General features: G+C 53.4%; 113 protein-coding genes and 2 tRNA genes (2 of these 115 running past the window's edge). 48 read left to right on the top strand and 67 right to left on the bottom strand.

The window, feature by feature from the left end; all coding sequences use genetic code 11:
* A protein-coding gene (locus P8Z34_01515) for a DAK2 domain-containing protein (GenBank protein MEJ2549341.1) crosses the window boundary here: on the bottom strand, positions 1–1,495 show its 5' portion. 200 nt of this gene lie to the left of the window's left edge; 1,495 of the gene's 1,695 nt are visible here — the first part of the coding sequence; it begins with the start codon at positions 1,493–1,495; its stop codon lies beyond the left edge, outside the window.
* Between the two features lie 21 nt (positions 1,496–1,516).
* Positions 1,517–1,873 carry an Asp23/Gls24 family envelope stress response protein gene (locus tag P8Z34_01510; protein ID MEJ2549340.1) on the bottom strand — a complete coding sequence of 119 codons (357 nt, stop codon included), beginning with the start codon at positions 1,871–1,873 and terminating at the stop codon, positions 1,517–1,519.
* Positions 1,874–1,979: 106 nt separating this feature from the next.
* Between P8Z34_01510 and rpmB the strand changes: the two genes are divergently transcribed.
* Positions 1,980–2,159, top strand: coding sequence for a 50S ribosomal protein L28 (gene rpmB / locus P8Z34_01505; GenBank protein ID MEJ2549339.1), 180 nt, complete (start codon positions 1,980–1,982; stop codon positions 2,157–2,159).
* Positions 2,160–2,541: 382 nt separating this feature from the next.
* Here rpmB and rlmN read toward each other — a convergent pair whose 3' ends face one another.
* The 12 genes from rlmN to P8Z34_01445 all read right to left on the bottom strand — a co-directional run bounded on the left by rlmN (position 2,542) and on the right by P8Z34_01445 (position 15,011).
* The gene (rlmN, locus tag P8Z34_01500) at positions 2,542–3,597 is read right to left on the bottom strand and encodes a 23S rRNA (adenine(2503)-C(2))-methyltransferase RlmN (GenBank protein MEJ2549338.1); all 1,056 of its coding nucleotides are present in this window, start codon (positions 3,595–3,597) and stop codon (positions 2,542–2,544) included.
* The gene (locus P8Z34_01495; protein ID MEJ2549337.1) at positions 3,594–4,397 is read right to left on the bottom strand and encodes an HAD-IIA family hydrolase; all 804 of its coding nucleotides are present in this window, start codon (positions 4,395–4,397) and stop codon (positions 3,594–3,596) included. The genes rlmN and P8Z34_01495 overlap by 4 nt, the downstream gene beginning before the upstream one ends.
* A gap of 173 nt (positions 4,398–4,570) precedes the next feature.
* Positions 4,571–5,443, bottom strand: coding sequence for a DUF1028 domain-containing protein (locus P8Z34_01490; GenBank protein MEJ2549336.1), 873 nt, complete (start codon positions 5,441–5,443; stop codon positions 4,571–4,573).
* A gap of 26 nt (positions 5,444–5,469) precedes the next feature.
* Complete coding sequence (gene clpX, locus P8Z34_01485) at positions 5,470–6,771, bottom strand: ATP-dependent Clp protease ATP-binding subunit ClpX (GenBank protein MEJ2549335.1); 1,302 nt, start codon at positions 6,769–6,771, stop codon at positions 5,470–5,472.
* 6 nt (positions 6,772–6,777) lie between these two features.
* Positions 6,778–7,419: an ATP-dependent Clp protease proteolytic subunit gene (locus P8Z34_01480; GenBank protein ID MEJ2549334.1), complete on the bottom strand. Its 642-nt coding sequence runs from the start codon at positions 7,417–7,419 to the stop codon at positions 6,778–6,780.
* Positions 7,420–7,430: 11 nt separating this feature from the next.
* On the bottom strand, positions 7,431–8,807 hold the full coding sequence (gene tig / locus P8Z34_01475) for a trigger factor (protein MEJ2549333.1): 1,377 nt from the start codon (positions 8,805–8,807) through the stop codon (positions 7,431–7,433).
* Between the two features lie 97 nt (positions 8,808–8,904).
* Positions 8,905–8,986: transfer RNA gene (locus P8Z34_01470), tRNA-Leu, on the bottom strand.
* 45 nt (positions 8,987–9,031) lie between these two features.
* On the bottom strand, positions 9,032–10,219 hold the full coding sequence (locus P8Z34_01465; protein MEJ2549332.1) for a DinB family protein: 1,188 nt from the start codon (positions 10,217–10,219) through the stop codon (positions 9,032–9,034).
* Positions 10,216–10,557: a hypothetical protein gene (locus tag P8Z34_01460; protein MEJ2549331.1), complete on the bottom strand. Its 342-nt coding sequence runs from the start codon at positions 10,555–10,557 to the stop codon at positions 10,216–10,218. Before P8Z34_01460 ends, P8Z34_01465 begins: the two co-directional genes overlap by 4 nt.
* A gap of 16 nt (positions 10,558–10,573) precedes the next feature.
* On the bottom strand, positions 10,574–11,131 hold the full coding sequence (gene efp / locus P8Z34_01455; GenBank protein MEJ2549330.1) for an elongation factor P: 558 nt from the start codon (positions 11,129–11,131) through the stop codon (positions 10,574–10,576).
* Positions 11,132–11,263: 132 nt separating this feature from the next.
* Entirely contained in the window at positions 11,264–11,998 is a 735-nt protein-coding gene (locus tag P8Z34_01450) for a protein phosphatase 2C domain-containing protein (protein MEJ2549329.1), read from the bottom strand.
* A gap of 205 nt (positions 11,999–12,203) precedes the next feature.
* Positions 12,204–15,011 carry a helicase C-terminal domain-containing protein gene (locus P8Z34_01445; protein ID MEJ2549328.1) on the bottom strand — a complete coding sequence of 936 codons (2,808 nt, stop codon included), beginning with the start codon at positions 15,009–15,011 and terminating at the stop codon, positions 12,204–12,206.
* Between the two features lie 163 nt (positions 15,012–15,174).
* Between P8Z34_01445 and P8Z34_01440 the strand changes: the two genes are divergently transcribed.
* Positions 15,175–15,750 carry a sigma-70 family RNA polymerase sigma factor gene (locus P8Z34_01440; GenBank protein ID MEJ2549327.1) on the top strand — a complete coding sequence of 192 codons (576 nt, stop codon included), beginning with the start codon at positions 15,175–15,177 and terminating at the stop codon, positions 15,748–15,750.
* A gap of 94 nt (positions 15,751–15,844) precedes the next feature.
* The gene (locus P8Z34_01435; GenBank protein MEJ2549326.1) at positions 15,845–16,147 is read left to right on the top strand and encodes a hypothetical protein; all 303 of its coding nucleotides are present in this window, start codon (positions 15,845–15,847) and stop codon (positions 16,145–16,147) included.
* A gap of 128 nt (positions 16,148–16,275) precedes the next feature.
* On the opposite strand, the gene P8Z34_01430 is transcribed toward P8Z34_01435, so the two are convergent.
* Positions 16,276–16,623, bottom strand: a complete 348-nt coding sequence (locus P8Z34_01430) for an iron-sulfur cluster assembly protein (GenBank protein ID MEJ2549325.1) — start codon at positions 16,621–16,623, stop codon at positions 16,276–16,278.
* Complete coding sequence (locus P8Z34_01425; protein MEJ2549324.1) at positions 16,620–17,252, bottom strand: ArsR family transcriptional regulator; 633 nt, start codon at positions 17,250–17,252, stop codon at positions 16,620–16,622. The genes P8Z34_01430 and P8Z34_01425 overlap by 4 nt, the downstream gene beginning before the upstream one ends.
* Positions 17,253–17,480: 228 nt before the next feature.
* Here P8Z34_01425 and sufC point away from each other — a divergent pair, with 228 nt between their 5' ends.
* From sufC to P8Z34_01380, 9 genes are all read left to right on the top strand, one after another.
* Entirely contained in the window at positions 17,481–18,263 is a 783-nt protein-coding gene (gene sufC / locus P8Z34_01420) for a Fe-S cluster assembly ATPase SufC (GenBank protein MEJ2549323.1), read from the top strand.
* Positions 18,264–18,287: 24 nt separating this feature from the next.
* A complete protein-coding gene (sufB, locus tag P8Z34_01415; protein ID MEJ2549322.1) occupies positions 18,288–19,700 on the top strand; it encodes a Fe-S cluster assembly protein SufB in 1,413 nt (470 codons plus the stop codon).
* 48 nt (positions 19,701–19,748) lie between these two features.
* The gene (gene sufD, locus P8Z34_01410; GenBank protein ID MEJ2549321.1) at positions 19,749–21,113 is read left to right on the top strand and encodes a Fe-S cluster assembly protein SufD; all 1,365 of its coding nucleotides are present in this window, start codon (positions 19,749–19,751) and stop codon (positions 21,111–21,113) included.
* 53 nt (positions 21,114–21,166) lie between these two features.
* Positions 21,167–21,457 (top strand): hypothetical protein, encoded by a 291-nt coding sequence (locus P8Z34_01405; protein MEJ2549320.1) that lies wholly within the window; start codon positions 21,167–21,169, stop codon positions 21,455–21,457.
* A gap of 25 nt (positions 21,458–21,482) precedes the next feature.
* Complete coding sequence (locus tag P8Z34_01400) at positions 21,483–22,727, top strand: cysteine desulfurase (GenBank protein ID MEJ2549319.1); 1,245 nt, start codon at positions 21,483–21,485, stop codon at positions 22,725–22,727.
* An 81-nt stretch (positions 22,728–22,808) separates the two neighbouring features.
* Positions 22,809–23,207 (top strand): SUF system NifU family Fe-S cluster assembly protein, encoded by a 399-nt coding sequence (locus P8Z34_01395; GenBank protein ID MEJ2549318.1) that lies wholly within the window; start codon positions 22,809–22,811, stop codon positions 23,205–23,207.
* A 3-nt stretch (positions 23,208–23,210) separates the two neighbouring features.
* Positions 23,211–23,561 carry a non-heme iron oxygenase ferredoxin subunit gene (locus tag P8Z34_01390; GenBank protein MEJ2549317.1) on the top strand — a complete coding sequence of 117 codons (351 nt, stop codon included), beginning with the start codon at positions 23,211–23,213 and terminating at the stop codon, positions 23,559–23,561.
* 225 nt (positions 23,562–23,786) lie between these two features.
* Complete coding sequence (gene ppdK, locus P8Z34_01385) at positions 23,787–26,480, top strand: pyruvate, phosphate dikinase (protein MEJ2549316.1); 2,694 nt, start codon at positions 23,787–23,789, stop codon at positions 26,478–26,480.
* Between the two features lie 169 nt (positions 26,481–26,649).
* Positions 26,650–28,962 (top strand): amino acid permease, encoded by a 2,313-nt coding sequence (locus P8Z34_01380; protein ID MEJ2549315.1) that lies wholly within the window; start codon positions 26,650–26,652, stop codon positions 28,960–28,962.
* Between the two features lie 72 nt (positions 28,963–29,034).
* On the opposite strand, the gene P8Z34_01375 is transcribed toward P8Z34_01380, so the two are convergent.
* The gene (locus P8Z34_01375; GenBank protein MEJ2549314.1) at positions 29,035–30,204 is read right to left on the bottom strand and encodes a hypothetical protein; all 1,170 of its coding nucleotides are present in this window, start codon (positions 30,202–30,204) and stop codon (positions 29,035–29,037) included.
* 370 nt (positions 30,205–30,574) lie between these two features.
* Here P8Z34_01375 and P8Z34_01370 point away from each other — a divergent pair, with 370 nt between their 5' ends.
* Positions 30,575–30,784: a hypothetical protein gene (locus tag P8Z34_01370; protein MEJ2549313.1), complete on the top strand. Its 210-nt coding sequence runs from the start codon at positions 30,575–30,577 to the stop codon at positions 30,782–30,784.
* Positions 30,785–31,306, top strand: a complete 522-nt coding sequence (locus P8Z34_01365) for a GNAT family N-acetyltransferase (protein ID MEJ2549312.1) — start codon at positions 30,785–30,787, stop codon at positions 31,304–31,306.
* 45 nt (positions 31,307–31,351) lie between these two features.
* Here P8Z34_01365 and P8Z34_01360 read toward each other — a convergent pair whose 3' ends face one another.
* Positions 31,352–32,266 (bottom strand): squalene/phytoene synthase family protein, encoded by a 915-nt coding sequence (locus P8Z34_01360; GenBank protein MEJ2549311.1) that lies wholly within the window; start codon positions 32,264–32,266, stop codon positions 31,352–31,354.
* A gap of 245 nt (positions 32,267–32,511) precedes the next feature.
* On the opposite strand from P8Z34_01360, the gene P8Z34_01355 reads away from it, so the two are divergent.
* The 5 genes from P8Z34_01355 (at position 32,512) to P8Z34_01335 (ending at position 35,754) form a co-directional block, all read left to right on the top strand.
* The gene (locus tag P8Z34_01355) at positions 32,512–33,411 is read left to right on the top strand and encodes a methyltransferase domain-containing protein (GenBank protein MEJ2549310.1); all 900 of its coding nucleotides are present in this window, start codon (positions 32,512–32,514) and stop codon (positions 33,409–33,411) included.
* A gap of 71 nt (positions 33,412–33,482) precedes the next feature.
* Positions 33,483–34,007 (top strand): DUF2314 domain-containing protein, encoded by a 525-nt coding sequence (locus tag P8Z34_01350; GenBank protein MEJ2549309.1) that lies wholly within the window; start codon positions 33,483–33,485, stop codon positions 34,005–34,007.
* 65 nt (positions 34,008–34,072) lie between these two features.
* Positions 34,073–34,510, top strand: a complete 438-nt coding sequence (locus P8Z34_01345) for a PaaI family thioesterase (GenBank protein MEJ2549308.1) — start codon at positions 34,073–34,075, stop codon at positions 34,508–34,510.
* A gap of 300 nt (positions 34,511–34,810) precedes the next feature.
* Positions 34,811–35,296, top strand: a complete 486-nt coding sequence (locus tag P8Z34_01340; GenBank protein MEJ2549307.1) for a MaoC/PaaZ C-terminal domain-containing protein — start codon at positions 34,811–34,813, stop codon at positions 35,294–35,296.
* Positions 35,293–35,754 (top strand): GNAT family N-acetyltransferase, encoded by a 462-nt coding sequence (locus tag P8Z34_01335; GenBank protein ID MEJ2549306.1) that lies wholly within the window; start codon positions 35,293–35,295, stop codon positions 35,752–35,754. Before P8Z34_01340 ends, P8Z34_01335 begins: the two co-directional genes overlap by 4 nt.
* Positions 35,755–35,865: 111 nt before the next feature.
* Here P8Z34_01335 and P8Z34_01330 read toward each other — a convergent pair whose 3' ends face one another.
* From P8Z34_01330 to P8Z34_01260, 15 genes are all read right to left on the bottom strand, one after another.
* Entirely contained in the window at positions 35,866–36,861 is a 996-nt protein-coding gene (locus P8Z34_01330) for a response regulator (protein ID MEJ2549305.1), read from the bottom strand.
* Between the two features lie 280 nt (positions 36,862–37,141).
* A complete protein-coding gene (locus tag P8Z34_01325; protein MEJ2549304.1) occupies positions 37,142–41,344 on the bottom strand; it encodes a substrate-binding domain-containing protein in 4,203 nt (1,400 codons plus the stop codon).
* 137 nt (positions 41,345–41,481) lie between these two features.
* Positions 41,482–45,243 carry a substrate-binding domain-containing protein gene (locus P8Z34_01320; GenBank protein MEJ2549303.1) on the bottom strand — a complete coding sequence of 1,254 codons (3,762 nt, stop codon included), beginning with the start codon at positions 45,241–45,243 and terminating at the stop codon, positions 41,482–41,484.
* A 93-nt stretch (positions 45,244–45,336) separates the two neighbouring features.
* Positions 45,337–49,596 carry a substrate-binding domain-containing protein gene (locus tag P8Z34_01315; GenBank protein MEJ2549302.1) on the bottom strand — a complete coding sequence of 1,420 codons (4,260 nt, stop codon included), beginning with the start codon at positions 49,594–49,596 and terminating at the stop codon, positions 45,337–45,339.
* Positions 49,597–49,623: 27 nt separating this feature from the next.
* Complete coding sequence (locus P8Z34_01310) at positions 49,624–50,064, bottom strand: response regulator (protein MEJ2549301.1); 441 nt, start codon at positions 50,062–50,064, stop codon at positions 49,624–49,626.
* Complete coding sequence (locus P8Z34_01305; GenBank protein MEJ2549300.1) at positions 50,061–51,272, bottom strand: IS701 family transposase; 1,212 nt, start codon at positions 51,270–51,272, stop codon at positions 50,061–50,063. The genes P8Z34_01310 and P8Z34_01305 overlap by 4 nt, the downstream gene beginning before the upstream one ends.
* Before the next feature lie 45 nt (positions 51,273–51,317).
* The gene (locus tag P8Z34_01300) at positions 51,318–51,710 is read right to left on the bottom strand and encodes a roadblock/LC7 domain-containing protein (protein MEJ2549299.1); all 393 of its coding nucleotides are present in this window, start codon (positions 51,708–51,710) and stop codon (positions 51,318–51,320) included.
* Between the two features lie 33 nt (positions 51,711–51,743).
* The gene (locus P8Z34_01295; protein ID MEJ2549298.1) at positions 51,744–52,235 is read right to left on the bottom strand and encodes a roadblock/LC7 domain-containing protein; all 492 of its coding nucleotides are present in this window, start codon (positions 52,233–52,235) and stop codon (positions 51,744–51,746) included.
* Between the two features lie 180 nt (positions 52,236–52,415).
* Positions 52,416–53,198 (bottom strand): HAMP domain-containing protein, encoded by a 783-nt coding sequence (locus tag P8Z34_01290; protein ID MEJ2549297.1) that lies wholly within the window; start codon positions 53,196–53,198, stop codon positions 52,416–52,418.
* 84 nt (positions 53,199–53,282) lie between these two features.
* Positions 53,283–54,071, bottom strand: a complete 789-nt coding sequence (locus tag P8Z34_01285; GenBank protein ID MEJ2549296.1) for a DUF4388 domain-containing protein — start codon at positions 54,069–54,071, stop codon at positions 53,283–53,285.
* Positions 54,071–54,508, bottom strand: coding sequence for a hypothetical protein (locus P8Z34_01280; GenBank protein ID MEJ2549295.1), 438 nt, complete (start codon positions 54,506–54,508; stop codon positions 54,071–54,073). The genes P8Z34_01285 and P8Z34_01280 overlap by 1 nt, the downstream gene beginning before the upstream one ends.
* A 9-nt stretch (positions 54,509–54,517) precedes the next feature.
* Positions 54,518–55,528 carry a hypothetical protein gene (locus P8Z34_01275; GenBank protein MEJ2549294.1) on the bottom strand — a complete coding sequence of 337 codons (1,011 nt, stop codon included), beginning with the start codon at positions 55,526–55,528 and terminating at the stop codon, positions 54,518–54,520.
* A gap of 92 nt (positions 55,529–55,620) precedes the next feature.
* Positions 55,621–56,331: a DUF4388 domain-containing protein gene (locus P8Z34_01270; protein ID MEJ2549293.1), complete on the bottom strand. Its 711-nt coding sequence runs from the start codon at positions 56,329–56,331 to the stop codon at positions 55,621–55,623.
* Positions 56,332–56,357: 26 nt separating this feature from the next.
* Positions 56,358–56,930 (bottom strand): ADP-ribosylation factor-like protein, encoded by a 573-nt coding sequence (locus P8Z34_01265; protein MEJ2549292.1) that lies wholly within the window; start codon positions 56,928–56,930, stop codon positions 56,358–56,360.
* A 94-nt stretch (positions 56,931–57,024) separates the two neighbouring features.
* A complete protein-coding gene (locus tag P8Z34_01260; protein MEJ2549291.1) occupies positions 57,025–57,990 on the bottom strand; it encodes a response regulator in 966 nt (321 codons plus the stop codon).
* 421 nt (positions 57,991–58,411) lie between these two features.
* Between P8Z34_01260 and P8Z34_01255 the strand changes: the two genes are divergently transcribed.
* The 6 genes from P8Z34_01255 to P8Z34_01230 all read left to right on the top strand — a co-directional run bounded on the left by P8Z34_01255 (position 58,412) and on the right by P8Z34_01230 (position 63,037).
* On the top strand, positions 58,412–59,359 hold the full coding sequence (locus P8Z34_01255) for an aldo/keto reductase (protein MEJ2549290.1): 948 nt from the start codon (positions 58,412–58,414) through the stop codon (positions 59,357–59,359).
* A 3-nt stretch (positions 59,360–59,362) separates the two neighbouring features.
* Positions 59,363–60,427: a hypothetical protein gene (locus tag P8Z34_01250; GenBank protein MEJ2549289.1), complete on the top strand. Its 1,065-nt coding sequence runs from the start codon at positions 59,363–59,365 to the stop codon at positions 60,425–60,427.
* A gap of 55 nt (positions 60,428–60,482) precedes the next feature.
* Positions 60,483–61,001: a DUF4157 domain-containing protein gene (locus P8Z34_01245; GenBank protein MEJ2549288.1), complete on the top strand. Its 519-nt coding sequence runs from the start codon at positions 60,483–60,485 to the stop codon at positions 60,999–61,001.
* A 78-nt stretch (positions 61,002–61,079) separates the two neighbouring features.
* The gene (gene msrA, locus P8Z34_01240; protein MEJ2549287.1) at positions 61,080–61,652 is read left to right on the top strand and encodes a peptide-methionine (S)-S-oxide reductase MsrA; all 573 of its coding nucleotides are present in this window, start codon (positions 61,080–61,082) and stop codon (positions 61,650–61,652) included.
* A gap of 71 nt (positions 61,653–61,723) precedes the next feature.
* Positions 61,724–62,296 (top strand): HEAT repeat domain-containing protein, encoded by a 573-nt coding sequence (locus P8Z34_01235; GenBank protein MEJ2549286.1) that lies wholly within the window; start codon positions 61,724–61,726, stop codon positions 62,294–62,296.
* Positions 62,297–62,365: 69 nt separating this feature from the next.
* Positions 62,366–63,037 carry a CDP-alcohol phosphatidyltransferase family protein gene (locus P8Z34_01230; protein ID MEJ2549285.1) on the top strand — a complete coding sequence of 224 codons (672 nt, stop codon included), beginning with the start codon at positions 62,366–62,368 and terminating at the stop codon, positions 63,035–63,037.
* 106 nt (positions 63,038–63,143) lie between these two features.
* On the opposite strand, the gene P8Z34_01225 is transcribed toward P8Z34_01230, so the two are convergent.
* Complete coding sequence (locus tag P8Z34_01225; GenBank protein MEJ2549284.1) at positions 63,144–63,890, bottom strand: hypothetical protein; 747 nt, start codon at positions 63,888–63,890, stop codon at positions 63,144–63,146.
* Positions 63,891–64,126: 236 nt separating this feature from the next.
* Here P8Z34_01225 and P8Z34_01220 point away from each other — a divergent pair, with 236 nt between their 5' ends.
* The 9 genes from P8Z34_01220 to P8Z34_01180 all read left to right on the top strand — a co-directional run bounded on the left by P8Z34_01220 (position 64,127) and on the right by P8Z34_01180 (position 69,925).
* The gene (locus P8Z34_01220; protein MEJ2549283.1) at positions 64,127–65,113 is read left to right on the top strand and encodes a 50S ribosome-binding GTPase; all 987 of its coding nucleotides are present in this window, start codon (positions 64,127–64,129) and stop codon (positions 65,111–65,113) included.
* Positions 65,114–65,167: 54 nt separating this feature from the next.
* Complete coding sequence (locus P8Z34_01215) at positions 65,168–65,950, top strand: hypothetical protein (protein MEJ2549282.1); 783 nt, start codon at positions 65,168–65,170, stop codon at positions 65,948–65,950.
* A 107-nt stretch (positions 65,951–66,057) separates the two neighbouring features.
* Complete coding sequence (locus tag P8Z34_01210) at positions 66,058–66,942, top strand: cation diffusion facilitator family transporter (protein ID MEJ2549281.1); 885 nt, start codon at positions 66,058–66,060, stop codon at positions 66,940–66,942.
* A 261-nt stretch (positions 66,943–67,203) separates the two neighbouring features.
* Entirely contained in the window at positions 67,204–67,515 is a 312-nt protein-coding gene (locus P8Z34_01205; protein MEJ2549280.1) for an ATP-binding cassette domain-containing protein, read from the top strand.
* The gene (locus tag P8Z34_01200; GenBank protein MEJ2549279.1) at positions 67,505–68,191 is read left to right on the top strand and encodes an ATP-binding cassette domain-containing protein; all 687 of its coding nucleotides are present in this window, start codon (positions 67,505–67,507) and stop codon (positions 68,189–68,191) included. The genes P8Z34_01205 and P8Z34_01200 overlap by 11 nt, the downstream gene beginning before the upstream one ends.
* A gap of 12 nt (positions 68,192–68,203) precedes the next feature.
* Positions 68,204–68,518: a YciI family protein gene (locus P8Z34_01195; GenBank protein ID MEJ2549278.1), complete on the top strand. Its 315-nt coding sequence runs from the start codon at positions 68,204–68,206 to the stop codon at positions 68,516–68,518.
* Between the two features lie 173 nt (positions 68,519–68,691).
* Positions 68,692–68,979: a hypothetical protein gene (locus P8Z34_01190; protein ID MEJ2549277.1), complete on the top strand. Its 288-nt coding sequence runs from the start codon at positions 68,692–68,694 to the stop codon at positions 68,977–68,979.
* Positions 68,980–68,987: 8 nt separating this feature from the next.
* Positions 68,988–69,512 carry a hypothetical protein gene (locus P8Z34_01185; GenBank protein ID MEJ2549276.1) on the top strand — a complete coding sequence of 175 codons (525 nt, stop codon included), beginning with the start codon at positions 68,988–68,990 and terminating at the stop codon, positions 69,510–69,512.
* A gap of 56 nt (positions 69,513–69,568) precedes the next feature.
* Positions 69,569–69,925 (top strand): hypothetical protein, encoded by a 357-nt coding sequence (locus P8Z34_01180; GenBank protein ID MEJ2549275.1) that lies wholly within the window; start codon positions 69,569–69,571, stop codon positions 69,923–69,925.
* Positions 69,926–70,025: 100 nt separating this feature from the next.
* Here the strand turns inward: P8Z34_01180 and P8Z34_01175 are convergent, their stop codons facing one another.
* Genes P8Z34_01175 through P8Z34_01165 form a run of 3 tightly spaced genes read right to left on the bottom strand, consistent with a single transcriptional unit; the run spans position 70,026 to position 74,301 of the window.
* Complete coding sequence (locus P8Z34_01175) at positions 70,026–71,393, bottom strand: CpXC domain-containing protein (GenBank protein MEJ2549274.1); 1,368 nt, start codon at positions 71,391–71,393, stop codon at positions 70,026–70,028.
* Between the two features lie 22 nt (positions 71,394–71,415).
* Positions 71,416–72,978, bottom strand: coding sequence for an ATP-binding protein (locus P8Z34_01170; GenBank protein MEJ2549273.1), 1,563 nt, complete (start codon positions 72,976–72,978; stop codon positions 71,416–71,418).
* Entirely contained in the window at positions 72,979–74,301 is a 1,323-nt protein-coding gene (locus P8Z34_01165; protein MEJ2549272.1) for an acetyl ornithine aminotransferase family protein, read from the bottom strand.
* Positions 74,302–74,484: 183 nt separating this feature from the next.
* On the opposite strand from P8Z34_01165, the gene P8Z34_01160 reads away from it, so the two are divergent.
* Positions 74,485–76,176, top strand: coding sequence for a long-chain fatty acid--CoA ligase (locus tag P8Z34_01160; protein ID MEJ2549271.1), 1,692 nt, complete (start codon positions 74,485–74,487; stop codon positions 76,174–76,176).
* 102 nt (positions 76,177–76,278) lie between these two features.
* Here P8Z34_01160 and ftsH read toward each other — a convergent pair whose 3' ends face one another.
* Positions 76,279–78,048: an ATP-dependent zinc metalloprotease FtsH gene (ftsH, locus tag P8Z34_01155; protein ID MEJ2549270.1), complete on the bottom strand. Its 1,770-nt coding sequence runs from the start codon at positions 78,046–78,048 to the stop codon at positions 76,279–76,281.
* Positions 78,049–78,205: 157 nt separating this feature from the next.
* A complete protein-coding gene (locus P8Z34_01150; protein MEJ2549269.1) occupies positions 78,206–79,249 on the bottom strand; it encodes a protein kinase in 1,044 nt (347 codons plus the stop codon).
* A 149-nt stretch (positions 79,250–79,398) separates the two neighbouring features.
* On the opposite strand from P8Z34_01150, the gene P8Z34_01145 reads away from it, so the two are divergent.
* Genes P8Z34_01145 through P8Z34_01135 form a run of 3 tightly spaced genes read left to right on the top strand, consistent with a single transcriptional unit; the run spans position 79,399 to position 80,864 of the window.
* Complete coding sequence (locus tag P8Z34_01145) at positions 79,399–79,911, top strand: ABC transporter permease (GenBank protein ID MEJ2549268.1); 513 nt, start codon at positions 79,399–79,401, stop codon at positions 79,909–79,911.
* Positions 79,912–79,968: 57 nt separating this feature from the next.
* Complete coding sequence (locus tag P8Z34_01140; GenBank protein ID MEJ2549267.1) at positions 79,969–80,313, top strand: DUF971 domain-containing protein; 345 nt, start codon at positions 79,969–79,971, stop codon at positions 80,311–80,313.
* Positions 80,310–80,864: a hypothetical protein gene (locus P8Z34_01135; GenBank protein MEJ2549266.1), complete on the top strand. Its 555-nt coding sequence runs from the start codon at positions 80,310–80,312 to the stop codon at positions 80,862–80,864. Before P8Z34_01140 ends, P8Z34_01135 begins: the two co-directional genes overlap by 4 nt.
* A 62-nt stretch (positions 80,865–80,926) precedes the next feature.
* Here P8Z34_01135 and P8Z34_01130 read toward each other — a convergent pair whose 3' ends face one another.
* From P8Z34_01130 to fni, 9 genes are all read right to left on the bottom strand, one after another.
* Entirely contained in the window at positions 80,927–81,580 is a 654-nt protein-coding gene (locus P8Z34_01130; GenBank protein MEJ2549265.1) for a response regulator transcription factor, read from the bottom strand.
* Between the two features lie 113 nt (positions 81,581–81,693).
* Entirely contained in the window at positions 81,694–82,416 is a 723-nt protein-coding gene (locus tag P8Z34_01125; GenBank protein ID MEJ2549264.1) for a response regulator transcription factor, read from the bottom strand.
* A gap of 6 nt (positions 82,417–82,422) precedes the next feature.
* Complete coding sequence (locus P8Z34_01120; GenBank protein ID MEJ2549263.1) at positions 82,423–82,665, bottom strand: hypothetical protein; 243 nt, start codon at positions 82,663–82,665, stop codon at positions 82,423–82,425.
* 9 nt (positions 82,666–82,674) lie between these two features.
* Entirely contained in the window at positions 82,675–83,001 is a 327-nt protein-coding gene (locus tag P8Z34_01115; protein MEJ2549262.1) for an FHA domain-containing protein, read from the bottom strand.
* 185 nt (positions 83,002–83,186) lie between these two features.
* Positions 83,187–84,668 carry a VWA domain-containing protein gene (locus P8Z34_01110; protein ID MEJ2549261.1) on the bottom strand — a complete coding sequence of 494 codons (1,482 nt, stop codon included), beginning with the start codon at positions 84,666–84,668 and terminating at the stop codon, positions 83,187–83,189.
* An 11-nt stretch (positions 84,669–84,679) separates the two neighbouring features.
* Positions 84,680–85,462: a Stp1/IreP family PP2C-type Ser/Thr phosphatase gene (locus P8Z34_01105; protein ID MEJ2549260.1), complete on the bottom strand. Its 783-nt coding sequence runs from the start codon at positions 85,460–85,462 to the stop codon at positions 84,680–84,682.
* A gap of 146 nt (positions 85,463–85,608) precedes the next feature.
* Positions 85,609–87,483 (bottom strand): serine/threonine-protein kinase, encoded by a 1,875-nt coding sequence (locus P8Z34_01100; protein ID MEJ2549259.1) that lies wholly within the window; start codon positions 87,481–87,483, stop codon positions 85,609–85,611.
* A 105-nt stretch (positions 87,484–87,588) separates the two neighbouring features.
* Positions 87,589–88,599 carry a polyprenyl synthetase family protein gene (locus P8Z34_01095; protein MEJ2549258.1) on the bottom strand — a complete coding sequence of 337 codons (1,011 nt, stop codon included), beginning with the start codon at positions 88,597–88,599 and terminating at the stop codon, positions 87,589–87,591.
* The gene (gene fni, locus P8Z34_01090; protein ID MEJ2549257.1) at positions 88,596–89,627 is read right to left on the bottom strand and encodes a type 2 isopentenyl-diphosphate Delta-isomerase; all 1,032 of its coding nucleotides are present in this window, start codon (positions 89,625–89,627) and stop codon (positions 88,596–88,598) included. The genes P8Z34_01095 and fni overlap by 4 nt, the downstream gene beginning before the upstream one ends.
* 149 nt (positions 89,628–89,776) lie before the next feature.
* Between fni and acpP the strand changes: the two genes are divergently transcribed.
* Positions 89,777–90,013, top strand: a complete 237-nt coding sequence (gene acpP, locus P8Z34_01085; GenBank protein ID MEJ2549256.1) for an acyl carrier protein — start codon at positions 89,777–89,779, stop codon at positions 90,011–90,013.
* 89 nt (positions 90,014–90,102) lie between these two features.
* Here the strand turns inward: acpP and P8Z34_01080 are convergent, their stop codons facing one another.
* From P8Z34_01080 to P8Z34_01050, 7 genes are all read right to left on the bottom strand, one after another.
* Positions 90,103–91,269: an ATP-binding protein gene (locus P8Z34_01080; protein ID MEJ2549255.1), complete on the bottom strand. Its 1,167-nt coding sequence runs from the start codon at positions 91,267–91,269 to the stop codon at positions 90,103–90,105.
* Complete coding sequence (locus P8Z34_01075) at positions 91,269–91,769, bottom strand: acyl-CoA thioesterase (protein ID MEJ2549254.1); 501 nt, start codon at positions 91,767–91,769, stop codon at positions 91,269–91,271. The genes P8Z34_01080 and P8Z34_01075 overlap by 1 nt, the downstream gene beginning before the upstream one ends.
* A 4-nt stretch (positions 91,770–91,773) precedes the next feature.
* On the bottom strand, positions 91,774–92,154 hold the full coding sequence (locus P8Z34_01070) for a hypothetical protein (protein ID MEJ2549253.1): 381 nt from the start codon (positions 92,152–92,154) through the stop codon (positions 91,774–91,776).
* 157 nt (positions 92,155–92,311) lie between these two features.
* On the bottom strand, positions 92,312–92,806 hold the full coding sequence (locus P8Z34_01065; protein ID MEJ2549252.1) for a GtrA family protein: 495 nt from the start codon (positions 92,804–92,806) through the stop codon (positions 92,312–92,314).
* Positions 92,803–93,768 (bottom strand): SDR family oxidoreductase, encoded by a 966-nt coding sequence (locus P8Z34_01060; protein MEJ2549251.1) that lies wholly within the window; start codon positions 93,766–93,768, stop codon positions 92,803–92,805. Before P8Z34_01060 ends, P8Z34_01065 begins: the two co-directional genes overlap by 4 nt.
* A 3-nt stretch (positions 93,769–93,771) precedes the next feature.
* Positions 93,772–95,367, bottom strand: a complete 1,596-nt coding sequence (locus tag P8Z34_01055; GenBank protein MEJ2549250.1) for a G5 domain-containing protein — start codon at positions 95,365–95,367, stop codon at positions 93,772–93,774.
* A gap of 42 nt (positions 95,368–95,409) precedes the next feature.
* A complete protein-coding gene (locus P8Z34_01050) occupies positions 95,410–95,997 on the bottom strand; it encodes a hypothetical protein (GenBank protein MEJ2549249.1) in 588 nt (195 codons plus the stop codon).
* 83 nt (positions 95,998–96,080) lie between these two features.
* Here P8Z34_01050 and scpB point away from each other — a divergent pair, with 83 nt between their 5' ends.
* The 6 genes from scpB to rsmD are packed head-to-tail and all read left to right on the top strand — an operon-like array spanning position 96,081 to position 101,052.
* Complete coding sequence (gene scpB, locus P8Z34_01045) at positions 96,081–96,635, top strand: SMC-Scp complex subunit ScpB (GenBank protein ID MEJ2549248.1); 555 nt, start codon at positions 96,081–96,083, stop codon at positions 96,633–96,635.
* On the top strand, positions 96,635–97,429 hold the full coding sequence (locus P8Z34_01040) for a pseudouridine synthase (GenBank protein MEJ2549247.1): 795 nt from the start codon (positions 96,635–96,637) through the stop codon (positions 97,427–97,429). Before scpB ends, P8Z34_01040 begins: the two co-directional genes overlap by 1 nt.
* A gap of 8 nt (positions 97,430–97,437) precedes the next feature.
* Complete coding sequence (sucC, locus tag P8Z34_01035; protein MEJ2549246.1) at positions 97,438–98,583, top strand: ADP-forming succinate--CoA ligase subunit beta; 1,146 nt, start codon at positions 97,438–97,440, stop codon at positions 98,581–98,583.
* Positions 98,580–99,440 (top strand): succinate--CoA ligase subunit alpha, encoded by an 861-nt coding sequence (gene sucD / locus P8Z34_01030; protein ID MEJ2549245.1) that lies wholly within the window; start codon positions 98,580–98,582, stop codon positions 99,438–99,440. The genes sucC and sucD overlap by 4 nt, the downstream gene beginning before the upstream one ends.
* Before the next feature lie 55 nt (positions 99,441–99,495).
* Positions 99,496–100,476: a uroporphyrinogen decarboxylase family protein gene (locus P8Z34_01025; GenBank protein MEJ2549244.1), complete on the top strand. Its 981-nt coding sequence runs from the start codon at positions 99,496–99,498 to the stop codon at positions 100,474–100,476.
* A gap of 12 nt (positions 100,477–100,488) precedes the next feature.
* On the top strand, positions 100,489–101,052 hold the full coding sequence (rsmD, locus tag P8Z34_01020) for a 16S rRNA (guanine(966)-N(2))-methyltransferase RsmD (protein ID MEJ2549243.1): 564 nt from the start codon (positions 100,489–100,491) through the stop codon (positions 101,050–101,052).
* Positions 101,053–101,056: 4 nt separating this feature from the next.
* Here the strand turns inward: rsmD and P8Z34_01015 are convergent, their stop codons facing one another.
* Complete coding sequence (locus P8Z34_01015; protein ID MEJ2549242.1) at positions 101,057–101,560, bottom strand: NUDIX domain-containing protein; 504 nt, start codon at positions 101,558–101,560, stop codon at positions 101,057–101,059.
* Between the two features lie 195 nt (positions 101,561–101,755).
* On the opposite strand from P8Z34_01015, the gene P8Z34_01010 reads away from it, so the two are divergent.
* Both P8Z34_01010 and P8Z34_01005 read left to right on the top strand, forming a co-directional pair.
* Positions 101,756–102,283: a hypothetical protein gene (locus tag P8Z34_01010; GenBank protein ID MEJ2549241.1), complete on the top strand. Its 528-nt coding sequence runs from the start codon at positions 101,756–101,758 to the stop codon at positions 102,281–102,283.
* Positions 102,284–102,299: 16 nt separating this feature from the next.
* Positions 102,300–103,334 carry an SPFH domain-containing protein gene (locus P8Z34_01005; protein ID MEJ2549240.1) on the top strand — a complete coding sequence of 345 codons (1,035 nt, stop codon included), beginning with the start codon at positions 102,300–102,302 and terminating at the stop codon, positions 103,332–103,334.
* An 88-nt stretch (positions 103,335–103,422) separates the two neighbouring features.
* Here P8Z34_01005 and fabF (P8Z34_01000) read toward each other — a convergent pair whose 3' ends face one another.
* The 3 genes from fabF (P8Z34_01000) to plsX are packed head-to-tail and all read right to left on the bottom strand — an operon-like array spanning position 103,423 to position 107,027.
* Positions 103,423–104,715: a beta-ketoacyl-ACP synthase II gene (gene fabF / locus P8Z34_01000; GenBank protein MEJ2549239.1), complete on the bottom strand. Its 1,293-nt coding sequence runs from the start codon at positions 104,713–104,715 to the stop codon at positions 103,423–103,425.
* 42 nt (positions 104,716–104,757) lie between these two features.
* On the bottom strand, positions 104,758–106,011 hold the full coding sequence (fabF, locus tag P8Z34_00995) for a beta-ketoacyl-ACP synthase II (protein ID MEJ2549238.1): 1,254 nt from the start codon (positions 106,009–106,011) through the stop codon (positions 104,758–104,760).
* Complete coding sequence (gene plsX / locus P8Z34_00990) at positions 106,008–107,027, bottom strand: phosphate acyltransferase PlsX (protein ID MEJ2549237.1); 1,020 nt, start codon at positions 107,025–107,027, stop codon at positions 106,008–106,010. The genes fabF (P8Z34_00995) and plsX overlap by 4 nt, the downstream gene beginning before the upstream one ends.
* A 154-nt stretch (positions 107,028–107,181) precedes the next feature.
* On the opposite strand from plsX, the gene P8Z34_00985 reads away from it, so the two are divergent.
* Positions 107,182–107,263 (top strand) — tRNA-Leu (locus tag P8Z34_00985).
* A gap of 42 nt (positions 107,264–107,305) precedes the next feature.
* On the opposite strand, the gene P8Z34_00980 is transcribed toward P8Z34_00985, so the two are convergent.
* The 8 genes from P8Z34_00980 to P8Z34_00945 all read right to left on the bottom strand — a co-directional run.
* On the bottom strand, positions 107,306–108,031 hold the full coding sequence (locus P8Z34_00980) for an amino acid ABC transporter ATP-binding protein (GenBank protein ID MEJ2549236.1): 726 nt from the start codon (positions 108,029–108,031) through the stop codon (positions 107,306–107,308).
* A 49-nt stretch (positions 108,032–108,080) separates the two neighbouring features.
* On the bottom strand, positions 108,081–109,034 hold the full coding sequence (locus P8Z34_00975; GenBank protein MEJ2549235.1) for an amino acid ABC transporter permease: 954 nt from the start codon (positions 109,032–109,034) through the stop codon (positions 108,081–108,083).
* Between the two features lie 71 nt (positions 109,035–109,105).
* Positions 109,106–110,620: a transporter substrate-binding domain-containing protein gene (locus P8Z34_00970; protein MEJ2549234.1), complete on the bottom strand. Its 1,515-nt coding sequence runs from the start codon at positions 110,618–110,620 to the stop codon at positions 109,106–109,108.
* A gap of 180 nt (positions 110,621–110,800) precedes the next feature.
* Positions 110,801–111,535 (bottom strand): hypothetical protein, encoded by a 735-nt coding sequence (locus P8Z34_00965; protein ID MEJ2549233.1) that lies wholly within the window; start codon positions 111,533–111,535, stop codon positions 110,801–110,803.
* Between the two features lie 87 nt (positions 111,536–111,622).
* Positions 111,623–111,826, bottom strand: a complete 204-nt coding sequence (locus P8Z34_00960) for a hypothetical protein (protein MEJ2549232.1) — start codon at positions 111,824–111,826, stop codon at positions 111,623–111,625.
* A 1-nt stretch (position 111,827) separates the two neighbouring features.
* Positions 111,828–112,058: a hypothetical protein gene (locus P8Z34_00955; protein ID MEJ2549231.1), complete on the bottom strand. Its 231-nt coding sequence runs from the start codon at positions 112,056–112,058 to the stop codon at positions 111,828–111,830.
* 9 nt (positions 112,059–112,067) lie between these two features.
* Positions 112,068–114,197, bottom strand: a complete 2,130-nt coding sequence (ftsZ, locus tag P8Z34_00950) for a cell division protein FtsZ (protein ID MEJ2549230.1) — start codon at positions 114,195–114,197, stop codon at positions 112,068–112,070.
* 55 nt (positions 114,198–114,252) lie between these two features.
* Positions 114,253–115,343, bottom strand: partial view of a hypothetical protein gene (locus P8Z34_00945; protein MEJ2549229.1) — the final stretch only. Its footprint extends 1,573 nt past the window's final position; only the last 1,091 of its 2,664 coding nucleotides appear in the window; its start codon lies off the right edge, out of view; its stop codon occupies positions 114,253–114,255.

Genomic DNA, 115,343 nt, shown 5'->3' with positions numbered 1-115,343 from the left:
TGTCATCGCCCGATACGGCGAGGCGGCCGTTGAGGAGCGCGATGATCTGGTTTTCTTGAACCTGGACGCCGTCGATCTCGACGGAACGTGTCGCCGTTGTGATCTCTACACATTCGACGTCCTCGAGTGCGGCCGTCATCGCCTTGACGGTCTGGTCGAAATCACCCTCCTTGTTGAAGGCGAACAATGCGGAAATCCCCTGGGGCACGGAAACGCTGGGAATGACGGCAACCTGCTTGACGGTCAGATCGATTACTTGCTTGGCGGCCAGGACGACGTTCTTGTTGTTGGGAAGGATGATGACTTTGTCGGTGGGGAGGTTTTCGAAGGCACTCAGAATTTCTTGGGTGCTGGGATTCATGGTTTGGCCGCCTTCGACGATTGAAGAGACTCCGAGGCTGGCGAAAACACGGGCGATGCCAATACCCGGCGCCACGGCGACCGTCGCAATGTCGCCGGCTTGAATCGTCTCGAGCTGAATGCTTTCCAGGGCTTGTCTCGAAGATTGCGCCGCCATCTGCGCCATTAAATTCTCGATGGCAACGTTGGTGATCGTTCCCAGAGTCTTCACGTATTCGATCGGTTCGTATTCCGTCTTGTCGGGCACGTGAATGTGCATGCGCATGATGCCGTCGCCTTCACCGACCTGGATCGAGGTCCCCAGCGTTTCGAGGTGGTTGTAGAAATCCTGAACGTTGAGTGCGGACTCCGGATGGAAGTCGATCACCACTTCCCAATCCTGTCCCGGTTCGATCGCTTCGGTGGCGTTGTCCAGATTGAGAGCGCTCAGGGGCTGCACGCCGATTACGGGTTGGTCCAGGGGCATGGAATACACCGCCCGCAGCATGCCCTCGAGAATGAGGAACAAGCCCATGCCGCCGCTGTCGACCACGCCGGCTTCTTTCAGCACAGGAAGCAGCTCCGGGGTTCTCTGAACCGATTCGTCGGCGGCGACGACGATGCGTTCCAGCAGTTCGTACGCGGAGTGCGTGCCGTTCTTCACGGCTTTCTCCGCCTCATTTGCGATGTCTTTCGTGACCGTGAGGATGGTGCCTTCGACCGGCCGCACGACCCCTTTGTAAGCAGTTTCTCGCGCTTCGGAGAGTGCTGCGGTCATACTCTCGACATCCATCATTTCCAGGTCGTCGAGCACCCGCGAAAATCCGCGCCAGATTTGTGAAAGAATAACGCCGGAATTTCCGCGTGCGCCCATCAACGCACCGTGTGCGATCGAGTGGGCTACCTGGCCGATCGAGCGGTTGGTATCCTTGGAGGTCTCGTCCATGGCGGACTGCATGGTCAGCACCATGTTGGTGCCCGTATCTCCGTCAGGTACGGGGAATACGTTGAGGGAGTTGACCAGCTGTTGATTGGTGCGCAGCCAGACCAGTCCGGCGGCCGTGAGCCGGCGCAGCATGTTGCCGTCGACGGTTTTATAGCGATCGATCAGGCGCTGGCGGGCCGATTCGTCAATCTGCGGGATCACATCACTCATTGTCTACCTGTCCTCAGTCGATCAGTCCGTGTCGCTGACGCGCAGGTCCTGCACGTGAACGTTAACTGCAGAAACCGGCATTCCGATCGCCCGCTCGACCTGAAAGCGCACGGCATTGGCGACGCTTCCAGCAACGGAGGAGATGCGTGTCCCGTATTCGACAATCACGTAAAGATCGATCGACATGTGATCTTCGTAGGCGTTTACATCGACACCGTGCCGAGGATCTCGTGCGATCACATTGGCGATGCCGTCCACGAAGTTCTTGGACGCCATGCCGACCACGCCGTAAGATTGTAGCGCAGCTTGCGATGCAATTGTGGCGATTGCCTTTGGGGCGATCGTGATTCGTCCCAAATACGTAGTTTCACCGGTCATTTATCTTTGCCTCCGAGGTGGCAGCAATCATTTGATACATCCATTATCATGTGGTAAGATTTGTGCCGCTGGAGTGGATTGTCAACTCCTTAAGAAAGGGTATCCGATGGCCAAGTGTGAAAATTGCGGCAAGACGACGACATTCGGACACAACCGCAGCTTCTCGATGAAGGCTACCAAACGCACCTTTCGACCGAACCTTCAGAAGATCCGCGTGGTCGAGAATGGTCGTTTGGTGCAGAAGACGCTGTGTACGAAATGTATAAAACGCCTCGCTCGTGTCTGACATCAATAGACATCTTAGCTACTGAATTAAACCCGTCTATGGACCGCCGCCTCGGCGGTCTTCTCCATTAATTTAACCCGAAATTCGCCGATTGGCTTCGATATATTCCGCTCACTCGAGCACGTCGTCAAAGTTGATGCAAATACGGAATTCTGCGGTGTAAACGGATCTCTTTTCATCCTGCTGAAGTGGCTGTGTAGATTTGCGTTTGGGTAGAGAAAAAACGCAAACGGGTCGGTATGAGAACATAACCCGTACAATGTGTACGCAATCATACCTTCTCGATCTCCGCTTGACAAGTTGAATCATTGGACGTCGAGACTCCCGGTAATCGGCATACGAGACACGGACTGCTCGGGAAAAGGATGAACATTTATGTCAACTATCTTCGTGCGGACGGATTCTTTTCCGTCGCAAGTTGGCCACAGCCAGCCTGTATGTTGATCCCACGGCGCAGACGCATCGTTGCGGAGATCCCGAGTCGTGTAAGCCTTTCCAGAAAGTGATCGGCGACCTTCTTCGTCGTTGCATCGCCGACGAATTCCGGAGTGGGGTTGAGGGGAATGAGATTAACGTGGCAATTAAGGCCGTGGATAAGCTCTATAAGGGCATCCGCCTGCTCGGGGCTGTCGTTGACTCCCCGTATCAACGCCCATTCGAAGGTGATCCGTCGGCCGGATTTGTGCACGTATTCTTTGCAAGCAGCGATGAGAGTTTCTAAAGGGTAGCGTCGATTCACCGGGAGTAGTTGGTCCCGCAGAGAGTTTGTGGCGGCATGCAAGGATACGGCCAGATTGAACTGCCATCCTTCCCGGGTGAAGCGTTCGATCCCCGGGGCCAATCCCACGGTCGATACCGTAAACCGCCTGGCACCGAAATTAAAGCCCGCCGGATGGTTGAGACGAACGAGTGCATCGAGAACGGCGTCGTAGTTGTGGAAGGGCTCTCCCATACCCATAACAACGACGTTGGTGATCTGTTTCTCCTGTTTGGCAAGCCGTCCGGCAAAACGGATGACCTGTTCGACGATTTCTCCGCTGCTCAGATTTCTACCGTATCCCATTTGCCCGGTAGCACAGAACGTGCAGCCCATGGCACAGCCAACTTGTGAAGAGATGCAGACCGTGTTCCGATTTTTATAACGCATGAGAACCGCTTCCACACGGAGTCCGTCAGCCAGTGCGAACAGAGTCTTTTCCGTGCTTCCGTCCTCGGAGCGTAGAGTCGCTGCTTCACTCAAATCCTTGAAGGAGAACCGGGCTTTAATTTTTGCCCTCAAAGCGATGGATAAATCCGTCATACCGTCAGGATCCGAGGCCAGGCGTTGGTATACGCCATGCCAAATCTGTCGGGCGCGGTATGCTGGTTCCCCCCATTCTTCGAGCTGCAGTGTGAGTTGATCCAGGGAGAGATCGAAGATCGACGCTTTTGACCTCATACAGTCACTGCGGCCAACTCGACGCTGAGCGCTTTGAGGTCATCGAAAACCCAGTCCGGTTGGATCGAGGCGTTTTCGAGATCGTGCCGGTCAGTCACGCCAGTGAGCAGCAGCGCCGTAGCCAGGCCCGCGTTCTTGCCTCCCAGTATATCCGTATCGAGCCTGTCGCCGAGAACGAGCGTCTCGTCCGGTTCTGTGTTCAACTTGTGCAGCGCAAGCTCGAACAGGTGGGTTTCAGGTTTTCCGATGACAAGGGGTTTTATGCCCGTCGCGACTTGAAGCGCAGCAAGCAGGGCGCCGTTTCCGATTGCAATCCCGCGTTCCGTCGGAATGCTCGGGTCGGGATTCGTGCCGATAAACATGGCGCCGTCCCCGATGGCGTAGGCCGCTTCGGACAGCTTGCGCCAGGATACCTCGTGATCCAGACCGACGACGACGGCGCTGGCCCCATCTGATTTTGTGCAGATCTCGAAGCCGGCGGCTTCGAGCGCTTGTCTCAGGGGGGATTCGCCCACCATGAAGACTTTTCCATCCAGATTGCCGTGATGGCGCAGGTAATCTGCTGCCGCCATTGCGGAGGTGATCACGTGACTCGGGGGAATTCGCACGCCTGCGGTCCCGAGACGGTCTGCGAGTAATTCTGGTGTCGTAGTTGCGTTGTTCGTCGCCACGACAAAATCAAGCTGACGGGTGTCCAGCACGGAGAAAAATTCAGAGAGTCCGGGCAGGGGAGTAGCGCCACGCACCAGGACGCCATCCATGTCGATGATCAAGGCGCGGATTTGATCCAGAGTCTTCACATGCATCCTTTCGTTATTCTTCAGTGTCAACGAACTCGACCGGGATAATCGCTTCCCGGAACATTATAATGGCTTCCCTGATTTCATGGGGATCAACAGGAGCTTTCCGCTGCCGGAGATCGATATTCACGTTTCAGCGCCTGTGTGATTCTTCGGGAGTGGGTTAGAGGAAATTATGGAATGAATTTCTGTACGAGATAATCGAAGACCGGCTTGTCGATTCGTCCGGCTTGTAAATCAGTGCGGTCTTCGAAATTTTCGTTGCCGATGAAACTCTGTAGAGCTTTTTGAGTTTCAACGTCGAGTTCTCCATGGATTGCGCCCTTGTAGTATCCCTGCTGCTGCATGATCTCTTGCAGCGTCTTCGCCACGTCGCCCTCGATTTGGAGTTCATCTTCTTTCGAACTCTTTCCGAAATAAAGCCGATGTAGTTTCAACAGCGACGCCAGTTGTGGGACCGGGTCGATGTGGTCGTCCACGCGGTAATCGATCCAGCGATCGTTCATACCGCCGTAGCCGGCCTCGGGTTTGACGACATACAGCGCAGCGCTCTGCCGCCCCCGGCGGTCGCCGCCGGCGCGATCTCCGGCGAGCAGCGCATTGAGCAGGCGTTCGGGGAAATCGCCTTCGAATTCCAGATACGCCCGAATCATTGCATCGATGGTTTCCGGACCGGTAAGGATGTTTCCCTGGACGGCGTAATGCTCACCTGTGCGTCCACCGGCCCAGTCATGGCAGTCATCTCCGGTAAACGTGGCCGCTTTGCCGTGCGTATCGATCAGGCCAACCTGACGCATTTCGCGTTCCTCGTCGTCTTCCAGCAGCAGTGCGAGGGTTTCACTCGCAGACAAGCCTTCTTCCATATAGGCCAGCCCGCGAGGTCCATAGGTCGTATTGGCGTAGGACTGCGTCGCCACGGCGCCTGCGTTGGCTCTGGCCCAGGGTACGACGGCGCCTACGGCGGGGAATTTCGAAGCCACAGCGATTCCCCAGGCAGTTTCGTTGGGATCAAATGCCACGATGGAAAACGTCGATAGTCTGAGCAAGTCGCTTTTCCTGGCTTTGGGAAGAACTAGGCGGCGTCAGGCAGGGTTTCATCGAGATAGGCAAGGTCTTTCCCTTTCTCGTCCTGCAGTTGGGGTTTGCTGTCGCCGTGGATTGCGTCGGCATTCACGTTGACCCTGCGTATTTCGGGCCGTGAGGGGATTTCATACATCACGTCGAGCAGCGCGCCCTCGATCGTGGAGCGCAGACCTCGGGCACCCGTCTCGTGTTCCATGGCCAATTGGGCTGCGGCTTCCAAAGCTTCCTCATCGAATTGGAGTTCGACGTTGTCCATTTCGAAGAGGCGTTGGTATTGGCGTACGAGCGCGTTCCTCGGTTCGGTGAGAATCGCACGCAGCGCGTGGATGTCGAGCGGATCGATGCTGATCGTCACCGGAAGCCGACCGACGAGTTCCGGGATCATTCCGTAGCGCATGAGATCATCCGGGGTAATGTACCGCAGTAGTTGGCTTTCGTGCGACTTGATCGTGCTTTTGTCTGTCACTGTACCCGTGAACCCCATACGGCCGCGCCGGCCCAGGCGTTCGGCGACGATTTGCGCCAGACCGTCGAACGTTCCCCCGCAGATGAAGAGAACATCCGTGGTGTTAACCTGGATGAATTCCTGCTGCGGGTGTTTTCTTCCGCCCTGGGGAGGCACGTTTACGGCGGCCCCTTCGATGATTTTCAAAAGCGCTTGCTGTACACCCTCTCCGGAAACGTCGCGGGTGATGCTGGGGTTGTCGCCGGTCTTGCGTGCAGTTTTATCGATCTCGTCGATGTAGACGATGCCGCGTTCGGCGCGAGGAACGTTGAATTCCGCAGCCTGGAGAAGGCGCAAGAGGATGTTTTCGACGTCCTCCCCGACATAACCTGCCTCCGTAAGCGCCGTTGCATCCGCGATGCAGAAGGGAACGTCGAGGCTTTTTGCGAGTGTTTGGGCCAACAGCGTCTTTCCACAGCCCGTAGGGCCGACGAGAAGAATGTTGGCCTTTTCCAATTCCACGTCGGTACGACCGCGGTGGGCGATGCGTTTGTAGTGGTTGTATACGGCAACCGAAAGCACTCGTTTCGCACCGTCCTGGCTTACGACGTACTCATCCAATTTCCCATAGATCTCTCGGGGTGAAAGTGGGGGTTTTGCCGACACCGCCGCTGCGTTGGATAAGCTGGGTCTATCATCCTGCAGAATGTCGCGGCAGAGATCGACACATTCGTTACAGATGAAGACGCCCTCAGGACCCGCGATCAGCCGTTTTACTTCCGCTTCAACCCGGCTGCAGAAGGAACACTCACGGATTTCGGATTCTGAAGAGCGTCTTCGGGTCATCGACCTTTATTTACTTTCCTTTTTCTCTTTTTCGTCCGATTCTCTTTCATCGGAAGGGTAAAGCACGTGGTCGATGATGCCGTAATTCTTCGCCGCATCACCGTCCATGTAGAAATCGCGTTCCGTGTCAGCTTCGATCAAATCCAAGGACTGTCCGGTGTGCTTTGAGAGTATAGTATTCAATTTTTCCCGCAGGCGCAAGATTTCCTTGGCTTGAATCTCGATGTCGGTTGCTTGACCCTGTACGCCGCCCAAGGGTTGATGCAGGTGGATCGTGGCGTGGGGTAAAGCGTAACGCATGCCTTTGGTGCCGGCGGTCAGGAGCACGGTGCCGAACGAGGCCGTAACGCCGACGGCGACGGTCGATATCGGCGCGCGTACCTGCTGCATCGTGTCGTAGATCGCCAGGCCGGCATAGATCCCGCCTCCTGGCGAATTGATGTACATGTAAATCTGCCGCTCGGGGTCTTCACGATCGAGATACAACAATTGGGCGATGATCAGATTGGATATCTGATCGTTAATCGGTGTTCCCAGGAAGATGATTCGTTCTCTCAGGAGCAGCGAATAGATGTCGTACGCTCGTTCTCCGCGGCCGGTAGGTTCGATTACCATGGGAATGGCAGATCTAGGATCAATAATTGTCATCGTTTCTACCCTCACTCTTTTTCGGACGTCTCTTCCGTTTCGGATGGTTCTTTCTCGGATACCGCTTCTTCTTGTACTTCTATTTTATCGCCTTCGCCTTTCGCGATCGCGATTATTCTCTTGAACGCCTTCTCGGTCAGTAGATCCAGGCGGATGCGGCGTCTGCCCTCTGGGGTGTCGATGACTTTGCGGAATTCACCGGCACGTTCCTTGAAGGGCTCAACGATGCGTTCGATCTGCTCGTCGATTTCCTGATCATCGACTTCCAGGTTTTCCTCTTCAACGATTTTACCCAATACGAGCGCCTTCAGCAGGCGGTTTTGGGCTTGTGGAAGCAGCTCCTCGCGTAGGTCGTCCAGCGTCTTCCCTTCGATCTTCAAATAGTCATCCAGGGTCATGTTTTGCGAAGCCAGGCTCTTGCTCCATTCGGTGACCAGTTCGTCGATTCCTTCTTCCAACAGGATCGGCGGATACTCGAAGTCGGCTTTATCTACAAGGGCCGCCATGACTTCTTCCGTGTAGTTCGAATCGGCTTCCTGCTGTGCCGATTGGATGAGATTGTCCCGCAGCTTCAGACGCAGATCGAGGAGGTCGTTGAATTCACCCATGCTCTGGGCGAGATCGTCCGACCATTCTGGTATGAGGCGTGATTTGACCTCGACACATTTAACGTGGAACTTCGCTTCCCGTTGGCGCAGCGACTCGACGGGATAATCTTCCGGGAACGTGTCTTCAAAGTCGAGTTCCTGACCCGCTTCGATACCCACGAGATGCTCAGCGATGCCCTGGATCGGCCAGCGCGCATCTTCGCTGAGAAGAATCTCCGTGCCTTTCATGTCCATGATCGAAGTATCTTCTCCTGCTTCAGGCGCCTTCAGTTCGCTGGTCACGTCGATGATGACGACGTCCGACATTTGCGCGGGGCGATCGGCAGGCTCGATCAAGGCTCGACTTTGCCGGATTTCTTCCAGTACTTTTTCGAATTCTTCGTCGCTGACCTCGGGGGTTTCGAAAGGGACGCGGACCTTCTGATAGTCACCCAATTCTACATTGGGTTCAAGCGGCACGGTGAAGCGCAAGACGAGCGGATCCTGGCTCACGATTTCTTCGAGAGTCCCCGGAGCATAGGGATTGAGGTCAGATTCCTTGATCGCTTCCCGGTACATTTCCTGACCGAGACCGTCCAACGCCTCCTCGAAAATCGCCTCGTGGCCGACTTTATTGAGTATCACTTCGTAAGGCGCTTTTCCGGGGCGAAAACCCGGGATTTTGACGTCTTTCGCCAAACGGCGAGCAGCGGCTTGCATGGCGGCTCGGAAGCGGTCTTCGGGCACCTCGACCGTCATTTCGACCTGACGATTTTCAAGATCTTGCGTTTTTACGTTCAAAGCCATTATCCTCTCGGAATCTGCACCATCGGCTGGCGCGGATTTCGTGCGCTTCGAAGGCAGACTCTTGTTCAGCTCGATTTTCCGAATGCAGGAGTAGGGAAGGCGGGATTTGAACCCGCACGCCCGAGGGCACGTGATCCTAAGTCACGCCTGTCTGCCAGTTCCAGCACTTCCCCGTTCAGGAGATTATAGCTTCCGTGCAGGACTGTGTAAAGACGGGCTCACTGCTTCCGGATCGTTTTCAGGTTGGAGCGGATCTGCGCCAGGTGAATCACGTCGTGATCGGTGGCGAATTTCAGTATTTCTGCGAGGTTCGTGGGTCCCAGGAGGGAGTGGCGGGCAGGCCGGTTCCATTGCTCGTGGGTGAGAGATTCAAGCTGTTCGATGAGATCTAAACGTGCTTGCGTAAAAACCTCGAAGGCGTCTTCGCCGGATTGCTGCGCGTAGCCGCGTTCTGCAGACCATTGATCGGTATCTTTGGCGGAAATATGCGGGTTGTCTTCCGACATCAATGTCCGCACACGAGGCAAGTACACCTCGCGTTCGACATCGCGCAGGTGGCATAGAATCTGATTGACCGCCCAGGCGTTTTTCTTGGGTGGTCGATTCCACTCCGTTTCGTCCAACGCAGGAAGTACGCTGTGCAGGGCGGAAAGATTCCCTCGCAAGCGGGCCAGGATTGCCTGGGGGTGTCCTTCGGCGTCGTTACGAACTTCCTGGTGGGCTCGCTCGATCCAGGCCGTGGCAGCGAGAAGGTCTCCACCGGGGTAGTGGTCCGAATCGTGATTCACATCGAAGACTGCAAGCCCCAGGTTTTGTGCCGGAAGGAGATCGTCTGTTGGATCGTTGCCGATCATTGCGGCCTGGTGCGGTGGAAGACCCAATCGAGCGAGAATTTCCGCGTAGTATTCCAAACGGGGCTTGGCGAAATGGAAACTTTCATAACTCGTCACGAGCGTATACGCATACCTGTCCACCGGTACTCCCGCCCAATCCAATCGATGCTCGATCGCAGCGAGTGGAAAAAGGGGACTGGTGGCAATAACGACTTCGATGCCTTTATCGAGCGCCGACTTTATGAGTTGATCGGCACCACCGCGAGGCGCCGTTAGCGATTGCAGGCCGGGGAAAACCTCAGCGTAGAACTGGTTGATCTCTGGGATCAAGTCTTCCGCTTCGATGTCAAAATGGGGAAAGAAATGATCGGCGAAAACCTGCTGCAAGGTGCGGGTGGGATCGGTGTTCTCCATCATCGCCAGACTGCCGGCCATGACCAGCGAGGTGATCTGTTCCGCCGGCGCCAGATTCGAGAGATGCTCGCCCAGCCGGTCGAGGTAGACCGGCAAGAAGCGTTTCATGTCGTTAGCGAGCAGTGTGTCGTCGAGATCGATGAGCAGAGCGGATATCACGTATCATTCTCTGGATGGAGTAGAGCGGCGAGCTCGAGGTGGCACTCACCGCATCCAATTTCTGGTTCGGCGACGTTTTCCAACGTACGCGTGCAAAATGCACTCACTTCAACCCGGCGGTTTAACCCGAGGAAGCCGGAAACCACGCGCGCTTCCAGAACCATACGCTTGCATGCGTTTGCCATCACGATCCGAGGCACGCGGCATTTTGCACACAGATCGGGCGTATACTTGCCACCGTTCGGTGTGCGTTCGATCAACCGGCATTCCTGGATCGAGCGGCCTCGATGGAAGTCCTGGTAATAATAGGGACATTCGTTTCCCGCAGGTGTTCGCATAGCCAATTTTCTGGGGTCAGGCTCGGGTGACGTACGATCCGTTGCGTGTGTCCACTCGAATGGTATCGCCTGTTTCGACAAAAAGCGGTACTTGGACTTTCAAGCCCGTTTCGGTTGTGACGCTTTTGTTCGCTCCGGTGGCGGTGTCCCCTCTGACGGCCATCTCAGCTTCGACGACCTTCAAATCAACGGTCGTGGGCAGTTCAACATCCAACGCTTCACCTTCGTAAAAAGTAAGCTTGACTTCCAATCCTTCAGTTAAGTAGTATACCGCCTCACCGAGTATGGATGCGTTGAGCGCCGGTTGTTCGTACGTCTCTGTGTCCATGAAGTGATACAGGTCGTTGTCTTTGTAGAGGAATTGCACCACGTGATAATCGAGACGAATGTCCTGTACCTTGTCGCCGGAGGTGAAGGTTTTTTCCAGCACGGAACCGGTCCGAAGATCACGGACCTTGGTGCGAATGGTCGCCTTGCCTCGACCGGGCTTATGATGGCTGTATTCGATGACTTTATACAAGCTGCCATCCAACTCGAAAGTCACTCCGTTTCGCAGTTCGTTGACGTCAATCACTGGGTTTTTCCTTTAAGCTGAGATGGTGGCATTATAGCGTCTCTCGCGTGGAAGCGTCAATTGTGGCGCGATGAGACGGACTTCGTCGATGGCCGCGGTGCAAAATCGGAATCGTTTAAGATTGTCCCAGCTTCAGTTTGTATCTGCGTCGATCGGGACGAGAAGGGCGGTGATATTGTCTTTTCCGCCGTTGGCGATGGCGGTCAGGATGAGTTCGTCGCACGTCTTTTGGGGTGGTTCGCCGCGGCGCAGCAATGCCAGAATTTCCTTCTCCGAAACCATGTCGGTCAGGCCGTCGGTACAGAGAAGGATCTGGTCGCCTGGCTGCAGCTCGAGTTCGTGCGTTTCGGGTTCGATGCGATCGCTCGCCCCAAGTGCCTGGCTCAATGCCTGTCTTGGAGGCCATAAACTTGGATTCTCAGGAAGGACTCCGTCACGCTTCGCCTGCAGGAGGAGGGTGTGATCCTGGGTGAGGACGCGAAGTCTGTCGTGACGATAAAGGTAGGCACGGCTGTCACCCACATGCGCCACCCAAGCCGTATGGGGCGGGGAGGGGATCCAGAGGAGGACGATGGTCGTTCCCATGCGGAGGTTGTTGTCGCTACCACCGGCTGCTGCAAGTATGGCTTCGTGCGCCGCAATTATGCTGGCCAGAATGGTTTCCTGAGGCGTTTGATGGTCGTTGGGATTGTGAGCCGATAAATATTCTTGAATAGTGCGGACGGCAATGTAACTCGCAATTTCACCGGCCAGATGACCCCCGATCCCATCAGCCACAGTATAAACACTCAAATCCGTGTCGACGCTGTAATTGTCCTCGTTCTTCTCGCGCACGATACCTGTGTCCGTAGCAGCGCCATACTCCATCCTGTCACTCCATTGATTTTCGGCCTTCAAGCGCCGAAAAATGATCTGTCAATTTAATGCTGCAACACGGCCATACTATAACGGAACTATTTTTCCGGCAATTTACCAAAATTCACGATTTGAACGGAAATCCGGTCTGATGGTATCGCCCAGCGTTGTCGTCCTCTTTTGTGATCTTTAAATCAAATGGATTCTGAAGGGGTGCTCAAATCCCCAGCCAGCGTGACGTAGCTTCTGCAAGTTCTTCCATGGAACCTGTGCGCATCGTACAGCGGGGAAGCGAGTCTATGAAGGCACGGCCGTATTTCTTGGAAATAATTCGACGATCGAGCACGAATACGACGCCCCTATCGGACTGGGTGCGTATGAGGCGGCCAAATCCCTGTCGAAATCGAAGTACGGCCTCCGGAAGGGTGTACTGGTCGAACGGAGATTCATACATTTCCGCACGCGCAGCGACGATAGGATCGTTGGGTACGTCGAAAGGCAGGCGTGCGATTCCCAATACGGACAAAGCCTCACCGGGCACGTCAACGCCTTCCCAGAAAGAGCGAGTCCCCACTAGTACGGACTGTTTGGAAGAGCGGAACCTCTCGAGAAGCGCGTGGCGAGACGCTCCCGAGGTCTGTTCCAGCACGTCGACGCCTGCCTGCATGAGCGAAGGGGCAATGGCGCGAGCCGTCCGATTCAATTGCATATTCGATGTAAACAAAACGAGAGTTCTACCGAGCGTGGTGTGGCAGAGCCGAATCAACGTTTTTTCGACGGCGCGCTGATACGCCTTTCCGTCAGACGGCTCCGGAATGTCGTTGATGAGGTAGAGCAGGGTGGAAGTCTCGAAATCGAAGGGGGAACCGAGAGCAAGCTCATCGGCGTCTACGGCGTTCAAGCGCTGCTTGATGTAATCGAATTCCCCACCGACGGTCAGTGTGGCGGAAGTCATCACCACCGTTTCTTTCTCGTGCCACAGAAACCGCTCCACGAGTGGCCCCACGCTGAGCGGCGCCGCGTGCAAAACCAGGTCACCTGCACCGATCTTGGTTTGCAGCCAATAGATGATCTGTGGGTCGGGCTCGAAAATCATGTTCTCCAGGTTGGTGACGATCTCCGTCAGACTGCGCGTCGCAATGCGTGCTGCCGTGGCCAGGTTCTCGGCGGTCTCTACGCCGGTGGCGGCCATGTCCTCCAATGCTTCACTCAGGGTGGATAAAGATTGTGTGACGGCCGAGAGCGGCCCGCGGGCGTTCTCCCAGGCGATTTCGACGTCGGACCATTTGGGGAGGGTGCGTGAAGCGGGTACGATGCGAAGACGCTGCCCATAGGGTCCGACGGGTTTGTCATCGCGCTGCTCCGTCAGGTATTCCGATAGCGTGTCGAACAATCGTTGGGCAAGTTCCGTACAATCGTGCCGCTGGTCGGAAATGGAGACGACGATTTGCTCCACGTTCTTGACCACGTTGGCCGGCAGTTCTTTGCGCGCCAGTTCGAGGATTTGATGAAGCAGGCCGTCTTTGACGCTTCCGAGGTCCCGCAGCATGAACCCCAACGCGCTTTGGCTGACCTGGAAACTCAAGCCGTTCGTGGTCGCTGATTCGAGATGATGCGCCTCGTCGACGATGAGGTAGCGATATTCAGGGATGACTCGGTTGCCCGTGGCGATATCGGCCAGCAAGAGTGCGTGGTTGACGATGATGACGTGTGCGCTCTCCGCAAGGCGGTGAGCCTGGTAGTAGGGGCAGGCGCCGTTGGTGTGCTCGAGGCAGACTTCGGCGGAACAGTCTTCCCCTTCGGCCGACAGACGCGACCAGGCAGCAGCTTCCCGGGATGATAGATTGATCTCACTCCGATCTCCGCTGCCGCCGCTGTAAAGCCAGACCAGGATCTTCGCCAACATGCGCATTTCCTCCGGTGTGCGCGGACCGATTTGGCGCAAGCTGGCCAATCGTCTGGGGCAGATGTAATTCGAGCGCCCTTTCAGTATAGCGGCGCGGTAATCGGCATCGAGAATGCTGCACAAGTCGGGAATGTCTTTGCGGATGAGTTGGTCCTGCAGGTTGATGGTATTGGTAGAAATGACCACACGTTCCTTGTTCATTGAAGCCCAGGAAAGCGAGGGCAGCAGGTACGCCATCGATTTCCCGATGCCGGTTCCGGCCTCTACGAGCAGGTGCTGGCCATAAGACAAGGCATCGCATACTGCCTGCAGCATGGTGATTTGCTGCGGGCGATGTTCGTAGGCCGGGAAACGCTTATCGAAAAGGCCGCCGGGCTCCAGGATGGCGGCAATTTCATCACGGTCGAGCGGTTCGAGATTTTCATTGGCGGTGAGTGGAGAGGCATCCGAGGAAGCGGGTTTGAAAAAACGTGCTCGTCCGGCATCGGTTGAAGACGAAGCCCCTCGATCAGATTGCATCTCCTCGAGCGTTCGATCGAAGAACCATCCGGCATCCCATTCGATTTCGGCACCCAAACGACAAATCTCCTCCAGCGCTTCCGGAGGAAGCTCCAGTGCTTTATCCATCAGACGTAGAAAAACCTGTCGTGTCGTGTGGGCATCTTCGAGCGCACGGTGGGAGGTCATCACGGGAACGGCCAGGAAGCTCGCCAGTCCGGCCAGATTGTATCGTCCGGCGGAGGGTAAAAGCACGGTGGCGATGGTGTAAGTGTCCAAACCGAGATTGTTGCGTAAAACACCTTTCGGTTGAAGGAAACTGAGATCGAATCGGACGTTGTGTCCCAGCACAATGAGATCGCCGGCGAAATCTTGAAAATCTTGAATGACGTGCGAAAGGCGTGGGGCATTGGCGAGCATCTCGTCTGTGATGCCGGTCAGTGAGGTGATGAGCGGATCGAGCGGCCGACCCGGATTGACCAGCGTCGAAAATTCGTTTTCGACACGATTGCCGCGGAATCGGACGGCCCCGATTTCGATGATGGAATCTCGTTCGGGGTCCAGTCCGGTGGTCTCTAAATCAAAGGCAAGCAGGGTTTCTTTCATGTTATTCTGGCGCATTATAGCATCAGAGCGTCCCATCCATGCTATACTCGGGTCGTGCCAAAATACGGCGGAATCGATTTACGCGCGATGGAGGCATGAAATTCAATGGATCAGGGAAACGAACAATGATTCTCGGTGTTTTCATTTTCAACAGGCGTGCAGTGAGGAATCTCTCTTGATGACGCATCACGAGATCAACGATCTCGAACTTGCGGCGATGGCTGCAACCGATGCGGAAGCGTTTGGGGAGTTGTACGAACGGCACGTCCGTAGAATATACAACTACATCTACTATCGCACGGGAAACCAGCAAGATGCGGAGGATTTGACTGCACGGGTATTCCAGCGGGCGCTACGCCACGTGCCGAAATTTGAAGACAAGGGCGTTCCATTCTCGGCCTGGCTTTATCGTATCGCCCACAATCTCGTGGCAAATTGGCACCGGGATCGAAGCCGCCGGCCCGTCATTCCACTGGAAGATCACGTGGCCGTCAGCAAGGTCAGTCACCATCCGGAGGCGGAGGCGATCGTACAAGAAGAACAATCGATGCTGCTCGATGCGGTCCGGACCTTGCCCGACGATCGACAACAATTGCTGATATTGAAGTTCGTGGAACGATTGTCGAACGCCGAAATCGGCGAGATTATGGGCAGAACGGAAGGCGCAATTAAGAGTTTATATCATCGGACGCTGATTGCACTGCGCGAAGAAGTGCACGCCAGAGAAAACCAGTCGGCTTCGGGAGATGAATAGGAATCATCATAGTCTATTGCATTCGACGACCGTTGCAATGCATGTAAATGATGGCAGTAGCTGAGCGAGTATGGATGTTGGAGGAAAATCCACAATGGCCGCGGTCAAGCCTGAGCAACTCGATAATAAAGACTTAGAGCGGATATTGGCCGAAACCTTGGTACCCGTCGAACCCAGGAGCTTATTCGTCAAACGACTGAAAGCTCGGCTGGTTCATTATCACGGCGGCAATCTGTTTTCGGGTTGGATGGTCATCGTCGTCTTGGCAACTATCATCCTGGTCGCTGTGACCATCATCCGGCTTTTCGTGCGCGGCATTTCGTCGTGGGGTGGGTTGATCAACAACTTGAGCCGCAGGCGGCGTGGTTCGACAGAACCCACTTCGATTTCGGCTTGAGGTTGATTCCACCGATATACCGGCATTCCGGCGCATGGCCCATCACATTGTGTGTCGAAAAAACCGAGACGCTCGATATGAGCGTCTCGGTCGTTGACGAATACTCTGCCGCTGCGTATGCCGATCGGTTAGAATAACCCCCATTCCGCCGCGGCTTCATCTTCCATCATGCTCTGGTCCCACATTTCCATTCCCAGTTCGATTTTCGTCGGCTTGTTGGCGACTTCTTCTGCCTTGGCGCGAGCCATCTCAAGCAGTGCAGGTCCGTAAGGGCAAAACGGCGTGGTGAGGATCATTTTCACCGTCATGCTCTCGTCCTCGATGTGCACTTCTCGGATCAATCCCAATTCGATGATGTTCAAGCCGAGTTCGGGATCGACTACTTGCCGGAGGGTATCTCGGATTTCCGCAGCGAGCTTGGGATGCGTTGAATCGGCCTCCCAAATGGTCTTCAATTCAGTGTTGTCCTGGGTCATGGAGATACCTCTTCCGCCGCGGTAGCGATGGCGAAGGCGCAGTGGGAATCTCCCTTCGTCAGACACGTAACTTGCTCGACCGGCAGGGAAAGCGATTTGGCGATGAACTCCTGATCGAGCAGGCAGACTTCCGGATGCTCTTGTGCGAGTTTGAAGTACGGACAACTCAATTCACGGATGATGACCTGGTCTTCCTTCAACTCCAATTCTGCGTCGAAACCCTCATCGGAGAGCAGGTCAACCAATCGCTGCAGCCGTTCGTGCAGCGGAAGGGCTCGTAATTGTTCGGCGTATCGTTCGGCGAGCGTGTCTGCGATTCCCGAAAATAACTCGTTGACCTTCTCGTCCGAAATGGAATCTTTGATCTCCTCCAATAAACGATTTGTCAGGCGGAAATAGCGGGAGGGAAAACGCTCCCGGCCGTCATCGGTGAGCAGGAAGACGTGATGCGGTCTGCCGACGCCGCTGCGCACTTCTTTGGCTTGAACCAGGCCTTCCGCTTGAAGATGGGTGAGGTGATGGCGTACGGATACGGGAGAAATGCCAACTGTCTCGGCCAGTTCTTTGACCGTGCACTCGTCCTGAACACGCAATGCACGTAAGATCGTATCACGCGTTCCAGAAGTCATAGTAATCGCGAGTATAACCTCATGGGGACGATCTGTCAATATTTTAGATTTTTATCATTTTTATCCCCCACATAATTCCGATGTCGACTTTTCGAGGCCGTACGATAGGTGAATATTTATTATTTTTATCAGAAATATTGACGACTAGATTGAAGGATGCTATAATCCCGTCTATGCGATTCAGACAAGCTAGGTCGCAGCGTTGCTTACTGCGACTGGAGGGAATAAATGGGTACCGCGCTGGAGATACGGGACCTGCACGTCTCCATCGAGGGGAAAGAAATCCTTAAGGGCGTCAATCTGAAGATCAAGCAAGGTGAGATTCACGCGTTGATGGGACCGAACGGAACCGGAAAATCCACGCTCGCGTACGCACTCATGGGACATCCCAATTATGAAGTAACTCGTGGGGAAGTGGATTTCCAAGGTAAAAATATCATCGAACTCAACCCGGATGAACGCTCGCGACTGGGATTGTTCCTCGCCTTTCAATATCCCGTGTCCATTCCCGGTGTGACCATGGCGAACTTCCTGCGCATGGCGATCAACGCCAAACGAAAAAACGACGATCCGGAGTACAAGGGAATCTCGATTCCCGAGTTCAGGAAATTGCTCAAGCAAAAGATGGACTTGCTCGAGATGTCGCATGATTTTGCGGGGCGGTATTTGAACGAAGGTTTCTCCGGAGGAGAGAAGAAGCGGGCCGAGATCCTGCAGATGGCCACGTTGGAACCTCGCATAGCCATTCTGGACGAAACGGATTCGGGTCTTGATATCGATGCCCTCAAGATCGTCTCCCATGGTGTAAACGCTTTAGCGGGTCCGGATCTGGGCGTACTCATCATCACGCACTACCAGAGGATTTTGAATTACATCAAACCGGATTTCGTCCACGTCATGTTGAACGGACGCATCGTAGAATCCGGTTCGGCGGAATTGGCCTTGCAGCTCGAAGAGCATGGCTACGATTGGGTTCGAGAGAAGTACGCCGAGGAGCCAGTGAAGGCGTAGTGAAGGTGGAGTGGAGGTATTGACATGGCGACGCGATCGGATCTCGAACATCTCGAAGGTTTGGATGAATACAAGTACGGATTTCGCGATCCGGATGTCTCGGTTTTCAAAACCCGCAAAGGCCTCGATGAGGAAGTTGTTCGGCAGATTTCGGCGATGAAGGGGGAGCCGGATTGGATGCTGGAATTCCGCCTCAAAGGTCTGAAACACTTTCAGGAGCGCCCGATGCCCACGTGGGGCGCGGACCTGAGTCAGCTCGACTTCGACGACATCTATTACTACGTTCGGCCTGCTGAGCAAGAAGGAAAATCCTGGGATGACGTACCAGAAACGATCAAAGAAACGTTTGACCGCCTAGGGATCCCGGAAGCGGAGCAGAAATTCCTCTCCGGTGTGGGCGCGCAGTATGAATCGGAGATGGTCTATCATAGCGTGCAGGAACAACTGGCCAAAAAGGGCGTCATCTTCGTGAGCATCGAAAACGGCTTGCGCGATCACGAAGAATTGTTCCGCAAGTATTTCGGAACCGTAATTCCGATCACGGACAATAAATTCGCGGCGTTGAACAGCGCCGTGTGGTCGGGCGGCTCATTCGTTTACGTGCCGCCGGGTGTGAAAGTGGAGCTGCCCTTGCAAGCCTATTTTCGCCTCAACGTCGCCAACATCGGGCAGTTTGAGCGGACGATGATCATTGTCGACGAGGGTGCGCAGGTGCATTACGTGGAAGGCTGTACAGCGCCATCTTACACGACGAATTCCTTCCACAGCGGTGTAATTGAGATCATCGTGAAAGAGAACGCCCGCTGCCGCTATACCACCATTCAGAACTGGTCGACCAACGTTTACAACCTGGTGACACAGCGCTCGATGGTGAGCGCAGGTGGCACCATGGAATGGATCGACGCCAACCTGGGCAGCAAGGTGACAATGAAGTATCCCTCCTGCTACCTGATGGGACCGCGGGCGCACGGCGAGATTCTCTCCATGGCCTTCGCCGCCGACCACCAGCATCAGGATACCGGCGGCAAGGTGATCCACGTTGCGCCCAATACGACCAGTAAGATTACATCGAAGTCGATCAGCAAGGGCGGCGGCCGGGCATCTTATCGCGGCCTGTTGAAGGTGTACGATGGCGCCAAGAATTCGAAATCCAATGTTGTTTGTGACGCGCTGCTGCTCGACGAGAATTCCCAATCAGATACCTATCCGTCCATCGAGATCGACGAAGAACTGGTGAACATCGGCCACGAGGCTTCGGTGAGCAAGGTGGGCGAAGATCAACTCTTCTATTTGATGAGTCGTGGGTTGAGCGAAGAGGAGGCGATCACCATGGTCGTCTCTGGTTTCATCGAGCCGTTGGTCAAAGAACTGCCCATGGAATACGCCGTGGAAATGAATCGATTAATCCAGGTCCAGATGGAAGGTTCGATTGGCTAATCCCTTTGTGCTGCAAACGAAGGGTCGACCGCAAGGATAACTTGGAGCATGAGCACTCGTACAGTTGTGAAACGAAAACAACCTGCCGTCCGGCGCATGACGGCGGATTTCACTTTCTCCGAAGCGGATGTACGCAATGTGTCTGCGGACTTGAACGAGCCGGATTGGTTGGCCGAGAAACGCGTGATGGCATGGAAGCGCTTCAAGGACATGCCGCTGCCGACTTTGAAAGACGAGCCCTGGCGACGTACGGATATCCGCTCGATACCGGCCGATACATTTGAATTGAAACCTGCGGAAGACGTCGAGGTGAACCCAGCATTGCTGGAATCCCTCGCCGCCGACCAACATGGTTCGCTGCTGGTCGTCAGACCGGGACATTCACCTCAGTGGGAACACGATGCGGAGGTGGACAAACAAGGCGTGATTTTTACCGATTGGGCGACGGCGGTCGGCGAACATGCGTCGATCCTGGAAAAGTATCTGGGGACGATCGTCGCCGCAGATGAAGGCAAGTTTTCGGCGCTGGCGGCATCGCTGGCGAGAGACGGCGTGCTGCTTTATGTTCCCAAGGACGTGCATCTCGAACAGCCTCTACACGCAGTAATCTGGCCTGCGGGAGTCGAGACGGCGTTTTTCAGTCGTCTGATGATCGTGCTAGAGCAGGGGGCGTCGGCGACGTTCGTACACGAACTGGCCTCACCTACACGGCAGGATGGCGAAGCGATGCACGCCGGCATCGTAGAGATTTCTATCGGAAAAGGCGCGGAGTTGACGTTCGTCGAAGTCCAGAATCTGGGAAAAAATGTCTGGAATTTTTCCCACGAACGTGCAAAAATAAAGGCTGACGGAAACTTGAACTGGATCTACGCTGGCGTGGGCAGCCATCTGACGAAAAATTTCAGCGACATCGATCTTCTGGGAGAGGGTGCCGAAGTACGCATGTCCGCTTTCTATTTTGCGAACGGCGAGCAGCATCTGGATCACGACACCCAGCAGAATCACCTGGCTCCCCACACGACCAGTGATCTGCTCTTCAAAGGGGCGCTTTTGGATCACAGCCGTTCCGTCTGGCAGGGCATGATCTACGTCGCGCCGGGCGCGCAAATCACGGACGGCTACCAGGCGAACCGCAACTTGTTGTTGAGTGAAAATGCACGTGCGGATTCGATTCCCGGGCTGGAGATTCTGGCGGACGATGTACGCTGTACCCATGGGGCAACCGTTGGACAGCTCGAAGCTGAACCGATCTTCTATCTCATGTCCCGCGGACTTCCGCGGGACATGGCGGAGCGATTGGTCATCGACGGCTTTTTCGCGCCCATAATGGAGCGTATTCCATTCGAGCGCGTTCGCCAACGGTTTAAAAGGATGATCGACGAGAAACTAAACGGTGATTCGTTGCTTGCATGAACAAGCAGCTCAGCTCGATGTAAAGGCGGGGTATTCAAGTGACGAAAAAGACAATGAATCCTTTAATAGATGGGCAGATTGCCCAGGAACAGTACCAGGTTGGAGATCGTGTCGAGGTGTTCTGCGATCACGACCGCGAGGGGCGCCGCGTGCGAGATTGGATGGAAGGCGTCGTGGTACAGGCCGAAGAGAAACGCGTTGCGGTTCAATTTGCCGAGGACGTCTACCTGACCGACGGCTGGATGGTTCCGGATCGCGTCCTGTGGTGTCCACAGGGAAGCGATAAGATCCGTTCGGCGACGAAACGACGCTCGAGTAAGCGCTCCAAGTCGAAGAAGAAGTAAGTATCTGCAGACAAGGATTTGAATCGTGCACTCTCAGGTGAAGCTCTTCGACGTCGAACGAATTCGTGAACAATTTCCGGTGCTCTCGCGGGAAGTCTATCCCGGCACGAGGCTGGTTTATCTCGATTCGGCGGCGACCTCACAAAAACCCAGGTCGGTGATCGAATCTTTGGTGGATTTTTACGAGCATCACAATTCAAACATCCACCGCGGCATTCATAAATTGGCGGAAGAAGCTACCCAGGCGCACGAAGGAGCCCGCAAGCGTATCGCAGATTTTATCGGCGCCCGTACCGCGCGCGAAGTGGTTTTCACGCGCAATGCGACCGAATCCATCAATTTACTGGCCAACGCTTGGGGAAGAGCAAATCTGAAAGCCGGCGATCTCGTGCTGCTCACGGAAATGGAGCACCATTCGAATCTCGTGCCCTGGTATTTGTTGGCCGAGGAAATCGGTTTGCGCCTGGAATTCGTGCCCGTGACCGACCAGGGAAAATTGGATCTCGATGCGTACCGAACGCTGCTGGAAGAAGAACCGCGTTTGGTCGCTTTCGTACACGTTTCCAATATGCTGGGTACGATCAATCCCGTGGCGCAGATGACGGGTATGGCGCATGAAGCGGGCGCTTTGGTGTTGGTCGACGGTGCGCAGTCCGTCCCTCACCTTGCTGTCGATGTAAGCGAATTAGATGTCGATTTTTATGCATTCTCCGGCCATAAGATGTGCGGCCCGACGGGAATAGGGGTCTTTTATGGGCGAGAAGCGCTTTTAGAAGCGATGCCGCCGTTCATGGGCGGTGGCGACATGATAAAACGGGTCAGTTTTGATGGCTTCACACCGAACGACATCCCCTGGAAATTCGAAGCGGGAACCCCGGCGATCGCGCAGGCAATCGGGCTGGGTGCTGCGGTTGATTTCTTGAACGACGTGGGCATCGAAGATATTCATACGCATGAGCGAGTCCTGACAGGTTATGCCCTGGACCGCCTCAGCGAAGTCCCCGGTGTGACGATCTACGGACCCGAACTCGACGCGCGTGGAGGTGTCGTCTCCTATACCATGGCAGGCATTCATCCCCATGACGTCGCCCAGATATTGGACCATGATGGAATCGCAGTGCGGGCCGGCCATCATTGCACCATGCCGCTTCACGAACGTTTCAAGATCCCTGCTTCCGTGCGTGCATCTTTCTACCTGTACAATACGATGGAGGAGATCGATCGGCTGATCGAAGGGTTGCACAAAGTCATCAAGGTTTTCGACATCTGATCCATAGGTCCGAGCGCTTTGGCATCTCGCGGGCGGATAAATCACGAATAGGAAATTATGCGTTATCATTAACGCCAAACCATGGAAGATCTTTACCGGGAACAAATCATCGACCGCTATAAAAACCCTCGCATGCGGGGATCCCTCGACCCGCATGATTTTTCGTATGAGGACGACAACCCGCTCTGCGGCGATCGAATTCGCATCGACCTGCGTGTGGATGGTGAGGATCGTGTGACGGAGGCGGCGTTCAGCGGCACGGGCTGCGCCATATCGATCGCCTCGGCGGATTTACTCGTTGAATCGATCATAGGCAAGAAGCTCGATGAAATCCGAAAGCTCACCAAACAGGACGTACTCGATATGCTGGGCATCGAAGTGGGGCCGATTCGCTTGAAGTGCGCTTTGCTTTCCCTGAAAGTGTTGAAGGCGAGCGTTTACGGGTTGGATACGATCGAGGACGAGATCACGTTGGAGTAGCCGTTGACGTTCAATTACCGCGAACTTCCTGACGAGAAACTCGAATTCGTGGCCGTTGCGGAAGTGACAGATCTGGCAGACGGCGAGCGAATATTCCTGGAAATCGATGGCGCACCGATCGCGGTTTTCAACATTGCCGGGCGCTACTTTGCAATCGACGACGTCTGTTCGCACGATAATGGACCGGTCGCGGAAGGCGATCTCGTCGATCATTCGATCGAATGTCCACGGCATGGAGCCCGCTTCGATCTGGAGAGTGGAAAGGCACTCTCCATGCCGGCCGTCGTAGACATCGCTGCCTATCCCGTGCGCGTGGAAGGAAAGCAGATTCTGGTCGGGCTGCCCGTGGCGTGAGCCTCTATAGAACTTGGAATCGACCAAGTGGGATTTATCTCATCCTGTCGGGCATACGTTGGAAGTAAGCCGATAAATATGACGAAACGCCCCTGACATCGGGGTGTTTTTGTATTATGATTACAAATTGTGTGAGTGGCGCCGTGGCCGCGCAAGCAGCGGACGCGGCGCGGATACTGTCCCCTCGATGATACGAATACTCCATTCGGAGTTTGGAGGACTTAAATGGCTAAAAAATGGGTTTTTATGTTCGACGAAGTTGATCAGGCCGAGAAGAAGGCCGGCTCCTGGGAAGGCGTACGTGCGTTACTGGGGGGAAAAGGCGCCAACCTGGGTGATATGACGCGCATCGGCGCCCCCGTGCCGCCCGGTTTTACGGTGACGACCGAAGCTTGCAACGCCTATCTCAAAGCAGGAAACAAATTTCCTGAAGGGCTGTGGGATCAAGTACTTGAAGCAATGAAGGAAGTTGAGAAGAAGACGGGAAAGAAGTTCGGCGATCCCAAGAACCCGCTCCTGGTTTCCAGCCGCTCCGGCGCCAAGTTCTCGATGCCGGGTATGATGGATACCGTGCTCAACATCGGCCTCAACGACGAAACGGCCGCTGGAATGATCGAGTTGACCAAAGACCCTCGCTTTGTCTACGACTCGTATCGACGGCTGGTGCAGATGTTCGGCACCGTGGTGATGGGTGTCTCGGACGAACCTTTCGAAGAGGTCATCACCGAGTACCGCAAGAAACGTGGTGTGGAAACCGACGCTGAGCTTTCCGCGGAAGACTGGAAAGAGATCACCGAAAAGTTCAAGAAAATCGTCAAAGAGAACACCGGCAAGGAATTCCCGACGGATCCGTACGAGCAACTGCGCATGGCGACCGAAGCAGTATTCGCTTCCTGGAACGGGAAACGAGCCGTGGATTATCGTAACGGCGCCGGCATTTCCCACGATCTGGGAACGGGCGTAAATATTCAGACCATGGTCTTCGGGAACATGGGGGACGACTCGGGAACCGGGGTGGCCACGACGCGCAACATCACCGTGGGGACGAAAGACGTCGAAGGCGACTTCCTCATCAATGCCCAGGGAGAAGACGTGGTTGCGGGTATCCGCCAGACACTCGAGATCGAAGAGCTGAAGAAGAAGATGCCCAAGATTTACGAACAATTCGAAGACATCCTCCAGAACCTCGAAAATCATTACCATGAGGTGCAGGACGTCGAATTCACCATCGAGCACGGCAAGTTGTGGATGCTGCAGACGCGCGACAGTAAGCGTACCGCACAGGCTGCAGTTCGCATCGCCGTAGATCTGACGGACGAAGGGTTGATCTCCAAGGAAGAAGCGGTGAAACGCATTTCGCCCGATCAGGTGGACTTCTTCCTTCACCCCCAGTTCGACCCCAAGGCTAAAAAAGCAGCCGCCGCAGCCGGGAAGAAAATCGCCGAGGGCTTGAATGTCTCCCCCGGTGCAGCAGTAGGGCAGATTGCTTTCGACGCCGACACGGCAGAAAAGTGGGCCAAGGAAGACGGCCTCGAAGTCATCATGGTGCGCCCCGAAACCAAGCCCGATGACGTACACGGCATGTTGGCGGCGAACGGCATCCTCACCAGCCGAGGCGGCCGCACGAGCCACGCTGCGCTGGTCGCACGCCAATTCGGCAAGCCGGCAGTCGTTGGCTGTTCGGCATTGGAGCTCGACCTTTTTGAACGGCAGATGACCGTCGATGGAAAGGTAATTAAAGAAGGTGATTGGGTATCGATCGACGGTACGCTCGGTGAGGTGTACCTCGGCCAGCTGGATACCGTCGTTCCTGACATCAATGATCCCTATCTGATCAAGCTGCTCTCCTGGGCGGACGACATTCGTCGGCTTGGCGTTTATGCCAACTCGGACTATCCACGAGACGCACAACGCGCTCGGGATTATGGCGCGCAGGGTATCGGTCTGTGCCGCACGGAGCACATGTTCTTTGAAACGGAACGATTGCCATTCGTGCAGCAGATGATTTTGGCCAAGACGGATAAAGAACGCGAGGACGCGTTGACGAAATTGCTGCCGTTCCAGCGTTCTGATTTCGAGGGCTTGTTCCGTGTGATGGACGGCCTGCCGGTCATCATCCGCCTGATCGATCCACCGCTCCACGAATTCCTTCCAAGTCACGATGAACTCCTCGTGGAAGTCACAGAATTGAGGATCAAAGGCGGCGACAAGAAAGAACTGGCCAAGAAAGAGGAGATGCTGGAGGCCGTCGAATCGATGCGAGAAGCCAACCCGATGTTGGGGTTGCGCGGCGTCCGCCTCGGGATCCACATGCCGGGTGTGACCAAGATGCAGGTACGCGCGATCTTCGAGGCGGCCTGTCTGGTAACCAAGGACGGCGTCGAAGTCCATCCCGAGGTGATGATCCCGCTGACCAGCCACGTGAACGAGTTGAAGGTCCAGCAGGCTACACTGGAAGAAGTAGCCAAGGCCGTGATGGAAGAGCAGGGCTGCGAAGTGCATTACATGTTTGGCACGATGATCGAAATCCCTCGCGCCGCACTTACGGCGGGACAGATTGCCGAGTATGCGCAATTCTTCTCCTTCGGCACGAACGATCTCACCCAAACGACCTTCGGCATCAGCCGCGACGATGCAGAGGCGGGTTTCCTCATTGAGTACATCGACAAAGGCATTCTGCCATCCAACCCGTTCCAGACGATCGATCGCGATGGAGTGGGCCGATTGATGCGAATCGCAACCACGGAAGGCCGCGAGACTCGGCCCGAATTGGAAGTGGGCATCTGCGGCGAACACGGTGGAGATCCTGATTCGATCCGTCAGTGTCATGAGTACGGATTGAACTACGTGAGTTGCTCGCCGTTCCGCGTGCCGATTGCACGACTGGCTGCGGCCCATGCGGCTTTGGAGCAAGCGTAAACCTGTCAGGTAATTCGAATCGACCAAACGAAGGGTGCATCCTCTTGGGATGTGCCCTTTGTATTTTGTCGTGAAATCGAAAATAGTCGCAGCCCCTGGTTTCGTGTACAATGACGAGACGATCGAATGGTGCACGTCGAACAACGAGCCAGGCATGTAGGAGAGTTTTGTGAACGCGGAAATCGAACGCGAACAAAGAAGAGAAGATGTCACGTTGAGCCGTGACCTCAATTTGTTCACCGTTACCATGATTGGTGTCGGTGGCATGGTGGGTGCGGGGATCTTCGTTCTCACGGGAATCGCCGCGGGTATTGCCGGCCCCGCTTTGATCCTGGTCTTCCTGCTCAATGGTCTCGTAACTTCGTTTACGGCGATGTCCTATGCCGAGCTTGGTTCTGCATTTCCCGGTGCCGGCGGCGGCTATCAATGGATCAGGGAGGCGCTCGGAGGGACGTTGGGGTTCTTGTCCGGCTGGATGAGCTGGTTTGCCCAGACCGTTGCCGGCAGCTTGTATGCACTGGCTTTTGGTCGTTTCGCAGCCGAATTGGTATTCCTCTTCAATATACCGGTTGTGGGGTTGTCTGTAGAGCAGTTGAGCCGGATTTTCATGACGCTCATCATCTTCATATTCATCGCTACCAATTACCGGGGTGCATCAGAAACCGCCGCAGTCGGTAATTTTCTTACGGTGACCAAAATCGCCATTCTTGGCTGTCTAGTGTTCTTCGGCATCATTGCCATGATGCGGACGGATTCCTGGTACACGCGCTTCACCGCAGATTTCTTCCCGAACGGTTTCTTCAGTGTATTCGTGGCGATGGGGTTGACCTTTATCGCCTTTGAGGGCTACGAGATTATCGCTCAATCGGGAGAGGAAGTCATCGATCCGAATCGCAACATTCCGCGGGCAGTTTTCTATTCCATCGGAATCGCGGTCCTGATTTATGTTCTTGTAGGTTTCGTGGTGATCGGTGCCGTCCAACCACCGAATGGTCAGGCGGGTTACGCCTACCTCGGCCAGCAGGGTGAAGTCGCCGTGATTCAAGTCGCTCAGCAGGTATTCCCATTTGGCATTGGCGGGTTGATCCTGCTCTTGAGCGGCCTGGCGTCCACGACGTCAGCTTTGAACGCCACGACCTACGCTTCATCTCGGGTGTCTTTTGCCATGGGCCGCGACCACAACCTGCCGTCGTTTTTTGCCAAGATCCACCCGCAGCGTCACACGCCGTATTTGGCCGTGCTGGCCACCGGCGGCTTGATGGTCATCATGGCCTGGACTCTCCCCATCCAGGATGTCGCCTCAGCGGCGAGTATCATGTTCTTGCTGCTTTTTTTGATGGTAAATCTCGCTGTACTGTTCTTGCGCTTGCAGCAGCCCGAACTCAAGCGAGGTTTTATGGTGCCCTGGTTTCCGGTGCTGCCAATGCTCGCGATTCTCTCCAATGCGGTTCTGGCGCTGTATGTTTTCCAATTTAGTTCTATCGCCTGGTATGCGACCATCATCTGGGTGGTGATTGGCCTGCTCGCCTACGCATTTTATTTCTCGCGCGTCGAGGAGATGGAAAGGCCCAAAGAAATTTTACTCGAAGAGGTTTTGGTCAGCCGGGATTACTCTGTCCTGGTCCCTGTGTCCACGAAGGAGGAGGCGCGGGTTCTGGGCGCTATAGGCGCGATTCTCGCACAGCAGCGGCAGGGTGAAGTCCTGGCGTTGAACGTGGCCAAAGTACCACCGCAGCTCACGCTGGGAGACGGGCGCTTCTTGCTCCGCGAAGGCCGCGTGTACCTGGAAGAAGTGATAGAGCAAGCACGCAGCTACGAAGTTCCCGTACACACCATCATCCGCCTCGGACGAAATGTGTCGGCGGCAATACGACAGACGGCGATGGAAAACGCTTCAGACCTTATCGTCTTGGGGTGGCCCGGATACACTCATACATCCGGCAAGGTTTTCGGATCGGTGATCGATCCCATCGTGGATAATCCGCCCACGGACGTTGTCGTCGTTCGTTACCGGCAATGGCGTCCTTTGAAGAAAATACTCGTGCCGGTCTCCGGAGGACCTAACAGCCGGCGTGCGGTCAAATTGGCGGTGGACATGGCGTCGGCGGAGAAGCCGGAACCCGCATTGGTCACTGCGCTGCACATCGTTCCCTTCCATGCCAAAGAGCATAGTCACGTGCGCGGCTCCCGTGCGCTGGAAGACAGCGTCGACGGGATCGACTTCGGAAACCTGGAATCGCGTGTCGTGCAAGGCGCAGATCTTGGGACGACCATCCTGGAGCAGGCGGAGGGCTACGACTTGATCGTCCTGGCGGCGAGCGACGAGCCGGTGTTCAAGAATCTATTGGTCGGCACGATGACGGAACGTGTCGCCCGCCAGGCCAAAGTGACGGTGATGATGGTAAAAAGGCGCAGTACGCCGCTTCACAGCTTCGTGCGTCAGGCGCTGCTAGAGCCTACCGTTCCGAAACCGTTGGATTGATTCTAATAGATTTTCCATTCGAAACCCCAAGCTCCCCTCAAAGGGGAGCTTGGGGTTAACTGTCACGATGCCTTACGGAATCGGCACGGATGGGGGTTTATCCGGACGATAAGCATCACCACCGCAACTCCAATTCCAATCGGCGATGACGATGTTCTCGACGCTGCCGTTTGACGGTACGGTTACGGTTTTCAGCGCTTTCCCGCAGGAAGGGTTGCTGCCGGTGTATCCGCCGGTAACGTATGGAACGCCACCGACGCCCTTGGCGTAGGCCACGACGTGATAATTCCCTGGTGGAACCGTCATCCGGTAATACGGGTGAGTCGGTGTGCTGTGGATCCACCACCAGGTGTTGTCATCCAGGTTGAAGAACATGACCACGACGGGTGATTCGCCGCCCGTGTAGGAGTCCTTGAGATACGGAGGTGCGGACGACATGTCGACCATTCCCGATATCGTACCCGGCGTGCCGCTCGAAGTGCCGGCGCTTGATGTGGTCGCCGTAGCGACGACGACCGGAACGGGCCGTTCAGCATCGGGATCTCGTTGGATATAAGGGCTGATCCAAATTGGATTGTAAAGTTCCCGATCCCCTGATGTGCGCACCACGAGGACAAATTCCACCGTTTGACCGGTCAGCGAGCTGAGATCGATTACGACCTCGGTGTACGCACCGCTGGCGGCGTCGTGATCTGAGATCGGTCGTGGTCCGAGATCAGGTGAAAGGTCGTGGAAAGTGCCGTTGGCGTCGAAGTAGCTGAGACCGAAATCGACGTTGCAAGCGATAGCGGAAGGTTTACATGCCAGAACAGCGTGAAACGTATCGCCTTGCCATACCTCAACGGCCGGATAATGGCCGAAAATACCCGCGAGTCTATCGTACGCCGGGATGGTAATAAGAGAAGGCGACTCGACCAGAATGTTGCCTGAAATGATCGTATGATCCAGTCGTTGGACATAACCGGCGCCCGTGTCGTTGGGGTCCCCGGGACAAGGCAAGTATTCACCGTTGTTCGACCATTCGGCGGTACACACCGCAGCGACGAAATCGAGCACGATGGTCGACGAATCCGGCATCTCGACCTCGAGCACCTGTGGTGTCGCGGTGCTTGTAGGTTCCGGAGTGACCGTTTCAGTGGGCGGCGGAGGGATCGCAATCGTCGGGGAAGGTGATACGTTTACCGGTGCATTGCAGGCAGCCAGTACGAAAATCGCGGCGAAGTCGAGCAGGATACGTTTCAAGTTAAACTCCTTGTTGTTGCATCGTTGTCGATCCGGATCGAATGTAGATCGACCGGTGCCTACTCTATCGCGCGAGGCGGTCGCTGTCAATCTGCGGAATCTGCCCGTAAAACTGCGGATAGCCATATTATTAAGTCAATTGTATCCTTAGCATATTCCCGGAATGCAGTAATCTTGTGGGTTAATCTTAACCTGGTCTCACTGAGATTGGATATTAACACTTTCAGCCAATCGATTATAAATAATAGATGGGAGCCGTAAGACGTCATTGAAAGTCATACAGAAGTAGGAACATGCCGCTAATCCAACATTGTGGGATTTGGTATCCCATCAAGGAGTAGCATGTGTCCCTATCGGATCTGAGGGCGACATGGGTTTGGAAGGCGAATGGCTGTCCGGACGTTCGCTTTACAATGTGTACATCCGCTTGATCCAAGTGATGAAATTGGGTATGCATCTAATCGAAGTGGCAGTTGATGATGAAATCGAGACCTGTTGTGATGCGGATCACATGTTCGTTTCAGATACGGGAAGCGGTACGCTAATCGAAAAACATTCGATTCTATGTGGTGGTGTCTAGATGATCACTATCCGACGAGCCCTACCCCAGGATGCGGAAGTTCTAACTGAATTCGCCTCCAGGACCTATGCACAGACATTCGGAGAGTTCACTGACCCCCGCGATCTAGAGGAATTCCTGTCTACACGGTACAGTATTCGCCAGCAGCGAGCAGAAATAACGAACAGCGAAATCCGGACGTTGATCGTTGAACTCGACGGTCAAATGATCGGCTACGCTCAGATCAGGCGAGGAGATGCACCAGCATGTGTGTCTGGCGAGTCTCCGATAGAACTCTGGCGCTTCTATATCGACAAACCATGGCAAGGCAAGGGGGCTGCACAGGATTTGATGAAAGCAGCGAAAGCATCTGCGATTGAACTGGATGGCCGGACTCTCTGGCTTGGGGTTTGGGAGGAAAACGGCCGTGCGATTGCTTTTTACACGCAGCAAGGTTTTCGTATCACAGGAACGAAAGACTTCTGGGTCGGAAAAGACCGTCAAAAGGATCGGGTGATGGTTTGCAGACTGGCAAGCAACTAATGGGGTCCGACAGCGAATAACTTCGTTCGGTAAGCAGTAGACCGATCAGCGGATACTTAGAGGGGAGATGATGTTCGTCAGCTTGCGGAACAAATGGCGCAGCGTGACGCTGATCCCGATCCAGCCAATTTTCAAATGGGTGGCGATACTCCGTCTTTCGTTGTACACCTCGCGTAGGACGTAATTATCCCTTTCGATCAAGTCCAATACACCTTCGAAACGTGCACAATACCAATAGCCGACAATTTTACAACGCAGTACATCCAGACGGTCCAGATATTTTTTACCTTCAATAAACAACCGTCGGGCCAATTCCACTCGATCCTTTACCCACGCTCGAAATGCTTGAGTCGTATAGTCATAGGGATCAATATTGTGTGCCTGAAGATATTCCATCGGGATATTGACAAATCCATCTGCGATGTCCAGGAGCATATCCCGCAGAAGGTGAGTGATGTGTGCCGCGGTGGCGGCCAGATATTGTTCGTTTGTTTTGGAATAAGGATGACCGTGCCCGATAAAATATTGGATGCCATCGGTGACAGATATTCCCAACCTTTCTGTATACCAGGCAAGTTCGTTTCGTTTGATCAGGCGTCCCTTGCGGTGGGCATCGAAATCGATGATCGCCAGCATGTTGCGTACGAATGATGCCAATCCTTCGTCTTTCGACGAACGGTGTCGAATGAGGTTGGCGATTATCGTTTCTTCTTCTGAAAAGTCTTCGAACGTCTCGCCATTAAAAAGTCCTTCGATGATTATTTTCTGGCGTTCCATGAAGGCGATGCGTTCTTGATCGGAGCGAGAATAAACGTCGATCACATCATCGACCCAGCGAAAATACGCATACGCACTGAGGAAGTCGTCCACGAGTTCCCTGTCCACCATTAAACGTGCGGTGACGTACGTTTGTTTGCTTCCGTTTCGGGTGATCGAACGAGCGAGTTCTGCGGTTTTCATGATCCTGCTAAATCCTATGTCGCGCTATTATATCAAGTTCGACGATTCGCAATAGTCACGTACAATCAGGTTTTCGAGGAAAAGTGTAACGTTGAAATGGGATCGCATGTCTGCTTCGGAAGATCATTTATAATGGGTTGATTTCTGTGCGTATTTAAGTCATGCGAAATCTCAAAGCTGCCCGGACCGAGACCACCAGGCTGTTACTGAAGGCGATCTGCGGCTGACAAGGAGAGATGTGGCTGATGCTGACGCCTCGACAATTGAAGATGTTGTACGAACAGGGAAAGAACATCAGTGAAATATTGCGTGAAGAATTGGAAGTCGACCACAACACGGATGAAATTATCGAAATTTCATATGATTTACAAACAGGGAGCTACACGGATGCACAGAAGGATGGTGATGTCGCACTACGCAAGCGGAATTATTGTGCCGAAATCGTCAAAACGATCCAATCTTTATGCAGGCCCAAATCGATTTTAGAATCGGGTGTGGGGGAGGGCACGACGTATTCCGGTGTTCTGCTCGGCTTAGAAAGGACGATACCAAGTTACGCCTTTGACTTGAGCTGGTCGCGGGTAGCGTATGCACGAAGATGGCTTAAAGATGCTGGAATCGGGAATGCGACCCTGTGTACAGGTAGTTTGCTCCACCTGCCGTATGCGGACAATTCGATCGATGTCGTTTATACATCTCATTCGATCGAACCCAATGGGGGGTATGAGGAGATCATCCTCAAGGAGCTGCATCGGGTTGCGATGCGGTACATCATACTGCTGGAGCCCGGATACGAATTGTCCAGCGACGAAGCCAGGCGGCGCATGGATTCACACGGCTATTGCAAGAATTTGCCAGGCACATCCGAATCGCTCGGATACGAGGTCATCGAGCACAAGCTATTTCCGGTCACCTCTAATCCGTTGAACCCGACGGCCCTCACGATTATCAAGAAGGACGAACGAACGTCGTCCTCGAACCACATCCTGGCATGCCCGAAGTACAAGACGCGGTTAGAAGAGGTCGGTGGAATGCTGTTCAGTCCGGAGGCGTTGGTAGTTTATCCGATCATCGGCGGCATTCCCTGCCTGCGCATCGAAAATGGTGTGTTTGCCAGTAAATATCTCGAGATCACGCAGGTGTGAGCGCTACGACTTGCCGGAGAGGGTGTTTCGTTTGATTTGGTAGGAACGACCTTACGCAACGGAGGATGAAAGTGAAACGAACGATTCTTATATGCATATTGGCATGGACACTGGTTTCAGGCTGCTCGCTGCTGCAAGGAGAGGACGTCGTCAAACGGGAGGGGGAACCCGATGTATACCGCATCGCTTCTGAAGATGAGGACATGAACGCGGCCATCGAGCAAGCTCAGGCGACTCTGGATGCGTTTGTTGAGTTCCTCAATTCTCCGAAACCTGGACAAACTCATTTTTCGATCAAGGCGAAGTTCGCGACGACGGATGAACCTGCTTCCTTCGAACACATCTGGTTGTATGATGTAGAGTACGATGGGGAGCAATTCTCAGGACGAATCGGAAATCAGCCGCTGGACGCCACGTACCTGAACCTCGATGAAAAAGTGAAGGTCCCTCGTGAAGACGTCTCGGATTGGATGATCATCGAGGACGGCGTTTTGCTCGGCGGATACACTTTGCGTGTGCTGGTGGATCGCATGAGTGCGGAGGAAAAGGAGACTTTCCTGGAAAGTATTGATTTTGAGATTCCGGACGAAGAGTAGATTGCGTGTAGCCAGTATATCGATGTAGATCGTAGCAAATAAACAGCCAGTAGGGGAAAAATCGTATGGTCTCTTCATCATTGTTGGAACTGCTGAAATCCAGACTTGGCGATAAGTTTGAAAACTATCAGATTCCACCGCCTGTATTTGTAGACATGCAGGGTGAATTCGTGCATTTCGATGCTACAGAAGGCTGCCTGGTAACCTGTTTCCCGGTTCTCGAACGCTACTGCAATCCTTACGGCACGATGCAGGGAGGTATGCTGGCGGCTGCCATCGACAACACGCTCGGCCCGCTGAGTATGCTGGTTGCCCCACCAAACGTCACACGCAGTTTAGAAATTACCTACAATCGATCCGTTTCACCTGCGATGGGTCATATCACCATCGAAGCGCAATTCGTCGAAGCAGATGAAAAGAAGCTGTATTTTACGGCGCGGGTTCGTGATCTTGAGGGGAGTCTGCTGGCACGTGCGCGTGCGACCCATTGGATCGTCGCTTAAGGCAACGAACTGCCGTGAGGCTATGGCCGCTGCGTTGGCGGAAAGATGCCACAGGCGTACCGGTCCTTCTCAGGAACCCCCGAAGTGGTTCTTCACCCTCAATTCGTGATCGATTACCGTATTTGCCGGCGGCACCCCCTGGCAATTTTACACTGATCATATTTCCAGAAGACGTTTGGACGAAATCGGGGTTAAACCGATCAGATCGGTGTAATGCGGTACTCGCGGTCGATTTCGGTGTTTACAGGTTATATATTGGGTTTGACGACGCCAAATTCGCCGAGAAAGGTAAAGAATGACATGGTTGAATTAATACATCCGTATCAAAGAGGTTTGTATTTCGATGAATTTGAAATAGGTCAGGAAATTCAAAGTGTAGCTCGAACGGTCACAGAAGCAGACGTGGTGGGATTTGCGAGTGTGACCGGGGATTGGACGAGAATACATACGGATGCGATTTTCGCCTCGCAGCATCCGCTCGGTCAGCGGGTGGCGCATGGATTACTCGGACTATCCATCGCCGTGTCCCTCGCCACCCGCACGGGATTCATCGAGGGAACGGTGCTGGCATTTCGTGAAATCGAAGACTGGAAATTCCGATTGCCGATCTACCTCGGGGATACCATTTCGATGCGCGCCAAAGTGACCGACACCAAATTCGTGCGTCAGTTGGGAGGAGGGTTGGTCTATTTCAAAGTGGATCTGTTGAACCAGGCAAATCGCGTCGTGCAGCAAGGTAAATGGGCCTTACTGGTGATGAGTAAGCAGGAGAGCATTCTTGAATGATAGAAATCGTAGAGGCGAAGCAGGCAAGCGACGAGCTTTGTGCAGCTTTCCGTTCTCTCATTCCGCAGCTTACCACAACGTCCGAAGTGCCTGCTCGTGATGAACTTCAAGCCATCATCGAGGCGGAAGCAACGAAAGTACTTCTGGCGATCGATGATTCTCGAACTACCCGGAGTATCGTTGGCGTTTTGACCCTGGTCCTCTATCGCATTCCCACAAGGAAGGTGGCGCGCATCGAAGACCTGGTTGTCGATCACGATGTGCGCAGACAGGGAATAGCGGAACTGCTCTTGCGGCATGCGTTGGGACTCGCAAAGGAGGCGGGAACAAAGTCCGTCGATCTCACCTCCAATCCTGACCGCGTTGCGGCCATCCGATTGTATTCCAAGCTGGGCTTCGTGAAGTGGAACACAAACCTGTTTCGCTATTCATTTCGCACGACCCAACAGGGTTCGTGATACACTGCGCAAGTTGGTCTGCACGAGAGAGATTACGAAAATCGAGAGCGGTATCCGCTCTCGATTCTTATGCATGGGTAAGCTGATAAGTGATCCCTGCCGTTTTTATGGTCAGGCTACTTTCCTTTTCGATTCTTCTTTGCCATCCTCCCCGGTGAAACTTGTGGGGACGATACCGTTCTTCATTGCTTCCTCAAACGATATCGTTGTGTGTGACTTTTTTACTTCCATCTCATCGGATGGTGAATCCTGGCAGTCCTTTGATAACATCTCTTCCAACTCATCGGATATCGAATTCCGAAGTTGGGCAAGGATTTCCGTTTGATCTTCTGAGATATCCAGGCCCATCATGATGTCGAGTAATTCTGCAATCGTTCGTTTTGCGCTGAACCACACCATTCCGATTGGTGTTTGTGCACGATCGCGCTCAAATACAATGACCAGGAATAAATCCTTGCACAAACTTGTTGAGAATGTGTTCCACTTCGAGCCTTCGTTGTACATCAGGTTAAAAACACAATCTTCCGACATGTTGCGAGCCAGCTCGAAAAACGATGCGTGTCCTGCGCCGATAAGTGCCGTAGTGATGGGGACATCGAATTCTTCTACGTACCCCGAATAGGTTATTGGTTGTCCCTCTGCGTTCGATAGGATAATACAGTGTGCGGATATCTCTTGCCGAAGAGCATCCAATTTGAGGGTGATATTTTGGATTTTTCCCCGGACGTCACCCCCAATGGGTTCACGGGCTTCTCTGCTCGAGCTGAGTACTTCCCGAGTGGCGTCGATCAAATCATCGATGTCGATCGGTTTCGCCATATAGCGGGCAACGTTTAGCTGTTTGGCTTTGGCTTTTACATCTTCAGAGCCGTATGCGGTCATGAGAATCATGCGGGTATTGATGCCGTTAGAACGAATTTTTTCCATCAACTCGAGGCCATCAACCTGTGGCATACGGAGGTCGGTAATCACCAATTCATAAACGACCTTCTGGATTTTATTCCAGGCAATGGAACCGTTGTCGGCTGTGTCGACAACGTATCCCTCGCCGAGGCTCTGAAGTGTATCGGCGATCGCAGTACTAAATGTCAATTCGTCATCGACCACCAATACGCGTGGAGGTTGGTCCTGGCGTTCACCCATAGTATTACCCTCCATTATCTACAGGGCGAAAATCGCACATGAGTTCTTATCATCGTATCAAATGTTCGACCCTGTTTCGACTTTCAATTACCTTACAGTCTATCCAATCGTGGGAGGCGACGTATTAGCGAAACGAGCGATGGAACCCTGTTTGAAATCGGATCTTCATTTCGGATTTCGCCGTAAGAGGGCATCGAATTTAAACCGGCAACATCGCGGCTAGCGAGGAACGATCATACCGGGATCAGGCGTTGATGATTTTTTGGATCGAGTCGGCGAGCGTTTTCTTATCGACAGGTTTTTGTACCCACGAAACGAAATTGCTCTCAAGCAGCTTTCGTGTTCCTTCATCCAACGGATAGCCGGTGATCAGCAGCATTTTGATTCCAGGTTGTTTTTCATTCAAGGTGCGGAAAAGCGTGGGTCCACTCAGTCCCGGCATTATGACATCGCTCAGCACGAGGTCCACTTTTTCGCAATTGTTATCAAAGTGGCGAAGCGCCTCGTTTCCATCCGAAGCCGTGATTACTCGATAATTCAACGACTCCAAAACGCGGCTCAGTGCATCGCGTACTTCAGATTCATCTTCGACCAGCAGAAGTGTTTCTAGATTTCCTTCCAGTGCATCGAAATCGTCGGAATCGAGAATGAGGGAAGCCTGTGTGTTCAAAACGGGCAGGTAGATTGTGAAAATCGTTCCTGTGCCCAGGCTGCTTTCTACGTCGATATATCCGTCGTGCTGTTTTATGATGCCGTACACTTGCGAGAGGCCAAGCCCGGTGCCCTGGCCGACGGGTTTGGTCGTAAAGAAGGGCTCGAAGATATGCGGCAGGACATCGGATGGGATGCCAATTCCGTTGTCGATGATTCGCAGGCGCAGCCAGGCTCCGGGATTCATGTCGCGATAGGGGGGTCTCCTGTTTGGTTGAACGGTCAGCGTCGAAATCTCGAAAATCAACTTTCCGCCATCACGCATGGCATCTCTGGCGTTGATCGCCAGATTGATCAGTACTTGTTGAAGTCGACCGGGGTCCGCACGAATCACGATCTGTTCCTCGCAAGGTTTGTGAACGACGTGTATATTTTCAGGAAGCATTCGGTTGATGAGGGTGATGAAATCCTCAAAGAAGTCACGCAGGCTGATTTCCACGGGAGACATGACTCCTTTACGGCTGAAATCCAGGAACTGCTGCGTTACAGAAGAGGCTCGTTGTGAGAGGTTAAGAATGGTTTTTACCCATTCCTGTGCTTCTGCCCGCAGCGTGGGCTCTTCCAGCAGCATTTCACTATACAGTGTGACGGGAACCAGGATGTTGTTGAAGTCGTGTGCAATTCCCGCAGCCATTTGACCCACCGCAGCAAGGCGTTCTTGCAGGTAGACTCGTCTCTGAGTTTCACGCTCCTGGGTAACGTCTCGAATGACTAGAACCCATCCTTCGGATTGGACTCCGGTATCCAACGGGCGTGCGATGACTTCGAAAATTTGATTCCCTATTCCAATCTGTTGCCAGGGGTCTTGACTGGGCGCGTCGAAAATTTGCTGTATCGATACATCCCCGAGATGTGTCAGCGTATCGCCCAACTGCGCATTGGCCAATGTGCCTAAGTCATTCTTTCCCGCAGGATTGGCAAGTATCACGTGACCGTTCTGGTCGAGAAGCAGGACACCTTCCGGTACAGTGTCGATGATTTGTTGAACCTGACGCACCTGTTCTTGGATCCGTTCCAAAAGCCGCAGCCGCTGTGCTGTTGTACCCAATTGCTTTCCGACGGCTTCGGCCAACGCGATCTCCTCTTCCGACCACGTACGCGGACTCTGGGCGGTGAGACTGATGCCCCCGATCCGACGGTTTTCCTCGGCCACAATCGGTACGGTCAGTGAGGAACGCATACCATGCTGGATCAGAAGATCGGGGAAGGGTAAAGGTGGATTCCCCGACTTGGCCGCCGCTTGCCAGTCTTCGACAACCAGAGTCCCAGGAATCTCCAATTCGCGGCTGGCCCGCATGGCTTCGGTGATACGCTCCTGTGTGTCGGAAGACATTCCCTGCATTGCCACATATGGATGGATCCAGATACTTCCGGTTTCTAGGCCGAGGGCGTGAAGTGCATGTTCCAAGGCGATTTTAAGAAGCTGGGGAAGGTCGGTTGCCGCATTAGCAGCGGCGATGATCGTATTCAACGCCTCAAAGTGGGTTGCACGGCGTGTAATTTCTCTTTCTGCTTCTTTACGCTTGTCGATGTCTCTTGAGATGCCCAAAGTACCGGCCATATTGCCATCTTTGTCGAGTAACGGTAGTTTGGTCGTCGAAACCCAGGCCTCTCGACCATCGCGCCAAATTTCCCGCTCTTCCTTTCCCGAAATTGTTTCGCCGGTTTCGATCATTCGCTTTTCGTCCTCAAAAGCAACTTTTGCATGATCCTCGGCGAAAAAATCAAAGTCTGTCTTTCCAATCGCCTGATCCGGATCGGACAATCCGAATTTTTCCGCGAGCGCCGCGTTGATTTTGATAAACCGACTGTCGAGGTCTTTGAAGTAAATATAATCCGGAGAGTAGTCCATGAGAGAACGCAGGAGATGCTGTTCCCGAGACAACGCTTCTTTGGCTTGCTTTCTTTCAACGATCTCTTGCTGCAATTCTGCGGTTCTCTCTACGACTTGTTTCTCGATCGCTGAATAGGCATTCCTGAGTGCCTCTTCCTCCTTTTCTCGGTCCTGAAGCAGCAGAGCCGCCTCAATGGCGCTGCTGATTTGTTCCTGGAGGATGTCGCACACACGTCCTTCCGGAGGATCGACTTCGAATAAAGCTGTGCCTAATTGCTTCCTTCCGCGAAACAGTGCTTCGACGACGAACGAAAAACGATTTTTCCTTGAAGCGAGTTTCACATGGTTTAGAAGATCAGTCGTGGGGAACGTATTTGGTTCCTTTGGTTTTGCGCGACCCTTTCCATCGAACGCCAGGATCATTTGCGACAGGTCTTTATTGACTCGAAATTCGCCATCTGCGAGATCCGCGATCCGTTCGTATAGGGAAATGTAGCAGCTTCTTATGCCCAATCGGGGCAATCCGAGAAACAGGGCGTTCGCCAACTCATCGAGGTCAAAAGCCGAGTACAATGCTTTTGTGATTTCACGAAATTCCACGTACTGTCGTTCGGCAAGCATCTTCTGATACAGTTCGGCTTGTTGAAGCTTCTCGCTGATCAGCACACGGGCTTGCCCACAGAGATCTTCCGAACGCATCAAAGTCGACTCGTCGCTGAATTGGCTGCGCGCATAGCGACGCAGCGATGACACCGCATTTTGCCAGATGCCGATTTCACCATCTTCTGCGATTGTTTCCTTAATGAGTCGGTCGAGGGACTGCAGGAACTCTCCTGTGGCGCCATCCTTGATCTCGGTGAGGAAATAATTGAATAGTGCTTCCAGGTTTTCATCCCCAGAGCCTTCGATAGCAACATTTGCAATTTCAACAAGCTCCAAAACCGTGCTGTCGCGTTGAGTGTTCGATTTTCTCGTAACTTCCTTCTCGAGGTGGTGTATTGCAGCTGCGCGTTTGACCGCCGGGGATGAACACCCACACGATTCGCGGATGAAGAGCGTGGTTGGAATGATCACGCGCTCGGGCACTTCTACGCCCTGAAGCATTTGAAGTGCCATGTTTACCGCTCTTCGACACTGTTCCCGAAAAGGTTGATGCACCGTCGTGAGAGGCGGCAGTGCGGCTTTGGCTGTAATTTGATCGTCGAAACCTACGACGGCGACGTCCTCCGGGACGGCTTGGCCATATTCCTTCAAGGTCCATATCGCATCGAGCGACATGCTGTCGTTGGCGCCTACCACAGCATCGAAGCGTTGGCTGCGCTCATCGATGAACATGCGGATGGCGTTTCCACCCGTGTATCCGTCCCATACGCCTGGTGGTGAAATCAGATTGGGATCGATTTCAATCCCCGTCTCTTGCAGGACGTCTTTATACGCTTTGAGCCGTTCTTCCGCGCCAATCTGCGCTTCCGGACCTCGAATGAAGGCAATGCGCCGGAAATTGTGGTCTTGAACCAGATGAAGGATCATGTTGCGCATACCGATGTAATCGTCGGTCGTAACGGTGGGTATTCCGGCGACCTCATGACCGATGTTGACCATAGGTTTCGAATCGAACTGCTTGCAGAATTCGATGTAGGTTTCTTGTGGAACGTAGTTGCTGATCGAAGCGCCCCACATCACCAGGGCGTCGATGATGTCGTCATTTCCTATTTTGAAAATATCGTTGTACGGAGATGGATTTTCACCCGCATTCTCCAATTCACCCCCTGCGATACAAATGACGTTTGCGTTTTGTTCCTGAGCAGCTTCTGCGACGGATGTCCACATCACCAGACGAAGCGGCTCAGCTACGCCAGACGTCAAGAAACCTATGGTGGGTCGTTTTCGAGATGCACTCACGGTTACATTCTCTTGATTCTTATATTTCTTTACTTATGCAGCAGAAATCGCCATACTCCGCAAGGGAGGTTGTATTGTCAGTTGTTGGCGATTGACCGATGTCCCTTGGCTAGAGGACTTCTATCAGTGAACCCGCCTCATTCCTCATCTAGTGCTTCACGGATCACTTCGGCCAGGATGTCCACATCGTAAGGCTTATGGATCACGGAAGCCACTCCGGCTTGTCGCAGATGATCCAGGTCTTCGGCGATGATGTGGCCCGTAACCGCAACCGCCTTAACGTTGGAACCCAATTGACGCAGTTCATCCAGCAAGACTGCCCCTCCGATCTCCGGCATTACGACGTCGGTAAAGAGTAGATCAATATCACCATTGGTTTTGAAGACTTCCAACGCCTCCCTGCCGTTCGATGCAGAAAGAACATGGTACCCAAGGTCTTCCAGTATCTGTTGACCAACCTCGCGCATCTTTTCGTTGTCCTCCACCAGGAGGATGGTTTCCCCTTTCCCCTTTGGGATGGATGAAAACACACCGTCCTGCGAGGATAGATTATTTTCAAGTGTACACAGCGGCAAGTAGACGTAAAATTTCGTGCCCTTACCGATCTCTGTGTCCACACTTACCTGTCCATTATGTTGTTTTACGATGCCATATACCTGCGCCAATCCCAATCCGGTTCCCTTGCCGGTGGCTTTGGTCGTAAAGAAAGGTTCAAATATGTGCGGAAGCACTTCTTGTGGAATGCCGGTGCCGGTATCGGAAACGGAAATGCGCAGCCAGTTTCCCGGCGTCATGCCCACGGCCGGTGGATCTTCACCTTCTTCGACCTGCAGGCTGGACAACTTGATCCACAGCGTCCCGCCTTTCGGCATTGCGTCACGTGCATTGACCACCAGATTCATGAGAACTTGTTGAATGCGAGTAGGGTCACAATCGACGATGTATTCTTCCGGGTCGGTCTCCAGAGAGAGCGAGATGCTTTCCGGGATTGTGCGTTTCAGAACCCGCACTGTTTCTTTCACAAACGGACCCAGATCCACAGGGCTTGTTTCGATAGGCGATCGACGACTGAAATCCAAGATTTGCTGTACCAGGTTGGCGGCGTGTTTCGATTCTTTGAGGATCGTTTCCAGCGATTTCTTGATGTCCGCATTCACTTCATGTTTACGCAGAGGTCTCTGGGCGTAAAGCATGATCGTGGTCAACATGTTGTTGAAATCGTGCGCGATCCCGCCGGCCATCTGCCCAACGGCAGCTAGTCGCTCTTGCTGATGAATGCGTTTTTGCGTTTCACGATCTTTGGTCACATCTCGCAGTACCAGAACCCAACCCTCGGATTCGGTCCCCTTTTCCAATTTTTTCGCGATGGCTTCAAAAAACCGCTCACCGCACGAAATCCGGCACCAGGGATTCTTCGGATCACGATCCAATACGTCTCCGACAGGGCGATTGCCGAGCTGTGAGAGAGTATCACCAATTCCCTTATCGGCGAGAAGTTCGAGATCTCGTTCTCCTGCCGGATTGGCAAGCAGGATCAACCCATCGTTATCGAGCAGAATAACTCCTTCGGGAACGGTGTCGATAATCTGTTGTACCCGGCGCATTTGTTCCCGAATACGTTCCAGCAGACGCAGGCGCTCGGTAGCCGTTCCCAGTTGTTGACCGACGGCGATCACGAGATCGATTTCATCTTTCGACCATGAGCGTGGCTGCATGGCCGAGAGAATCAATCCGCCGATGAAGGTCCCATTCTCGGCCATGATGGGCGCGACGAGTGATGCGCCGACGCCCTGACGAGTCATGATGTGGGATATCGGTGCGAGGGTCTCGTTCTCGGATTCTCGTGACCAATCCTCAATGGCGATCGGGTTCGTAATTTGTACTTCTTCGTGGGTCAGGATGTCGCGTGTGATGCTGTCGACGATTCCTTCCGGAATGCCGCGCGTGACAATGTTGGGTGGGATCCAGATGCTCCCGATCTCCAGATCGATGGCTTGGAGTGTATGGTCGAGGGCGGTTTCCAGTAACTGTCTGAGATCTGCCTCGGTCGCTGCGGCAGAGATGATCGTATTCAACGCTTCAACCTGGACTGAACGGCGGCGGATTACCTCATCCGCTTCCTTAAGTTCCTGAAATGCATTTGCGCCTTGGATTGCTGCACTGATCTGCGTTGCCAGCGTTTCGCACATTTCCGTATCGAGGTTGTACATGCCAAGAACCAAGTACCCAAAGATTTTGTCGCGGAAATAGAGGGAGTTGACCACGAGTTCTTGTCTCCGGTCGACTTCTAAGAATCCTTCTGGAAATAGATCGACGGCCGGGTACGGCTGGTTGGCTTCATCGGCTGTATCGATTCTTCCTTCCGTGTTGTAAGAAAGCATGAATCTGGCTTTTTTCCTGCAATCTTCTGGGTCATCGAAAAGGGAAATTACACAAGTATGAATCCCGATATCTGGAAAACGATCCCAGATCGTCTCCATCAAACTCGACATGTCGTATGTGGTCAACAGCGCCTGGTTCGTGTAGCGCAAAGGCTCAGCGAGGTGCTCCTCTTGCAGCTTTGTATAAGAAATGGATAAGGACCCAATCCTTCCTAACAGCATATTCGTCCGCCGCCAGAGGTCCGCCATCCGTCGAGAGGATTCAACATCCTTGACGAGCGAAGCAGTAAGCTGATTGAGACTCGACATCGCATATTGCCATTGATATGAGTCGGCCCCATGCATCAAACCGTGACGTAAAATCTTCTCGAGCAAGATTATGAATTCATCGGGATCACTCTGATTGGTTAGTGCCTTGAAGAGGGTGTCAACCAAATCCGTCGTGTTTCTGGTGATCAGATCTTCTTGTGAATAGGGCGGGTTATATGCTTCGACGACCTTTCTCACAACATAATCTCGCTGTGCAGCAAGATCGTCGGAACTTAGCGTAAACCCTTCTTCGAGAAGGGAGGTGTCGGATTTAGGTTCCGGCTCACAGGCACAACTCAGGCGTTGAACCAGAGTCGTGGGCATCATTTCTCGATTCGGTACTTCCCCACCTTCCAATATTGTGATGAGGAATTCAACAGCGCGTTTTCCGATCTCGTACATCGGCTGCCTCACCGTGGTCAGTGGAGGATTGGAAATGTTTGCATCGATGACATCGTCGTAGCCGATTACGGCGACGTCATCCGGCACGTCTATGCCGTGTGCTTGTATAACTTCCATGGCTGCAAGCGCCATGCTGTCATTTGCGCCAACCAGCGCGTCAAAATCCACCTTGCGCTCATCCAAAAGGATGCGCGCTGCCTCCTTTCCAGAACCCCGGTAAAAATCTCCCTGGGTGACCAGGCTGGAATCCTCTGGAATGCCGTACTTTTCAAGTGTGTTCAGGTATGCTTGATACCGCCTTTGCGCTTCGGCGCTTCCATCCGGCCCGCGAATGAAAGCGATTTTCCGTCGATCATGTCTTTTAATTAGATGCGTGATGGCTTCTTGCATCCCCGTGGTATCGTCAGCTAACAGACTGGGAACTCCCGTGACTTCGAAGCCAATGCTGACGGTCGGAAGTGGAAGATATCGACGGCAAAATGTCGATAACTCTTCAAAATTGACGTATTGACCGATAACGCCTGCCCCAATAATCAGTCCATCGACATGTTTTTCTGGAATTAATTCATAAATTACGTTGCGTTGGTATTCGTATTCGTCGAAATTCATCGTGGCATTCAAACAGCCACCGGTGTAGCAGATCACATTCAAATCATGGTTGTGCGAGGCCTCGATAATGCCTCGCCATACTTGTGACTGGTATCCGCTGGTGCCGAGAATTCGATCGACGAGAAATGCAATTGTTGGACGCGCGCCTACATTTTGGGGATAGTGCGTATAGTTGAGATTTCCATTTGGTATTGGCATCGATACACTTTCTAGAGCAAGCTACACCTTTGGTAATTCTTGGGAAATCCTTTCGGCACTGCGATCATAAGGGATGCGGATGTAGTCTTTTTGCTATTGCGGCTTGCCGTCCAAAATCCTCCGAATTTCCTCGGCTACTTCTTTCACTTCCAAGGGCTTGAATATGATTCCCGAAACACCGTTTTTTCGCAGTTCTTGAAGGTCTTTTGCGAGCATATGTCCCGTTACGGCAATTGTTTTTACTGTGGACCCCATATCGCGCAGTGAGTGCAATAATTCAACACCGCCAACTTCCGGCATGACGACGTCGGTGAAGACGAGGTCGAAATTTCCATTATGTTTGAACAAGTCCAGGGCTTCACGGCCATTTTTTGCCGTCACAACCTGATAGCCCAAGTCGAGAAGAAGTTCTTCACTCACGTCACGGACGTGTTGGCTGTCCTCTACGAGGAGAATGCGTTCGCCTGTGCCCTTGGGAAAGCTGACGTCTTCGGGAGGTAAACTTTCTACTTTTTCTGCAGATTGATGGATCGGCAGATATACGAGAAATTCAGTTCCCTCACCGACCGTCGAATCTACTTTGATGAATCCCTCGTGCTGTTTGACAATGCCCCAAACCTGGGATAAGCCCAATCCTGTACCTTTACCGGCGGCTTTTGTGGTGAAGAACGGCTCGAAAATATGGGGCAGGATATCTTCCGGGATGCCCGTTCCCGTATCCTTGACGGATAGGCAGAACCATCTGCCTGGTTTCATGCCGGAAATTGGAACATCCTCGTCGCTATCTTCTTCATGAACGATCGCGCTTGACACTCCGACTCGCAGCACTCCGCCTTCCGTCATAGCATCACGCGCGTTTACGACCAGATTCATCAGGACCTGTTGAATCCGAGTCGGATCGGCTTCGACGAGGTATTCATCCGGGTCGATCTCGATATACAAAGAGATGTTTTCGGGGATCGTTCGTTGCAGAACTCGTACGGCTTCCTTTACGAACGGTCCGAGATCGATGGGGTGTCGTTCGATCGGGGCATGCCGGCTGAAATCGAGGATCTGCTGAACCAAACTCGCCGCCTTGCGCGACTCGCTGAGGATCGTCTCGAGGGGCTTTTTCAGATCGTCGGGCAGCTGTTGTTTGCGTAACGGCATTTGCGCATAAAGCATGATGGTCGTGAGCAGATTATTAAAATCGTGGGCGATTCCGCCGGCGAGTTGGCCGACCGCCGCAAGGCGTTCCTGCTGCTGCACCTGGCGTTGAATCTCCCGTTCTTGTGTCACATCCCGGATCACGATAATCCAATTCTCGGTAGATCTGTAGGCGTCAATGGGTCGTGCAACGACCTCGAAAATCCGGTTGTTTGTAAGAACTTCATGCCAAGGGACATCGGTATCGGCTTGAAGAATATCGGAAATGGAACAACCACCGAGATGGGAAATCTCATCCCCGACAGAAGCTTTCGCCAGTGCCTGTAAATCTCGAGTTCCTGCCGGGTTTGCGAGAATGACACAGTGATTCGAATCAAGCAGGAGTACACCATCCGGTACGGTATCCGTGATTTGCTGTACCTGCTGCATCTGTTCGCGGATCTGATCGACAAGCCGCAGCCGTTCGGCAGCAATTCCGATCTGGTACCCGACCGCTTCAAGAAGTCTAGTTTCTTCTGTGGTCCATTTGAATGGCTGGGGAGAGGCGATACATAGCCCGCCAAGCCGATTCCCTTCCTCGGCTTTTATCGGAACCGTGATCGAAGCTCGAATGCCATGCGTCTTGAGAAATGTCTCGTAGAAGTCAATGCGCGGATCTTCCTGCGTCACTTTTTGCCAATCATCGACAACGAGGATCTCCGGCAATCCGTTACTTTCGGGATTGAAATCGTAGTGTGGGAATTCGTTTTCTGGCGGTAGCAGTTTTCGAGAAACTGTATGAGGCGGAAGCCAGATGATTCCCATGTTCATTTCAACCGCGTAGAGGGATAAATCCAGGGAAATTTTCAGCAGGTCTTGAAAATCGACGGCCGTCGAAGTGGAACTTATGATGGTGTTGATCGCCTCGAGATGGGCGGCGTGGCGTCGAAGTTCCTGCTCCACTCGTTTGGATTCGGTAATATCTCGGGAAATACCGAATGTCCCCGTAACGTTCCCCTTTTCATCCCGCATGGGCAACTTGGTCGTCGAGACCCATGTTTCGTGGCCGTCTGGCCAGGTCTCCTTCTCTTCTTTCCCGACGATCGGTTCACCCGTCTTGAGCACACGCATCTCGTCTTCGAATGCTTCGCTTGCATGTTCCTCGGTGAACAGATCGAAATCGGATAATCCCAGAAGTTCGTCTGGAGAATCCTTGTCGTGTAATCTGGCAAACGCCGTGTTGACCTTAATAAAACGGCTTTCCTTGTCTTTGAAATAAATGGCATCCGGGGAGTTTTCCATCAAAATACGCAGCAGGTGCTGCTCTCGCATGAGTGCTTGTTGGGCCTGCTCACGGTCTACGATCTCAAACTCCAGCTCGATTTCCTTTTCCCTGGCTTGTTGCTCCGCTTCCGTGTAGGCCTGTTGGAGTACTTCATGTTCCTGCTGTCGCTCCTGGAGGAGCAATCCGTAGGTGAGTGAGCTGCTGATTTGTTCTTGCAGCATGTCACAGGCTCTTCCATCCGGAGGGTAGACTTCAAAAAGAACTGTCCCTAGTGGTTCATCTGCACGTTCAAGTTCTTTGACTACGAAAGACCAATTTCCGGACATGGCTGCTATTCTTCGCCGAGGAAGGATGTTTGTCGAAATGACCGGTTCTTCGGATTCAAACGGCAGTCTACCTTTATCGTCGAAGGCGAGAATCATTTTCAAAGGACGAGAGTCGATTCGCGATTCGTCCTCAGCAGTTGGTACGGTTTCTTCGTACAGAGATAGGTAGCAGCTTCGTATTCCGAAACGAAGCAAATTATGATGCAGGGTTTCGAGTAAATCGTCGAGTTCGAGAGCCGTCGATATGGCCCTGGTCATGTCTCGCAAGTTGGCATATTGTTGATCGTAGATCAGCGATTGATGCGTTTCGATTTGCTGAACTTTCTCGCCGATCAGAACACGTGCTTGATTACTCAGTTCCTCGATCCGCTCCGTAGCCGACTCGTCGGTATATTGACTCCGTGTAAAATGTCGAAGTGAAGATATCACTCTCTGCCATTCGTTTATTTCAGTTTCCAGAGTAATTGTGTCTTCGATACATTGTTTGAGTTCTCGCAGGAAATTGTTCGAATGGCTTTTTTCAATGTCTGCGATGAAAGCATCGAACAATCTGCTGCTTCTATAGGCTTCCAATCCTTCGATGGTCGTATCAACGATTTGCGCGATCTCCGAAAGAGTGTCGTCTCGATTTATGCTCGATATTTTCTTGTTGCTGCTCTTGAGACTTGTCTTCGTGATCGCACGTCCTACCGCAGACGATGCGCAGCCGCAAGATTGACGGATGCAGAGTTTTGTGGGAATTTCGATCCGATCAGGGACGTCGCCGCCCTCCAATTGGGTCAACACGATGTCGACGGCATACCGGCATTGTTCTTTCAATTGCTGTCGGACCGTGGAGAGGGGTGGTGTAGCTGCTTTTGCAATGACCTGGCTATCGAAGCCGACGACGGCAACATCATCCGGAATTATCAGGCCTCGATTTTTCAAAGCCCACATCGCTGCCAGGGCCATGGTATCGTTAGCACAAACGATTGCATCGAGTGGTAAATCCCGCTCGTCGACGAACAATCGAACGGCCTCCTCGCCGGATATCGCCTCCCAAATACCGGGTTCTGAAATCAAATTGGGATCTATATCAATGCCAGATTCGATGAGTGCGTTTTTGTATGCCTTGAATCGGGTTTCCGCCTCGATCTGTCCTTCCGGTCCCCGAACGAAGGCGATGCGTTGATACCCGTGGTCGTCGATGAGATGCCGGACCAGAAGATGCATTCCGATGTAGTTATCGGAAAGAACTGCGGGAATGCCCTCGACATGCTGGCCGATGCTGACAGATGGCTTGGATGCGAATCGATTGCAGAAATCACGAAACGTCTTCTCGGATACGTAGGTTCCTAATCTCGATCCATAGATGATGATGCCATCGATAAGGTCCTCGTTTGCGGCTCGGTAGATTGAATTCTTTAAGCTGCTATATTCGGCTGCATCATTTAAGTTTCCACCTGCGATGCTAATCACGTTTGCATTCCGCTCGTGGGCGGCTTCAACGATCGCGGTCCACATGGCCAGGCTGAAGTGATCTTCCATGGCTACGGTGAGGAAGGCGAGTGTCGGACGGGCAGCCGGAATTCCGTCCTCTTGCGATGAATGCGCTTTCTTGTTCTTCTCTGTCGCCATGATTTTCCTCGATCCAGTCAACTGCGATTATGAATTTTCCAACGCGTCACGGACTGCATCGGCCAGGATGTCAACGTCGTAAGGTTTCCGAATAATCGATTTCACGCCCACTTCCCGTAATCGATCCAGGTCCTCGGCCAGGACGTGGCCCGTTACAGCAACGGCTTTAACGAGTGAGCCTGTAGCCCGAATTTTCTGAAGCAAGGCTGCGCCGCTGATCTCAGGCATCACTACGTCGGTGAAAACCAGATCGATATGGTCTGTCTTCATGAAGATGTCGTACGCTTCTTGCCCGTTCGCAGCGCAGATGACCAGATACCCTAGATCCTCCAATATCTGCGCGCCGATTTCTCGCATCAAGTCATTATCTTCAACAAACAGGATGGTTTTCGCCCGTCCGCAAAGGCTGGGCTGCTCTTCCTGCAGCGTCTGATCACATCCTTCTATCGATAATGGAGGATGATTCATCGTAACGTCCTTTTCCCTTTATAAACCCACCAGGCATGGGCGATCATCGACAAAGTAATGTGACGATGCCAGCTGTTCCAGTGGCGCACGCCGTACTCGTCCATCTTAAACATCGTGCATGCTTCAGATACCATCTGATCGAGTATCCCCAAGTCGTTAATTCTCTCGGCGAGTTCGGCGAGTGTCGCGTCCTGCGCAGCGTTGGAGATGAAATAGGCAGTTTCGCATCGTTGGCTTACCGATCGACGGGACAACAGCCAGACTTCCTGGGGTTCGATTTCGTTCTGGAGTTCGAGAACACGGTCCGAGGCCCAATCGAAGACGCAGATTTCGTCACCATTGGAATGGTCGATGACGCGTTTCCATTTCTTCTCATTCCAACCGGATACGATCTTGTAAATGGAAGAACCACAGGCTTCGTCTTCCTGGTTGGTCGGGTCTGACGGCGTTTGTCTGTGATTCAAGTTTCGGAAGCTCGAATCGGTATCCCGTCCGGAGAGAATGTAATTCATGCCGGCCGCTTGTATGACGTTGCGTAAGTTCGTATCGCTGCAGAATGGTTCGCCGCCAACCACCCAGTGAATGGGTGTTCCGATGGCATGGACTGAATGAAGCATGTCCAAGGCGAGATCGGATTTGCTTCGAAATTCGATGTCCTCGGGGATTTTCGCTTCGGCTCTACGGATTTGGTCGTCCGTCCATTCCACGGGAAGGTAAAGGCGGCGGTCGAGAAATGTACAACCTTTCGGGGATGCATAACCCAGGAAAAGGCAAACCTGACAATTCTGGTCCTTCTTGAGTTCGCGATTGAATTGCGCTTGTACTCCGACCGTTTTTTCTCCCTTTTTAGAGAAATACGTCACGCCAATGAGGCATACGCCTTTCTCATGGCCCAATTCGGCAACAATGAAATCTTGTAGACTATGGTGGACGGCTTCATCGTCCCATTGCGCGCCAAAAAACAATCTCTGGGCGGACTTTGAGAATTTCCTGTAGGCAGGGGGCTTCTTTCCGTTGGATTTGGGATCTGACTCGACAAGCAGGGATTGGACGTAGTGCAAGGCTTGTTGTCGCGTCTCGCTACGCGCGAAATATTGATCGAATTGATCGTGGAAAAATTCTTCGAACTCTTTCCTTTCACACGATCGGTCGACCGTTGAAAGAGATTTGATACCAACCTCTGAAATACTTCCGCCTGTTCCGTTCATCACCTGAATACATTTCACAAATCACGGATAGATCTACTTTCGAAATCAAGCTAGGAATTCAACGATTTGTTTGATGGCCTGGTTCGTCATGCGGCGGTAACTGTGGTCTGGCGGCGCGATAACCGCAAGAATCATTTCCTCGCCGCCGGCCTTCAAATATCGGCAAACCAAGCGCATCCGATTGGAATCAAGAATGGAAAATTCATCAATCTCTGCCAGCGGAAATTGATCGCGCGCTTCTTTACTCACTCTCTTCAACATCGCGATCATGGCTGCCGCTTTATCCGTATCGAAGTTTGCAGGTACGGTTGCGATTGGCAATCCTTCAACGCTGGCGAGAACGGCAGTCTCGAATTGACCTTGCTCGTGCAAGGTGAACAGCAGTTCATCGAGCGTTACCGGTTGGTACGTGGCTAAATCAACTTGTTGATAATTCATTGTAACCTTCCTTCAGCCACTAAGTGTCGAATGCTAATTTTCGCCAAACAGACTCTCTATCTCTGTGGTCAATGCTTGACCAAATTCATCATCGACAATGCGCCCCTGTTCCTTTTGTACTCGTTCGAACTCCGCGGCAAGCGGAACGAGGTTCTTCACGGCTTGTCCGGTGAAAAGGCGTACAAGACCGATCTGAACTTTTGTGCTGAACAGGACGACGAGCAGGAAACTGCCGGCAACGTTCGAAAGATAGATATTTTGATCGTCCCCTTCGTGGAACATGAGTTTGAAGGGATTTTCCTCACCGATCTGGCGGGCAATCTCTGCCGTTGCGGCCATGTTGCTGGCGGTTAAAGCAGACAAGATGACCGGATCAAAGGTTTTGGTAAACCCTTGTTGGCAGATCAACTGACCGCTGATGTCCGCAAGCAAGACACAGCATGCCTGGGTTTTCTCCAGCAATTGCGACATGATCTTGATGATCTTCGTCATCAGAGCTGGGGGTATGACCACTTTATCTGACATTGGGTACCTCCCGAAATTGGTTGGCGTTGACTTTCAAGTCCGAAATCATGCAAACGTATTTGGAAGTCCCGCCGAATTTACGCTGGAACGACATATTTTGGGTGGATCTGGAGATCGTCCCATCGTCAATTATGTGAAAGGTCGTGCTGATTTCTCGGTTAATTTGCGTAACCAACATGGTTAGCTTCTTCTCCGCAATCGTTCGATCGCAGCTTTCAGGCTGACTCTCATCCGCTCAATCGATCGGGCGAGATCTTCCATTTCGTCACCCGTCTCAGCGATAATGGGAGTGTCCAAATCGCCGCGGCTGATGCTCTCGGCTGCAGAGCTCAGATATAAAGCCGCATTCGTCAGACCACGCCGGATGGTGAGAGCGCTGAATACGGAAATGATGATCCCGATGATGACGACGAGAATCGCGATTCTCGTAATGCCGATGATCTGATTTTCAAGAACATCGACGAGTTGTGACTTCTCTGCTACAGCAGTAGAAAGTAAATCGTCCATGGTAGGTCTAACGATTTGGATGAAGAATATGTCGGCTTCATCGAGTTCGCGTATTGCACCGGCCGCATCATTTGGATTGGTCTCGTAGGTTGATTGTGCCTTATCCAGATATTGGTGGTAAATCGTGACTGCCCGTTGGATTTCCATCACCATATCCGAATATCGAGCGCTTGTATTTTCGACGACGAGCGCCCATTCCTGCATGTAGTCATCTCGAGTTTCAGCCGCCGTCGTCTCCTCACCGGTCGCGAATTGATGACTCAACAAGATCCGTTCGGTCAACAGGAGCTTCATGCCTCTTTCCATGAATTCAATGGTTTGCTGGGCTTCGATTGAATCTCGCGCTGCATTGGTCAGTGTGTTGAATCCGATGAAAACCGCGATCCCAATCAGAGCCAACAAGACCAAAGGAATTCCGAAGCCAAGTCCCAATTTTCTGCCGATGGTCAATCTCATCTTAGTTCAGATCTCCTTACTCGTCATTGCAAAGTTCGGTATGCCGTAGACAGCTGCAGCGGTAAGTACTCCTTGATCGTCGGGTTAGATGCCTCGCAACAGATCCAACATGATCTGCTGGAAATGCATGCGTTGATCCGCGTCTTCAATTTCCGTACTTACTTGTTCCACCAGGTCCGCGACTTTGTTGCGCGGGAAAGACTCCCTTGTTTCGTTCAGCGAAGCGATCTTCTCGTCGATGATCACCGGTCCAACAGGTCCGATTACTTCAATAAATTCATCATTGAGCCGGTCGAAAAACTCATTGTCGATGGCCGTGACGGGAGGCGACTTGGATTCCTCGACGATTTCAAGCAGTCTCGTTTTTACCAGTCCAGCCAGCACGCTTGCAGCTTCGAATTCGTCCCATCCGAGAGACGCAGCGATATCGGTGATCGTGCGAACGCCGTTTACCTGCGCAAGGACTTTCCATTCGTTCGGATCGAGGTTGATCGCTCCCGTTGTCCCTTCGGCAAGATTGAAGATCGCCTGCATCGAAGGTATCACGTTTTTGATCTCTGACCATCCCTGGATGCGTTTTTCTCCCTCGGCGAGGAGTAAATCGGTGGAAGTTGAAATTGTTTCCTCTGGGGTTTCAATACCGCTGACGAAATTGAAGTCTCCGTGCAACCATGACAAGAGGGAATAGAAGGCATCTTCCCCAATCAGAACACCGGCAATCGCGTGAACAATGTTGCCGTTCTCCAGGAAAATCTCACCGGAGTTACTTCCGTCTGACAGATCAAGTTTTCCCGTTTGACCCCCCGATTTTAACAACTGGATGATGTTCGGGAGTGATAATTGGTTAAGATCACCCCGTAAAGCTTCTGCCATCACATGACTCCCTCATTAATGGATCGATATAGGCGCCAGGATATTTCATCGACATCGTCTTCCTGCACGATCCGGATTACCTGCTCTTTGGGTGCGATGTTGCTCAGTTGGGATTCGAATTCCGGCTTGGATAAACTGACGTTCAACGTCAGTCGAAGAAGGGCGATGTCTACATTCGATTCGCAGATTACCACGAGTGCGGCCTGTTTGAGGTCGCGTATCAGCACCCGGATTCCTTCATAGGTCAGATCAATCTCTTGAATACCGTTTTGTATCCTGGCAGCGATTGCGTGCGTCACTTGACGGCTGATTCCCCGCAGTACAGCGATGTTCAGATTTGCGGGAACAGCATTCACGATCACATTGCCGCGATTATCGCAGATGAACGATCCGAGTACACCGTCCAACGCGTTGATTTCTGCGAGTACCTGATCCATGTTCTGCTCTTAGTCGGCCGTGACACCAAGGATGAATGGCCCCAAGCCCAAGCGCTTGATCGTGTCGTCGTACTTGTCCTTGACCGCCTTCATCTCGGTCTGGATCCTGTGTTCCAGATCGGCGGCTGCCGGTTGGGAGGACAACTGCTCGATAGTCGTACTCAAGCAATCACTGAGACCTTTGCTCAGATTCTTCGCATCACCACTGTACTGGATTCTGCCGTCCTTGTATTGGAACAAGCCGGCGAAAGGATCCAGAAACGGGTATTCATTGGCCTTTTCGATCATGACGTATTTGAAGGCTTCGAGGAATTGACCTCTGCCGATCGTGCTGTCTGCCATTCTTTCGATCGCGCCAATCGTTTCGCCCCACACGGCCAGTAGTCGAGGCAGGTCGAAGCCGGCTTCGATTTCTTCGCTTTCGGCGAACGAGGCCTCAATAGCGGCGTTGTACACGTTGAAATCTGCGCCCAGTGCCGAAGCGTTCTCGATAATGTGAGGCAAAATCGCGTCACCGGATATCGCCTCATCCTGCATCGAGAGGATGCTCTCGACGACTTCACCATTCTCGAGGAAGACAATCGCTACGCCATCGCCCCCGGTCATCCTGACCTCGATGTAACCAGTGTGTCCCTCGCTCTTCAGTTTTGCAATGAGTTTTTCGAGGCTGGTGAAATCCGTGTTGAGATCCTTGTAGCGTACTTCGCTTCTCACTGTGCTGGCGAGCATGGTCACCTTCTTCGGTGAGAGACTGTATACGCTGATGGAACCATCCTTCTGGTTGACTTTTGCAGTGATGCTGCCGACGGCATCGTGACTGGTTTTCCTGTTTCCGCCGGTTTCTTCGATGGCGTTGATGATGTTGCCGTTGTCCATGAACAGTGCGGCTTCGTAATCCCAGAAACTGATAAAGACATATCCGGTGAAACCGTTGGACTTCAGATCCAGCAGCAACTTGCCGAAACTCGTAAAGGATGTGTTCAGATTTTCGTAGATTGGTTTTCCCTTTGGTAATAACATCTCAATTCTCCTATGAGAGCTAATCTTTGTCGAAACGAATTCCGTTCTCGACGATCGCTCGAATAGAAATTTCCGGGGTTATCCTCAATGCATCAGACTTTTTCCTTTCGATGCCTTCTCTTCGTGACTTGTATTGCATTGGCTGTGGCACTCACTGAAATTTTGGGATCCATGGACAATGCCGTCAAGTGTTTTTCAGACGGAAAGACGATCATCCTCCAGCCATCGCCAGACATGGTGATCTGCTGGAGCGTCCCGGTGTTCAAAAGGATGCCCAATTCTTCTGCGCGTCGGCTTGTGAAAGCTGCGAGAGCCGCCGCTGCCTTGGGATTGTTCGTTGCCTCGAACGCTATAACATCACCGTATTTCGAAGTAACGAGTGCACTTTCGATGCCATTGATCCGCGTGAAATCTTTTGCCATGCGTTCGGCGGCTTCATGCTCCGCTTTCTGTTTTTCACGATTGGCAGCGTCTTCGTCACCGCTTTTCGTGAGGGTTTGCTCGTCGATGCGCCGCAGTCCCTCCAACAGCAAATGGGACCAGTTTGTCTCGACGCTGCGTTTCGGTGCGCGTACGTCTTTCGTTAATTCGAACGATCCGTCTTCCCAGGTTAGAAGTTCGAAGATCACGTCTTCTCCTTCTTGCGAACCCAGGGTCATGTGGACGATGTCCCCTTCATCGAAAAACAAGGTTCCTTCCTGATTCCGATGTTTCACAAGCAGGCGTGCTTGATTCATCTCATTGCAATTGATGCTGATCAGACTGGATAAACTGATGTCAATTAGATTCCCCTGAACTGCCATAGGTTAATGCCTTTGTTTCTTAAGATTTATAGTTGTCTAACCACAAGATTGATGATGGTTTTCAAAGTGTCGAATACGCCGTGTCCCTTGATCGCGGACGAGCCCATGCAAGGAACGCCGTTGATATTCATCTGCGTCTTTAGATCATCGGGCTTGATCACGTCGGGAAGATCCTGCTTGTTGAATTGAATGACGCACGGAAATGAATCTATCGGTGTCCCTAGCTGCATCAAGTATTGCTCCAGTGCCTTGAGGTCGCTGATGTTAGCAGATAAACGATCGCGCTGCGAATCGGCAACGAATACGACTCCATCGGAACCCTGAAGGACGAGTTTTCTGCTTGCTTCGTAATACACCTGCCCAGGCACGGTATACAGGCTGAATTTAGGTTTCAGGCCATTGATTTTCCCGAGTTCTAATTGCATGAAATCGAAAAAAATCGTCCGGTCTTCACGTGTTTTTAAGGAAACCAATTCACCACGCGATTTTGGGTTGATGTGGCCGTGGATGAATTGCAGGTTTGTCGTTTTTCCACTGCGAGCAGGGCCGTAGTATACAATTTTGATGTGTAACTCGCCCAGCTTCTGGTTTATATACATCTTGGTAGTTCCTCCATCAAAAGGCTAAAAATAACGTCAACTCACCGCCATTTCAAACTCGACCAATAATCACCAACTTCATACTTCGAGAACTTCATGATTTCGCCTTTTTTGATTCCTTCAACTCGGATGGAACGAGTCCGGCGTTCATGGCGTCTTCGAAGGTGATCAATTCTCCTGTGCCGACGTCCAGCAGGATCTCATCATCCAGCAAATTATCGAGTTCGGCATTCATCGCTTCCGCCAGGTTGTCGGAATCGATTTCCGCTTCCTTCTGATCGGCGATCAGCGGCGCCAGTTCGACGGCCGTTTGTTTGGTGTAATGCCAAACCGCACCAGGTTTGGTTTCCGAACCGAAGATAACCGCCAGGAGGAAGTCGCCGTCTACGTCGTGAGCATATATGTTGTATTCCGGGCCTTCATGGAAACTGGATTTGAAAACGGAATTGCTCTTCAGGATTCTGGCCAATTCGGACGAAGCTGCGAAATTCGCTGCCACGAGTGCACTGATGTTTGAAGTGTCCATGCCGCTTGTAACGCCTGCGGTTTCGACCATGTAACCGTTTGCGCTCAGCAGTAAAACGCATGAAGCTCCGGAATCGGCCTGTAATTTATTTAATTTGTCCCGCAGTGGTTCGCTAAGACCTTGCATGTTGGGTTGGTCATCGCTGTTCATCGAGCCGATTGCTTTTTCCACAATCTCCCGAATCTGCGCCATGCTGAAGGGTTTGTCGATAAAGCCCTCGAGTTTTAAATCCTCGACGGATGAACGCAGCTCCTTATTCCCGTATGCTGTAATAAGGACTACTTTCGTGTCAGGAGATATTTCACGAGCGGCTTTTGCTAATTCCAGGCCGTTCATGGTCGGCATCATGTAATCGGTTATGATCAGTTCGTAAGAGCCTTCTTTGATCTTTTCAAGGGCAGCCGCGCCGCTATTTGCCGTATCGACAGAATACGCATCGCACAACGTGCTCAGGTAATTGGTCAAGGCTTTCAAGATTTCATGCTCATCGTCAACGATGAGCATATGCCTGGTGTCTGCACCTTGATTCGTCAAGTCGATTCTCCCAAAGTGTAGGCCTTCCTGTATTTCCGCTGAATCTAAGCTAAGGGTACATCATAAGTGAGAAAGTAGACCTTTCATTTGGCTTGCAAAGTCACCTCAATATCTGCCCTGGTATGGATAAATCACCTGATGGCATCCCGGGAAACGTGCTCGACTTCACATTCCAATGGTTTCTAATGCGACGCGAGTGAACCACCATTATATTCTGCTTCACGATTTGTGTAAAATGGTCTAGACCATTTCGGGCCAGGCCATTTGGATCTGATCTACTACAAACTCGTGGAATTTACTGTTTTTCCATTGTGGTGTAGATTAAACGGGTAGTCCATTTCACCATTTTTGGTGAAGAACAAAATTGGATGGAGGAGGTGTTGCCGTGCAATATCGTAATTTGGGTCGTACTGGATGGCAGGTGTCGGCAATTAGCTTTGGCGCATGGGCGATCGGAGGGACCTGGGGGCATGTGAATGATCAGGATTCATTGGCCGCATTGCATCGAGCCGTCGACTTGGGTGTGAACTTCTTCGACACCGCCGACGTTTATGGGGATGGGCACAGTGAGAGTTTGCTCGCAGAATTACGCAAGCAGCGCGACGAGACGATTTACATCGCCACCAAAGCAGGTCGTCGTCTGGATCCCCATACAGCCAGCGGATACAACCGCAAGAATTTAACCGACTTTGTGGACCGGAGTCTGAAGAACCTCCAGGCAGATACGATCGACTTGCTTCAACTCCATTGTCCGCCTACGGAAGTTTTCTACATACCGGAGGTATTTGGTATTCTCGACGATATGGTCGCGGCCGGCAAGCTCCAGTATTACGGAGTGAGTGTGGAAAAAGTGGAAGAAGCTCTGAAAGCCATCGAATATCCGAATGTGCAGAGCGTCCAGATCATTTTCAACATGTTTCGTCATCGTCCCGCGGAGCTGTTTTTCGAGCAGGCGCAGAAACGGCAGGTGGGCATCATCGCCCGCGTACCTCTGGCGTCAGGCTTGTTGACCGGCAAGATGACTGCCAACACGACATTCGAGAACGACGATCATCGCGCATTCAACCGTCATGGAGAGGCGTTCGATCGCGGCGAGACATTTTCCGGCGTCGATTTTCAAACCGGGCTGAAAGCCGTCGAGGAATTGAAGGAAATCATCCCCGAAGGGATGAGCCTGGTCCAGATGGCCTTGCGCTGGATACTGATGTTCGACGCGGTGACGTGCACCATTCCCGGGGCAAAACGAATCTCGCAAGTCGAGGAGAACATGGCCGCCGCCGACCTGCCTGAACTCTCGGACGACGTGATGCGCAAGGTGGACGAAATCTACCAAAGAGATATTCGTGACCTCGTCCATCAGTTGTGGTGAGTCATGAGACATGGGTGTCGGAAGTGGTCCGGCCTTGTCTTGTTGTTCGTGACGCTGAACATGGCGAGTTGCAAGGTCGGCTTGGTTGCTGCGACCATGGAGGACACGTCTGCCACAGGTGCATCTCGGCCTCATTCCAAAATCCTCTGGGCTGTCTATCTGTCCTCGGGCGACCAAGTCTTTGAGCTGGGAGAAACGCAAGCATTTACACTCGATCTCCCGGTAAGCATGGGCGAGTATTACGGGTACAACCCGCAAACGGATCAGATCCTTATGGCGCTAGATTTCCCGGACCGAGGAGCCGGCCCTGCCGGCGTGTCCGTCAGCGATTTATCGGTCTTAAATCTCGAGAGCGGTACCGTGGAAGTATTACTCGAGGATGACGTCGTAAAGGCGTTGTGGTCTCCGGATGGAGCTGCCATCGCCTACATCCTGGCTGGAGAACGAACGTATGAACTGCATTGGCGTACGCCTGACGATGTCGACCGTGTTCTGGCGTACGATGTGACTTTCACCTGGAGTATCGCGCCGTCTGGAACGGCTGTTGCTTTTACTCGAGAATCCGGATATGGGCTCGATATTGAGCCGGGGTTGTATGTCGTCGACGTTGAGTCTCTGGAAGAAAGGTTGATCGCCGACGTGGATAATTCCGGAACGGGCAGCGTAACCGATCGACCTTACTGGTCTCCCAACAGCAGGGAACTGATCTTCTCACATTGGGGAGGACCGGACGATCCCCGCTTGATCCTGGCAATGGCAGACGGCAGCGGCGCCTTCGATCTGGGATTAGACGGAGCATTGGCGGATGAATGGTGGTCCACGATCGCGCTAACCGACGTCATCTGGGACATCGATGGATCGCATTTGCTGACTCTCTCCGCAGTTGCATCGAGGGATCTGGGTGGACCAAATCCACTCGTGTACTATCGTCTCGATCGTGATTCGCTGGAACTCACGGAAGGCGTGCTGCTCGATGAAGTGGATACGATGATCGGTTGGGCAGTACCCGGGCGTTCCGTTTGGGTCCTGACCTCCGGGAGAGGTGTCAAGCAAATCGCGTTGCCATAATATAGATTCCGCGGTTCGTGCGTCGAAGCAAGATTGGATGTTGAGGGAGGATGCGATGAGTGACTTGATCCCAGAGAGAATCCCGGATTGCGCGGAACGCCTTCTCGCCCGTGCTGAGTGGTATGCGGATCCCGGAGTCGTAAGCCGGGCGAAGCTCAAGTTGGCGAGTGGACTGGCGGCATTTCTGAGCAGTGATCGATTTTCGAAGGGTAAGACAAAGGCGATCACGCTTGGGAAAACCATTCACTTCTGCGGTGCGGAACAGTTTCAACCGCATACTGCGAAAGGCCTGGCGCTGATCGCACACGAACTAAAACACGTCGAACAGTACGAAAGATACAAACTTGTAAAGTTCTATGCCAAATACCTCTGGGGATTTATCCGGCATGGCTACGGGACGGAGATCGATATCGAGGCGACGGCATACACACTCGAGGCGGCTGTAAAAGAGCATCTGCAAGATGAATTTACTACGAATGCGGGTCGCAATCCTTGCCTGCAGATGGACGAGCCGCACACGCCCAATCCGGAATTTGCGTTGCTTACTCCCGTAAGATTCGACGAGGACTTGTGAGCGAACGTTTATCGACGTATGGCGGTATTATGATAATAGAGAGGCTTTCGAGTTAATTAGAGATTGGAAAGGTATGCAATGGATAAGAATCGTTCTGGTGTGCAGGGTGAGTCGAAGGATGATGAAGTCGCCACGTTTGGCGGCGGGTGTTTTTGGTGTTTGGAAGCTGTGTTTCAAAACCTGGAGGGCGTGAAGCAGGTCATTTCAGGGTATGCGGGAGGGGATGTCGTCGATCCGACCTACGAGCAGGTTTGTACGGGGTCCACGGGTCACGCCGAGGTCGTTCAAATAACATACGATCCGCTACAGGTCAGTTACGAGTTCCTGTTGGACGTTTTCTTCAGCATCCACGATCCGACGACGTTGAATCGTCAGGGAGCAGACGTCGGTACGCAATACCGCTCGGTGATTTTCTATCAAAACGAGCAGCAGGAAGAGACCGCCAGGCGAAAGATTCAAGAAATTGGAAAAGAGGGAATTTGGGAACGCCCGGTTGTGACACAATTAAAGCCGTTGAAGCATTTTTATCCGGCTGAGGACTATCATCAGAATTACTTCAAAAAGAACCCTTTTGCGGGGTACTGCCGCGCCGTGATATCTCCCAAGGTGGTTAAATTCCGCGCAAAGTTCGCCGAAAGACTAAAGCAATAGTTGATATCTGGTATTGAGCAAGATATCATGAATCCGGTCGGCGTGTCAGGTTGCATGAAGGCAAGTGGATCGTGAGTTCAATTGCAGAGTGGCTTTCGGACGGCGATTTACGTTCCGATGGCGCTGCGAACGAGGTCGTCAACCTCGTGCTGCAGAACCCCGAATTGACCGCGGATTTGTTGGCGGGATTGCGTCACGACGATAAAGTCGTACGCGGCCATGCGGCGGACGCCCTTGAAAAAGTTGCGCGGTCTTCGCCAGAGTTGATTGTCGATCACGTCGATTCGATTGTGGACATAGCGATGCAAGATGAAGTCGCCATGGTACGGTGGCACCTGGCGATGATCCTTGGTTATCTGTCGATTTTTTCGCCCAAGCTCGAGAAAGTAACGAATACGTTGTACCATCTACTCGGTGATGATAGCGCCTTCGTGCAAGCCTGGTCGATCGTCAGTCTGTGTATCGTGGCCCGTATCTATCCCCGGTTCTGTAGTGAGATTCTGGCAAAGGTCGAGCACCTCAAGCAAAGCGAAAGTATTGCCATCCGAACGAAGGTTCGTCAGGCGCTGGATCTGCTTATGAATCCCGATCGACCGTTTCCGAAAGGCTGGATAAAAAGTCCGCAGCTCGATCAGCTCGTATGAATGCTCGATAGATGTGGCACATCGAAGTCCTCGGTTTTGGGTTTTCAAGGATGAAATAGGAGGAATGATATGCCAGACGTTAAATCACAGACTCGCATACAAAACAGCATCTTGGATCCCATTGAACGACGCGTTTTGCACTGGTTCGCAGAGCGGACTCCGCAGCGGTTTACACCGGATACCCTGACGATCATCGGGATCATCGGATCGTTGGTTATTTTTGTGGGATACGCGCTCACGAAAGCGTCACCGGCTTTCTTATGGTTGGCGAGCCTCGGTTTCGTCATCAATTGGTACGGGGACAGCCTGGACGGGACGCTGGCACGCTATCGCAAGATCGAGCGGCCGAAATTTGGCTTCTACATCGATCACATCGTCGATGCTTTCAGTCAGGTGGTGGTTTTCACCGGACTCGGTGTATCGGCTTATGTTCGCCTGGACATTGCCTGCCTCGCACTGAGTGGTTACTTGCTGCTTTCGATCCTGGCGTACGTCTATGCATTTGTCACCGGCGTCTTCCGTATATCGTATGCAAAGATTGGACCCACTGAAGTGCGGTTGATCGCTATCATCGCCAACGCGCTGATCTTTTTCTTCGGCAATCCGGGATATGAGTTTCTCGGCATAACAATCACGGCTTTCGATACGCTGATTCTCGTTATTGCGCTTCTGTTGTTCACACTCTTCGTAAGCACTTCCATTCAATACGGGCGCGAACTCGTTGGTGTCGATTCACGCTGACCTATTCTTGTTGCCATCAAGTATAAAAAAAGATCCACCGCAAGTTCGGATGGATCTTTTCTTGTTGATGGATGCGCAGCGAGTTATCTGCGCGATCGTTTCTCGATTAATTGTCGATTAATTGAGCTGCAGTCTGGCGGATGACGTCCATCGGATTCGAACCATGATATCTTTCGACGATGTCATTGAAAGTCATCGGAGGTGCGTAATTGAGTCTCGGTGCAATTGCAAGCGTGCGGGGAAGGAACAGGTGTTGAACGGCCTGACTGATCTCGGCAATCACCTGCTTGTCATGTATGCTCCTGCGAAGGCGGGTAAGTGGGTTTTTGATCGACCAGGATGACAACACGCCTCGAATGATGGTAACCGAGAGGTGCGCTTGTGGAACACGCCGCAACATGACTTCGAGGCTGGGGGACCAGCGTGACAGGGATTCGGTCGCACCAGTCAATACCTGCGGGTCGGGTTCGATCAAACCGCGTGGAAATATCAATACGGCACCACCCTCTTGCAGGTGTCGAATCACTTCACGCACAACGGCCAGGCGCTCGAAGGTGTTGCGCGAGACGAGAATGAAATGGTCTCGCATCGACTTCAGGTTGGCGAACAGCTCGACCTCGAAATAGCGGACGAAGCGATCGAGCATTCGCCGGGATGCTTCGTGTAGTCCTGAACCGGCAACGAGTTGATCGAATGACTGCACCAGCTCGGCGAGCCGCATTGCGGGCGACGCAAGCATACCGCCGATGATTTTCCCGGATACGGTGTCTTGGGAAAGATGCAGGAACCTCAGGGATTCATTGATAACTTGATCGCGCAGTTGAGTTACTTGTTCCTTAAAACCAGGTGTCATTCACTCGTCTCCTTATTTATAATTCTATCTTGAAAAGCCTCACTTCGTCTATTGTGTAGTTGCTTTTCCGGGAGGGATCGTAATAAATGCGGATCGGCACAAATGAAGCAACGCTTTTTTTCCCCGGGTTGATCGCGTATATAATCATTAGGCGAAGCCGGTCTGAATGGGTGTGTAAATTGGCTTCGAGGTTTTATACACTTCCATTGCGGTCGTGATGAATTGATTGAATAGCGATGCCTACAAATCTTCCCCCAGACTATTTTGAGGTCGAAGCGCGCTATCGTTCGGCGAGCACACCGGAGGAAAAGGTTGCTTGCCTCGAGGAAATGCTAACCAAAATTCCCAAACATAAGGGAACCGACAAACTACGCGGTGATTTGCGCAAGAAACTATCCAAATTGAAATCCACTGCACAAGCCCGAAAGGCTGTAAGCCGACAGGAATCTGCGTTTCACATCGATAAGGAAGGCGCGGGACAAATCGCAGTGATCGGGCATGCCAACGTTGGCAAGTCCATGCTCGTGTCTACACTCACCAACGCCAAACCCGAGGTCGCCGATTATCCTTTTACCACGTGGAAACCGACTCCTGGGATGATGCGCTACGAAAACGTTCAATTTCAACTTATCGACACTCCACCGACCAATCGTGAATTCATCGAGCCGGAATTGATCGAACTCATCCGCCGGGCAGATATTATTCTCATCGTAGTGGATATTCGCGCCGATCCACTTTCACAATTACATTCCGTTGTTGATCTGCTGCGGGAAAACAGAATCGTCCCGGCGCATATTGCCCAAGAGGATGCCGCCAATCAAACCCTCTCAGTAAAGCCCGTGCTCGTCCTGGCCAATAAGAACGACGATGAGGCCATAGATGAAAACTTCGAGATCTTTAAAACCTTGCTCGAGCAGGATTGGCCGCTTTTGCCCATCTCTGCGAAGACAGGGAGGAATCTGGATCGTTTGAAGGAGATCCTTTTCGAGCAATTGGATATCATTCGCGTTTATTCGAAGGCGCCTGGAAGGGAACCCGATTATCAATCACCGTTCATCCTCGATCGCGGGTGCACGGTGGAGGAATTCGCAGGTAAAGTGCATCAGGATTTCTATAAGCAGCTCAAAAGCGCCCGCGTGTGGGGCAGCGCCGAACACGACGGCATCATGGTCGGGCGTGATTATATATTGCAGGATGGTGACGTTGTCGAGCTTCGCATCTAACATTGCGCATAGACATTATGATATGCGGCAGTTTGAACTTCAAAGGAATAGGGTATGCAACGTGTGCGGTTGATCCATTGGAACGATGTGGAAGCACGTGCATGCCTGGATCGGATACGGGAGGAAGGATTCGAACCTGAATTCGAGAAATTCTCTCGTAATACGTTGCGCAAGATCCAGGCTAATATCCCGGACGTGATCGTGATCGATCTGAGTCGTTTGCCCTCACAAGGTCGCGATGTGGGGTTTACACTGCGCAAGTCAATAGCGACGAGACACGTGCCGCTCGTGTTCTGCGCGGGTTCACCGGAGAAGGTCGCGAAAATTCGAGATCATTTCCCGGATGCAGTGTTCTCTTCGTGGGATACGGTTCGAGCAGCGATCGAACGGGCTGTTGTCAATCAACCTGAGTCGCCGGTCGTTCCTGAAAGTGTGTTCGAAGCGTATAAAGGAACGCCGTTGCCCAAGAAACTAGGGATCGAGGCCAATTCAAGCGTGCTTCTGATCGACGCACCGGAGGAATTCGAACGTACATTGGGGAAGCTGCCGGAAGGCGTGCGAATTCAGCGAGGCAAAGTCCATTCGGTGGATATCACGCTTTGGTTTGTTCGCTCTAGAGATCGGCTCGAACGAAGTGTGGGAGAGATGATTCCGTATTCTCTCAACGGAGGGCTTTGGATTATCTGGCCCAAGAAGTCCTCCGGCGTAAAAAGCGACCTTTCACAGAATGTCGTCCGCGAAGTTGGCCTGGCATCCGGAATGGTCGATTACAAGATTTGCTCGGTCGACGCAGTCTGGTCTGGTTTACGCTTCACGCAAAGAAAGGTGGCGGGATGAAGCTGTGCGGCCGATGTTAACTCCTTATCACCAGGTGCAGTTAGTCGAGAAGCAATGAGGTAGCGAATATAATAGATAATGTGACTCTGGGATGGAAGAAGGTTTCAATGGGGAATCGGCAAGGACATCATCACAGTACGACTGCCGGCTTGCGGACGGCTTTTTTTCTGAATCTGGTGTTTACCGTCGTCGAAATCGTCGGCGGCTTCTTGACCAACAGCCTGGCGATCTTGTCGGACGCCATGCACGATCTTGGGGACGCCGTCTCTCTTGGGTTGGGGTGGTATTTGGAGCACTTCTCCCAAAAAGAAAGCGATCGACGATATACCTACGGGTATCGGAGGTTCTCACTTCTTGGTGCACTGATCAACACGGTCATTCTCATCATAGGTGCTCTCTACATTGCACTCGAGGCGATTCCAAGGCTGTTTGCTCCGGAACGGCCGAATGCACAAGGTATGGCAATCCTGGCCCTGGGTGGCATTCTCGTGAATGGCATTGCAGCTTTTCGGCTTCGGAGAGATGGAACCTTCAACGCCCGAACGATCGGCTGGCATTTTATCGAAGATGTACTCGGTTGGATTGCCGTACTTGTCGTCAGCATCATTCTCTTGTTCGCAGATCTCTATTTTCTCGATCCGCTACTGTCGATATTGATTTCCATATACGTGCTGTATAACGTGATAAGAAACTTGAGGCAGACCCTCGGTCTCTTTCTTCAAGCCGTTCCCGCACGGTATGAAATTGAAAAAATCAACGAACGCTTGCTAAAGATCGAGAACGTCGAGTCGGTTCATCACACGCACATATGGTCGTTGGATGGCGTCCATCACGTTTTGACAACCCACGTCGTCGTGAGCGAGGATACGCCAAGAGAAAGCGTGAAATGTGTCAAGCAGGATATTCGCGAACTTGTAAAAGAATTGGACATCTCGCACATCACGATCGACATCGAATATGGTGATACCGATTGCATGATGTTATCGACTTGAGGGTACGTGTGAAGCGCTCGCTTCGAGTTGACGTTCGAACGTTGCGTATATTGAAGTTGGTGTGACTCTCTCGAATCCATTTCATTCAAGCTTGGAGAGCGTTGGATGGCAACCATTGAGTTGACAGAAATATCAAAGACATTCAGGAATCGCCGCCGGAAAGGTTCCAGGGACGCTTTTACGTTTGAGGGGTCGGGCGATGAAAAAGGGGAGGGGAGTAAGACTTCACCCGAGAAAAGATCGCGAAAAATTGATTTCGAGATGAAGAACCTGAATCTGATCATTCCGGACAAGAAAACCGTCGTATTGCTTGGACCGAGCGGATGCGGAAAGACAACGCTGCTTCGAATTATCGCCGGTTTGACGAAGCCGGATTCGGGCAGCGTTCGCTATGACGGAGTCGACATGCAAGGCACGTCACCGGGAGAGCGACATATTGGGATCGTTTTCCAGCAGTTCGCACTCTATCCGCCGCTCACCGTATTTCTTTTTCAAGAAAAAGACCCCCGAATTGAACAAAATCGCACAGTAGAAATTCGAGCAAACGAGTCAGCTTCTAGGTGTGGAAATTGAATATCTGTTGGATCGCAAACCGGACAGCCTTTCTCAAGGAGAGAAACAAAGAGTGGCGTTGGGGCGCTGCATAACCAGGGATCCCAGAGTCATTCTTCTGGATGAGCCGATATCGAATCTCGACCAACAGCTTCGTCTACGCTATCGAGTCGAATTGAAAAAGTTGCTGCAACGTTACGGGGTCACGGCTGTGTATGTGACGCACGATCAACAAGAAGCGATGATGATGGCCGATTTGGTGGCGATCATGAATATCGGAAGTGTGGAACAGGTGGCAACCTACGACCGTATTTACCGGAATCCGGCAAACGTCTTTGTGGCGAATTTCCTGAACATTGATATGGACACGCCAGCGATCAACTTTATCGATGGTTCCTTGATTTCACCGCCTTTCGACAATTATCTGGTCGGCATTCGGCCGGAGGCACTCTTACCGGTTGACGCAGGGATTCCGGAATATACACTCAAAGCCACGGTGAGCGACATTCTCGAGATGCCGGTCAAGGGGGTGAACATCGTTTCGCTGCGTGTCGGTGAGGATCAAATCGTTGCCAGAATTCCTGATACCCGAATCCTGCGTATCGGTTCGGAACTACAAATGGTGCCAACAGAAATACACCTTTTCTCTCGAAACACGAAGAAACGCGTAAGGTCGATTCAACCAAAGCTCAGGTGAAAGCGGAATCCCATGAAAGACGACCAGCAATTTCTGTACACAATTCGACCGGTCCGGATCGAGATGCTGACCGAAGGCCCCACAGCTCGGGAAACTGAAGTTATCTCCCTGCATTTTGATCATCTATCTGAATTGGCGGCTCAGGGGATTGTAGAATTCGCAGGCCGCACGGATACCGACGACGAGCGAACTTTCGGCATCGTCGTGTTTAACGCCCGATCGGAAAAAGATGCACTTAAAATCGTACATTCGGATCCTGCTGTCGCGGAAGGGGTCATGGTTCCGGAATTGTTTCCTTTCCGCCTCGCAGTCCGCGCTTCGTATTGACGTTTGTTCCGCCAATCAGAGAATCCGCATTTCGGGCAGCAATACCCATTTGGTCGTCAATTAATCAAGAATACTTCGCAGAAAGAACCTCGTTGTGAATTTGCGATTTCACATATACACTACCCTCATGCGCTGCCTGACGAAACACCACCCCAAACGATCGAGGTGCAGTGATGGAAGAGATCGGCTATAAAGTAATCAACTACGTCATTGAATTCTTTGGGAACAGCGAATCCGCAGAGGATCAGGATTTGCGTGCTCGGATCATGCTCTTCAGTGAAGACGTCAAGGGCATTGCGGCAGAATTGCGTTTTTACCAGCCGCAAAAGTTATGGACGAAAAAGGATTCTTTGCGTACGCCGTCGAGCACCAAACCGACCCTTGTGTGTCATTTATCTACAGATGAAATCGTGTCCGTTCTCGATACACTGCGAAATGAGAAACCCGGAGTTATGTATTGAGGGAAAGCATGATCGACAGCATCAAGCCGGCATTGTTGGAGAAAATCCTCGAAGACTACACGCTACCACGGTTTGGCATCCACGGGATCCGGCATTGGGCGCGTGTATATGAAAACGGCATGAAACTGGGGAAGCAAAACGAGGCCAACTTAACGGTCGTAGGCTTATTTGCAGTGTTCCACGACTCACGGCGGGTTAACGAAACCATTGACCCGGGCCACGGCAAACGTGCTGCGGAATTCATGCGGACTTTGTGGGGATCCTATTTCGAGATTTCGGATGAGGAATGTGGATTACTTTACGCCGCGTGCGCCAATCATACCGATGAACGCAATCACAGCAACGTTACCATTCAAACGTGTTATGACGCAGATCGGCTGGATCTGGCACGAGCGGGTATTCGTGTCGATCCGCAGCGGCTGTGTACGCCTGCAGCGAAGAGGCCCGACGTCATCAAGTGGGCAAACGAACGCAGTGTAGACGATCACTGCCCGGATTTTGTCCACGATCTATGGCTGGATTTCGATAATTAGAATTCGACCATCGAACGATCTCGGCTCGTAAGATTCCCAAGGCTTGGAGGTATGAGATGAGTTCACGAAATTCGGAGCAAGAGCGGTTAAAGAGGATTCGCGACCGGCAAATCCAGCTTCGTGACCCTCAAACGAAAGTCAACAATCTCCAACATTCGATTGCACGGCGTCGGAAAAAGTCCCTTACGAGCTTCTCTTTGCGTACGATGATCGATGAGACGCCGAACAAGTTCTTGGGATTGGTCCTGGGGTTGACGATCGGGATCGTGGTATTAATCATCGTGCCCGACTTCGTCGAGCCTCCGTGGGGGGATGTCATCGGATTCGCAGCGATCATTTTTCTCGCGATTCTGGGGTTCATGCTCGGCCAGGCTATGGATGCGCGGGATAGTATCAAGGAATGGATCGAATAATTCCGTTATGGGTCAAGAAAGGACCCTGTGCCATTATAGACACAGGGTTCGAGTTCCAATTGCTGACGATGAACTACGCTGCGCTCGAACTCTGTTTTGATTAGGTTTCCTCACCATTATCTTCGGCGCTCATCTTTGCCTTCATCGCCAATCGCAGTGCCTGACGATACCGATTACGTACCCGATCGGCGTTTTCTTGATCGCCGTTTTCTGCAAGGCGGTCTGCGGTGGCCATCAATGCAGACAATACCTGGTCGTTGATCTGATCAATTGACGTTTCCAGGAACCGAAGCGCCTCCTCGTCGTCTTCGATATTAATGAGTTGTTGAGCAAAACGGAGTTCTTCCGGGACAGATTCTTCGGCAATGGACTGCAATTTGTCCCGAATCTCGTTGAGTTTCTTCAGGGTTTCAGCATTGTTCCGTTCTTCTGCCGCCTGGATGTTTGCCTGTAGAATCCCTAGAAAATAGTCGTCAACGATGGGAAGAGCGTTTCTAATGGCCTGATCGAGGTCCTCCGCTCGGATCAGTGATTGCAGCAAAGAAGCGGCTTGCGCTGCGCGAGCTTCCTGGACTTTGTCGATTTCCTGGGAAATTTCAAGTATGCGCTCGCGGAGTGCAGAAAGCTTCTCTTGTTGTTCTGTATCGCTCGACTCCATGCGATCCGTCAGCAGTTGGAAAAAGCTGTAATCCAACGCTGGCCGCAGGAGATTGACGATGGCGAGTACGCGGTCGTCGTTCGGAGCCTGAATCAGTAAATCCAGGATGTTTTCACGGGTCATGTCCTTCCCGAGCTCGTTGATGCTTTCGATGGCCTGCTTGAATTCATTCTCTTGGGCCTGGATTCGGCGGCCAAACTTGCTTTGTTGAACGGCTTTTTCGTAGCGTTGGGTAACGGCTTGTTTCGTGTCCGCATCCGTTATCGAGCCTATCGCCATTGCCGCGATCTGGAAGAAAGCGGAGTCCATTTCTTCGTCGTGTTCCTTGATGAAATCGTCGAGATCCTCTTCGCGGCTTTGAATCAAATCTTCAAAGAGACGCATTCTGGCGCGCTGTTCTTCGATCTCTTCTTTGGATATTCCGTCTTCCTCTAATATCCGTTCCAACATTCCCTGCATTGTGAGCGTAGTCTGAGGTTGAAACAGGTAGGCTTTTCGTTGTTCCGGCGGCAGGCTCTCCGTGATTTTATTGATCATCTTGCCAATCACGCGTTCTTGTTCGTCTTTGGGAATGCTGAGTTCGACGGGCATGTACGTCAGCAACAACTCCTTTTCGGGGTCGTGGTACACGAGGGGCGTCGCGATCTGGCCTTCGAAGCCACAAGAAGGGCACTTGATACGGTTTATGCTTCCGGAAAGCAGCCTGGCTTTTGCGCCGGGGTCCTGGCCGACATCGATGAGTTGTTCGATGGAGGCCATGATCGGTGCTTTGCAGTTGGGGCATTGAATTTGAGTCATCGCTTGGGTCATGGAAAATTGTTATCCTTTGCAGTTATTCTCGTGTGTGATGCCGAGGAAGTGCGAAACAGATTCTCGTGCCGTGCTTGACTTCTTCGTCTACCCATATCCGCCCTTCATGGGCTTCGATTACAGCTTTGGCCAGGAAGAGTCCCAATCCCGCTCCCTTTGTCTTCCGCGATGCTTCGTTCGACCGGTAGAAACGATCGAATACACGCGGTACGTCTTCCAGTGCGATGCCCGAACCTTCATCCTGCACACAGACCACGATTTCGTCCTTGAGTGCCTGTCCACGGATCGTCACCTGGCCGCCATCGGGCGAGTATTTGACGGCGTTCGATAGTAGATTGGTAAGAACTTGAGTCAATCGGTCTTCATCCGCGAGTACGGTTGGAAAGTCGTCGGGGAATTCGACGACGAACGTGTGCGCAGCAGATTGGGTTTTAAAACGCTTCGCCAATCTCTCGGCCAACTCCTTAAGCCCCACCTCGGAAAAGTTCAAGGAGAGTGCACCGGCTGCAAGCCGTGAGGCATCGAGCAGGTCGTCGATCAAGTCTGCGAGCCGATCGGATTCTTCTTCGATCACCGCCAAACTATCGCGTACGGTGTCTGGATCCCACTCCGCGTCCTCTCTCCGCAGCGTGCCCACGTATCCTTTGATCAAGGCCACGGGCGTTCGTAGTTCGTGGCTGATGATGGAGATGAAAGTGTCCTTCAGTTCTTCGGCTTCCCGAAATTTGGTGATGTCACGCACGTTGGCGACGATGCTTCTCAATTTCCCTTCCGGGGAGATCGTAGGTGCATAACGGATGCCAACGCTTATTGCCTCTTCGTTTTTCTTGATTAAATCCCCTTCGACGTAAAGCACGGCTTGGGCCGAAAGCGGCCAGCCGCCGGCTTCAGCCTCTTCCAGGGATAGACCAGGCTCGCGCCGCAGCCAGCGGATGATCTTCGCGTGGGGTTTCCCGATTGTTTCCTCGGGTTCGTATCCTGTGAGACGCGCGCAGGCACGATTGAAACGAACGAAACAGAAACTCGGGTCGAGAATAAAGATACCATCCGCGGAGGATTCGAGGACCGCATCGATGTGCTGTTTTTGCTGCGAGAGTTCCGTATAAAGCCTTGCATTGTGGACCGCAATCGCGGCTTGCGAGGCGAATGCCTGCAGCAGCTTCCGATCCTCGTTTGAAAAACGACCCGGGTAGGAACGGAAGACGAAAATAACGCCTACGATCTCCGAATGGGCGATCATCGGTAAACCAACGCCGGTCAATAGACCCATGCTCGTCGCGGCAGTGATGCGCTGCAGCCGGCGGTTAATTTCCGGGAGTGCGAAACGCGCGGGATCACCTTGATCGGGGATATCTGCGAGTAAGGGTTCGAGATTCTTCAGGAATTCCGCATTGATGCCGTATGAGGAGGCGATTCGCCAACCCCCTTCGTCGCGCAGCGCAATGATGCCGGCATGGCCCGCGAGAAGCTCGGCCGAAACGCGTACGATTCGCGTAAGCACGAGATTGAGCTCGAGTTCTTCTGTAATGACACGTGAAATCTCGAGCAGGTAATCGCGCTGGCGAACACGAAAATCGGGCAGCATTCAGTCTAGCTCTTCCTGCTCGGCTTCATTAATGGCGCGATCGAGAATCTCCAGGCCCTCGTCGATCAATTGGGTCGTGATGTTGAGCGCGGGCGCTACGCGCAGCGTGCTTTCGCCGCATCCCAACGTCAGTAGGCCTTTGTGGAAGGCGTGCTGCTCGACGCGTTTGCGCAGGGATTTCGCCGGTGCGCGAGTCTCACGATCCTTAACGAACTCGACGCCGATCATCAAGCCTTTGCCCCGAATCTGTCCGATACTCGGATGGTGGGCTTGCAGTTCAGCAAGCGCGTCCAGTGTATACTGGCCGACTTCCGCAGCGTTCTGCATCATGCCGTTCTCGATCAATTCCAACGTCGTCAGCGCGGCGGCGCATGCAATTGGGTTGCCCCCATAGGTGTTTCCGTGGGCTCCGCTGGGCCAATCCATGACGCTTTCCCTGGCGATGATCCCGCCGAGCGGAACACCAGAGGCGATACCTTTCGCCGTACAGACAATGTCCGGCTCGACGTTCCAATGCTCGATCGCCCACCATTTACCCGTTCGACCGACACCCGATTGGATTTCATCCACGATGAGCAAGATGCCGTGTTGATCGCATAATTCGCGCAATGCCGGGAAGAATCCGTCGGTCGGTACGACATAGCCGCCTTCGCCTTGGATCGGCTCAACGAGGATGCCGGCGCAATCCTCCGCCGGCAGTACCTTTTGAAAGATAACGTCGCGGATGTATTGAACCACGCTCTCGCCAAGATCTTCGTGTTTCGATACAAGCAGCGGTCGATAGGGATCCGGATAAGGTACATGCGTCACACCGTTCAAGATCGGGAAGAATCCATGGCGGTAAACGGGTTTGCTGGCCGTGAAGGCCAATGAACCCAACGTCCGACCGTGAAAGCCGCCCAAGAAGCCGATAAACTGTTGTCGACCGGTGTGAAACCGGGCCAATTTAATGGCTGCTTCAACCGCTTCCGTTCCGGAATTTCCCAGAAAGATTTTTGCGTTTTCTTTGAAAGGGGCGGTAGAGGCGAGTTTTTCCGAAAACTCAATCCAGATTGGGTGGTAGAAGTCGGAAGAGATATGGATGTACCGTTCCGCTTGTTTTTGGATCGCCTCGACCACTTTCGGATGGCTGTGCCCGGTCGAGCAGACGGCAATACCAGAGGTAAAGTCTACGTAACGATTGCCGTCTACGTCCCAGACTTCGGAGCCCGCACCGTGATCCATCATGAACGGGTAAACACGTGGATAGGAGGGAGAAATCACGTTCTTGTCGCGTTCAAGATATCGTTTTGCATTCTTTCCTGGCACAGAAAGATTTCGCATCCTTGTTCACCTCCGGGTGGAATTATGCTCAAACGATTTATGTAGTACGGATGGTTTCTCCAGAAAGGTAAAGAGCTCGCTTTCGTAATTATATCATTCGGATTTTGCGTCCGTTCAATTCCGATGTATAAAGAGTATAGAGGAGCCGTCTCTTCAAGTGTGAGTGCCTAAAGGAGAGTGGTGATGATGAAAGAACATCCTTGGTATAAATTCTACGATGAGGGGGTCCCAAAACATATCGATTACCCAAAGATCAGTCTCCACCACATACTAACGGAATCGGCGCAAGCGTACCCGCAACGCGCCTGCACTATTTTCAAAGGTGCGGAAATCACTTACGCTGAGATGGACGAGCTTTCGGATCGACTCGCTGCCGGCCTGGCCGATCTTGGCGTCAGGAAAGGTACACCGGTCGGTATGTTCATGGTGAACATTCCGCAGTTCGTGCTTGCCTTCTACGCCATTCTGAAAGCGGGCGGCATAGTCGTCGCGTTTAACCCGTTGTATAAAGCGCGTGAGATCGTGCATCAGGTCAACGATTCCAGGATCGAGATCATGATCGCCGCGAGTATGTTCTACGAGAAAATCAAGGCCGTCCGAGAGCAGACGACCTTGAAAACCCTCGTGGTGACCAATTTGAAAGAAGCGCTGCCCGGATTGATACGCTTCCTGTTTACCCTAACCATGGAAAAGAAGGGTGGACATCGGGTCACTCTCGACGAGCAAGATGTGTGGATGCGCGACCTGATCGATAAGCATTCTCCTGAAGATGCCCCAAAGGTGGATGTTGGTCCGGATGACATTGCCTTGTTTCAATACAGTGGAGGGACCACCGGTCTTTCAAAAGCGGCCGTTGCCTTGCACCGCAACCTCGTCGCAAACACGCTCCAGATTCGGGCTTTCAATCCCCACTTGAGGATGGGAGAAGAGATCGTACTGATGGCCATCCCGATGTTCCACGTCTACGGATTGGTGGCGGGCATGACGTTCGGCATTTCATCGGGCGCCACGTTGGTGATCCAGCCTGATCCACGTCAAACCGATGAAATTCTCGCTTTGATATCCAAATACAGACCCACAATCTACCCGGGTGTACCCGCAATGTACAACGCCATCAACAACCATCCCGACGTGCAGGCAGGGAAGACGGACGTGAGTTCGATCCAGGCTTGTATCTCGGGATCGGCGCCTTTGATGCGCGAGACCAAGACGCTTTTCGAAAAACAGACCGGCGGGAAACTGGTAGAGGGCTATGGACTCTCGGAGGCGCCGACGGCAACGCATTGTAATCCGCTTTACGGACTGAATAAAGAAGGTTCGATTGGCTTGCCGCTGCCCGATGTCGATGCACGCATCATTTCCCTCGACGATGAAACGACGGTGCTTGGACCCGGCGAGGTTGGCGAGTTGGTGATTCAGGGGCCACAGGTCATGAAGGGCTATCACAACATGCCCACGGAGACGGCGAATGCGCTGCGGGATGGTTGGTTGTATACCGGCGACATCGCCCGCATGGATGAGGATGGATATTTCTTCATCGTCGACCGCAAGAAGGAGTTGATAAAACCGAGTGGCTACCAGGTGTGGCCGCGTGAGGTCGAAGAAGTCATTTCCGAGCATCCGGGCGTCCTGGAAGTAGGCGTAGCAGGCATTCCGGACGCCTATCGGGGAGAAACCGTCAAGGCCTGGGTCGTTCTCAAGCCCGGCGCGACGGCTTCAGTTGATGACATTCGGGCCTGGTGCAAGGAGAGGATGGCGGCCTACAAGGTGCCGACACAGGTAGAATTTCGAGACGAGCTGCCCAAAACGACGGTGGGTAAAATTCTGCGCCGTGAATTGGTACGGCAGCATCGGGAGAGTGATAAAGAAGCTTAGGTAAACCGACGTTTTCCTCTTCGACCCGCAACGATAAATGATAAGGGCTGTCCGTCTGGATCATCGGACAGCCCTTCGTTTACAAAAACTGCTGTTGACTCGTTAATCGCCGGCAGAAGGAATCGGCACGGGGGTTCCGCTGTTCTTCGGTTGAACCGGTTCCGCGAACATTCGCGCAAACTCATCGCGGTCGAGTGTTTCCACCTCGATGAGTCGCTGCGCTATGGTTTCGAGCTGATCCCGGTATTTCGTAAGAATGTCACGCGCCCGCAGGTGCGCTTCCTGGACCAATTGCCGCACTTCATCATCGATCAATTCAGCGATGTTTTCGGAGTAATCTCTTTGTTCGCCGATCTCACGTCCGAGGAATACCAATTCCTCTTTCTGCCCATAGACCATCGGGCCAAGCGAATCGCTCATCCCCAGACGGGTGACCATCGAGCGGGCCAGTTTGGTGACTCGCTCGAGATCGTTGGACGCTCCGGACGTGATGTCGTTGAAGACGATCTCCTCAGCGGCACGCCCACCGAGTCCGAAGGCGAGGTCCGCCTTCATCTTGTTTTTCGACGTCAGCGTACGGTCGTCTTCCGGCAAGGCCATTGTATATCCGCCCATCATGCCTCGAGCAATGATGCTCACCTTGTGCACCGGATCCGCTTCCGGGATGACGTGTGCGATGATGGCGTGACCCGCTTCGTGGTAGGCGACGATACGTTTCTCTTCCTCGCTGATGATGCGGCTCTTTCTTTCGGGGCCGGCGATGACGCGTTCGATCGACTCTTCGAACTCCGGTTGACCAATCGTGCGCTTGTCTCGTCGAGCAGCCAGGATCGCGGCCTCGTTGACCAGATTCTCGAGATCGGCGCCGACGAACCCGGGAGTGGATTTGGCGATGATGCTGAGATCCACATCGACTTCCAATGGTTTTCCCTTCGTGTGGACCTTGAGGATCGCCTCGCGCCCGCGCATGTCCGGACGGTCGAGAACGACACGCCTGTCGAATCTTCCCGGACGCAGCAAGGCGGGGTCCAAAATATCGGGCCGGTTGGTCGCCGCCATGATAATCACGTTGGTGTCGGTGTCGAAACCATCCATTTCGACCAACATTTGATTCAGCGTTTGTTCACGCTCATCGTGACTGCCGCCGAGTCCTGCACCGCGGTGGCGCCCGACGGCATCGATTTCATCGACGAAGACGATGCATGGTGAGTGACGCTTGGCTTGATCGAAAAGATCGCGCACACGGCTTGCGCCGACGCCGACAAACATCTCGACGAATTCTGAACCCGAGATCGAAAAGAATGGTACGCCCGCTTCGCCGGATACCGCTTTCGCCATCATGGTTTTTCCGGTGCCCGGGGCGCCAATCAGAAGAACGCCTTTGGGGATACGCGCGCCGAGAGTTATGAATTTTTCGGGTTCCTTGAGAAATTCTACGACCTCCTGCAGCTCTTCCTTGGCTTCCTCGACGCCGGCAACGTCTTCGAAGGTGATCGTTGGTTGATCACCGGTGAACATGCGCGCCCGACTCTTGCCAAACGACAGCGCTTGATTGTTGCTGCCTTGCGCCTGGCGCAGCATGAACCAGATCAGCCCGACGACGAGCAGCGCTGGCAGGATGTACGTTATCAGACTAAGGACCGTGTTCCAATCACTCGGTTCTTTAATCTCGAGTTCGAATGGATTTTCGGCCAAATATTCAGGCGTGAGTCCGAAATCGATCAATTGTCCCACGAAAGTCTTCGTGGGCTCTTTACGGCTAACGGCCGTCATTCCCGGTTGGTTGTATTCCACCTCGAGATCGTTGTCGTTGACGACGATCTTGGAGACTTCACCGGCTTTGATCTTATCGACCAGTTCATTGAACGACATTCACATCAACCTCCTAAAAAAACGACACGAACTTGTACAAACCCAGTTCTCCCGAATTATATCATCTATCGATTCGTGCGTGGATGCGTGCGGGACGCTTGGAGCAGAAATTATCGCAATCGATTGCTTTCTCAGGGTGAGGAAGAATTACTCGGCACTATGGAGTATTGAGCGGACAGGAAGGATAGAGCAAACATACCCACAACCAAAGCGGTATCAAGCCGCCGACGGCGATAAAGGCAAGAAGGGCGAGGATGACGGCGGCCCAATCGATACGTACCGGCGAGGGAAACGCCATGGCCGAAGTGGATGCATCGGGGTCGTTTTCGGCCGGAGGCGGCATCTGGTAGGATCGAACGGGCAGCGATTGCAATTGTTCAGCATAGGTCATTAAAACACGGCCGAATTGGTCTGCAGTACGATAGCGCGCAGCGGGTTCCTTTGAAAGCACTTTCGCAGTTATTTGCTCGAGTACTTCGGGGATTTCCGGACGAAACTGGCTCAAGCGCGGCGGCTTTGCGGTCTGGTGTAGAAGAGCGAGTTCGTCGGCATCGTTCGCCTGGAAGGGAGTACGGCCGGTCAGGATTTCGAAGAACGTGACGCCGAGTGCATACACATCGGAGGCGAACGTCGGGGGACGGCCGGCAGCCTGCTCCGGGGCAAAATACAGAGGACTACCCCAAACGACCTCGCTGTGCTCATCCGGCTGAATGGATGCGAATGCCCGGGCGATGCCGAAATCGGTAATTTTGGCCACGCCGTCGTTGCCCACCAGCACGTTTTGCGGTTTGAGATCGCAATGGATGAGGCCGGCTCGGTGCGCATAGCCAACTCCGGCGCAGATTTGGATCATCAAGTCCACCGCTTCCGGGATGGGCAGGGCGCCTCGCCGCCGGATGAGGGTTTTAAGGTCGGTGCCGGGAACCAATTCCAAAACGATGAAGTATCGACCCGAGTCGATACCAAAATCGAATATCGTGACAATGTTGGGATGGGCCAGGTTGGCTGCAGCTCGCGCCTCATGAAGGAAGCTTGCCTGGAAGGCGGGGTCGGAAGTGAGATCGTCGCGCAGCAGCTTGATGGCGACCTCGCGTTGGAGACTCAAATCACGCGCGCGGTAGACTTCGGCCATGCCACCACGGCCGAGCGAGCCAATGATTTCGTATCTTCCTCCCAACGGTGCACCATAGCTGTTGTTCATCGTCTCTCCCGCTGGGAATTCTAACCATGCCGCTCACTTTCGGCAACCATCATCGCGAACCACTACGTTCAGGTTATAATCGTGCTCACCCTTGGACGGATTGTCACTTTACCCAAAGCGTGTCGAACACTGGTGAGGCGTTAGTCCCGATGCGAAATCGTTATCTCCTCGAATTCAAGCGGTATCTCCTGCGAAATTGGCGCTGGTTTGTTTTGGGGATAGGTTTGGGCGTACTCGTGTTCATCGCTGCGTTGATCCAGGGCTACGTCTCACGGATTTCAAACATGGGTCAGGTGTCCGTATTGCCGGGCCTGACCGTTGTGGCTATTCCGACCGATACGCCGCCCGATCCGACCTCACAGGCGACTCAGGCTTCGACAGCCACGCAATCTCCTACTTTGCCTCCTTCGACGGGCGGGGAGATCGAGGTTGGCGAATGGGTCATCGTTGCCGGTACGGAGGGGGACAGGCTCAGAATACGAACACAGCCGGGCCTGTCGAGTGGAGTCGAATTTCTGGCTTACGAGAACGATGTCTTTCAGGTCGAAGGTGGTCCTGAGGATCGGGACGGCTATGTCTGGTGGTTCCTCGTCAATCCATATGACAGCTCGATCTCCGGATGGGCGGTGGAGAACTATCTGCGCAGGATGGAAAATCCTTGAGCGGAAAACTACTGATGAACAGGAGCGGTCGTCCGTCTTTATTTCTGGTGGGTCTGGATGGGATCTAAACCAATAAGTATCATCGTGCGGCGCTCCGAAGCCGTACTTGTTATCGAGTGGGATGATGGGCAGCGGGCGGCGTATCCGCTCGCGGGTTTAAGGGCAGCATGCCCGTGTGCCGAGTGTCGATTGAAGCGCGAAGAGGATGATGCCGCGGCTTCGCCGTTTTCTCTCGAGTTGCCGCTTCCACCCGATGCGTCGGCGGACCTTCGCAGCGTCGAGAAGGTGGGCAATTACGCCCTTCGTTTGATCTGGGATGATGGGCATGCGTATGGGATCTACTCGTGGGACTACCTGAAGGCTTTATCTCCCGGTGTACCGGCAGAGGATAAACGGCGATGAGTCGAAAGCTGGACAATCTTCTCCGGCTGGCAGAGCAATCGTACATTCGTATGGAAGCGGAATTGCTGATCACTTCCTGCGTCTACGACGGCGATCTGTCCCCGATCAACGAATTAATTCACGAACTGGTCACGGCCGGACCGGCGTCCCTGTTTGTTCTCCGGGACTTACAGCAAATCATCCGTATCGTGAAGTCGAAATTGAATCAGGAGAGTCTGGATGTTCGCCAGGATTTCAAGCAAGCGCTTTCGGATTTCGGCGTCCGGCTGCCGGACGTGATATTCACCAGCAATCTACAATCCTGGTGGCGGGATCAAGATCTTGCTCGTGAAGCGCAGGCTGCTGCCCTGGAATTGGGGCAGAACCGGGCTGTATTGGTCGAAGAAATTTGTGTTGAGACCGGTGACAAAGTCTCTGCGTTAACCGGAAGGCTCGTTCTGGTTGATGAATTGGAGCACGCAGTTCAAGACTGGATTTCCGGATTGGTTTACGAACGCGCGCACGATTACGAGGCGATATATCTCGGCGAACGAGGCACGCCGGAACATTGAGTCTTCCATGAGGTTTCCTACGGCTACCGAATACGATCCTGCTGGAGTGGGATCGGCGGACTTCAGAGATAATCTTTCAGATTGTGTTCTACGGCGTACGCAGCGGCTTCCGCCCGGTTGCGCACGTTCAGCTTGGATAGGATGCTGCTGACGTAATTGCGAACCGTTCCTTCCCCCAGGTATAGCATTTCAGCGATCTGGCGATTTGTACGCCCTTCTGATACGAGCTGCAAAACGTGCATCTCCTGCTGGGTCAACTCGGCGAACGCGGAAGCTTCTTCTTCACGTGCTGCTTTTCGAACTTCTTGAAAGACCCTTTGGGTAACGGTGGGATCCAGCAGCGCCTCTCCACGGCCTACCGCTTCAATCGCCCGCACGAGGTCGTCTCCACCGATCTGTTTGAGGACATATCCGGCCGCTCCGGCGCGGATGGCGGAAAACAACATCTCATCTTCGGCGTACGATGTCAGCATGATGACTTTGGTGTCCGGGGAGGAGGCGATGATTTCCTGGCACGCTTCGATCCCGGAACCGCCTTTCAGGCGGATGTCCATTACGACCACATCTGGTTCGTAAGATTCGGTCTTTTCGATCGCCTCACGGGCCGTCGCGGCTTCTGCGACGACCTCGAAATTCGGATGTTTATCGAGCAGTGCACGCAGCCCGAGTCGAACCACTTCATGATCATCAACAACGAGTATTCTTTGACGCGTCACAAATTTACTTTCCCCTTTCAAAAGGATTCTAACCGAGTAAAGTTACTATAACAAGCAGTTGTCGTTTCCCGAGGCGTTCTTTGCCCAAGTTGAGGGATCTTGAGGGGGGTGCGTTATTTCTTATTTCTCTTGTAATCTACAAAGCGGTATCCAACGCTGCGTTCGGTGAGGATGTATTTTGGATTCGAGGGATCTTTTTCCAGCTTCTTGCGTAAATAGTTGATATACAGGCGAAGGTAATGAGTCTCATCCCGGTACTCGTAGCCCCACACTTTGGCGAGGAGTTGCTCGTGGGGGACAACCCAGCCTGCATTTTGTACCAGATGGTAAAGCAACCGATATTCGGTCGGCCTGAGATTAACGAGTTTTCCATCCACCCACACTTCCCGCCGGTCGAAATCCAGTTTCAGGCGGTCGTCGACCTGGATGACCTCATGCGTCGGCGTGCTGGGCATTTCGGTTCGACGCAGCACAGCGCGAACCCGGCTGACCAACTCGCGAGGACTGAAGGGCTTGGTGATGTAATCATCTGCGCCCAATTCGAGACCGCGCACGCGATCGTCCTCTTCTCCTTTCGCTGTCAGCATGATGACGGGGACTGTGGATATTTCACGAATCAAACGCAAGGTTTCGAAACCATCCAGATCCGGCATCATCACGTCCAGGATGATGAGGTCAGGGATTTGATCGCGCAATTTCTCGAGCGCCTTCGTGCCGGATGGAGCCTCAAATACCTCGAAGCCATCGTGCTCGAGATTCATACGAATGACCTGAATCATCCGAGGCTCATCATCGACGACCAGGATTCGCCGACGTCCGGAGGGATCATGAGTCATGATCCCTCATTCTCTCACGAAGCCGATCAGCTCTTCTTCTTCTCGTGTGGGCAGGATCTCAATGAAGTTGATCCGGTGCATCGGCCACATGACACTCACGACCGTTTCCGCCAGGTAGGATAGGTCTTTCTCGTCTCGTTTACGCGGGTTATTGATGATAATGGTTGTATCCGTAGCACCGGGAAGATCTTCGACCTCACCGAGGACGGGGTCTTCACCACTCAAATGAACCAAAACACTAATGGGCATTCTTCACCTCTATCTGTGGTACCTTGAAATGAGTTGCAGCTGCATCCGACCGAGTTGGAGAACGTCTCCGTGGAGCAAGGGAGAAGGTTTTAGCGATTCCAATCGTTGTCCGTTGATCAAGGTGCCGTTTGCGCTTTCGAGATCGATGACGTACACGCCGTCTGTTTCGATTTTCATCTCTGCATGCAAGCGGGACACGCCGTATTCGTATGCCTCGTAATTCGCCAGATCGATATCGGGGACGACAGCCTGCTCTTTTATGGATCGACCGAGTGTGTAATTGGATCTCCCCAGAAGTGAAACGACGTCGCCAGTGGATAGAACCCGTAATCCCATCAAGGCACCGGTGTGCAGTTCCGGTCCTTCAGGAATATGCGGCTTGGTTGCGGCTGGATCTTCTCTCGCTTGGTGCCTCGCTCCGGTCATTGTCGGCGCAGGATTTGAAGGGGCGAGTCTCGTCCCGCATTCGCTGCAGTATAGCGTGCCGACAAAATGTTGGTGTTTACAAGAGGGGCATTCGATCATTGCCTCATCTTCTCGGAAGGCGGTAAAAGCAAGGCTCGGGTGCCGTACTTCAAGGTTTTCTCGCCCTCGCTTGACAATCGTTCGGTACGGGAAAGTCGCACGGCTTCACTGAGAGCCGCTTTCGCCAAATCCCGTTCACCCGAGGCGATCAGGTGGGTGGCCAGGTTTTCCAACCGCTTAGCAGCCTGCACCGATTGGCCCAATTCAGATTCGTGGCGTGCCATTTCCTGCATGCGATACAGGGCGATCAAATTCAGTGCATCCACGATCGTGTCGGGAGGGGGTTCCAGGTCAGGATCTCGGGACACAGGAATCTGCAGGTTCACGGGAAGTGAGGCCGTTTCCGATTCACCGGAGAGAATGTCTCCGGTGATTTTGGTGTGGGTAAGCAGCAGCGTTTGCACGTCTCCGATCGGATGGACGACCAATTCTAGGATCACGCGGATTTGAGAATCCCGCATGAGGTGTCCCAAGGACATCGGTAGAACGTCGCCCAGCGGCATGGGATTAGGCTGGATGCGAAAGGCTGAGCGCAGATCGACCTGTTGTCCGATCGATCCCTCGATACGCATACGACTGGCAACGACCATGCCGAGGGAAGTGAAAATCTCTTCGAGCAGCTCCTGAACGGCCTTGGGGGAGTTGAGAAATACGACGCTGCCTCCGCTGCGAGTTGCCACATCATCCAACAGGCGGTCGCTCCAGTCAGACCCGATCCCGATGCAATTGATCGAAATCCCTTGCGCAGACGCCTTCGTCGCCAGTGCGATGCATTGATCTTCGTCGCCGTACGTACGGCCATCGGTGAGCAGCACCATCTGATTTACGGCTTCTTTACGCAGGTTGTTTTCGATTTCTGCCAGACCCGCTTCCATACCCTGGGCGATTTCCGTACCGCCTCCTGCCTGCAGGAGACTGAGGCGGGCACGTGCGGTTTTGATGTCCTTTGCTTGTTCCGGGGATATGATGACTTCGGCGCGATCGCTGAACGAAATGACGGAAACATCGTCTTCAGGCTGCATGTCATCCAGGATGCTGAGAGTCGCTGCGCGAACACGATCCAAACGTTGTCCCCGCATCGATGTGGATTGGTCGACAACGATGGCCATGTTTACCGGCGGACGAGAGGCCGGTAGATCGGTTGTGGCTTCGATGTCCATCAAAACGTAATGTACCTGGGGTTCGTCCAATCGCAGAATCTGAGAGCGGCTGTGGGTTATGCTGCAGCGGAAAACCGAATCCTCGGCGAGTTCTTCTTCCATGCTTTGCAGCTCTTCATCGTACGCCGCTCTTTTGTCCGCGTCGCATAGAACTTCGTAAGCGCGGCTGACGTCGAGGAAAAGCTCCGTTTCACCCGGTGCGACATTCTTGTCCGGGTGGAGACGGGATGCCGCTTGGCGATACGCATGCTTGATTTGGGTTAGCGTCGCGTTTCTCGGAACCCCGAGGATTGAGTAATAATCGCTCTCACCAGACACTTGTCCGCCCTTTACCCCTTTGGAAACTGCACCAATACCGCCGTGATGTTGTCCGGCCCGCCTGCGGCATTCGCGGCTCTGACCAAGGCTTCACAGGCCTCTTGCGGATGGTTGGAGCCGGAAATGATGCGATAGATCACATCCTCGGAGACTTCGCCCCACAAGCCATCCGAGCAGAGGAGCAAAAAACCGCCCTTTGGAACGGGATGAGTCAATGTATCGATTTCGAGGTTTGCGCCCTGGCCGATCGCACGGTAGAGTACGTTGCGCTGCGGATGAACGGCCGCTTCCTCTTCCGTGAGTTGTCCAAGTTCCCGCAAACGCTCTACGAGCGAATGATCACGTGTGATCGCTTTCATCGAATCGTTTTCGATGACGTAGGCTCGACTGTCGCCGACGTGACCGATAACCATCTGGCCATCGAGGACGAGTGCCGCCGTCAGCGTCGTACCGCCGCCGGGCACTTTGTTTACAACGGCCTGATTTGCATCCTGAAGTGCAAGGCGCAGGATGTCCTGGATGGAATCGGCGTCGTTTTGAGGTTCTTGTGCCAGTAAATCGATGATCGTGTCTTCTGTCAATCTTCTGGCGACGGTTCGCACGGATACAGCACTGGCCACTTCTCCCGCGCGATGACCTCCCATGCCGTCTGCGACAAGAAACAGGCCGAATCCATCGAGCGGATCATCGCCGAATGCATTCCCCGTCAAGACGAAGAGTGCATCTTCGTTGTGTGAACGAACGACACCCGTGGAATGACCCGTACCGACTTGAATAGATTGCTCGCAGGTCAATGACCATGCAGTAGAGGTGGACGGTGCGCGTCGTGCAGCGGGCGTAGACCTGGTAGAGTCGGATCGTCCGAGGTTTCCAAATAACCCCTTGAATGTCTTCTTTAGAAATTGCATTCGCTATGTTTGTCCTGTCTAGCCATAATGAATTACACAATTAACAATGAGTAAATTTTATGATCGGTCGATCCGATGTAAACCTTGTTGTTCGAAATGGCCGGGGTACCCGTTATCGCACCGCCGGTATCGAAACGCCAGCGCAAACGTCCGGAACGAAATTCCAGGCAGTAAAGTGAGCCATCCACAGAACCACAGTAGATCGAATCTTCATACGCGATCGGAGATCCCGTCACCTGGTGCTCCGTTGCAAAACGCCATGCCTCTCGAGCATGTTTGGCCAGAATGGCGTAGATGTTGTTATCGCCGCAGCCGATGAAAATCTTCCCGTCAGCGTAGGCGGGGGACGAAATCGTAGGTCCGCCCATCCTGAAGCGCCATACCTGCCAACCGTTTTCGATTTCGAGCGCGTAGAGCGTCCAGTCTTTCGACCCGAAATAGACCATTCCGTTGGCAATCACCGGCGATGAGGTCACCGCTCGTTTAATTTTCTTGCGCCATTTCTGCTCACCGCGAAAATCGTAGCAGTAAAAATCACCACTTTCACATCCAAAGTACACACGCTCATCGTGTACGGCGGGAGAGGACCAAATGGGTCCGCTTGTGTTCTCTCTCCACGCTCTCCGCCCGGTAATCATGTTGACCACGTGTATGCGGCTGTCATCTGCACCGAAGAATACGTGGCCATCCGATACGACGGGGGATGAGCGGATGGGGCCGTCGGCGTAGTACATCCAAATGAGTTTACCGTGGTCCGCAGATATTGCGTGTAAGCGATTGTCTTCTGAACCGATGAAGATCATATCTGCTTCGATGGCCGGTTTTCCGGTGATGCCTCCCTCGGTGGCGTACTTCCAGAGGAATTCTCCGGTTTCAGCGTTCAGCGCATATAAATTGTTGTCGTAACAGCCGATGTACACCGTGCCGTCATGGATGAGGGGCGTACCGCGGATTTCATCCTCGCATTCGAAGGTCCAGACCGGTTCTACAGAATCTCCCGTACTGACGATAGCAGCCGTGCGGGGTTTCACCAGAATACCGGTTTCTTGTACGACCCCCATCAGCGCCTGTTTCATCTTTTCCGCACTGGGATAACGGTTCTTGGGATCGTAGGCAAGGGAGGCATTGATCACGGCTTCGAGCTCGGGCGACACGTCTGCGTTGATCTCGCGGATGGGCCGTTCTGCAAATGAAAACGGAGGTTCGATGCGCGGATCACGCCTGGTCAACAGATGATGAAGTGTGGCGCCCAGCGCATAGATGTCACCAGGCGGCGAGGCTTCACCACGATATTGCTCGGGCGGTGAATATCCTTCGGTCCCGATCATGGTTCCTTTCTGACCGGGTTGAAACACTCTGGCAATGCCGAAATCGATCAGCCGGATGTGACTATGCTGGTCGATCATGATGTTGGATGGTTTCATGTCGCGAAATACGACAGGTTCCGGTTGATGGTTGTGCAGGTAGCTCAGCACATCACACAGTTCGATGGCCCATTCGACAACTTGTTGTTCCGATAAAAATTCCTCACTCTCGGCGAGTAAGGCTTCCAGATCCAGGCCGTCGATGAACTCCATCACCAGGTATAGGCTGTTGTTATGGATGAAGTAGTCGTAAATTCGGGGAATTGCAGGGTGCGAAAGCGTGGCCAGGAGATCCGCTTCTCGTTCGAAGTTCGTGACGATCATCTCATGCATGGTCTGGTCAGAGACCATGCTGGTCATTTCTTTGATGGCCACCAGCTTTTGGACGTTCGGAAAATGAAGATCTCGACCTTTATAGACGTTGCTCATACCGCCCGCGCCGAGCAATCCAAGAATCAAATAGCGATCTTGAAGAGTCGTACCGGGCTGGATGCGTTCAAGATGCTCGGTTTGTCCTTCGAGCGCTTTCGTACTTTTCCGCATTAACCTCGCTTCCCTTATTATTCGGAAATTATAGCATGAGACCTTAGACGCGCAACGTGCTGAAGGACTAACGGACTAGTGAAGTTCCGCTGCGGATCTGATTTTTCACTGGTCGCGTGATAATAATTCGTGGGTCAGATTTCGCAACGCCTCAGCCGGCGGCCCGGTGGGTGAGGCGGCATCGAGCGCGGCAAGCGCAAGGCGGGTGTGCTCTCTTGCTTGCGTGTACGAATATTCACGCGCTCCGACTTTTTCTAGCGCATCCACGATGTCCCCGGTGCGATCCAGTTCATTGCTCTGATTCCACATTTCGGCGACAGCAGATGAGGCTTCCATGGCGAATAGGACCGGCAAGGTCTTTTTCCGGGAGCGGATATCGTCTTCATGAGACTTGCCGGTGCGTGCCGGTTCTCCCCAGATTCCCAGAACGTCGTCGAGAATTTGAAACGCCAATCCCAGATGCCGGCCGAATTGACCAAAATGGGTTACGCGTTGTTCTTCCGCTTCCCCGATACGTGCACCGATGGCGGTGGAGGCGGCCAATAACGCAGCCGTTTTCCCCTCGATCATGGTCAGGTACTCGCTGCTGCTCACTGTGGATCGAGTCTCGAATCCAATGTCGAGATGTTGACCCTGCGTCAACGACAAGCACGCACGGTCGAACTGCAACATGAGATCCTGAATGAGATCACTCGAGGTGGCTTTCTCGCTCAAGCGCAGCATTGAAAGATGCGCGAGTGTGAATACCGCATCACCAGTGTTTATCGCTTGTGCTGTCCCCCATTTCGACCACAGCGTTGGGCGCCCTCGACGCATCTCACTTTGGTCTTCGATGTCATCGTGGATCAAAGAGAAGTTGTGCAGCAGCTCGATTGCTGATGCGGCCGGAAGAGCTGTCTGCCAGATCCCCTCCACGCTTGCGCAGGATAGTAAAGTCAACAGTGGGCGCACGCGTTTTCCTCGAGCATGGGGTGCGTCCAACCATCCCATGTGATAGGAGATCATACGGTGCATCTCGGCGTAATTCGGAGTGTCGAGGGAGGCGACAGATCGCTGCAAATCTTCCTCGATTGCAGCCAGAATCTGTTCTTGAAGGGCAGCGTAAGCCGATTTCATGACTCGATCCGCAGGATTTTATCCTGAAGGGCATGCAGGTTTGCTGCGCCCGCCGCAAACATGCAGACTCGCAGTTCGTTGGCATACTGCAGGATAAGTTCGGATACACGTTCGGCCGATTGAGTGGCGGCTTTTAGAAATGGCCCTGCGATACCACAAAGATCCGCACCGATTGCGACGCATTTGGCAATATCGATACCCGAACGTAAGCCTCCCGAGGCAATCAAGGGCACAGCGGGCAGCGCTTCATGGACCTGGATGACGGCTTCGGCGGTCGGAATTCCCCACGTCCTGAATATTGCCGCCTGTGTTTCTTGCGCTTTCGTCTCGGCGCGGTGCAGCTCCACTTGAGACCAGGATGTTCCTCCGGCTCCCGCAACATCGATGGCGTGGACGCCGGCGTCGACGAGCTGCCTGGCCGCCTCGGCGGAGATCCCCCAGCCGACTTCTTTGGCGATGACGGGAACTTCGAGATTCCGGCAGATTTCTTCGATGCGCTTCAACAATCCGGCAAAACGGGTGTCGCCATTCGGCTGCAGGGCCTCTTGCAACGCGTTGAGGTGCAGGATCAATGCGTCGGCTTCCACCATCTCGACAGCTCGGCGACAGGCATCGATTCCGTAGCCATAATTGAGCTGCACTGCGCCGAGGTTGGCCAGGATGACGATGTCCGGTGCAGTTTCTCTAATACGATAGGTGTCCGCGAGTTCGGGATCTTCGATCGCGGCGCGCTGCGATCCCAGGCCGATGGCGATACCATTTTTTTGCGCCGCTTCGGCGAGCGCGGTGTTGATCTCGGCTGCCCGTGGTGTTCCGCCGGTCATGGACGAAATCAGCAGCGGGCAGGTCAGAGGCTTTCCGAGAAACGTCGTCGAAGTGGCGATCTCTTCGAGATTCAACTCGGGGACGGCGTTGTGTTTGAAGTGGTAGTTTTCCAGATTCGTAGTCAGACCCGATCTCGTATCCTGTTCGAGGTTGATGCGGATGTGGTCTTTTTTACGGTCCGATGTCGGCGTAACTTTGGTCATATCAAAGTGTTCCTAGGTTGAGAGCGCTTAGAATATCGAGCGCATTTTAAGGCTGAGTATATCTGAAAAAAAGGGCTTGTATACCTGACGTGACTGTTTTACAATCCCCATTATCCTCATAGGTGAGCATATAATCAAGGAGGCTCCTGATGTCCGACACTTTCGAAGATGTAAAAGCAATTATTGTAGAGTTACTCGGAATCGATGAATCCAAGGTAAAGAAGGAATCGAGATTTCGTGAAGATCTCGAAGCAGACTCACTCGATCTCGTCGAATTGATCATGGCGTTCGAGGAAAAATTCGGCGGCGAGATTTCTGATGAGGATGCGCAGAAGATCACGACTGTCGGCGAGGCTGTGGATTACATCGAAGCCAAGCTGAAATAACCGTTGAGGAATACCGATAAGAATAGGCCGGCGGAAACCCGGCCTATTTCGTTTTCTATCTATACTGTACTTCCCTGAGGGGAACTCAACTACTTCTTCTTCGATTTTCTTGCTGGGGATCGTTTCTTCGTTTTCAAAAGCGCTTGAATCTCTGCTTCTTCCTTGGAGACGGAGGAGATGTAATCTTGCATGAACTGTGAACGCCGCAGACGCAGGCTCACCGGAGCGACGGTGCGTATATCCTGCGGATTGGCGCGTTCCCTGCCGTCCGCGATTGCATGGGCTCTGGCAGCTTCGAAGAGCGTAATCTCCGCACGCAAGGAATCCACGCCCAATTCCTGGACCAATTTCAGGCCTAGCGTTTCGGCTGATTTCGTGAGCGTCACGTCCGGAAGACGCTGTCTTGCGAGTTCCAGCTCTTCCCGGAACAACGCCGTGGCCTCTGCGTATTCCTGGATCACTTCTCGCGGATTGTTGCGGAATGCGATCGTGCGTCGATAGGCTTCCAGTCGATCGCTGCGGCGTTCCAAACCGCGAACGATAACACGCAGCCCGAAACGATCGAGAATCTGAGGGCGCAGCCGGCCCTCCTCCGGATTCATCGAACCGATGAGCACGAATCGGGCGCGATATGTTGCCACGAGTGCGCCGCGATGGACCGAGTAGGTGCCTTGTGCAGCAGCATCGAGTATGGCATCGATGATGTCGTCATCGAGCAAGTTGATTTCATCGACGTAGAGCACGTTCTGGTCCGCACGGGCGAGGATTCCGCGGCGAAAGCGTAATCTCTGATGGACCGCGGCGCGTTCGTCGATGCCGCCAACCACGTCCTCCAGGCCGGCATTGAGGGGAAGCTCGAAGAGTCGCACTCGGTCCGTGTACGTCAGCGGTTCCCCATGGGCGTAGCGTTGTGCGCAGTTCGGACAAACCGAGTCGATGCCGCTGGTCTCGACGTCTTCGGGCGTGCATCCATATTCGCAGCGGCTGCGTAGGATGTCTGGCATCAAATCGGTCAAACTTCGCACGGCCGTTGTCTTGCCCGTACCTCTGGGTCCGATGAGCAGCACGCCGCCGATGAGGGGGTTGATCAGTGCGAGCAGCAAAGCGATTTTCATGTCTTGCTGTCCCACGAGGGATAGATATGGAAAGACAAGCGGCTCCGCCAGCCCCTTATCCTCCGCGGTTTCGACATCGAGAAACCGTTTTGCACTAGCTTGTTCGATTAATTCGTTGAGAGATTTTAGATTGGTCGTCATCAGGCGTCTTCGCGTATATCTTGCTTTCGCTGGGCAAGTCGATGAGCTTGGCGTTGTTTGCCCCCGGCCAGAAGTCGCTTTTCACTTTCCGTCTCCGCGATCAGTTTGGGGACGCGCTTCGGAATGCGGGCATCGTCGAGCGCCACATAGACCAGGAAGCCGGTGTTGGTGTGAGTCCTTTGACCGGTCACGGGATTTTCCGCATGTACCTGCACGCGCGTCTCGATGGACGTACGACCGACATAAGTTACTTCCGCTTCCAGAATGACCAAATCGCCGATACGGATGGGTTCGAGGAAATGCATCTGATCGATGGCAACGGTGACGACTCTGCATTGCGCATGACGCATGGCGGCCAGCGCGCCTGCTTCGTCGACCAACTTCATGATCCAACCGCCGTGTACATCCCCTCGAGAGTTGGCTTGTCCTGGCTGCATGAGTTGACTGAGCACAACCCTGGAGGCGTGCACGGGTTTGGCTTCGATTTCATCGTGCGGCATTCGGTTAATCCATGTCCTCCCGATGTCCTGCGGCATCCGTCGTATGCAGACGTTCCGGGGTTTCGTCGAGAACATCGATGATTTCGAACGGAAGATCGGACATCATCGGTGGCAGCGGGACGGTCGCGGGCGGCCGGATGCGTTGGGGCTCCACGGGAGGCTCTCTTCGAACGAGTGGACGCTGCGGGATGCGTTTGGTGAGAATGCGGGGATCTTTCGTTATCCATCCGACGTATACCCCGTTGACGTCGAAAACCTCTTTTTCCGATGTCACCCAACCGATCCATTCACCCAGCGTATTGTAAATATAAGGGAAAACGAGTAAGGCGGACCAATCTCCAGGGGTAGTATAAATCGGGATCGGCTTTCTCAATTTCTTGGTCATCGATTGTCAGGCTCCGTTGAGGTGTGATCCATTATACAAGCCCTCGAAATTGTTCGAAAGTTTTTGTAATTACATCGTAAGTTATATCTTGTGCTTCGTCGAATTTGAAATCATTCCGCTGAATCGTTCTCAATTATGAATGATTGCTTGATCTACGCTAGGTGACGTCTGAATACGTCCAAATGCGGTTTACCGTGAAATTCCAGAACAGGACGACGATGACCGCCGTGGCGAGTGCCAGATTGCTACCCAGAACTGCGCTCTCGATCGGAAGGAATGAAGCTTCGCCGGGGGGGAACGTGGAAGGGATGTTGACGAGCAGCCATTCTGCAAAGCGAGTCATGGGGGCCTCCGAAAAAGCAAATATCGGAGTACGGATCAGCAGGCCGATCAGATTTACGCCGAGAAACTGCGTGGCTTGATGGGGGATGGGTTTGGAGCGCGAATCCGGGTAGGTCCAGTAGCGATTCCATATGAAATTGCTGATGATCGCGGCCGTGAATGAGCACACACTGGACGGCAGGCTGTTCAAGCCAATGACGGAATGCAGTAGGTTGAAGGTGCCGAAATCGACGACGGCCCCGAACGTCCCCACAACCGAAAATTTGACGAAGCGTATGAATTCCCGACGTCTTCTGGTGGTTGCGTTCATATACGGCTCTGAAAATCCTTTATGGTCCGTTCCAATCCTGCTTCGATGTCTACCTGCGGTGCCCAATCGAGAATCTCCCGGGCGCGTGAGATGTCCGGCTGCCGGCGTTGTGGGTCGGCCGGCGCACGCGAGTCGGGCAGGATTTCAATTCCGGCCTGGTTTTTCGTCAGGCGGTTGATCAACTCGGCCAATTGCATGATCGTCATTTCGACCGGATTCCCGATGTTGACCGGTAGATTGTAGTCGCTTTGAAGTAAACGATAAAGGCCTTCGACGGTGTCGCTTACGTAACAAAAACTACGGGTTTGCTTGCCGTCGCCGTAAATCGTAAGCGGTTTGTTTTGAATGGCCTGGCCGATGAAGTTGGGCACGACGCGTCCGTCGTCGAGACGCATGCGAGGACCGAAGGTGTTGAAGATCCGGGCGATGTGCGTGCGCAAGCCGTGTTTGCGGTGATAGGCCATCGTTATGGCTTCCGCGAAGCGTTTCGCTTCATCGTACACAGAGCGGATGCCTACAGGGTTCACGTGGCCGAAGTACTCCTCATGCTGCGGATGAACCTCCGGATCGCCGTAGATTTCAGACGTCGAGGCGAGTAGAAACGCTGCATCGTGTGCGCGTGCGACTCCGAGAGCGTTGTGTGTGCCCAGCGAACCGACCTTCAAGGTCTGTATCGATAATTGCGGATAACCGTACGGTGAGGATTGGTTAGGGCTGGCCGGCGATGCGAGATGCATCACGGCATCGATCCTGCCGGGTACGGAGATGTGCTCCGACACATCTTGCTTGATGAAGAGCACGTCGTCATTTCCTTCGAAATGCGCGATATTTTCCAGGCTGCCCGTGAGGAGATTGTCGATGATGACGACTTGATGACCTTTTCGAAGCAGGTAATCGCAGAGATGTGAACCGATAAACCCGGCTCCACCGGTCACCACGACTCGCATTTGGTCCTTGAGCATTGTTCAGGGGCTCCAGTCCATCGAGAGGGTCAAGCCTTCTGCAGTGATCCTTTGCCCCATTTCACTGGCGACATCCACGATCCAGAGATCGCCACGGTAAATGACGGCAATTTGATCGGCCCCGGGTGACCATACGACGGGCTGCGGTTCTAATCCGCTTTCACCAGGTGGGGGAAAGATTCCGTGCAGGTTGCTGCCGTCTCGATCCAAGACGGTCAAACGGTAGTTGCTCGTGTCGCTTTCTAGCGGAGAGATTGCTTGCAGAAATGCCACCTTGTATTCGATTTCGCCGGTATCCAGCAAGCTGGCCGGGGAAACCGTCGGGTAGGCGAACATCCCCGTTTTTTCCGCAAGCGGTAAGCGCAAACCGCCCTGGCCGGTAAGCGCCACGAGATCGAAAACAGGTGATGCGTCTGGATTTTCGAGTGCAATCGGATCTCCATGATCGATGAAAAAGAGCGTCCGATTGTCCCGCCCCCAGGTGAGTCCCGGGACCCAGGCCCAATCACTCAGCGTCCGATAGGGCGTAATCTCCTGAAGCGGGACGAAGCTGGCGGTGTCGAAATCGACGAGACCGATGCTGTCTGCCTGTGCATACGCCAGGTGAAGGTGGTCCTCGCCCCAGACGAACGTCGTCCCCCACCATCCATACTGGCCGCCGGCGTTGGGTTCGATCACCGTTTCCGGACGGAAGACCACACCCGATTCCGTGAATCGAACCGTTAGCAGATCGTTGTTGGCCTGCCAACCGGGTGCGGCGGGGCTGGGTTCGACGGTCGAATAGGCAACGATGCGGGAATCGATGCCGGGCATCCAATCCGCGAAGTGGACGATGTTCTCCACTTTCAGATCGATGAGTTCAGCGTTTGCGTCTGTGGTGGAAACGGCCCACAAACGATTGATCGTATCTTCGTCGTCCTCGACCTGGCGGGTGAAGAGTAAGAAGCGCCCGTCGTCGGAGAGCTTGAATATGTATCCGTCCAGATCACCCGTCAGCACGAGTGGCCGGCGATTGCCGGTGTCGCCCTGGACGATCCAGGCATTTTGTCCCGATATGTAAGCCAATTTCCCCTCGATGGAGACAGGGGTGTATGCCGATTGAATCCCGACCATGACAATTTCCGGGACGGGTTCGACCAGGATCGTGTTCTTGACCGGTGTTCGTGAAATTTCCACGCCGCCTTCTTCCAATATGCGGTAAGTGATCTCTTGCAGCCCGTTCGATCCCGGCTGCAGCAAGTGAGATTCGCCGATCGGAAGAGATTCGTTGCGCAGGGTTTGACGTTCGAAAGGGATTTCGATTTGTTCGATCTCGAAGCGTTCGCCGACGCGCGTAACCGTGATCGTCGAACCGGCATCGAGCAGGGTATAGCCCGGCGGGTCGAGGCGATCGAGCGTTCCCAACGTAATGCCGCTGGTATCGATAGCAAATTGGACCGTCGATCCGGATGGGACCGACAACCCGGTTTCTTCACCGTCGACGACGATCGTAACCTGTATCTGCTCCGCTGTCGTCCGGGGACCGGAACATGAAGCGATCAAGATGGCGGCCAGGAACGCGATTAGTAGGTTTTTTTGCAGTCTCTGCTCAGGTCTCATTGCTGGTCAATCTTCGCACTGGTATAATTCCAAACTTGACGGTTAGCGTAATTCACCGACAATACCCATCTCCCCGTCGGAGATTGCGATCGTACTGATTCTGATCCCCGTTGCCAGAGAACCGATCGTGCCCGTGAAGGCTTCGGTGAGAATGGCGGAAACGGTGTCTTTGAGTGCTGATGGTGCAGGGATTGGACCAAACTCTGCTCGGGTGAGATCGAAAGTAAGTTCACCATCAGCGTTGATGACCGGCGTTACGCCGATCAGCACGTTGGCGGTGAAAGGCCCGTTATTCGTCGTGCCGTAAATTTGGATCATCTTGTCACGTAAAAAGACTTGGGGATCGAGCAGGAGCGGATTTTCTTTCTGCGCCATCCGCTGGCTGAGAAGCGACGTGAGTTGAATTTCGTTCAGTATGACGGTGACCTGGCCGGATTCAACGGCATCCTGCAGCGCCGACTGCCACATTTCCGTGAGATTGAAGGCGGCGTTTTCCTGTGTGGGAATCGGTTCGCCGGGGGGCTCGGGCCCACCCAGGTTCAACTGGCAGGCGAGATTCGCGATGAGGATCATGCTCGCAGCCGCAAGCGTATAAATTCGACTCTTGGTGAGTAGGTTTGGTGACGACAAAAACATCCACTCCAGAAACAGAATCCGAAGGTGATTATAGCACGGCTGTTCGTCCATCCGCTTCTGAGGAAAATACGAATCATTTGGCCGCGCGCGTCGAAGCGTTGCTTTTCGTTTCGCCTGCACCAGTTTCCATTTCACAATTAGGGACCGCTCTCGATGCCTCGCCTCGCTTGATACAGAAAGCATTGGATACGTTGGATGAAGAACTGAAGCGACGGGGGTTGAGGCTGCAGCACCACCGATCTCTCTTTCAACTTACAACAGCGCCCGAACTTTCCGAGGATGTGGAGCGATTCCTTCAATTGGAGAGCACCTCACGTCTGACCCCCGCGGCGTTGGAGGTGATATCCATAATCGCCTACCAGCAGCCAGTCACTCGACCACAGATCGATGCCGTTCGAGGCGTCAATTCGGACAGCGTGCTGCGTACCTTGCTGCGTTATGGCCTCATCGAAGAGACCGGCAGAAGTGAAAGCCCCGGCAGACCGATCCTCTACGCTACGACAACGGAGTTTCTCCAGCAGTTTGGAATCGAATCTCTGGATCAACTCCCTCCGTTGAATCTCGAAACACTTCCTTCGACGGATGAAACCACGGGTTCGGAGGATCAAGGGGAAACCCAATCGGAAGTCTGATGTCGGAAAGATTGCAAAAGATACTTGCAAGAACGGGGATTGGCTCTCGACGTGCCTGTGAAACTTATATCCGTGATGGCCGTGTGACGGTAAATGGACGTGCTGCCACGATCGGAATGAAAGCGGACGCAGATGTCGATGTGATTCGGGTAGACGGTGAACGCATCGATGCCAGAGAGAAGCCCGTGTACATTGCTGTATACAAACCCCGGGGCGTGCTTTCGTCACATCGTTCTCAGGGTGGAAACAGCACGATTTTCGACTTAGTAAAAATCCCTCAACGTACCTTTATTGTGGGAAGGCTCGATCTGGACAGTGAGGGGTTAATCCTGCTCACCAATGATGGTGAACTGGCCAACCTTCTGCTGCATCCGCGTTACGAGCATGAAAAAGAATATCGCGTTTTATTGGACCGAACTCCGGATGACGGCCAATTGTCCGCCCTGGCGCACGGCGTATCGCTTCCAGAAGGGGTAAAATCTTTACCGGCGCGAGTCTGGCGGGAAGATTCGTCAACGAACACATCCTGGGTGCATATTGTCCTACGCCAGGGCCGCAAGCGGCAGATTCGCGAGATGATGCGTACGTTGGGGTTGGAAGTTCGAAGATTGATTCGCGTGCGTATTGGCCCAATTCAACTGGGAAACCTGCGGCTCGGAACGTGGCGCTTTCTATCGAAATCCGAGCAAAAAATGCTGCAGCGCTTGCTGAGGGATAAGCAGCCTTCCACCCGTCGGACACGCAGTCCGGGAAGGTCTGACGTAGGGCGTAAAAATCGACAGGCAGGGGAATAGGAGTTTGGATGAAGCTTCATGAGTATCGGTCCAAGCAATTGTTTTCTCAAAACGGCATCCCGATCCCGCGGGGCAGGGTTGCCATGACGGCCCAGGAAGCGAAGGTCGTGGCGCAAGAATTGGGGAGCCGCGTGGTAATCAAGGCGCAAGTGCTGGTTGGCGGACGCGGTAAGGCAGGCGGAATCCGCCTGGTCGATTCGCCGGAAGAAGCGGAAGAGATGGCCACGCATGTGCTGGGGATGCACGTGAAAGGCTTGCCTGTGCGGCGAGTATTGGTCGACGAGGCAGCGGACATCCAATCGGAAATCTATCTCAGCGTCACGAACGACCGCAGCCGGCGTTGTCCGGTGATCATCGCCTCTGCTGAAGGCGGCGTAGACATCGAAGAAGTGGCGAGAACGAAGCCCGAAAAAATCGTGCGTGTTCACGTCGATCCCTTATTGGGCATGCGCCAGTATCAGGCGCGTCAGTTGGCGGCATCGATTGAATTGCCGCGGGAATATTGGCAGCAGTTCGGCAACATCGTCCGCGGCTTGTACGATACGTATGTCAACACCGACGCGACACTGGCTGAAATCAATCCCCTGGTCATCTCCGGCGACGATCGCTTACTCGCCCTGGACGGAAAAATGATCATCGACGACAACGCGCTGTTTCGCCGCCCCGAACTTGCGGAGATGCGGGACCTGGATGAGGAGGAACCGACTGAACGGGAAGCGCGGCGATTCAGCCTATCCTACGTGAAATTGGATGGAAGCATCGGATGCATGGTCAACGGCGCAGGATTGGCCATGGCGACGATGGACGTGATCAAACTCTACGGCGGAGAACCGGCTAATTTTCTGGACATCGGTGGAGGCGCCGGCGCAGATAAAGTTGCCGCAGCGTTCAACTTGATCTTGAAGGATAAAGGCGTGCGTGCGGTATTGATCAACATATTTGGAGGCATCACGCGCTGCGACGAGGTGGCGCGCGGGATACTCGCGGCGATGAAAGAAGTCGAAGGAAATCTACCCATGGTCGTCCGGCTGGTAGGAACCAACGAGGAGCAAGGCCGGCACTTGCTGCATAATGCGGATATGGTTGTGGCGACTTCCCTGAGCGATTCCGCACAGAAGGCCATTCAATTGGCGTCGGAGGGAAAGTCAGCATGAGTATTCTCATTGATGCGAGCACGAATCTTCTCGTGCAGGGGATCACGGGTCGTGAAGGATTCTTCCATACCGTACGGATGATCGAGTACGGGTCGAAGATCGTGGCAGGCGTCACACCGGGTAAAGGCGGCGAGTGGGTTTACGAAGGGAAGATCCCGGTTTTCGACACGGTGAAAAGCGCGGTCGAGACGACCGGCGCCGATACCAGCGTGATTTTCGTTCCGGCCAGGTTTGCCGTCGACGCGATGCTAGAAGCGACAGATGCCGGAATGTCGTTGTGCATCTGTATTACGGAAGGCGTTCCTGTTCAGGACATGATGCGAGTTCGGCAGTACATGGGCCAGAAGGGTGTGCGCTTGGTTGGACCGAATTGTCCGGGAATCCTCACACCGGGAGAATGCAAAGCCGGCATCATACCCGGTCACATCACTCAACCTGGCTCCGTTGGCCTCGTATCTCGATCGGGAACGTTAACCTACGAAGTCCTTTATGCGTTGAAGCTGGCTGGCATCGGCACATCGACTTGTGTAGGAATCGGCGGAGATCCGGTCAACGGGACGTCCTTTATCGACGTGTTGGGCATGTTCCAGGCCGATCCGCATACCGACAAGGTAGTCCTGATCGGAGAAATCGGCGGGAAGGACGAAGAACTTGCCGCGGAGTACATCAGCGATCACATGACGAAACCGGTGGTGGCTTTCATCGCAGGACAATCCGCGCCGCCCGGGAAACGCATGGGGCATGCCGGGGCGATCGTGGAGGGAGGTTCCGGGCTGGCAGCTGATAAAATCAAAGCATTGGAATCGGCTGGCGTGATTGTGGCGGATCAGCCTGAAGCGATACCTTCTTTGTTGTGAAGCGTTTTTTGAATTATTGCCGAAGTAGTGTAGGCATGATGCTCGAGGGAATTCAATGACCACAAAACGGGAGCGGTTGGAAGCGGCGTTCGCCGGGGAAGTGGCAGACCGACCTCCGGTCGCATTATGGCGTCATTTTCCTGTGGATGATCAGGATCCTGAATTACTTGCCAAGGCGGCCGCGCTGTTCCAGAAAACGTACGACTTTGATTTCGTGAAGGTCACACCAGCGTCCTCCTATTGTCTTAAGGATTGGGGTGTGAGAGACGAGTGGCGAGGCGCGACGGAAGGCACGCGTGAGTACACGCAGCGAGTGATTCAATCCCCCGATGATTGGCCGAAGTTACCAAAGCTCGATCCCCAAAAGGGATTCCTCGGCAACCAGCTGCGCTGTTTGGAATATCTCAAAGCGAATCTGAGTGAAGAAGTTCCCATCATTCAGACGATATTCAGCCCGCTGGCACAAGCGAAGAATCTGGCCGGGATCGATCGTTTATTGGCTGACATTCATCGTGACCCCACGAAAGTCGAGGCGGGGCTCGAGGTCATAACCGAGAGTACGGTTGCCTTCGTTGATGCGGTTTTCGAGATGGGCATCGATGGGATCTTCTACGCAGTTCAACACGCCTCATATCGCTATTTTGATGTGGAATCGTACGATCGTTTTGGAAAGGCTTACGATCTACGAATCTTGGGCCGAGCTGCAAGTGGATGGTGCAACGTGCTTCATTTGCATGGTGAGGCGCTCATTTTCGAACTGGCGCAGGAATATCCGGTTCAAGCCGTAAATTGGCACGATCGAGAGACCTGGCCGGATCTACGCACGGGGAAATCCCACGTTCGAGGCGCCGTGTGTGGCGGTGTGCGCCGGGAATCGATGGTGTATAAAAATGCATCTGCTGTTGCGGAGGAGGCGCAGGACGCCCTAAATTCCACGGACGGTCGCGGCGTGGTCCTGGGGACTGGTTGTGTGGTTCCCATCATTGCGCCGCATGCGAACATCCTCGCCGTACGCGACGCCGCGAATTGCGTGTAGCCACCAAATACGATGAGTGGAATTCGTGTAATTGCCGGAGAGGCAAAAGGGCGTAAACTGCTCCGTGTTCCGGATCGAGAGGTGCGTCCGATCGGAGATCGGGTAAAGGAAGCGCTTTTCAACATCATCGGCCGCGAAATTGATGGAAGCACATTTTTGGATCTTTTTGCGGGGACGGGAAGTGTGGGGATCGAGGCGATCAGCCGCGGGGCACGACTTGTCGTCTTTGTGGATAACAACCGCCGCGCCATAGAGACAGTCGAAAAGAATCTAGAACTGACGGGTTTTCGTACGAAAGCGCAGATTTTGCACACCGATGCGTTATCACTTCTTTCTCGAAACGTTGAAGAACCGTTCGACTACGTATATGTTGCTCCGCCGCAGTACAAAGGCCTTTGGTCGAAGGCCATCAAAACGATTGACTCCAACCCGGGTTTACTCAATCCGGATGCTTGGGTGATCGCTCAAATGCATCCGAAGGAGGCTGAGGACCTGAATTTGAAGCATCTCGAGGAGTTCGATCGAAGGAAGTACGGAAACACGATGTTAATCTTCTATCTACACGGCGGTGCGTGATTTTTCACGGAAATAAGTCGATAGACAAATTCCCATCGTCGTCGTAACGATAAACGGCGGAAAATGTTTCCCTTGATCGGTAGCAGTCCAGCGCACGCGGGATGATAGTGGGCAAGTCCTCCACCAAATCCAGATCGCGGAGGGATTTCAACGGAACCCATAGCGGTTGACCTTCCGGGCTGGGACGAATTTTGGTAGACGGACTTTCCCCGACGAAGACGTAGAGACCAATGCCGGTTTCTTCTTTCACGTCGACGATCACCACGCCACACAGACGCAGGATCAGGGGCTCCAGGCCGGTTTCCTCACGAATTTCACGTTTTGCTGAAGTCAGCGGATCTTCCCCGCGTCGAACGTGTCCGCCGATGCCGTTGAGCATTCCACTCCATGCCCCACGATCTGCTGCGATACGCAGCAACAGCAGTTGCTCATCTCTCAGGAGGAAGCAGAGGGTGCGCGGGATGACGGAATAACGGCCTGGTTGAATATTCTGGTCAGATAAAGGCAATTCGTTGACTCATCCACTTCCGCATGATGTCGAACCCCGGATTGCGTAGATTATACTCGTGATGGGCGCATATCGAGGTACTATGTAAGCTTGCATGAATATCGGGTAAGATGGTTTCGGTTGCCGCTCGATCTGGGACAAGCTATAATCTTGTCAAACCGCTTGTAAGATGCATAAAGCTACAAGGAGTGAAACATGGGCGATCCCATGGAAAAAGCCACGGAGGGAAAAGATTTAGTCGGTAAGATTCAAAACTTCATCGCAGGCTTTTTTGGGTATTACGATCGAGAACGACGAAGAGATGCCGATAAAATGCTGCGCGAGACTGTCGCTGAACGCTATGAGGAACAATGGAGCCGCATTTCGGAGCTGCAAAGACAACTGGTCTCCGAAGGAAAACTCGAGTACGTCGATGACATCGAATCGGCAGCCGTCAAACTTCGTGGATTTATCGACCGCATCGCCGGATCGTCGTATGGATATGCAGGATTTTTCGATGCGGTCCGTATCAATCAAGATGAATTAGATAAACTCTACCAGTTTGATCTCGCCTTGTTGGAAGGCGTGAATGAGGTATCCGCAGCGATCGACGAGCTCACGTCCGCAATGGCTACAGAAGAACTTCCGGATTCAATTCACAATCTGGTTGCCGTTTGTCAACAAGCAATCGCTGCGTTTGATCGACGCGACGAGGTTATCCTCGAAGCCGCTGAACTTGAATAGATGAGGAGAGAATAACATGGCTCGAATATTCGACGTTGTTGAAAACCCGGATGAAATGCGCGATGAGATCGTACATCGCGTACCGGATAGTGGAGCGGGGGATTTCCGCATTGGTAGTCAGGTCATCGTGAGGGAAGCACAGAATGCGGTGTTCTTCCGAGACGGGAAAGCGTTGGATACGTTTAGCGCAGGACGCCACACGATCAGCACGGCAAACATACCCTTGCTCATCGATCTGCTGGGAACGGCCTTCAAGGGGCGTTCACCATTCACGGCAGAAGTCTATTTCGTATCAATGCGTGAATTTGTGGATCAAAAATGGGGCACACCGCAACCCATTCTGGTTCGCAACCCAGGCATGGCGTTGGGTGTAGCGCTGCTTCAGGGGTACGGCACCTACAGCTTTCAAATCTTCGATGCGCAGCAATTTGTCACACAGATCGTGGGCACGGCAGGCATCTACTCGACGAAGGAAATTGAAGGCCGGCTGCGATCCATGCTACTCTCTAAGCTGCAGGATCTGCTCGGCGAGACGACAAGCGCCAAGACGGTTCCGGAATTGATCGGATTGGTGGAGGAACTCGGCGCCGGGGTCCGCGCCAAAGCGCAAGATGACTTCAAGGCGCTCGGTTTGACTTTGAAATCCTTTTACATCGAAAGCCTCAAACCTTCGGATAAATCCGCCGAAGAGCTGCGTGCAATGGGTATGCTCGACATGGCTACGTACACGCAGCTTCAAGCCGCTGATGCCATGCGCGATGCAGCGCAGAATCCTTCAGGCGGCGCAGGCCTGACCGCCGGAATCGGCGCAGGAATGGGTATCGGGGACGCGCTGTCGGATGCGATCCGTGGACGAAATGCGGGTGCGAAGCAGGGTGGTGGAGCTGCGAGTGTGCCGGACGTGATGACTCCCTCGGAAGCGGCAGCGTATTTGAAGGTCGCAGAAGAGGATGTGATCGCCGCCATCGAGGCAGGGGATTTGAAAGCCAAGAAGATCGGCAAGGCATACCGCATTAGCAAAGAGGCCCTGGACGGCTTCCTGAGCGAGTGATTTTTCGGCAAACATAAACGACGGAGCCGGGCTTTTGCCCGGCGCTTTCTTTTCGTCTCTGTAAGCTGCGAAAATTCTATTCTGAAAGCTAACCTTCGAACCGGCCTATCAGCAAGCAGGCGTTTTGACCGCCGAGGCCGAACGAATTGGATAGGGCGACGTCGACCCTGGCTTCGCGTGCTTGATTGGGGACATAATCCAGATCGCACTCGGGATCCGGCGTATCGTAATTGATGGTGGGGTGTATGATTTCGTCGCGGATGGTAAGCGCACAAGCGATCGCTTCGATCGAGCCCGAAGCTCCCATCGCATGCCCGATCATGGATTTGGTAGAGCTGATGGGGATATCGTAAGCTCTTTCCCCAAACACCTGCTTGATCGCCTTCGTCTCGGCAATGTCCCCAACCGGTGTGGATGTGCCGTGGGCGTTGATGTAGTCGATGTCCTCAATCGATAAGTGGGCATCTTCGATACAGCGGCGAATCGCAAGCGCTGCGCCTATCCCTTCCGGATCCGGTATGATCATGTGGTAGGCGTCGTTGGAAACCCCGGCTCCGAGAATTTCCGCATAGATGTGAGCGTCACGGGCAAGGGCGTGCTCCAACTCTTCGAGAATCAGGATGCCGGCCCCGCCAGCGGAAACAAAACCCTCCCGATCGGCGTCGAAGGGCCGCATCGCCTTTTCGGGATTATCGTTGTAATTCGTTGCCAAAGCCCGCATGGCACAAAAGCCCGCCAGCGCGATCTCGGAAACCATGTATTCCGCGCCGCCCGTGACGGCAACGTCGAATTCCCCCAAACGGATGAGGCGCATTGCGTCTCCGATTGCCTGTGTCGAAGCGGCGCAGGCCGTGGTAACCGTACTGTTATAGCCGCGAAATTGATATTTCTCGGCAATAAAGTACGAGGGTGTATTCGGCCAGCCCTTTAAAATTTGGAAAGGAGATAAGCGTCCCAGACGACTCGAAGCCAACTGCTGGATTGATTTTTCAGTTTCTTCGACGCTCATTCCGCCGGCGTGGCCGAGAATTACGGCCACATCGTCGCGGTTGATGCGATCGAGATCCAGGTGAGAATCTTCGAGCGCTTCCGTTGCCGCGGCCACTGCAAATTGGCTTGATGACGCCATGTTCCGCGTCTTCTTGGCTGGAATGTAGTTGAGGGGATCAAACCCCTTGAGTTCGCCAGCGATCTGGCATGGATATTTGCTTGCATCCAGGGATGTGATGCGGACAACGCCGGATTTGCCGGCCTTGAATGCGGCCCATGTGTCTTCCATGTTGAAGCCGATCGGTGTGATCAAGCCCATGCCGGTGATCACGACCCGGCGATTTGACGTGTCCGGTGAAGTATTAGAATGGGTATTACGGTTTTTCGTCACGTATCAGGTGCCTCCTGACTCATTTTGTTTGAATACAACACCTCAACCGATGCGGCGGAGTACGATGCAGGCGTTTTGGCCGCCCAAACCAAAGGAATTTGAAAGCGCAGAATCGATGTCATTCAATTCCCGCATGCCATCTGTCACATAATCCAGATCGAGTTCTGGATCAGGGTTTTCATAATTCAACGTACCGTGAATCTTGCCGCTGTCGATGCTCAGCGCACACACTACGGCCTCGATGGCTCCGGAGCCTCCCATGGCGTGCCCGATCATCGATTTCGTCGAGGAGATCGGTATCCGGTAGGCGTGTTCACCGAACAACTTCTTGATCGCGATCGTCTCCATGGCATCGTTGGCGGGCGTCGATGTGCCATGCGCGTTGATGTAACTGATCTGCTCGGGTTGGATACCCGCGTCCCGGATCGCCCATTCCATGGTGCGCGTGGCGCCAGCAGCCGTGGGATCCGGTGCTGCGACGTGATAAGCGTCGTTGGAGCATGCATATCCGGCCAATTCTGCGTAGATTTTTGCTTCTCGCTCGCGCGCGTGTCCCAGACTCTCGAGAACGAGAAAAGCGGCGCCTTCAGAGAACACAAAACCTTCCCGCTTGGCGTCGAACGGTCGGGAAGCGCGTTCCGGATCGTCGTTGTAACTTGTAGGCAAAGCCCGCATGTTTGCGAACCCTGCAACGGTGTAGCGTTGGATCATGCCCTCGGCCCCGCCCGCGATCACGACGTCTGCCTTGCCATGACGGATGGCATGTGCGGCTTCACCGACGGCTTGGGTACCCGCCGCACAAGCCGTGGTGTAGGTGCAGTTGGGACCATATGCGCCGTAATGCAACGTGACATGAAATGCAGGCATGTTGGGCAGTGCGGAGGGGATGATGAAAGGATTGACGTGTGACCATCCCGTACTGCGCATTTGTTGGAGTCCTTCATCTGCACGTTCCAGCCCGCCTATTGCTGTACCGAAGTATACGCCCACGCGCTCGGCATTCTCAAGCGGCAGGGGCAATTTGGAATCGGCAACAGCCTTATGTGCAGCGACCAAGGTCAATTTCGAAACTCGCGACATACGCCGGGCATGTTTTATGGGGATGAAATCTCCTGGATCGAAATCCTGTATTTGGCCGGCGATCTGGCAGGGCAAGTCGGACGTGTCGAATGTATTGATGCGACGAACGCCGGATTCGCCGTTGAGCAGTGCTTGCCAGAAGTGATCGACATCTGAACCAAGACAGGTAACTACCCCCAATCCAGTAACAACTACACGACGGCGGTCAGCACTCATTCTTTCTCCTTATTCTGCATAACATCGAGACGGGATTGAATCGCCCTGCGAACTGCATCGAGAACGTCGTTTTGAACAGCTTGCCTGGCCATGCGAATTGCGTTGAACATTGCTTTTTTATCCGAACGACCATGGCCGATGAAAATAAGAGCATCCACGCCGAGGAGCAGTGCAGCCCCGTATTCGGAGGAATCGAGTTTCTTTCCAACCCGGCTGAAGGCTGGTTTTGCCAACAATCCGCCGATGGAAGAGATTGGTGACTGCTTGATCTCGGAGCGAATGGTTGTAATCAGGAAACTGGCAACGGCTTCGCTGGTTTTGATGAACACATTCCCGGAAAAACCGTCGCTCACGATGACGTCGGCTTCACCTCGATAGACTTCTTTTGGCTCGACGTTTCCGATGAAATTCAGGTCAGAAGCTTCAAGGATAGGAAACGTCTCCTTGACCAGCATGTTGCCTTTTCCGGGTTCTTCGCCGTTCGAGAGCAGCGCCACTCTTGGTTTCTCGATTCCGAAAACCTTCTCTGCATAGACAACCCCCATGATGGCGAATTGATACAGGTATTCCGGCTTACAATCCGCATTTGCGCCGATATCGAGTACGACGGCGAATCCGCCTTGGACGGGAATGCCTCCGGTGACGGCGGGCCGTTTGACACCACGAATCCTGCCGATACGGAACAGCGCATTGGCCATCGCGCCGCCGGTGTTGCCCGCTGTGACAAAAGCGTCTGCCTTGCCGCTTTTCAATAAATCCATTCCAATGGCCATGGAATTCGTGGATTTGCCGCGTGCCGCTGAAGCCGGTTTATCGGTCATCTCGAGCACTTCAGGTGCATGGACGACCTCGACGAGTTCTGTGGGAATCTTGCGTGCGTCGAGCATGGGTTGGAGGAGTTCCTTCTGGCCCACCAGCAAGATCGGCTCAGACCACTGCTCTGCGGCTTGTATCACGGCATCGATTTCCGGTTGAGGATGATCATCGCTGCCCATCGCGTCAACTACGATTCGCATCGGGAATACCCTCCAATCCATAAATTAAGCATCTATCGTTCCACTAGCGCAGACATATGTTACGACCGGCGGAATACATAATGGTGTTCTGCGCACATGTTGACAACCGTCGTGCCTGGGCTATAATACCGCAGAATTAGAAAATTACGATCACGCGCTGGTGCTGGAACTGGCAGACAGGCATGGTTGAGGGCCATGTGCCGCAAGGCGTGCGGGTTCGACCCCCGCCCAGCGCACTCTCATGAGGGATGCAAGAATGCATCCCCTTATTTTTTCCCCTAATAGAGGATTTGGTCGAAAAACGCTTTGGTCCTTGCCTCTTTGGGATGGGCATAAATTTCATCCGTCGGACCCTGTTCAATGAGTTTGCCCTCGGCCAGGAAGACCATCCGATCGGATGCCGCTTTTGCAAAACCCATCTCGTGTGAAACGACGACCATCGTCATCCCTTCCTGGGCCAGCACCATCATCACATCCAATACCTCACGGATCATCTCGGCGTCCAACGCTGAAGTGGGTTCGTCGAAGAGCATGATTTTCGGATTCATGGCCAGCGCGCGGGCGATCGCAACACGCTGTTTCTGTCCACCAGAAAGCTGGTCGGGAAAGGCATCCGCCTTCTCAGGCAAGCCAACGCGTTTGAGCAGGTTTTTGGCAATTTCGCACGCCTCTGCGCGATCGCGTTTGCGGATCAACTCTTGAGCCAGTGTGATGTTGTTGAGTACTGTTAAATGGGGAAATAGGTTGAACAGCTGGAAAACCATGCCCACTTCGGCCCGTAGACTATCCAGATCGGGTTTCGCATCCGTGACGCGAATTCCATCGACGACGATTTCACCTTCGTCGACGGTTTCGAGTCGGTTGATGCATCGCAACAAGGTCGATTTTCCACCGCCGCTCGGTCCGAAAATGAAGACGACTTCACCTCGATTGACGTCGAGGCTGATATCCGATAAGGCTTGAACGTGTTTGAAGCTTTTGGACACGTTCCGTATTTCGATGATCTTTTCGCTCAACGTGCGGTAACTCCTTTGCTGCGACGGAAGATTGATCTCAATCGATGACCCGTTTGCGGGTCAGGCTTTGTCTTAACTGGCGAAATACGTTGTTGATGGAAGTTGTGATGCCTTCTCCAGAATGTAATCGCTTTTCCAGGATCTTCACCCCCATCGAACCCAGCAGCGTCATAGAGAGATACAGGTAAGTGACCGTGTTCCAGGTTTCGAAGGTTCGAAACGTGCGCGAGCGATTCAGCTTTCCCAACTGCGTCAGGTCGCGGACAGCGAGAACCGATATGAGGGAAGAGTCTTTCAACATGGCGATGAGGTCGTTGCCGAGAGGGGGAAGGATCACGCGGATGGCTTGCGGGAGAATGACGTGCCGCATCGCCTGGAAGTAGCTCATTCCGAGCGAACGGGCCGCCTCCATCTGGCCGCGCTCGATCGATTGGATGCCGGCTCGAAAGACTTCTGCTTCATATGCCCCGTAGCCAAACGCCAAGCCCGAAATGGCACGTGCGAGCGGATCGATTTGTGTGATGTCCAATGTGGAAAGTGTGGTGCCAAAACCTCGGAGAAAAGAGAGCCAATTCGTTTCGAGGATGAGATTGCCGAGGCCATTCGCTCCCTGAACGACGAGCGGCACCAAAACGAAAGCGACGTAAATAATGATCACGATCATGGGGATGCCGCGTACGACTTCGACGTAAAAAGTGGCAATGTTATAGGTAATGGGATTTGAAGAAATACGTCCCATGCCCATGATCAAACCGATTACGAGGGCGATGGCGAAAGCAATCACACTGGCCGTCAGGGTTACCTGTAAACCTGGGGCGATGAACTCGAAAGCGTCCCGATAATTTTCGCGTTCGATGATGGCATACACGAGCAAGACACCAAGAAACAGCAAGAAAAGAGCCCACCACGGAAGATTCTTTAGACGCGTCGAGATGGGTACGATCCCCGGTTCTTTCCGCTTGTTTGCAGATGTTGGATTGGATTCAGACAAGAAAACCCTCCAGCATGTTAGAAAAAAGGGGCCGCGGTTTGCCCGCGGCCCCATTGTACAGCTCGTTGTTCTTATTCACCCCAGTATCTGTCGTAAAGGGTGTCCAGCATGCCGTTCGCGTCGAGTTCTGCGATGGCGTAGTTGAAGGGCTCTACAAGTCCGCTTCCCGGCGGGAAGACGAAACCGAGTTCCTCGGCGCCGGTTACCGGATTCGGAAGGAGCATGATCTTGTCCGGATTCTGATCGACAAATCCCTTGGCCGCTTCCTCGTCCATGATGACCGCACCGACGTCACCGGAAATGAGCGCCTGGATGGGCAGGTCGAAGGTATCGTAACTCTGGACGCGGTCCTCGCCGACCAATTCGATGGCCTTGGCTTCGTTCGTGGTGCCGATCTGCGTGCCGACGATGACGTCGCTGGCGATCAAGCTGGCTTCGTCGACGATCACGCTCTCGTCGGAGCGAACGACGATGTACTGTGCGATGACCATGTAGGGTATGGAGAAATCCACGACTTGATCGCGCTCGGCGGTGATCGTGACGCCGTCTGCGACGACGTCGTACTCGCCGGCGGCGGTGGCTTCGAAAATGCCTTCCCAGGCTGCTTCGACGAACACCGGCGTACAGTTGATCATTTCGCAGATGGCTTTAACCGCATCGTAATCCCAGCCGCCTGCCTCGTTGGTGTCCTCATCGATGTAGTTGAAGGGCGGGTAGGCGTTTTCCACGCCGACGCGGATCTCGGCTCCACCGAGATCATAGCCGGGCATTTTTTCTTCTTGCTGGCCCCAATATTTATTGTATAGCGTATCGAGTGTTCCGTTCGCTTCAAGTTCTGTAATGGCGTAGTCGAAAGGTCCGACAAGATCGCTTCCCGGCGGGAAGACGAAACCGAGTTCTTCGGCGCCGGTGATCGGCTCCGAAAGCAGCATAATCTTATCCGGGTTTTGCTCCACAAAACCTTTGGCCGCTTCTTCGTCCATGATCACTGCACCGACGTCGCCGGAAATGAGCGCCTGGATGGGCAGGTCGAAGGTGTCGTAACTCTGGACGCGGTCCTCGCCGACCATCTCGATGGCTTTGGCTTCGTTGGTGGTGCCGATCTGCGTACCGACGATGACGTCGCTGGCGATCAGGCTGGCTTCGTTGACGATTTCGGTCTCATCGGCGCGAACGACGATGTATTGGGCGATGACCATGTAGGGTATGGAGAAATCCACGACTTCATCGCGCTCGGCGGTGATCGTGACGCCGTCTGCGACGACGTCGTACTCGCCGGCGGCGGTGGCTTCGAAGATGCCTTCCCAGGCCGCTTCGACGAACACCGGCGTGCAGTTGATCAAATCGCAGATGGCCCGTACTGCATCGTAATCCCAGCCGCCCGGCTCATTGGTAGCTTCATCGATGTAGTTAAAGGGCGGGTAGGCGTTTTCCACGCCAACGCGGATCTCGGCTCCACCGAGATCGTTTAAGTCAGCTTCTGCGGGTTCTTGCTCCGATGGACCCGCCTCTTCCCCCACTGTTTTGCAGGCTCCGAGAAGTAGACTGCCGATCAGGATCAAACTCAATAGGGTAAGTCGTTTCATCTTCTTCTCCTCCTCATGAGAGAGTTAGACCACGGCGAAATCGAACGGCGTATTCGATTTCCTTCACTTCCTTATTACCACATAGAAATTTGATGTATGGGAATCATGTCGGATGTAACTCAGTATAACGATATAAAGGATAGACGGACTCGCCAAGAAAATCAAGTATGAAATGATCGCCTAATCAGATCCTTGCCATTCCTGGATGTGTATCGCGTCGGAACGCAGCGGCAGCAGCAAACCAAAGGTAACTGCGACGACCGACGGAGATTCGGAGGTGTAAGCATGTTCCGGGATCAGATTAAACAGCGGGGTAAGATTCGGGGACCCGCCCAGGATCTCGACACGTTCCGCAAGGGCGCGCAGGACCTTCGATTGTGCTTCCAGGGAGATGAGCGGGTCGTCGTAAAAAACGCGCAGGGCACTGATCACGGTCGGACCATCCATGTAATTCCCGGTCAGCGTGATGCCCTCGAGGTAGTCGATCAATGATGCATAGCCGACTTCATCCAAGATGAGGACTACATCGGGTTCGACGCCGGTGGATTTTTGGACGGCAGCGAGGAAGTTCCCATCAACTCCGTTATCGGGACTCCAGCCGAATGAATTCGCAAGTGGGATCGGGGATGCGGATGATTGTAGATCGGTCGGAAATCCATAAAGGACGATTTCTTTATCGGGAAAATGAAAAGTGGCAATCCATACGGAAAGCAATTGCGGATCGGATTGATTTAGGCGATCCACCCCGAGAATCAGCGCCGTCTTCCGACTTGCATCGGATTCGGTGGGAGGAGCGGCAGTTTTTTCTGCAGTATTATCTTGATTGGATAGATTGATGAGAACACTCAAAGCTCCCACAAGGAAGCAAAAGATGGCGATTGAAAGCAGCGGGATGCGGGAAGTTTCTCTCTTCATCATGGACTCAAATATGACGTCTGGCGACCGTCACGCGTCCAGATTTTACTCGTGCTGCGGAAATGCGGCAATCCGACGCGCCGGATTTCAGGATAACAAGGCGCGCAAGATCATGCCGGCGAAGGCTTTACCGGCGAAGTAGGAGCCGAACCCCGCAACGAGGTAGGAGGCTATTGCGAAAGGGTCGCATTCCCCCGACTTGCAGCGGATGATCCAGCCTAAAACACTCGCGATCACTCGCCAGAATGCCAGACGTAAGTGCAGTAAAGTAGAACGATAGATTTCAGTCATGTTATTTTGACGTGCTCATGCGCAGGATGCGACCATTTTCGTCTGCAATTACCCGAACGACGCGCCGCATCGTTCTTCCACCGGGTAATTGGGCGCTGCTTTTGAAAGTCAATTCGTATTGCGCGCCGTTCTCATAGCCGCCCTTTCGCTTCAAACTTGGACGCACGCCCTCCATTTCGGGAAATTTTCGGATAACTTGCTTGGTCAGCTTCGAAATCGTCGATTTTTCCATCTTGCGACCTCATCCGATCGATGCTCTGCGGCGTAGAAAAGCCGGGAGATCGAGGTTGTCTTGGACGAGAACACTTTGCTCTGCGGGAATGTCTTCCATGGCAAACGATTGTTCCGTTCCCAGGACGCGCACAGGACGGCCGCCGATGCCGGTGACGATGAGGATCACCTGCGCCCGTCCAGACATCATATCGTCGGTCGATGCGCCAAGTATCAGATCGCAGTCCGGAGGCAGCATCTGGCGCAAGTCCTCGACCGCGTCGCCGACTTCGTGAAGAGTCAAATCCGATCCGCCGGTGTAATGGACCAAAACGCCAGTGGCCTGGGAGATGCTATCGATTTCCAAAAGCGGATGGGTCATCGCTTGATGCGTCGCTTCCTTGGCTTTGTTCGGCCCTTCACTCAAACCGATGGCCATCAGCGCACCACCACCGTTGAGGATTAGCTGCCGTACGTGGGCGAAGTCGACGTTCATCAATCCCGGACGCATTATCAATTCGGCTATCCCTTGAACGCCTTGCCGCAAGACATCATCGGCCAGGCGGAAAGCCACTTCCAGGCTGAGATCTTTGGGAGCGATCTGGAGCAGGCGGTCATTGGGAACGGTGATCAACGTGTGTGAATGGGGCTGCAGTTTTCGAACCCCTTCGAGTGCGTTCTGGGCCCGCCGTTTCATCTCGAACGCAAACGGCAGGGTCACGACCGAGACGACGACAGCTCCGTTTTCTTTGGCGATTTCCGCTGCAACGGGCGCTGCGCCTGTTCCCGTGCCGCCTCCCATGCCTGCGGTGATGAACACCATGTCGGCGCCCTTGAGTGCCTTGGCGATTTCCTGGCTGCTTTCCATCGCAGCAGAAGCGCCGATACGTGGATCACCGCCGGCGCCCAGGCCTCGTGTGACGCGCGGCCCCAACTGGATGCGATCGGGAGCGGTGGTGATCCGGTCGACCAGACAACCGTCGTCGGCCAGATCCCGTTCGAATGCCCGGGGAAACTCGCTTTCCCCACCGACGAGGGTGACTTTGTGGGCCATACGAGCCTCAATTTTAGAGAACCCGAGCACGGGTTTGTGTTGTTGAATAAAGCCGGATAATTCTGCGAAGGCAGAGTTCAGTTCCACGTCATTGGGCAGCAGGACGTAATGATCCAACGATTTCGGAGTGAGGCCCGCGGGTTTCTTCTCCCCGGAGGATAGGACTTTTTGGATCGCCTCTACGATGGGCTTTGGCTGCGTTTCTTCGGTGAACCAACCAGCATTGCTGCCTGGTCGCTCCGAATCCGCAGAGAGACAGTAAAAGGCAAAATTCAGCACGTACTCCGGAATGTCCGTTCCGTTCAACGCGCGCAGAATACTCACGTTCTGTTCGATCTGGGCCGTGGTGTGATCTGTCTCTACCGCGAGGTCGGGAACGGCACCTCCTGCGATAACGAGCATTGGCGGAACCCGGCCGATACTCTGGGCGGTTAATTCCGCGTACCATTCGAAAGTGCGGAAACCGATTTGATCCTGGCAATTGGAAGGGGTGTGATACGGACGCGCTTCGGGCCACTGAGAGGGGCCTCCCGCACCCCAACCGAGCGGCTTATCGTAGGTCCAGGCGTAAACACCCAGATGCAAACTTTCGAGCAAGTCGGATTTTCCGCGGCGTACAAGCGATTCGAATGCACTTCGAAGGAATGCTGTGTCCCAGTAATCCCCGCCAGGTTCGAGCGGAGCGAATACCGGTTTCAACCCCAGCGATTGTTGATACTCCAACAGCGGAATGGTCCGATCGAGGAAGCGTTCGACGATCCCGCGCCGGTTCCATTCCGCAGTGTTCCAATTCCCGCGTAAGTTGGGGCGGTCGTATACGACGACGTAGTGGACTCCCCAGCGGGCGTAGCTTCGCAGCAAAGGATGTAACGCATGGGGATTCGTCTCTCCCAATTTGGCGCGTATCAGGATCACAGGTTCGATGCCCGCCTCGATTATGCCGCCTAGAAAATGTTCGGGAACGGTGCGTTCGCTGGATGCGTACAACGTCAGCCAGCGCGTGTTGAGCGATATAAGTACCGGCAACCAGGTGCGCAGGTCGTCTTGCGTATAGTGCAGATCATCGTTGCGGTACACATAACCAAGACGCGGGATGGCGGTGCTCATCGTGTTTGTGTTCCTCCGTGGTTGCGTATCATGCAAGTTCTATGCCTGACCGGTTTCATCGAGAGACCGAAAACTTGAGCACCTGACCGCTTGAATCAAGTGTGAGGCGGGCGAAATGTGCGTGGCGCCGGGAACCGTCCACGACGTGCTTGGCGAACGTATACACGTGTGTGGTCTGTTCACCTGCAACGAGTCGTTTGATCCCGAGTTGATTCGAGGGGCATTGATGTTGAGTGCTCTCACATCCGTACATGGGTTGTGGATGGATGCGGCAGTGCGCGTCCACCATTCCCGGTAGATATTTGGCAACGATGCTTTTCACGCGCTCGATTTCCGCAGGATCATCGACGTCGGCGAGATCTTCGACCCCAAGCGCACACACGGTCTTCATCTCCTTCGGCCGGGACTTTCTGCGTACGACTAATTTTTGTCCGGGGCGTGCAAGTTGGACGGCCGGGTTATAGAGTGGATCGCCGAAGAGAACGAAAGAGATCAGCGTCTTTTGATCTTCGCCGTCGAGATACCCCTGGCGTCGATGCATTTCGGCGGCCAACAGGAGTTTCGCCCTTCGCAGCGCCTCGCCCGCAGGGATCCTTTGGTTGACCTGGCCCCAGAGGAGATGCCCGAGGAGATCGGCTGCGATCAGCGGTGTGGTGACAGATCCATAGGAGACTTTCGTCGAGCCGACGAAAGTCCGCGTTCCTGAATCGAGGAACTTCAGGCACAGCGCCGAATCGATGGACTTGCCCTCGATGTTCGCTCCGTAGCAAGCCTCGGTATATATGACTTTGGGTGCTCGTCCGCTGTTGACGACGTCTTCAGGACGGAAGGCGATGGGGAAGTCCGGACCCGATCCGCTGTCCATCATGGGATCGCGTTGGCCGAACCATTCCGGTGCGTCTTCCAGACCATGAAGGTTGAAGTAGGAATAATGGAAGGGATGCGTCACGATCGGTGCGATCTGGGCTGCTTGTGCCGGAGGGGAAGTCAGCAGCGATCTGGGTTCGCCAATCGATTTGTAAACCGCCAAGGAGGCTTTGCGCCAGATGCTGGCGGTATATCCCAAAGAACGCGGCTTACGCCGCAGAAAACGTTCCAGGCGCAGGTAGAGCCATATTCGGATGCGCGTCATTAATCCAACGCTCT

It is taken from the genome of Anaerolineales bacterium (assembly GCA_037382465.1).
In the GTDB taxonomy this organism is placed as follows: Bacteria; Chloroflexota; Anaerolineae; order Anaerolineales; family E44-bin32; genus WVZH01.
Note: the sequence above shows the minus strand (reverse complement) of the source record. Positions and strands in the feature narration are given on the sequence as shown.

Excerpts from the sequence above, each read along its gene's own strand:
- P8Z34_01510 (MEJ2549340.1), bottom strand. The coding sequence starts at position 1,873 with ATGACCGGTGAAACTACGTATTTGGGACGAATCACGATCGCCCCAAAG.
- rpmB (MEJ2549339.1), top strand. The coding sequence starts at position 1,980 with ATGGCCAAGTGTGAAAATTGCGGCAAGACGACGACATTCGGACACAAC.
- rlmN (MEJ2549338.1), bottom strand. The coding sequence starts at position 3,597 with ATGAGGTCAAAAGCGTCGATCTTCGATCTCTCCCTGGATCAACTCACA.
- clpX (MEJ2549335.1), bottom strand. The coding sequence starts at position 6,771 with ATGACCCGAAGACGCTCTTCAGAATCCGAAATCCGTGAGTGTTCCTTC.
- P8Z34_01480 (MEJ2549334.1), bottom strand. The coding sequence starts at position 7,419 with ATGACAATTATTGATCCTAGATCTGCCATTCCCATGGTAATCGAACCT.
- P8Z34_01460 (MEJ2549331.1), bottom strand. The coding sequence starts at position 10,557 with ATGCGAACACCTGCGGGAAACGAATGTCCCTATTATTACCAGGACTTC.
- P8Z34_01450 (MEJ2549329.1), bottom strand. The coding sequence starts at position 11,998 with ATGGAGTATGGCGCTGCTACGGACACAGGTATCGTGCGCGAGAAGAAC.
- P8Z34_01445 (MEJ2549328.1), bottom strand. The coding sequence starts at position 15,011 with ATGCGCCAGAATAACATGAAAGAAACCCTGCTTGCCTTTGATTTAGAG.
- P8Z34_01440 (MEJ2549327.1), top strand. The coding sequence starts at position 15,175 with ATGACGCATCACGAGATCAACGATCTCGAACTTGCGGCGATGGCTGCA.
- P8Z34_01435 (MEJ2549326.1), top strand. The coding sequence starts at position 15,845 with ATGGCCGCGGTCAAGCCTGAGCAACTCGATAATAAAGACTTAGAGCGG.
- P8Z34_01430 (MEJ2549325.1), bottom strand. The coding sequence starts at position 16,623 with ATGACCCAGGACAACACTGAATTGAAGACCATTTGGGAGGCCGATTCA.
- P8Z34_01425 (MEJ2549324.1), bottom strand. The coding sequence starts at position 17,252 with ATGACTTCTGGAACGCGTGATACGATCTTACGTGCATTGCGTGTTCAG.
- sufC (MEJ2549323.1), top strand. The coding sequence starts at position 17,481 with ATGGGTACCGCGCTGGAGATACGGGACCTGCACGTCTCCATCGAGGGG.
- sufB (MEJ2549322.1), top strand. The coding sequence starts at position 18,288 with ATGGCGACGCGATCGGATCTCGAACATCTCGAAGGTTTGGATGAATAC.
- sufD (MEJ2549321.1), top strand. The coding sequence starts at position 19,749 with ATGAGCACTCGTACAGTTGTGAAACGAAAACAACCTGCCGTCCGGCGC.
- P8Z34_01405 (MEJ2549320.1), top strand. The coding sequence starts at position 21,167 with ATGAATCCTTTAATAGATGGGCAGATTGCCCAGGAACAGTACCAGGTT.
- P8Z34_01395 (MEJ2549318.1), top strand. The coding sequence starts at position 22,809 with ATGGAAGATCTTTACCGGGAACAAATCATCGACCGCTATAAAAACCCT.
- ppdK (MEJ2549316.1), top strand. The coding sequence starts at position 23,787 with ATGGCTAAAAAATGGGTTTTTATGTTCGACGAAGTTGATCAGGCCGAG.
- P8Z34_01370 (MEJ2549313.1), top strand. The coding sequence starts at position 30,575 with ATGGGTTTGGAAGGCGAATGGCTGTCCGGACGTTCGCTTTACAATGTG.
- P8Z34_01365 (MEJ2549312.1), top strand. The coding sequence starts at position 30,785 with ATGATCACTATCCGACGAGCCCTACCCCAGGATGCGGAAGTTCTAACT.
- P8Z34_01360 (MEJ2549311.1), bottom strand. The coding sequence starts at position 32,266 with ATGAAAACCGCAGAACTCGCTCGTTCGATCACCCGAAACGGAAGCAAA.
- P8Z34_01355 (MEJ2549310.1), top strand. The coding sequence starts at position 32,512 with ATGCTGACGCCTCGACAATTGAAGATGTTGTACGAACAGGGAAAGAAC.
- P8Z34_01345 (MEJ2549308.1), top strand. The coding sequence starts at position 34,073 with ATGGTCTCTTCATCATTGTTGGAACTGCTGAAATCCAGACTTGGCGAT.
- P8Z34_01340 (MEJ2549307.1), top strand. The coding sequence starts at position 34,811 with ATGGTTGAATTAATACATCCGTATCAAAGAGGTTTGTATTTCGATGAA.
- P8Z34_01335 (MEJ2549306.1), top strand. The coding sequence starts at position 35,293 with ATGATAGAAATCGTAGAGGCGAAGCAGGCAAGCGACGAGCTTTGTGCA.
- P8Z34_01320 (MEJ2549303.1), bottom strand. The coding sequence starts at position 45,243 with ATGCCAATACCAAATGGAAATCTCAACTATACGCACTATCCCCAAAAT.
- P8Z34_01315 (MEJ2549302.1), bottom strand. The coding sequence starts at position 49,596 with ATGGCGACAGAGAAGAACAAGAAAGCGCATTCATCGCAAGAGGACGGA.
- P8Z34_01310 (MEJ2549301.1), bottom strand. The coding sequence starts at position 50,064 with ATGAATCATCCTCCATTATCGATAGAAGGATGTGATCAGACGCTGCAG.
- P8Z34_01305 (MEJ2549300.1), bottom strand. The coding sequence starts at position 51,272 with ATGAACGGAACAGGCGGAAGTATTTCAGAGGTTGGTATCAAATCTCTT.
- P8Z34_01300 (MEJ2549299.1), bottom strand. The coding sequence starts at position 51,710 with ATGAATTATCAACAAGTTGATTTAGCCACGTACCAACCGGTAACGCTC.
- P8Z34_01295 (MEJ2549298.1), bottom strand. The coding sequence starts at position 52,235 with ATGTCAGATAAAGTGGTCATACCCCCAGCTCTGATGACGAAGATCATC.
- P8Z34_01290 (MEJ2549297.1), bottom strand. The coding sequence starts at position 53,198 with ATGAGATTGACCATCGGCAGAAAATTGGGACTTGGCTTCGGAATTCCT.
- P8Z34_01285 (MEJ2549296.1), bottom strand. The coding sequence starts at position 54,071 with ATGGCAGAAGCTTTACGGGGTGATCTTAACCAATTATCACTCCCGAAC.
- P8Z34_01280 (MEJ2549295.1), bottom strand. The coding sequence starts at position 54,508 with ATGGATCAGGTACTCGCAGAAATCAACGCGTTGGACGGTGTACTCGGA.
- P8Z34_01275 (MEJ2549294.1), bottom strand. The coding sequence starts at position 55,528 with ATGTTATTACCAAAGGGAAAACCAATCTACGAAAATCTGAACACATCC.
- P8Z34_01270 (MEJ2549293.1), bottom strand. The coding sequence starts at position 56,331 with ATGGCAGTTCAGGGGAATCTAATTGACATCAGTTTATCCAGTCTGATC.
- P8Z34_01265 (MEJ2549292.1), bottom strand. The coding sequence starts at position 56,930 with ATGTATATAAACCAGAAGCTGGGCGAGTTACACATCAAAATTGTATAC.
- P8Z34_01250 (MEJ2549289.1), top strand. The coding sequence starts at position 59,363 with ATGAGACATGGGTGTCGGAAGTGGTCCGGCCTTGTCTTGTTGTTCGTG.
- P8Z34_01245 (MEJ2549288.1), top strand. The coding sequence starts at position 60,483 with ATGAGTGACTTGATCCCAGAGAGAATCCCGGATTGCGCGGAACGCCTT.
- msrA (MEJ2549287.1), top strand. The coding sequence starts at position 61,080 with ATGGATAAGAATCGTTCTGGTGTGCAGGGTGAGTCGAAGGATGATGAA.
- P8Z34_01230 (MEJ2549285.1), top strand. The coding sequence starts at position 62,366 with ATGCCAGACGTTAAATCACAGACTCGCATACAAAACAGCATCTTGGAT.
- P8Z34_01225 (MEJ2549284.1), bottom strand. The coding sequence starts at position 63,890 with ATGACACCTGGTTTTAAGGAACAAGTAACTCAACTGCGCGATCAAGTT.
- P8Z34_01220 (MEJ2549283.1), top strand. The coding sequence starts at position 64,127 with ATGCCTACAAATCTTCCCCCAGACTATTTTGAGGTCGAAGCGCGCTAT.
- P8Z34_01215 (MEJ2549282.1), top strand. The coding sequence starts at position 65,168 with ATGCAACGTGTGCGGTTGATCCATTGGAACGATGTGGAAGCACGTGCA.
- P8Z34_01210 (MEJ2549281.1), top strand. The coding sequence starts at position 66,058 with ATGGGGAATCGGCAAGGACATCATCACAGTACGACTGCCGGCTTGCGG.
- P8Z34_01205 (MEJ2549280.1), top strand. The coding sequence starts at position 67,204 with ATGAAGAACCTGAATCTGATCATTCCGGACAAGAAAACCGTCGTATTG.
- P8Z34_01195 (MEJ2549278.1), top strand. The coding sequence starts at position 68,204 with ATGAAAGACGACCAGCAATTTCTGTACACAATTCGACCGGTCCGGATC.
- P8Z34_01190 (MEJ2549277.1), top strand. The coding sequence starts at position 68,692 with ATGGAAGAGATCGGCTATAAAGTAATCAACTACGTCATTGAATTCTTT.
- P8Z34_01185 (MEJ2549276.1), top strand. The coding sequence starts at position 68,988 with ATGATCGACAGCATCAAGCCGGCATTGTTGGAGAAAATCCTCGAAGAC.
- P8Z34_01180 (MEJ2549275.1), top strand. The coding sequence starts at position 69,569 with ATGAGTTCACGAAATTCGGAGCAAGAGCGGTTAAAGAGGATTCGCGAC.
- P8Z34_01175 (MEJ2549274.1), bottom strand. The coding sequence starts at position 71,393 with ATGACCCAAGCGATGACTCAAATTCAATGCCCCAACTGCAAAGCACCG.
- P8Z34_01170 (MEJ2549273.1), bottom strand. The coding sequence starts at position 72,978 with ATGCTGCCCGATTTTCGTGTTCGCCAGCGCGATTACCTGCTCGAGATT.
- P8Z34_01165 (MEJ2549272.1), bottom strand. The coding sequence starts at position 74,301 with ATGCGAAATCTTTCTGTGCCAGGAAAGAATGCAAAACGATATCTTGAA.
- P8Z34_01160 (MEJ2549271.1), top strand. The coding sequence starts at position 74,485 with ATGATGAAAGAACATCCTTGGTATAAATTCTACGATGAGGGGGTCCCA.
- ftsH (MEJ2549270.1), bottom strand. The coding sequence starts at position 78,048 with ATGTCGTTCAATGAACTGGTCGATAAGATCAAAGCCGGTGAAGTCTCC.
- P8Z34_01150 (MEJ2549269.1), bottom strand. The coding sequence starts at position 79,249 with ATGAACAACAGCTATGGTGCACCGTTGGGAGGAAGATACGAAATCATT.
- P8Z34_01145 (MEJ2549268.1), top strand. The coding sequence starts at position 79,399 with ATGCGAAATCGTTATCTCCTCGAATTCAAGCGGTATCTCCTGCGAAAT.
- P8Z34_01140 (MEJ2549267.1), top strand. The coding sequence starts at position 79,969 with ATGGGATCTAAACCAATAAGTATCATCGTGCGGCGCTCCGAAGCCGTA.
- P8Z34_01135 (MEJ2549266.1), top strand. The coding sequence starts at position 80,310 with ATGAGTCGAAAGCTGGACAATCTTCTCCGGCTGGCAGAGCAATCGTAC.
- P8Z34_01125 (MEJ2549264.1), bottom strand. The coding sequence starts at position 82,416 with ATGACTCATGATCCCTCCGGACGTCGGCGAATCCTGGTCGTCGATGAT.
- P8Z34_01120 (MEJ2549263.1), bottom strand. The coding sequence starts at position 82,665 with ATGCCCATTAGTGTTTTGGTTCATTTGAGTGGTGAAGACCCCGTCCTC.
- P8Z34_01115 (MEJ2549262.1), bottom strand. The coding sequence starts at position 83,001 with ATGGGATTACGGGTTCTATCCACTGGCGACGTCGTTTCACTTCTGGGG.
- P8Z34_01100 (MEJ2549259.1), bottom strand. The coding sequence starts at position 87,483 with ATGCGGAAAAGTACGAAAGCGCTCGAAGGACAAACCGAGCATCTTGAA.
- P8Z34_01095 (MEJ2549258.1), bottom strand. The coding sequence starts at position 88,599 with ATGAAATCGGCTTACGCTGCCCTTCAAGAACAGATTCTGGCTGCAATC.
- fni (MEJ2549257.1), bottom strand. The coding sequence starts at position 89,627 with ATGACCAAAGTTACGCCGACATCGGACCGTAAAAAAGACCACATCCGC.
- acpP (MEJ2549256.1), top strand. The coding sequence starts at position 89,777 with ATGTCCGACACTTTCGAAGATGTAAAAGCAATTATTGTAGAGTTACTC.
- P8Z34_01080 (MEJ2549255.1), bottom strand. The coding sequence starts at position 91,269 with ATGACGACCAATCTAAAATCTCTCAACGAATTAATCGAACAAGCTAGT.
- P8Z34_01075 (MEJ2549254.1), bottom strand. The coding sequence starts at position 91,769 with ATGCCGCACGATGAAATCGAAGCCAAACCCGTGCACGCCTCCAGGGTT.
- P8Z34_01070 (MEJ2549253.1), bottom strand. The coding sequence starts at position 92,154 with ATGACCAAGAAATTGAGAAAGCCGATCCCGATTTATACTACCCCTGGA.
- P8Z34_01065 (MEJ2549252.1), bottom strand. The coding sequence starts at position 92,806 with ATGAACGCAACCACCAGAAGACGTCGGGAATTCATACGCTTCGTCAAA.
- P8Z34_01060 (MEJ2549251.1), bottom strand. The coding sequence starts at position 93,768 with ATGCTCAAGGACCAAATGCGAGTCGTGGTGACCGGTGGAGCCGGGTTT.
- P8Z34_01055 (MEJ2549250.1), bottom strand. The coding sequence starts at position 95,367 with ATGAGACCTGAGCAGAGACTGCAAAAAAACCTACTAATCGCGTTCCTG.
- P8Z34_01040 (MEJ2549247.1), top strand. The coding sequence starts at position 96,635 with ATGTCGGAAAGATTGCAAAAGATACTTGCAAGAACGGGGATTGGCTCT.
- sucC (MEJ2549246.1), top strand. The coding sequence starts at position 97,438 with ATGAAGCTTCATGAGTATCGGTCCAAGCAATTGTTTTCTCAAAACGGC.
- sucD (MEJ2549245.1), top strand. The coding sequence starts at position 98,580 with ATGAGTATTCTCATTGATGCGAGCACGAATCTTCTCGTGCAGGGGATC.
- P8Z34_01025 (MEJ2549244.1), top strand. The coding sequence starts at position 99,496 with ATGACCACAAAACGGGAGCGGTTGGAAGCGGCGTTCGCCGGGGAAGTG.
- rsmD (MEJ2549243.1), top strand. The coding sequence starts at position 100,489 with ATGAGTGGAATTCGTGTAATTGCCGGAGAGGCAAAAGGGCGTAAACTG.
- P8Z34_01010 (MEJ2549241.1), top strand. The coding sequence starts at position 101,756 with ATGGGCGATCCCATGGAAAAAGCCACGGAGGGAAAAGATTTAGTCGGT.
- P8Z34_01005 (MEJ2549240.1), top strand. The coding sequence starts at position 102,300 with ATGGCTCGAATATTCGACGTTGTTGAAAACCCGGATGAAATGCGCGAT.
- fabF (MEJ2549238.1), bottom strand. The coding sequence starts at position 106,011 with ATGAGTGCTGACCGCCGTCGTGTAGTTGTTACTGGATTGGGGGTAGTT.
- plsX (MEJ2549237.1), bottom strand. The coding sequence starts at position 107,027 with ATGCGAATCGTAGTTGACGCGATGGGCAGCGATGATCATCCTCAACCG.
- P8Z34_00970 (MEJ2549234.1), bottom strand. The coding sequence starts at position 110,620 with ATGAAACGACTTACCCTATTGAGTTTGATCCTGATCGGCAGTCTACTT.
- P8Z34_00965 (MEJ2549233.1), bottom strand. The coding sequence starts at position 111,535 with ATGAAGAGAGAAACTTCCCGCATCCCGCTGCTTTCAATCGCCATCTTT.
- P8Z34_00960 (MEJ2549232.1), bottom strand. The coding sequence starts at position 111,826 with ATGACTGAAATCTATCGTTCTACTTTACTGCACTTACGTCTGGCATTC.
- P8Z34_00955 (MEJ2549231.1), bottom strand. The coding sequence starts at position 112,058 with ATGGAAAAATCGACGATTTCGAAGCTGACCAAGCAAGTTATCCGAAAA.
- ftsZ (MEJ2549230.1), bottom strand. The coding sequence starts at position 114,197 with ATGAGCACCGCCATCCCGCGTCTTGGTTATGTGTACCGCAACGATGAT.